Here is a 110,960-nt window from a genome sequence, read left to right as displayed (position 1 = left end):
CGAGGGCGACGAGCCGGAGCCCGACGCGGCGCCAGCGCGCACCGCGCTCCGGTGTGCGTCCGGCCGCCGGGGGACGCCCGGCGGACGCGGGCACGTCGGCGGCCCGTTCCCGCACGGAAGGGGGCGTGGTCATGGAGGGCTCCGGGGACAGGGCAGGCCACCGGGCTCAGGGACGAGCCGGAAGCGGACAACCGCCGGGAAGGGAGGAGGAAGCAGAGGGAGAGGCGGTGGACGCGGAGAACCGGAAGCCGGGGACGTACGAGTACGTACGGAGGGATCAGGTACCGGTCACGCACACGGGCAGCGCCGAGGGTCAGCGCCTCAGGGCATCACTGAGGATGCCGCGGCAGGGCTTCAACAACAGGAAGCGCTGGAAACGCGGCAGAGATCGATGTGGAGGCACTCCACCAGAAAACGATCGACTGTCACGGCAGTTGTTCTAGCACAGGCGTTCCGCGCGGCACCAGATTCGTTCCGAGGAATGAGACGTTCCGTCCCGCCGTCCGGTCTCCCGAACTGATCACCGTCCGCCTTCAACCTTTTCGGCACCCGCGAACTCTGTAAGGGGTGGAACGAGGAGAGGGAGGGCGGATGCCGGCAGGGGCGGAGCCCGAGGGGGCGGCGAGCAGGTGATGGTCAACCTGAAGCGCTGGCAGCTGGGTTCACCGCAGTTCGACGGGCCGGTCGCCGAGTACCAGGCCCTGATCATCAACCACGAGGTCGGCCACTGGCTGGGGCGCGTCCATGAGACCTGCCCGGGAAAGGGGCGCCCCGCGCCCGCGATGATGCAGCAGATCGACGGGCTGAAGGGGTGCGTCGCCAACGCCTGGCCGTACGACGCCAAGGGGCGCTATCTGGGCGGCCCGAAGGTGCCGTAGGCCCTCCTGCGCATCGGCTCAGCGGGCGCGGTGCACGAGCCGCCCCGCGAGCACCGTCGCCACGCAGAGCCTCGCCCCGCCCGCGCGCAGCGCCGCCTCGTCGGCCACGTCGAAGACGGCGAAGTCCGCGCGGCCGCCCACGGTCAGCGGGCCGTGGGCGGTGGCGGCCAGGTCGCCGCCGGCCGCGAAGGGGTCCAGGTCCGGCGGGCCGTCTCCCGGTCGCCCTCGGGTCTGCACCAGGCCCGCCCGGGAGACGGCCGTCCGCAGCACCGGATCGTCCGCACCGAACGGGCCCACCACATGCGTGGTCCCGTGGCGCAGCATCCGCTGGAGGCCGCGCCGTACGCTGCCTGCCCGCCGGGCCGTGTCCATGGCCGCCGCGAGCCGCTCGAACTCCTCGCCCCACAGCGGCAGTTCACCCAGCTCGTCGGCCTCGCGCGGGTCCGGGTGGTAGCAGCGGGTGAGCAGTTCGCGGGCCCGGTCCTGGCGGAGTCCGGGCGTGAGGAGGCCGGGCCAGCGGCGGACCCGGGCGGAAGGGTGGGCGGCGACGACGTCCTCGTACGGCCCGATGGCGGCGATCCGGTCGCCGTCCACCGCCACCGCGCCCTCCACGACAGCCGCCGCGCCGACCGGCAGGACCAGCGGCGCGGCGTGAACCGTCAGCACAGGCGCACTAGTTGGCGTTGAGGAGCTTGAGCTCCGGGTGGGCCGTGCCGCCCTCGATCGCGGTGGACGAGATGTGCGAGACCACGCGCTCGTCGACCGGGTCGTTGGCCGGGTCGTCGTGCACGACGAGGTGCTCGTACGTGGTGGCGCGCTGCGCCGGGACCCGGTCCGCCTTGCGGATCAGGTCGATGATCTCCAGCCGGTTGGACCGGTGCTTGGCTCCGGCCGAGGAGACGACGTTCTCCTCCAGCATGATGGAGCCGAGGTCGTCGGCGCCGTAGTGCAGGGAGAGCTGGCCGACCTCCTTGCCGGTGGTGAGCCAGGAGCCCTGGATGTGGGCCACGTTGTCGAGGAAGAGCCGGGCGATGGAGATCATCCGCAGGTACTCGAAGAGCGTGGCCTGCGTGCGGCCCTTCAGCTTGTTGTTCTCCGGCTGGTAGGTGTACGGGATGAAGGCGCGGAAGCCGCCCGTACGGTCCTGGACGTCCCGGATCATCCGCAGGTGTTCGATCCGCTCGGCGTTGGTCTCGCCGGTGCCCATCAGCATGGTGGAGGTGGACTCCACCCCCAGGCCGTGCGCGATCTCCATGATCTCCAGCCACCGCTCGCCGGACTCCTTGAGCGGGGCGATGGCGTTGCGCGGCCGGGCGGGCAGCAGCTCGGCGCCGGCGCCCGCGAAGGAGTCGAGACCGGCGGCGTGGATACGGCTGATGGCCTCCTCGGCGGAGACCTTGGAGATCCGGGCCATGTGCTCGATCTCGGAGGCGCCGAGGGAGTGGATGACCAGCTGCGGGAACGCCTTCTTGATCGCGGAGAAGTGCTCCTCGTAATACTCGACGCCGAAGTCCGGGTGGTGGCCGCCCTGGAACATGATCTGGGTGCCGCCGAGCTCCACGGTCTCCGCGCAGCGGCGCAGGATGTCCTCGATGTCCCGGGTCCAGCCCTTGGCCTTGTCCTTGGGGGGCGCATAGAAGGCGCAGAACTTGCAGGCCGTCACACAGACGTTGGTGTAGTTGATGTTGCGCTCGATGATGTACGTCGCGATGTGCTCCGTACCGGCGTAACGGCGTCGGCGTACGGCGTCGGCGGCCGCCCCCAGCGCGTGCAGCGGCGCCGAGCGGTAGAGGTCGAGTGCCTCCTCCGGGGTGATCCGACCGCCCTCGGCGGCTCGGTCGAGGACGGGCTGAAGGTCGGCCTTCTCGGTCACCGGGCTGTCACCTTTCGGCGGTTTTTTGAGGATCCTCGGACCGATCCAGCGTACGCCAGCCCCGTGCGCCGTCAGCCGCCGGACCGGGCGAGGTCCCCGTACGGGAGGCCCGCGCCGCGCTCCAGCGACCGGTAGCCGAGCGTTCCGTCACCGGCGAGGCGGAAGACCAGGTCGGCCTCGGTGCTGGTGCACAGGCCCGGGGTGCTGGGGCGGTCCGGGTCGGTGCGCTCGCGGATCTTCAGTTCCTTCGCGGTGCCGGAGGTGAGGGTGCCGACGCTGTGGCAGCTGACGGTGAGACCGAGCTGGGAGATGGTGGTGGACATCCGGACGACCTGGGTGCCCTTCTTCCCCTCGGTGAAGACCGCGGTGAGGGTGCCGTGCGGCTGCCCGGTGGTCTTCTCCGCGAGCGGGCCCTCCCAGGTGCCGACGAACGCCTTCGGCACCTCGGTCACGTCGGCAGCCCCTTCGGAGGGGTCGTCGGATGCGGAGGGGGCCGGTTGCGCAGGCGCGGACGCGGTGGTGGACGGGGAGGGCCGCTCGGCCGCGGTGTCGTTGCCCTTGCGCCCGTCCGCGCCGCCGCCCGGGAAGAGCCCGTCCAGCAGGCCCGAGCCGAGGGCGACCACCGCGAACGCGCCCGCCACGGCCAGCGCCACGGTGCAGCTCACCCGGCGGCTCCGGCGCGCCCCGGCGGCGCTGCCCGCGCCCGTTCGCGCGTCGGCGCTGACGGTGACGGAGAACCGGGGGTCGACGGCCCGCTGCCCGGGGAGCGGGCCGCCCGGGGGCACGCCGGGCGGGGGCGGGGTGCCGGGCGGACTGTCCGGTACGTCGCCGAGGGGCGGGCCGAAGACGCCGAGGAGTCCGGGGTCGGAGCCGGTACGGGGGTCGGAGCCGGAGCCCGTACGCGAGTCGGGACCGGAGCCGGAGCCCGTACGCGGATCGAAACCGGAACCGGAGCCAGGTCCGGCCCCGGAGCCCGTACGCGGATCAAAACCGGAATCCGAGCCCGGGCCCTCGTGTGCCTCGGTGCTCACCCCGAACCCCGCCCCCAGCGACGCGCTGCTGAACGGCACCGGGCCCGAGCCCACCGGCGCGTCCTGCGGTTCCAGGTCCAGCAGCGCCACCGCCGAGCGGCTGACCTCCCCCACCAGCCGGCCCGGCAGCCACCCCGCCGCCACCATCGCCGCCGCCCCGTCCGGAGCGAGCGTGCGGGCGAGGTCGGCCGGGGCGGGGCGGGCGTCCGGGTCCTTGGCCAGGCACCCGGCGACCACCTCGCGCAGCTCGCCCTCCAGGTCGCCCAGCTCCGGCTCCTCGTGCACCACCTTGTAGAGGAGTACGGCGGAGGAGTCGCCGGAGAAGGGCGCGGCGCCGGTCGCCGCGTACGCCAGGACCGCGCCCAGCGAGAAGACGTCCGCCGCACCGGAGATGTCCCGGCCCCGGATCTGCTCGGGCGCCATGTAGCCGGGCGAGCCGACGGAGACCCCGGTGGAGGTGAGCGAGACGGTGGCGCCGAGGGCCCGGGCGATGCCGAAGTCGATGAGGCGGGGGCCGTCCAGGGCGAGCAGCACGTTGGAGGGCTTCACATCGCGGTGCACGATGCCCTGGCCGTGGACGACGTGGAGGGCCTCGGCGAGCCCGGCGCCCAGCGTGCGGACCGCGTGCTCGGGCAGCGGGCCGTGCTCGGTGATCGCCTGGGAGAGCGGCGGCCCGGCGACGTAACCGGTGGCGACCCAGGGCACCGGGGCCTCCGGGTCGGCGTCCAGGACGGGGGCGGTCCACTGCGCGCCGATGCGCCGCGCGGACTCCACCTCGCGCCGGAACCGGGCGCGGAACTGCTCGTCCAGGGCGAAGTGCGGGTGGACCACCTTGACCGCGACCGTGCGGCCGCCGGCGCTGCGCCCGAGATAGACCCGGCCCATACCTCCCGCACCGAGCCTGCCGAGCAGCCGGTAGGCACCGATGGTGCGCGGTTCGCCCGCTTCCAGCGGCTGCATATGGCCTCCCCCTGTGAACCCCGTGGAACCCTGTGGCTGAGAGCCCTGCGGTCGGTCCGGACTCGGACCGAAGCCTAGGGGGCGCCACCGGCGCGGTCACCGGTAAACGGCCGGACCATTCCCCCTTCTCAGGGCAGGAGGGGATGTTTTCGCCCCGGGGAAAGGCGCAAATGCGTTGTTCGGCGGCCCCTCGCCCAATTCCCTTGTCCGGGAACCGGAAAGGGAATTCACCCCATTCCCCGGCGCGACCGCTCAGCCGCCGAGCAGCTCCACCCGCACATCCGCCGGGTACCCGGTGTCCGCCCCGGTCCGGCGGGCGAACTCGCGGACGCCGGCCAGCTGGTCCGGGCCGAAGCGGAAGTCCAGGGTCGTGAAGTACCGCTCCAGCACCTCCGCGTCGAAGGCCTCCCAGCGGGCCGCCTGCTCCGCGACCTTGGTGACCTCCTCCAGGGAGAGGTCCCGGGAGGCGAGGAACGCCTGGTGCACCTTGGCCGCCGTCTCCGGGTGGGCGGCCAGGAAGTCCTTGCGGGCCGCCCAGACGGCGAAGACGAACGGCAGCCCCGTCCACTCCTTCCACATCTGGCCCAGGTCGTGGACCTGGAGCCCGAGGCGGGGGGCGTCGTGCAGGTTGGCGCGCAGGGCGGCGTCGCCGATCAGGACGGCCGCGTCCGCCTCCTGCATCATCAGCCCGAGGTCGGGCGGGCAGGTGTAGTAGTCGGGCCGGACCCCGTAGCGCTCGGCGAGCAGCAGCTGCGCCAGGCGTACGGAGGTGCGCGAGGTGGAGCCGAGGGCGACCCGCGCCCGGTCCAGCTGCTCCAGCGGGAGCTGGGAGACGATCACGCAGGACATCACGGGCCCGTCGCAGCCGACCGCGATGTCCGGGAAGGCGACCAGGTCGTCGGCGTTGCGGAGGTACTCCACGAGGGTGACCGGGCCGATGTCCAGGTCCCCTCCGACCAACTGCTCGCTGAGCCTCTCCGGGGTGTCCTTCGAGAGCTCCAGGTCGAGGAGGGTCCCCGTGCGTGCCAGGCCCCAGTAGAGCGGCAGGCAGTTCAGGAACTGGATGTGGCCGACGCGGGGCCGGCTGCGACGGTCGTCGCCCTCACCGGCCGGGGCGTCACTGGCTGAGACGGTTGAATTGTCCACATCGCGAGGCTAGACCCGCCTCCGGCGACCGGCACCACCGGGTCGCCCGCGGTGGTCCCCCGGTGCTCCTCCGACAGGCCTATCAAACGTTCGGGTGAAGTGATCTTTCCCTCTACCGCTCTCCGGAGACTGCGTGCTAGGCTCGCCCGCAAGTTGCAGTTTGGTTTCCCTTGCAGTACAGAGCCTGCGGAGCATGTAACCCGCAGGCTTTTGTAGTTTTCAGACTTGTTTGCAGGTTCTGGAGCAGGGCAACCCTTTGGCCCAAGGAGGGCTTATGGCTACCGGAACCGTCAAGTGGTTCAACGCTGAAAAGGGCTTCGGCTTCATCGCCCAGGACGGCGGCGGCCCGGATGTCTTCGTTCACTACTCCGCGATCAACGCGTCCGGGTTCCGCTCCCTCGAGGAGAACCAGGTCGTGAACTTCGACGTCACTCAGGGACCCAAGGGTCCGCAGGCTGAGAACGTCACCCCGGCCTAGTTGCCCGGGTCGGCCGATCGCGGCCGTACATAGCAGTACCCAAGGAGCCCCGCTCCCCCGCTTCGGCGGAGGAACGGGGCTCCTGCCTGTATACGGCCCGCGATCCGCGCCCGGCGGCCGCTTGACCTTCACCCCGTGTGAAGCCGTGCAGTGGGAGCCATCATGTTCACCATCGGAGACTTCGCCCGGTACGGGCGGGTGTCGCGCCGGATGCTGCGCCACTACGACGCCATCGGGCTGCTGCGCCCGGACCGCACCGACCCCGCCACCGGCTACCGCTTCTACGGCGCCGCCCAGCTCGCCCGCCTCAACCGGATCATCGCGCTCAAGGACCTCGGCTTCACGCTCCAGCAGGTGCGGGAGATCCTGGACGAGCGGGTGGGCCCGAAGGAGCTGCGGGGGATGCTGCGGCTGCGCCGGGCGGAGCTGGCGGAGGCGGTGGCGGCCGCGACGGCGCGGCTGGCCCAGGTCGAGGCGCGGCTCCGGTCGATCGAGAGCGAGGGGCACATGCCTGCCGACGACGTTGTGATCAAGACCGTTCCGGCGGTCCGGGTGGCCGAGCTGACCGGGACGGCGGCGAGCTACGAGCCGCAGGACATCGGGCCGGTGATCGGTCCGCTGTACGAGGAGCTCTTCCCGCCCCTGGAGGCCGCCGGCATCCGGCCCACGGGCCCCGGGATCGCCCGGTACGAGGACGCCCCCGAGGGCGGCGGCGCGATCGTCGTGCACGCGGGGGTGACGGTGTCGGCCCCGGTGGGACCGGTCGGTGGGAGCGGGGTACGGGTCGTGGAGCTGCCCCCGTTCGAGGCGGCGACGATCGTGCACCGGGGTGCGATGGACGACGTGCTGCCGACCGCGCAGACCCTGGCCCGCCGGCTGGACGCCAACGGCTACCGCTCCACGGGGTACGCCCGCGAGGTCAGCCTGGAGTGCACGGAGGACCGGAGCGAGTGGGTGACGGAGCTCCAGGAGCCGGTGGCGAAGGCCTGAGGGCCCGGCGTACGGGAGCTGACAGCCCCGCGTACGGAAGCTGACAGCCCGGCGTACGGGAGCGGCGGCGGCCCCTCCCGTACGTTCGCGCTCCTACGCCCCCGCCCAGAGCCCGTCCTCCGTCAGCCCCAGCAGGTCGATCGCGTTGCCGCGCACGATGCGGTCCACGACGTCCGGGGCGAGGTGGCCCATCTGCGCCTCGCCGACCTCGCGGGACCTGGGCCAGGTGGAGTCGGAGTGCGGGTAGTCCGTCTCGTACAGGACGTTCCCCACCCCGATCGCGTCCAGGTTCTTCAGCCCGAAGGCGTCGTCGAAGAAGCAGCCGTGGACGTGGTCGGCGAACAGCTCGGACGGCGGGCGGTGGACCTTGTCCGCGACGCCGCCCCAGCCCCGGTTCTCCTCCCAGACGACGTCGGCGCGTTCCAGGATGTACGGGATCCAGCCGATCTGGCCCTCCGCGTACATGATCTTCAGGCCCGGGAAGCGCTCGAACTTGCCGCTCATCAGCCAGTCGACCATCGAGAAGCAGCAGTTGGCGAAGGTGATGGTGGAGCCGACGGCGGGCGGGGCGTCGGCGGAGGTGGACGGCATCTTCGAGGAGGAGCCGATGTGCATGGCGATGACGGTCCCGGTCTCGTCGCAGGCCGCGAGGAACGGATCCCACTCGTCCGTATGTATGGACGGAAGCCCGAGATGGGGAGGTATCTCGGAGAACGCGACCGCGCGCACGCCCCGGGCCGCGTTGCGCCGGACCTCGGCGGCGGCGAGCTCCGCGTCCCAGAGCGGGACGAGGGTGAGCGGGATGAGGCGGCCGTGCGCCTCGGGGCCGCACCACTCCTCCACCATCCAGTCGTTGTACGCGCGCACCCCGAGCAGCCCCAGCTCGCGGTCCTTCGCTTCGGTGAACGTCTGGCCGCAGAAGCGCGGGAAGGTGGGGAAGCAGAGGGCGGACTGGACGTGGTTGACGTCCATGTCGGCGAGCCGGTCGGGGACCGAGAAGGAGCCCGGGCGCATCTGCTCGTAGGTGATGATCTCCAGCTTGATCTCGTCCCTGTCGTAGCCGACGGCGGTGTCCAGGCGGGTGAGCGGCCGGTGCAGGTCCTCGTAGACCCACCAGTCGCCGACCGGCCCGTCGTCCCCCTTGGCGCCCATCACGGGCGCGAACTTTCCACCCATGAAGGTCATTTCCTTCAGCGGTGCGCGGACGATGCGCGGGCCGGAGTCGGCGTACCTGGACGGGAGCCGGTCCCGCCAGACATGAGCGGGCTCCACCGTGTGGTCGTCCACCGAGATGATCTTCGGGAAGGTCTCCATGCGTTCCACGGTAGCGCCGATCTGACGAACCGTCAGCTGGCGTGCACGCATCGGCGGAGGGCACGGCCCCCCGCCCGGTTCCCGAATCGTTGTCGAGGGCTTGTGCAGAGCGTCACCCACTGCTGACGGGGCCGCCCGCGACAAGGCAGACTGTTGAGCGCGATACCAGCGGTACCGAGCAATCCGGATGTACACCGCACTTCGACGCACGGACGGGCAACGGCTGAGAACGGGCGGGACCTTCGGAGACGGGCACCACCGGCAGGACCCGCTGACGAGGCGGGCCGGCAGGCGAGCAGGACAGGGGGCATCAATGGACCGTGACCACGGGCCACGCGTGCGCGTACCGGAGCAGCGCGCTCCGGAGGAACCGGGGGCCGCCGACTCCCTCAGGTTCACCGTCCTGGGCCCCGTACGGGCATGGCGCGGGGCCCAGGCGCTCCCGTCCGGCTCGCCCCAGCAGCGCGCGCTGCTCGCCGCCCTGCTCCTGCGCGAGGGCCGGACGGCCACGGCGAACGAGCTGATCGACGCGTTCTGGGGCGAGGACCCGCCCTCGCAGGCGCTGGCCACGATCCGTACGTACGCCTCACGGCTGCGCAAGATCCTGGGCCAGGAGACCCTGGTGAGCGAGGCGGGCGGGTACGCGCTCCGTATCGGGCGCGGCGCCCTCGACCTCACCCTGGCGCAGGATCTGGCCGCCGAGGCGGAGAAGGCCCGCGCGAGCGGTGACCGCTGCCAGGCCCGCACGCTGATCAACAAGGTGCTGGGGCTGTGGGACGGCGAGGCGCTGGCCTCCGTGCCGGGCCCGTACGCGGAGAACCAGCGGACCCGGCTGGAGGAGTGGCGCCTCCAGCTGACCGAGACCCGCCTCGATCTGGACCTGGAGGTGGGCAGCCATGCGGAGGCCGTCTCCGAGCTGACCGCGCTCACCGCCGCCCACCCGCTGCGGGAGCGGCTGCGCGAGCTGCTGATGGTGGCGCTGTACCGCAGCGGGCGGCAGGCGGAGGCGCTGGCGGTGTACGCGGACACCCGCCGCCTCCTCTCCGAGGAGCTGGGCGTCGACCCGCGCCCGGAGCTGGCCCAGCTCCAGCAGCGCATCCTGCGGGCCGACGAGGAGCTGGCCCGCCCGGCGGACGAACCGGCCGCGGCGGCGGCGCCGTTGAAGCCCGCGCAGCTTCCGGCGACCGTGCCCGACTTCACGGGGCGCGACTCCTTCGTACGGGATCTGAGCGCCCAGCTCGCCACCGCCGAGGGTTCGGTGATGGCCGTCTCCGCCCTGGCCGGGATCGGCGGGGTCGGCAAGACGACGCTGGCCGTCCATGTGGCGCACCAGGCCCGCCCGCACTTCCCCGACGGCCAGCTCTACGTCGACCTCCAGGGCGCGGGCGCCCGGGCGGCCGAGCCGGAGACGGTCCTCGGCTCGTTCCTGCGGGCACTCGGCACCGCGGACTCGGCGATCCCCGACACCCTGGACGAGCGGGCCGCGCTCTACCGCTCCGCGCTGGATGGCCGCCGCATCCTCGTCCTCCTCGACAACGCCCATGACGCGGCCCAGATCCGCCCGCTGCTGCCCGGGACGCCCGGCTGCGCGGCCCTGGTGACGAGCCGGGTGCGGATGGTGGACCTCGCCGGGGCGCACCTGGTGGACCTGGACGTGATGTCGCCGGACGAGGCGCTCCAGCTCTTCACGAGGATCGTCGGCGCGGAACGGGTCGGCGCGGAACGGGAAGCGGCCCTGGACGTGGTCGCCGCCTGCGGTTTCCTCCCCCTCGCCATCCGCATCGCCGCCTCCCGGCTGGCCGCCCGCCGCACCTGGACGGTCTCCGTCCTCGCCGCCAAGCTGGCCGACGAGCGCCGCCGCCTCGACGAGCTCCAGGCGGGCGACCTCGCGGTGAAGGCCACCTTCGAACTCGGCTACGGCCAGCTGGAACCGGCCCAGGCCCGCGCCTTCCGCCTGCTGGGCCTCGCGGACGGCCCCGACATCTCCCTGGCGGCGGCAGCGGCCCTGCTGAACCTGGAGCCGCACACGGCGGAGGACCTCCTGGAGGCCCTGGTCGACACCTCCCTCCTGGAGTCGGCCGCGCCGGGCCGCTACCGCTACCACGACCTCGTACGCCTCTACGCGCGTGCCTGCGCCGAGCGCGACGAACAGCCGCCGGTGGAACGGGAGCTGGCGCTCTCCCGGCTGCTGGACTTCTACCTGGCGACGGCGGCGGGGGTGTACGCGCTGGAGCGGCCGGCCGACCGGCTGGTGGACCACCTGGAGCCGACGGACCACCCCGGTCTCACCTTCGGCGACCGGCAGGCGGCGCTGGACTGGCTGTACACGGAGGCGGGCCCGCTACTCGCCTGCGTACGCCGGTCCTGCGAGCCCTCCACCCTGCGGCGGGGCGTGGACCTGCTCTGGGCGGCCCTGGACCTGGGCGAGTCGGGGGCGAACGCGAAGCAGTACGAGACCGTCGCCCTGACCCTGCTGGAGGCGGCCCGGAAGAGCGGCGACCGGCGCTCCGAGGTCCGGGCCCTGGTCACGCTGGCCGATGTGCACCACACGTCGGGCCGGTTCGACCAGGCCGAGCAGGAGGCGGAGAGCGTGATGCGCCTGGTCGAGGCCGACCAGGACCCGCTGCCCGCCTGCTGGGCGTCGAACGCCCGGGGCATCATGGCGCTCTACCAGAGCCGCCACGACGACGGGGAGCGGTACTTCAACCAGGCCATAGACAACTTCCGCTCCCTCCAGGACCGGCCGGGCGAGGCGAGCGCGCTCTGCAACCTCTCGCGCATCCACCTGGCGACCGGCCGCACCGACAGCGCCGTGGCCCTGGCCGAGGAGGGCACGGCCGTCTACGACAGCATGGGCCACGCCCTGCGCAGCGCCAACGGCCGCTACGCGCTCGGGATGGCGCTCACCCAGAGCGGCAGGTTCACCGAGGCGTCGGACCGGCTGCTGGAGGCGCTGGACGTCTTCCGCGCCAGCCGCCAGCGGCTGTGGGAGGGGATGACCCTCTTCCGGCTCGCGGAGGTCGACCTGACGGCGGGGAACGCGACGGACGCGGCGGTCAAGGCGGAGCAGGCCCTCACCGCGCTGCGGGGCATCGGCGGCGAGTGGCGCCGGGGCAACGTCCTCACCGTGCTGGGCCGTTCCCTGGCCCAGATCGGCCAGTTCGGCCGGGCGGACGTCTGCTGGCGCGAGGCGCTGGGCATCTACGACGCGCTCGGCTCCCAGGAGGCGGCGGAGGTCCGCGCGCTGCTCACATCGACCGCCTCGGCCTCATCCTCGTAGCCCGCCGCGGGGGCCTTGGCGCGGGTGTTCATCATTCGTTTATCGCGACCGGCGAGTCTCATGCCTGTCGGTCCGTCGCGTCGGGGGGCAGACGGGCCTGACGGTGAGGCCGCGACGTAAGGTGAGCGGCCCTGGAGAGGCCCGCCCGGCAGTCCACGGGGGAACAGCCGGGCGGGCCGCTCTCATCAACCGGAAACGAAGCACTGCCTAGGGGAGAACAGCGACATGGCTGACGCGAAGAAGGACCCGGTCATCAAGCCGCAGGACATGCACGCCACCGGCGGCGAGACGACCAACGGCGACATGCACGCCACCGGCAGCCCGCTCAAGCCGAAGGACATGCACGCCACCGGCGGGGACACCACCAACGGCGACATGCACGCCACGAGCGAGCCCGCCAAGTAGACCTTCACGACGGGGATACGGGGGAAACGGGGGTACGTACGGGGGAGCAGCCACGGCGGCGTGGAGGGGGAGCCGTCGCGGCTGTCGTACACAGAGGGGCCCGGGCCTGGGGATGGGCTCGGGCCCTTCGGGTGTGCGGGGGAACGGACACGCCCTACCCCCGCCCCCGCAGCTCCCCCTTCACCACCTTGCCGCCGGCGTTGCGCGGGAGCTCCGGGACGAACTCCACCGCCCTCGGCACCTTGAAGTTCGCCATCTCCCGGCGGGACCAGGCGATCAGGTCGTCCGCCGTCACCGTGGCGCCCCGGCGGCGGACCGCGTACGCCTTGCCGACCTCGCCGAGGCGCGGGTCGGGAACGCCGACGACCGCCACGTCGGCGATGTCCGGGTGGAGGCCCAGGAGCTGTTCGATCTCGGCCGGGTAGGCGTTGAAGCCGCCCACGATGAACATGTCCTTGATCCGGTCCGTGATCCGCAGGTTGCCCGCCTCGTCCAGGACGCCCACGTCCCCGGTGCGGAGCCAGCCGTCCGGGGTCAGCGCGTCGGCCGTGGTCTCCGGGTCCTCGAAGTAGCCGGTCATCACGGTGAAGCCGCGGACCTGGATCTCGCCGGGCACCCCGGGGCCGCCCAGGACGCGGACCTCGGTGCCGGGGATCGCACGGCCGGAGGTGGTGGCCACGGTCTCCGGCGCGTCGCCCCGGCGGCACATCGTGACGATGCCGCTCGCCTCGGAGAGGCCGTACGCCGTGAGGACCGTGGCGATGCCGAGTTCGGTGCGCAGGCGCTCCACCAGCTGGAGGGGGACCACCGCCGCGCCCGTCACCACCAGGCGCAGGGCGGAGAGGTCGTGGGCGTCGCGGGCCGGGTGGTCCAGGAGCGACTGGTGGAGGGTGGGCGGTCCGGGCAGCACGGAGATACGTTCCGCCGCGATGTTCGCCAGCACCGTATCCACGTTGAACACCGGCTGCGGGACCATCGTGGCCCCCCGCATCAGGCAGGCGATGATCCCCGCCTTGTAGCCGAAAGTGTGGAAGAAGGGGTTCACGATGAGATAGCGGTCGCCCTCGCGCAGGCCCGCCAGCTCGCTCCAGATCTCGTACGCGCGCAGCGTCTGCGCATGGGTGATCACCGCACCCTTGGGGGCGCCCGTGGTGCCCGAGGTGTAGATGATGTCGGAGGGGTCCGAAGGGGCGATGGCGGCCTCCCGTTCCCGTACGGCCTCGACCGGCACGCCCTCGCCCGCCGCCAGGAACTCCGGCCAGCTCGTGTAGTCCTCCGGCGCCGTGTCCGCCAGCACCACCACCCGCTCCAGGTCCGGCAGCTTCACCTCCGACCGGCGCAGGGACGCCACGTACGACGTCCCCAGGAACGTGCCGGTGACAAAAAGCAGCCTGGCCCGGCTGCGGCGCAGGATCTGGGCCGCCTCCGTGCCCTTGAAGCGGGTGTTCAGCGGGACCAGCACCGCGCCCGCGCTCACCGCCCCGAGCGCGGAGACGATCCAGTCCAGCGTGTTCGGGGCCCAGATCGCGACCCGGTCGCCCGGCTCCACCCCGGCGGCGATGCACGCGGCGGCCGCGCGCTCCACCCGGTCGCCGAGTTCGGCGTACGTCAGGCGGGTGCGGCCCTCGACGACCGCCTCCGCCGGTCCGTACCGCCGCGCCGCCTCCCGTACCAGCCCCGGGATGGAACCCCACTCCTCGTCGCCCCGCATCACGCGCCCGCCTTCCTGCCGCCGCCGCACCAGCTGACTATCCGTCAGATTAGCGGTAGCCTCTGCCGCTGTCAGCAGGCGCGGGAGTGCGGGAGGTTGGCGGATGGCGACGCTCAAGGACGCGACAGCGATAGCCGGGATCGGGCAGACGGCCTTCGCGAAACGGCTCCCGGAGTCCGAGAAGACGCTCGCCTGCCGGGCGATCCTGGCCGCCCTCGACGACGCGGGCATCGCCCCCTCGGAGGTCGACGGCTTCGCCTCGTACACGATGGAGGAGACCGACGAGGTGGAGGTCGCCAAGGCGATCGGCGCCGGGGACGTCACCTTCTTCTCCAAGGTCGGTTACGGGGGCGGGGGTTCGTGCGCCACGCTCGGCCATCTCGCCGCCGCCGTCGCCACCGGGCAGGCGAGCGTCGGAGTGGCCTGGCGGTCGCGGAAGCGCGGGTCCGGGCCCCGGCCGTGGAAGAACACCGCCGTGCAGCTGCCGACCCCCGCCCAGTGGACCCGCCCCTACGGACTCCTGCGCCCCGCCGACGAGATCGGGATGCTGGCCCGCCGCTACATGCACGAGTACGGCGCCACCCGCGACCACCTCTTCAACGTCGCCCTCGCCTGCCGCAACCGGGCCAACCAGAACCCGGCCGCGATCATGTACGACCGCCCGCTGACCCGCGAGATGTACATGACCTCCCGCTGGATCAGCGAACCGCTCTGCCTCTTCGACAACTGCCTCGAAACAGATGGGGCGTTGGCCTGCGTCATCGTCTCCGCCGAGCGTGCCCGCGACTGCCGGCGGAGGCCGGTGTATCTGCACTCCGTCGCCCAGGGGCTGCCCGCCCAGCACCACGGAATGGTCAACTACTGGAACGACGACCCGCTCACCGGTCCCGCCTGGACAGCGGCCCGACAGCTGTGGAAACAGGCCGACTTCGGGCCCGACGATGTCGATGTGGCCCAGATCTACGACGCGTTCACCCCGCTCGTCCCGCTCTCCCTGGAGGGGTACGGCTTCTGCGGGCGCGGCGAGGGCGGGGCGTTCACCGAGGGCGGGGCGCTGGAGAGCGGGGGCCGGCTGCCGATCAACACCGGGGGCGGCGGGCTGAGCGAGGCGTACGTCCACGGCTTCAACCTCATCACCGAGGGCGTCAAACAGCTGCGCGGCACCTCCACCGCCCAGGTGCCGGACGCCGCCACCTGCCTGGTCACGGCGGGCGAGGGCGTACCGACATCGGCCGTACTGCTGAGGAGTTGAGAGGAGATGGGCGTGAACGATTCCCTGCTGCTCCCCGTCGCCGACGAGGACGGTGCGCCCTTCTGGGAGTACGCCGCCCGGGGCGAGCTCCGCGTCCAGGCCTGCGCCTCCCCCGCCTGCGGCCAACTGCGCTTCCCGCCCCGGCCGTGCTGCCCGCACTGCGGCTCCTTCGACAGCGAGTGGCGGGCGATGAGCGTGCGCGGGCGGCTCTGGTCGTACGTGGTCCCGCACCCGCCGCTGCTACCCGCCTACGCCGAACAGGCGCCGTACAACGCGGTGTTGGTGGAGCTGGTGGAGGCCCCGCACATCCGGCTGGCCGGGAACGTCGTCGCCTCCGCCGACGCGGCGCTGAACTCGGTGGACCCGGGGCGGCTGCGGATCGGGGCGCCGGTGCGGGCGGTTTTCTGCCCGGTGGGACCCGACGGTTTCCCGCTCGTACGCTGGCTGCTGGAGCGGTGAGCCATGGCCCTGCGCGTGGAGCGGGACGGGGAGCGCGGGGTCGCGCTCGTGGTCCTCGACCGGCCTACGAGGCTCAACGCCATCGACCTGGAGACCGCCGGTGAACTCGCCTGCCTGTGGCGGGAGTTGCGGTACGACGAGTCGGTGCGGGCCGTGGTCCTCACCGGGGCCGGCACCCGCGCCTTCTGCACCGGGATCGACCGGGGGGTGGAGGTCCCGCAGCCCCCGTCCCCGTACGCCCTCGATGATCCCCTCCTGCGGATCGGGCCGAAAGCGAACGATCTGTGGAAGCCGGTGGTCGCGGCCGTGGAGGGGATGGCGTGCGGCGGGGCGTTCTATCTCCTGGGTGAGGCGGAGTTCGTCGTCGCCTCGCGCGAGGCCACCTTCTTCGACCCGCACACGGCGTACGGGATGGTCTCGGCGTACGAGTCGATCGCGATGGCCCAGCGGATGCCGTTCGGGGAGGTCGCCCGGATGGCCCTGATGGGCACCGCCGAGCGGATCGGCGCCGAGCGGGCGTACGCGGCCGGGCTGGTCAGCGAGGTGACGGAGCCCGGGGGCGCGGTGGCGGCGGCGCTGCGGGCGGCGGCCGTGATCGCCGGGTACCCGACCGAGGCGGTGCAGGGCACGGTGCGGGCGGTGTGGTCGGCGAAGGAGGCCGCCCGGACGCAGGCGATGGCCCAGGCGCCCGCCCTGATCGCGCTGGGGAACCTGGCGCCGGAGCGGCAGGCGGAGCTGTTCGCGGGGCGGCGGGAGGGGGGCGGGGGCGGGGCGCCGAGGGTGCGGTGAGCCCCTGCCTCTGCCTCTGCTTCTGCCTCGGTCTCTGTCTCTGTCTCTGTCTCTGAGGTCAGAGCAGTTGGGCCGTGACCTCGCACCGCTTGACCTCGGAGACCCGGCGGGGGCTGTCCATCCGCACGGTCAGGTTGCGTACGTCGCCGGCGGCGAGGGTCGTCGTGGTCTCGGCGGTGTCGACGACGTTGCCGCGTCCGTCGTAGAACGTCACGTCGACCTCGTACTCGTAACTGCGGGTGTCGTTCGACCGCAGCTCCACGACGGACGCGGTGACCGCCTTGCGCTTGCCCTTGCGGGGCTGGGCGCAGCGGATCACCCGGACGGCGGGGCCGTCGGAGGCGGTGGGCGTGGGGGTTCCGTAGGAGGAACCGGAGGAGCCGGACGAGGAATTGTCGTCGTAGTCGTCGTCGCTGTAGTCGGTGTGGCGGTAACCGCTGTTGCTCTTCTTGGAGTTGGAGCAGCCGCCGCCCGAACTGCTGCTGCCCTTGCTCTTGCTGCCCTTGCCGCCGCTGGTGGACGTGGAGAAGCCGGTGAGCGCGAGCACCACCACGACCAGGACCGCCGCGAGCTTCATCTGTCGCCGCATCATGGATGCAGCCCCCCTTGTTGTCGTTGCCCGTGTGTTGTCGTTGCCTGTGTGCTGCCGGTCCACAGCATGCCGGACGGCACCACGTGTATAGGTCATGGCCCTGTCACGGTCCGGTCATGGTCTGGGGGCCGGGGCATCCCCGGGGCGGTCGGCGGCGTCCGCGTGGCGGGGGTGAACGTCCCGGCGTAGCGTCGGCGGTGCGGGGGGTGTTCGCCGTACGCCCTTGGAGGCTGACGATGATCCGCAACATCCTCGGCTCACTCGTCGCCCTGGCGGGGGCGGCGTCGGCCGTGCTGAGCCCGTTCCGCGACTGGTACGACGGGCGGGCGGGGCGGGACTACCGGGTGCGGGACCTCTTCGAGGGCATCACCGCCACGGAGTCGGGGGTGCTGGTCTCGATCCTGCTGCCGTTCCTGGGGGCGGCGGTGCTGGTGATCCTGGGGGTGGTGCTGCGGTCGCGGCTCGTGGTCGCGTTCGCGGGGGTGGTGGTGCTGGGCTTCACGATCCTGTGGATGGTCCGCCAGGGGCAGGCGGAGGGGTCGCTGGTGGTGGGCGGGGACGGGGCGGGGTTGCAGGTGGGGGTGGTGAACGCGGCCGCGGGTGGGGTGCTGATGTTGATCGGCGCGTTGCTGATGAGCGGGCGGGGGGCTGGGGGCCGGGCCCGCGCCCGGGCTCGGCGGGGGCGGGAGCCGGAGCCGGAGCCGGTGGAGCCGTATGGCGTGCCGCCGGCGGATCAGGTGGACACGTGGCCGCCGACGCAGGAGCCGGGGATGTCGACGCATACGTCGCCGTGGCCGGAGCCGGAGGTGGAGCCGTACACGGGGCCCGATCCCCATGACGCCCGTACGCGGTCGTATCCGCAGGCCCCGCCGCCGGACCGCCCCGGTGACCCTCGGGATCCGGTGCATCCGCCGCGGCGGCCACCGGAGTCGTGACGGTCCCCGCGTCGAGGGTTCCGTCCTCAAGCGCCGGACGGGCTGGAAATCCGGGCGCCGACCCCTCAAAGCTGACCGGCCACCCCGTCAACGGTTCCGTCCTCAAACGCCGGACGGGCTGGAAATCCGGGGCGCCCCGGCCACCCGGCCAACGGTTCCGTCCTCAAGCGCCGGACGGGCTGAGTTGGCTCAGGTGCGGGCCCTGTTTCCGGTGCCCGTGCCCTTCAGGGCATCCAGCGCGTACACGCAGCGGTCCTTGCTGCACGCGTACACCACGCCCGCCTGCGCCACCGGCGAACCCGTGATCTCGCCGCCCGTGGCCAGCTTCCAGCGGAGTTGGCCGCCCGCCGCGTCCAGGGTGTAGAGGACGTGGTCGGCCGAGCCGAAGTGGACCCGGCCGTCCGCGACGACCGGTGCGCCCACCACATCGCCGCCCGCGGCGAAGCGCCACTTCGGGGTGCCCGTGACCGCGTCCAGGGTGTAGAGCGCGCTGCCGCTGCCCACGTGGACATTGCCCACCGCGACGAGCACCGGTTCGGCCGAGGAGCGGGCCTCCGTCGCGATGCGCCAGCGGTCCTTGCCGGTCGTCGCGTCCAGCGCGTACACCGTGCCGAGGTAGTCCGCGAGGTAGACCCCGCCCCCGGTCACCGCCGGGCCCGGCGCGAAGGCGGGCGGGGAGAGGAAGACCGCCGGGGACTCGAAGTGCCACCGCACCCGACCGGAGACCGTGTCCACGGCCAGCACCCGGGTGCCCGCCGCGAGGTAGACGTAGCCGTCGGGGGCCGGGGTCACCCGGACGGGGACACCGCCGCAGGAGGCCGCGTCGCCGATCGGGTACGACCAGCGCTCCAGCCCCGTCCGCGCGTCCAGCGCGCGGAGCCGGGCGTCCTGCCAGACGTAGACCGTGCCGTCGTGGATGACCGGCGCGGCCTCCGCCGTCTCGAAGTCGCTCTGGGCCCCGGTGATCTCCCACAGCTTGTCGCCGCTGGAGGCCTCCCAGCCCTGGACGCCGCCGCCCCGGGTCGCGGTCAGCACCGTGCCCCGGTCGGCCTTGAGCGCGTACACCCAGGCGTCGGTCTGGATCCGCCACTGCTCGGCGCCGGTCGCCGCGTCCAGGGCGTACAGGGACGGGCCGTCCGAGGCGTGGATGCGGCCGCCCTCGACGGCCATCGCCCACGCCACGTCCCGGGTCTTGAACTGCCGCCGCCCGTTGCCGACGTCCAGCGCGTGGATCTCGAAGGACGTCACGTACAGCAGGTCACCGGAGACGACGGGCGTCCCCCACACGTCGTTGGACATGCGGAAGCGCCAGGGCCGCCACCGGTCGGGGGCGGCGGGCGCGGTGTCCGGGGCGGGCCCGGGAGCCGGTACGGGCGCGGTGGGCGCCGCAGGCGTCGCGGGCGTCGCGGACGAGCCGTTCAGACCGGCGGGCGGGCGGACCCAGCCCGTCGCGGCGGCCGGGTGCGCGGCGGCGACACCCCGCCCCTCCCCCACCCGGGGCCCGGGCCCGATCGGCGCCTTCGCCCCGGGCAGGTGGACGGGCCCGCTGTCGGGGGCCGGGGGTGAGGAGGAGAGCGGGGAGGGCGAGCGCAGGTCGCCGCCGCCGCGCCACTCGGGGCCCCGGTCCGGCGCACGCTCCGGGGCGCGCGGAGGCTGCGGAGGGCGCGGCGGGGGCGCGGAAGGCGCGGACGGGGTGGTGCGGCCGCCTCCCCGGCGCCGTTCGATCATGGCGGTGGCCGACGTCGGCAGCCAGGCCGACGCCGTACCGCTGTCGTCGCTGCCGGAGGCGAAGAGGTGCGGGGCGAGCTGGGCCTGGAGGTCGGCGGGGCTGGGCCGCTGGGTGGCGTCCATCTGCATGCACGACTCGATGAGCGGCCGCAGGTCGTCCGGCAGCCCCTCCAGGTCGGGCCCCTCGCGCAGCAGCATGAACACCGTCTCGACCGGGTTGGCCCCGTGGAATGGGGCGTGGCCGGTGGCGGCGAAGACGAGGGTGGAGCCCAGCGAGAAGATGTCGCTGGCCCCGGTGACGCTGCGGGAGTCCCGGGCCTGCTCGGGCGACATGTAGGCGGGGGTGCCGACGGCGACGTTCGTCATGGTCAGGCGGGTGTTGGAGACGCCGGACGCGATGCCGAAGTCGATGACCCGGGGGCCGTCCTCGACGACGAGCACGTTGGACGGCTTCAGGTCGCGGTGGACGAGCCCGGCGCCGTGGATCGACTGGAGGGCCTCGGCGATCCCGGCGGCCAGCCAGCGCACCGCCTGGGTCGGCATGGGGCCGCACTCGTTGACGATCTCTTCGAGCGAGGGCGCGGGCACATAGGCGGTGGCCAGCCACGGCACGGCGGCACGGGGGTCGGCGTCGACCACGGCGGCGGTGTAGAACCCGCTGACCGCGCGGGCGGCCTCGACCTCGCGGGTGAAGCGGACCCGGAAGAGCTGGTCCTCGGCGAGCTCGGTCCGCACCGTCTTGATCGCCACCCGGCGCCCCGACGCCGACCGGGCGAGATAGACCAGCCCCATGCCGCCGGCCCCGAGCCGTCCCAGCACCTCGAACGGGCCGATCCGTCTCGGGTCGTGCTGCGTCAGCTGCTCCATCACGTGCCTGCCACCTCCCCGTACGGACCTCAGGAACGAAGCCCGCGAATTACCCGCCCGTTACCGCCCGGTGCGATTCCCGGCCTGCGCAGCGTCTCACCGCTGGGCACCACCTGGCGGTGCGCACCCTGATTCTTCCTGGCTCGGGCGCCGGTTGCGAACCCGGGGGCGGATGTGGGTGTCTCATGTCACTTCGGCCGATTCTCGCCCACACCGGTACGCGTCGGGGGTCAGGACCGGTACGCGGCGGGGTCAGGGAAGCAGCTCGCTCGGCTGGAGCACGGCGAAGAGGGCGCCCTGGTCGTCGACGAGGACCGCCATCCGCCCGTACGGGATGTCGAAGGGCGGCGCGGAGACCCGGCCGCCGAGCTGTACGGCGAGTTCGGCCGCCGCGTCGCAGTCGGCGACGGCGAAGTAGGTGAGGAAGTAGCTGGGCAGCACGGCGGGGAACGCGTCCGTGATGACGCTGCGGCCGCCGACGGCCGTGTCCGGGCCGGGGTCCGAGCCCTCGGGCGACCACATCCGGAAGTCGACCAGCGCCTCGGCGTCGCCGGAGACGTCGTTGCCCGCCTCGTCCAGGTCGGTGCCCTGGAAGCCGAAGACCTTCTCGTAGAAGGCGTCCACCTTCTCGGGCTGCCGGGTGTGGACCTCGGTCCAGCAGAAGGAGCCGGGCTCGTTCTGCTTCTCGAAGCCTTCGCGCTCCTCGGGCTGCCAGAGGCCGAAGACCGCGCCCCCGGGATCGGCCGCCTGCGCCACGATCCCGGCCCGCCCGGCCCGTACGGGGTCCGTGATGATCTGGCCGCCGTGTTCTCGGATCGCGGCGACGGTGGCCCGGATGTCGTCGGTGGCGAAGTAGACGCCCCAGGCCGTCGGCATCCGCCCGTCCTTCTTGGCGGCGAGAGCGGCGACGAGCCTGCCGCCGCTCAGGGCGTCCGCGAAGGGCATGCCGTCGCCCGCGCGGAAGGTCCAGCCGAAGAGGCCGCCGTAGAAGCGCTTGCCCGCTTCGAGGTCGGAGAGCTGCACGTCCGCCCAGCACGGCGCCGAGTGCGCGAATGCGGCCATGGGGCCCGGTCCTTCCGTCGCGGTTTCCGTTGCGGTTTACGTTGCGGATTTCGTCGCGGATTTCGTGGCGATGCCCTCGCAGTGACGCCCGTCACAGTCAACGTAACGTCGCACCCGCCCCGGCGCCCTTCGAACGCGCACCCAGGGACACCCCGAAGGCCCCCATAGGGAACATCTGCTCGAATAGTGAAGGCGCGGTCACCATGTGGACGAAAGTTGTCCACCGAAGTTGTCCACAGGCTGTTGATAACACTTTCACCGGCGGCGACCGCCAGGGTCCTGGGGCCGGAATCAGGCCCCCGGCCAGGAGCCCTTGCGCACCTCCACCGCGACGGCCGAAAACATTCGCCCCGCGCTCGCCGCACCCCTCCGCACCCCGGCGTTCCTGCGGCGTTCCCCATTTGCAGTCGGCCGAATCGCGCTCCCATCACCCCTCGGTAAGCTGACGGCATGACAGGACAAGTACGTACCGTCGACGGCCGCGTGGCCGGTCGACGCGGTCAGGCGACGCGGCAGAAGCTGCTCGACTGCCTCAGCGAGATGCTCAGCTCCTCGCCGTACCGGGACGTCAAAGTCATCGACGTCGCCCGGAAGGCCGGGACTTCACCCGCGACTTTCTACCAGTACTTCCCCGATGTGGAGGGCGCCGTCCTCGAGATCGCCGAGGAAGTCGCCAAGGAGGGCGCCGGACTGACCGAACTGGTCGCCGGACGCCCCTGGGTCGGCAAAGCCGGCTGGCAGACGGCCGAGGAACTCGTCGAAGGATTCCTCGACTTCTGGCGCCGCAACGACGCGATCCTCCGCGTGATCGACCTCGGCGCCGCCGAAGGGGACAAGCGGTTCTACAAGATCCGCATGAAGATCCTGAACTCGGTCACCAACTCCCTCACCGATTCGGTGAAGGAGCTCCAGGCCAAGGGCAAGGTCGACAAGGACATCAGCGCCGCCGCGATGGCGGGCTCCCTGGTCGCGATGCTGGCCGCGGTCGCCTCGCACCAGAAGGGGTTCACCACCTGGGGTGTGAAGCAGGCCGAACTGCGCCCGAACCTCGCGCTGTTGGTGCACCTCGGCATCACCGGCAAGAAGCCCACGAAGTAATCCGCGAGGCAGCCCACCCGCACGCCTCACCCGTACGCCCAACCGGCACGTCCTGTCTCACCGACGGCGGACCACCACGCACCCCTGCCGGTGGTCCGCCGTCGGTGTTCCCGGACGGGACCGACGGACGGCGGACTACCGCCGCTCCAGCCGGAAGAGCCGGATCTGCCGATCCACCCGCGCCTGGTACGCCGCGTACGGCGGCCAGAACGTCAGCGCCACCCGCCACACCTCCTCCCGCTCCGCCCCCTCCAGCAGCCGCGCCCGCACCGGGATGTCCCGGCCCCGCCAGCTGATGACGGCCTCCTCCGGGCGGGCCAGCAGATTCGCGGTCCAGGCCGGATGCCCCGTACGGCCGAAGTTGCTGCCGACCAGGATCCAGGTGCTCTCGGACTCACCCTCCGGCATACAGGCCAGCGGGGTCACCCGGGGCCGCCCGCTGCGCGCACCCGGCACCGTCAGGACGAGCCCCGGCAGCATCCGCGCGCTGGGCAGCACCTTGCCCCGGGTGAGCCGGTGGACGGTGCGGTCCATGACGGGGACGACGTGCGGGGCGATCCGGGCGAAGGCGCGGGTCGAGGAGACCTTCTGGATGAGCCGGGCGGCCCGGTCACCGGCCATCAGACGGCCACCCCGTGCGCAAGGCCGTCCGCCGTTACGCCCCCGAAGAGCCCGGCCCGCCCCGCCGCATGGTCGCGCAGCCGGTGTACGGGCCCGAAGAGCAGCTCGTCGCCCGCCGCCCGCTTCACGTACAGATGCGCCTCGTGCTCCCAGGTGAAGCCGATACCGCCGTGCAGCTGTACGGCCTCACCGGCGGTGATCCGGGCCGCCTCCAGCGCCTGGGCCAGCGCGAGCGGCCCCGCCGCCGGGTCCCAGGCGGCGTAGTACGCGGCGGAGCGGGCCGCCTCCACCCGTACGTACAGGTCGGCCAGGCGGTGCTTGACCGCCTGGAACGACCCGATGGCCCGGCCGAACTGCTCGCGCTCCTTCACGTACGCCACGGTTCGCTCCAGCGCCCCCGCCGCCGCGCCGACCGCCTCGGCGGCCAGAACGGCGGCGGCGATGCGCCCGGTGTCGGCAAGCGCGCCGCACACATCGGCGGCCTCGTCCGGGCCGAGCAGTTCGGCCGCGGTGTCGCGCAGTTCGAGGCGGGCGAGGGGCCGGGTCTCGTCCATGGCGGTCAGCCGGGTCCGCGTCAGCCCATTGGACGCGGTCAGCCTTTCGGACGCGGTCATCCCCTCGGACGCCGTCAGCCTCTCGGGCGCGGTCCGCCCTTCGGTCCCGGCGGGCACCAGGAAGGTCCCGGCCCGCACCAGGAAGAGGAGCGTCCGGCTGCGCGGATAGCCGCCGGTATGGGCGGCGACGAGAAGGACCCCGGCGCTGTGCCCGTCCAGCACCCGTTCGGCCTGCCCGTAGAGCCGCCAGCCCCCGCCCTCGGGCTCCCGGCGGGCCTGGACGCCGCCCGCCCGGCCGCCACCCGCCCAGGCGGCGGCCCGGTTGTCGTCCGTGAGCCCGAGGGCGAGCGCCATCGACCCGCCGGGGACGGCGAGCGCGGCGGTCAGGGTCCCGTCGGCGATCCGGGGCAGCAGCCCGGCGCGCTGTGCCGGGGTCCCCAGGGCGGTGATCAGGGGCGCGGCGAGTACGGCGGTGGCGAGCAGCGGGGAGGGCAGCAGGGCGCGGCCGGTCTCCTCACAGGCGAGGGCCAGCTCGGTGGGGGTGCAGCCGGCCCCGCCGTACTCCTCCGGGAGCGCCAGCCCGGGCAGCCCGAGCTCCTGGGCGAGGCGGCGCCACAGGGCCGGGTCGTGGCCCTCGGCGGTGCGTACGGCGGCACGGACCTCGCCGGGTCCGCCGTACTTGGCGAGCAGGTCGCGCAGGGTGCGGCGGATCTCGTCCTGTTCCGCGGTGAAGGCGGCGTCCATCGTCGGGCTCCTCCCCTTCAGGAACCGGAGCGGCTCCCGATCTGACGGTCCGTCATATTACGTACGGAGCGCGCCGATTCCCAGAGTCCCGCACACGCACACACGCGTACAGGGGTGCGGAAGTCACGCGCACGCACGGTTACGCACCCACTCATCTGATGTACCGTCAGATTCATGCCTGCCTCCTCCCGCCTCCCCCGCAAGGTCGCTGTCGTCGGCATCGCGCTCGCGGAGTGCGGGCGCGCCGACGACGCCACCCCGTACGCCCTGCACGCCCAGGCGGCCCGCCGTGCGCTGGCCGACTCCGGCCTGGAGCGGTCGGTGGTCGACGGCTTCGCCTCGGCCGGGCTCGGGACGCTGGCCCCGGTGGAGATCGCGGAGTACCTGGGGCTGCGGCCCACCTGGGTCGACTCCACGGCGGTGGGCGGCGCCACCTGGGAGGTGATGGCGGCCCACGCGGCGGACGCGATCGCGGCGGGCCGGGCGCGGGCGGTGCTCCTGGTCTACGGCTCCACGGCCCGGGCCGACATCAGGGCGGGCCGCCGCACGTCGAACCTGTCGTTCGGGGCGCGGGGGCCGTTGCAGTTCGAGGTGCCGTACGGGCACAGCCTGATCGCCAAGTACGCGATGGCCGCCCGCCGCCATATGCACGCGTACGGCACGACGCTGGAGCAGCTGGCCGAGGTGGCGGTGACGGCCCGGGCGAACGCGGCGGCCAACCCGGACGCGATGTTCCGCACCCCGATCACGGTCGACGAGGTCCTCTCCGGACCGATGATCGCGGACCCGTTCACCAAGCTGCACTGCTGCATCCGCAGCGACGGGGGGTGCGCGGTGCTGCTGGCGGCGGAGGAGTACGTACGGGACACGGCGAAGGCCCCCGTCTGGATCCTGGGCACCGGGGAGTCCGCCTCCCACTCCACGATGTCGGAGTGGGAGGACTTCACGGTCTCCCCGGCAGCCGTCTCGGGCCGCCTCGCCTTCGAACGGGCCGGGGTGCGCCCCTCCGAGATCGACCTGGCGGAGATCTACGACGCGTTCACGTACATGACGCTGGTGACGCTGGAGGACCTGGGGTTCTGCGCGAAGGGGGAGGGCGGCGCGTTCGTCGAGAAGGGCCGCACGGGCGTGCGCGGCGAGCTACCGGTGAACACGGACGGCGGCGGCCTCTCCGCCTGCCATCCCGGGATGCGCGGCCTGTTCCTGCTGGTGGAGGCGGTACGCCAGCTACGCGGCGAGGCCGGGGAGCGCCAGGTCCGCAAGGCCGGCGGCCGCCTCCCGGAGCTGGCGGTGGCGTCGGGGACGGGCGGCTGGTTCTGCTCGTCGGGGACGGTGGTGCTGGGGCGGGGGTGAGGAGGGCTTCAGGGCGGGCCCGGTCGGCCCCCCACGGGTGGGGATCAGGTGGAATGACCCCATGAGCGAAGCCGCCGCAAGCACCCCGCGCCCCTTCTCCGCCCTCCTGCACGCCCAGCGCGTCTGGGACACCGAGCTGCCTGCCTTCGACCCGGCGGACGCCCCGCCCGCGCCCCTCCCCCTCTTCCACGCCTGGTTCGCGGACGCGGTGGCGGCCGGGCAGCCCGAGCCGCACGCGATGTCGCTGGCCACGGCGGACGCCGACGGCCTCCCCGACGTACGCACCCTGCTCCTCCACGACGCCGACGAGCGCGGCTTCCACTTCGCCTCGCACGCCACCAGCGCCAAGGGCCACCAGCTCGCGGCCCGCCCGTACGCCGCGCTCGGCTTCTACTGGCCGAGCCTGGGACGGCAGGTACGGGTCCGGGGCCCCGTCCTCCGCTGCACCCCGGCCGAGAGCCACGCCGACCTGCACGCCCGCTCCACCGGGGCCCTCGCCGCCGCGCTGACCGGTACGCAGAGCGCGGTTGTGGGTTCCGTGGCGGCCCTCCACCGGGCGGCGGACGCGGCCTGGGAGCGGGCCCGGGCGGAACCGGACGCCGAGGCTCCGACCTGGACCCGGTACGTGGTCGAACCGGCCGAGGTCGAGTTCTTCCAGGGCGACGCCCGCCGCCGCCACATCCGACTCCGCTACCGCCGCCGTACGGAGACGACCCCGGAGACCGGGACGGCACCGGCCCCGGAGACCGGAACCTGGGCCCGCGAGCTGCTCTGGCCCTGACCGGCGCCACCCACCCCTTACTCGGTTTCAACAGGAAAGGGGCACTATGGAGGAAGCCGAGCTGTTGGGAGGCACCGATGCCACGAGCCCGTTCGCGCTACGCCCCCGACCGGGGCCTGACCGGTCGCATGGTCACCACCATGTTCCTGATCGGCCTGCTCTACGTCGTCTTCGTGGGCGTGCTCCTCGCGGCCCTGCGCGGCTCCTGGCCGATCATCCTGATCATCACCGGCGGCCTGTTCATCGCCCAGTTCTGGTTCAGTGACCGCATCGCGGCGTACGGCATGGGCGCCCGCGAGGTCACCCCCGAACAGGCCCCCGAGCTGCACGGCACCATCGACCGCATCTGCGCGCTCGCCGATATGCCGAAGCCCAAGGTGGCCATTGCCGAGAGTGACGTACCGAACGCGTTCGCCACCGGCCGCAGCGAGAAGACCGCCCTCGTCTGCGCCACGACCGGGCTGCTCCGCAGACTGGAGCCCGAAGAGCTGGAGGGCGTCCTCGCCCACGAGATGTCGCATGTCGCGCACCGGGACGTCGCCGTCATGACGATCGCCTCGTTCCTCGGCGTGCTGGCCGGGATCATCACCCGCATCGCCCTGTGGGGCGGGTTCGCGCGCAGCCGCCCCGGCAATGACCCGGCAGGCATCCTGCTCCTGCTGATCCCGCTGATCAGCGCCGTCGTGTACGCGATCAGCTTCCTGCTCACCCGGCTGCTCTCCCGCTACCGGGAACTCTCCGCCGACCGCGCCGCCGCCCTCCTCACCGGCAGGCCCTCCGCCCTCGCCTCGGCCCTGACCAAGGTCAGCGGGCAGATGGCCCGCATCCCGACCGAGGACCTGCGCAAGGCGGAGCCGTACAACGCGTTCTACTTCATGCCCGCGTTCTCCTCGAAGGAGTCCCTGGGCCGGCTGTTCTCCTCGCACCCGACGCTGGAACAGCGGCTGGACCAGCTGTCCCGCATCTCCACCGACCTGTCCCGTTAAGCCGTCTTCAAGGAGTTACGCCCGTGGGCCTGCTCGACGCCATCCTCGGCCGCAGCAAACCCGTCCGCCCCGACCTCGACCAGCTCTTCGCCGTCCCCTCGGCCGCCCTCACCCTCCAGGCCGCCACCGGCTTCACGCCGACGGGTCTGGGCTCGGTCTGCTTCGCGGGCGTGGAGGGCGGCGGTTTCGCCCGCCTCCAGGAGGACGTACGGGAGCTGCTGGACGCGGACACGGAGCGCGGCGGCATCCCGGTGGAGTTCAGCCGGGACGCGTACGGCTACACCTGGCTGCTCGCCACCCACCCGGCCGACGACACGGCGGGCCTGGTCAACGACCTGCACGCGGTGAACACCCTGCTCCAGGACGGCGGCTTCGGCCCGCACCTGCTCTGCTCACTGATCGGCTTCCGGGACTCGGAGGGCCGTGCGCTGGCCTTGGTCTACCTCTACAAGCGCGGCACGTTCTACCCGTTCGCCCCGCTCCCCGGCGACGCCGAGAAGCGGGACAACCAGCTGGAACTCCAGGTACGCGGCGCCCTCGGGGACGACCTCCGGGTGGAGAAGGACCTGTCGCGGTGGTTCCCGGTGTGGGGGGCGCCGGGGCTCTGATCAGCCCCTGATAGTGCCGGTGGCCGTGGCGTGGTCCAGGAAGGCGGTCCAGGCGGCCGGGGCGACGGCGAAGGTGGGGCCGTCGGTGACCTTGGAGTCGCGGACGTGGACGGTGTGGGGGCAGGTGGCGACCTCTACGCAGGCGTCCTGGAAGTCGCCGCTGTGGCTGGACTTGTGCCAGTTGTAGGCGACTTCGATGCAGGCTTCGCCCTCGTTGTTGCTGTAGCTGGACTTGAACCAGGTCAGTCCGGGTCCGTGGCTCACAGTTGTCTCACCTTCATCTCGATGACCTCCGCCGACTTCCAGGGGTTGAGCGCCTGGGCCCGCAGAATGCCGAAGAGGTCTAGCTGATCGCTCACTACATCCGGCTTCGAGATCAACCTACCGCCGCCCTGCGCCTCCGCGAAGAGCAGATTGCGGCCTTCCGCCGTGGACATCAACTGCATGGGCCCGTTCAACCCCGCGTGCATGTGCTGGTCCGACGGCATCACCTGAACCGTCAGGTGGTTGAACCGCTCGATGCAGTCCAGCACGTGCAGCAACTGCTCCTTCAGCACCTCCGGTCCACCCAGCGTCCGGTCCAGGACCGACTCCTCGATGACGTACCCGATACGCGGCGGCGACTTGCGCGTCAACACCGCCTGCCGTTCCAGTCGTGCTTCGACGTGCCGGATGATCTCCTCCTCCGAGTACGCCGGTACGCGCGAGCGGTACAGCGCGTACGCGTACGCCTCCGTCTGGAGCAGGCCCGGGATCAGCATCGTCTCGTACGCGCTGATGACCCGCGCGAGCCGTTCCAGCCTTGCCCAGTCCAGGAACTTCGGCGGGTACTTCTCCTCATCAACCAGCTCGCAGCACGCCTCCAGCGCCCCGTTCGCCCCGAACAGCCGCTCGGCGTCCATCAGCAGGTCGCGCGAGGGAATGCGTTCCGCCCGTTCGACCGCGCCCATCAGGGATTCCGAGATCAGCAGCACGTCCGCCGCCGTCTTCTGCGTGTGTCCGGCCCGCACCCGGTGGATACGGATCAGATCTCCTACGAGCCGCAGTCCGTGCGTCGGTTCGCTACTCGTCCCCACAGCCATCCCGCCCTCCTCACATCGCATCGATGTGGACCGCGTTCTGCTGGTCACGCTACGCAGCCGGGGGAATGCTCATAGCCATGACGAGCAAGAAACACCCCGAATGGGTACCCGCCGCCGGGCACCAACTCCACCTCACCGGGATTCACTTCGACGCCATCCGGCTCCGGGGCATCCGCGGCGAGGCCGTCCTCCAGCATCTTGCGACCCTGACCGAGGGCGAGCCCGGTCCTGTGGTGCGGGAGATGGCGGGGGCGCGGTGGACGTACTTCCTGATCCCGCCGGGCGCGAGCGACGGGTACGACTGGCCGCCGGGCGTGAAGTGCTTCGGGCCCGCGACGCGTGACGAGTGGGTGGGCATCCCCGCCCCGGACGGCAACACGTACCCGCTGAGCTGGCGGTGCGGGGCGCCGGAGGAGGACGAGTTCGTGGATCCGGAGCTGCTGCACGGGCTGGTGATGGCCCAGCTGGCTCCGGCGGCGGGCGACGAGTGATACCGGTGGGCCTCAGCCTGCGGGCCGGAAGACCGGTACGGCCTCCCCCGCCTCCCGGAACGTGACCGTCAGCCCCATACCGATGCGGAGGTCGCCGTGCGCGCACTCCACGACCTCCGTCATCATCCGGGGCCCCTCGGCGAGGTCGACGACAGCGGCCACGTACGGAACCCGGTCCCCGAACGGGGGCAGGTCGTTGCGGTGGACGACGGACCACGTGTAGAGGGTCGCGTCCCCGCTCGCCCGCTCCCAACTCACGTCCTCGCTCCAGCAGTACGGGCAGAACTCGCGCGGGTAGTGATGCGCCCGCCCGCACCCGCCGCACCGCCGGATCAGCAGCCGCCCCTCCCCCGCCGCGTCCCAGTACGGCCGGGTGAAGGCGTCCGGCTCGGGCAGGTCGAAGCGCGGACCCGCCGCACGCCCCGGCGGCGTCACAGGAACAGCCCGAACGCCGCGTCCAGCGACCACGTCTGCCAGGCCATCGCGAACAGGGCCACCAGCGAGATCAGGGCCATCATCGCGTTCTGCCCCTGCTCGGCCCAGTCGTGGATCATCAGGACCAGGTAGAGGAGGTTGAGGAGCAGGCCGGCGGCCAGAGCGACGGGGGTGAGGAAGCCTGCCACCAGGCCCAGTCCCAGGGCCAGTTCGGCGTAGACGACGACGTACGCGATCAGCCTCGGGCGCGGTTCGACGACCCGCCGGAAGCCGGTCCGCACCACACCCCATCGGTGTTTGTTCGCCACGTCCGCCGCCCAGGCGATCCCCGTTCCCCGCTCGAACCAGCCCTTCTTGTCCTTGTGCCGCCAGCTCTCCAGCCACCACAGGCCGAGGCCTATCCGCAGGACGGCGAGCCATTCCGCACCGCTGAGCCAGATCGTCCGCATCGGGCAGCTCCTCCGGTCGCCTCGTATCTGACGGTACGTCAGTTCACCGGACGCGGGCCGCCTCGCGCAAGGGGCCTGCACGGACCGGCGCCCCTCCTAGCACCGCTGCCCGCGCCCCAGCAGCCACGCCAGGTAGACCCCGCCCAGCGCGCCTGTCACCACCCCCACCGGCAGCGCACCCGCCGTCGGCAGCGTGATCGCCAGCAGGTCCGAGGCGGAGAGCAGCAGGGCGCCCATCGCGGCGGCGGGCAGCAGCCCCGTTCCCGTACCCCTGCTGAGGCGGCGGGCCAACTGCGGTGCGCAGAGGGCCACGAAGACGATCGGGCCGGCCACCGACACCGCCACCGCACTGAGCCCCACCGCGATCAGGAGCACGAGGGCGCGGGTGCGGCCCGCGTCGACGCCCAGGCCGCCCGCCGCCTCGTCGCCCATCTCCAGCAGGTCCAGGCGGCGGACCAGCGGGAGGGCGAGCAGGAGCAGGGCCGCCAGCGCGAGAAGAGCGGGGAGGATCTGGTGGCGTTCGGTGGAGCCGAGGCTGCCGATCAGCCAGAGTTGGGCCGACTGGGCGTGGTCGAGAGCGGCCCGGGTGAGCAGGTACGCGTTGACCGAGGTCAGCAGGGAGCCGACCGCGATCCCGGCGAGGATCAGCCGGTTGCCCCGGAACGAGCCGCGCCGGGCGAGGAGTTGGACGATCAGCGCGGTCGCCAGGCCGCCTCCGGCCGCGCCCGCCGCCACGTACGCCGGGTTCCCGTGCAGCAGGACCAGCAACGCACCGGTCGCCGCACCGGAGTTGAAGCCCACGATGTCCGGGCTGCCGAGCGGGTTGCGGGAGAGCTGCTGGAACAGCGCCCCGGCCGCGCCGAGTGCCGCGCCGACGACGAGGCCGAGGGCCACCCGGGGCAGCCGCAGCTCCAGCACCACGAACGCGGCCTGCTCCGAGCCCGCGCCGAGCAGGGCTCCCAGCACCTCGCCGGGCGGTACGAGTCCGTCCCGGGTCAGCGCAAGGGCGCCGCTGCCCGCCGCGAGGAGGGCCAGAAGGAGGGTGACGGCGAGGGGGCGGGGGCGTACGCGGAGGGAGAGGTCTCGGCTGCCGCGTACGGTCATGGGCTTACCGAGAGCGCTCATGCCGCTGTCACCGCCTTCCGCGAGGCGGACCTGTTGCGGCCGATCAGCCAGATCAGTACGGGCGCGCCGACGAACGCCGTGACGATGCCCACCTGGATCTCGGCGGGGCGCGCGATGACCCGGCCCACGATGTCCGCGACGAGCAGCAGGCCCGCGCCGACGAGGACGGCGTACGGCATCAGGCGGCGGTGGTCGGGGCCGGTGAGCAGGCGGGCCACGTGCGGGGCGACCAGGCCGATGAAGCCGACCGGGCCGATCGCGGCGGTGGCGGCGCCGCTCAGGAGCACCGTGGCGAGCGTGCCGAGCAGCCGTACGCGCCCGGGGGCGACGCCCAGCGCCCGGCCCGCCTCGTCGCCGAGCGCGAACGCGTTGAGGGCGGGCGCGACAGTGAGCGCCAGCACCGCGCCGACCAGGAGGAACGGCAACACCTCCCACAGCACCGGGAGTTCGCGGCCGGAGAGGGTGCCGACGGACCACATGCGCAGGGTCCCGTACGCGTCCGCGTCCAGCACCCCCAGCCCGCTGACCACCGCCCCCAGCACGGCGGTGACGGCCACCCCCGCGAGCACGAGCCCTTCGGGGGTCCCGCGCCCCGCGCCCCGGCCACCGAGCAGGTACACGACCACCACCGCGACGGCCGCCCCGAGCAGCGCCCACCAGACGACGGCCTGGAGCGAGCGCGTACCGAGCAGGACGGTCGCGGCGACCACCGCGCAGGCGGCCCCGGTGTTGACGCCGAGGATGCCGGGGTCGGCCAGGGGGTTACGGGTCATCCCCTGCATCACCGCGCCTGCCAGGCCCAGCGCGGCCCCGGCGGTGACGGCGAGGAGGGTACGCGGCACCCGGACCTCCCGTACGAGCGAGGCGTGCGGGGCGTCCGGGTCGAACAGCGCGGCCAGCACCTCGGCCGGGGGCACGGGCTGCGCGCCCACGGCGAGGCCGCCGGCCACGGCGAGGGCCAGGAGGACCAGCCCCGCCGTGAGCCCGGCGGCGTACCGTACGCGTACGGCGGGTTTCTTACGGATCACAGCGCTTGAGGTTCACGTCGTTCCCGGCCGCCGTCAGCCGAAGGCCTTCTCGATCTTGTCGATCAGGTTGCCCGCGCTGTAGTAGTCCAGCCGAAAGGTGTCCAGGCCGAGGTCGTACACGCGCTTGTCCTTGACGGCGGGCAGGTCCTTCCAGACCGGGCGCGCGGTGGCGGCGGTGATCTCCTCGGGGGTGTGGCTGACGAAGAGGAGCGAGCTGTCCTTCGCGGTGTCGGCCACCTTCTCCTGGCTGAACTCGGCGAAGTCCGAACGGCCGCCCTGCGTCTGGCCCTTGCCGGCCGGCGGTTCGAGGACGGTGAAGCCGAGCGAGGTGAGCAGCCGGCCCTGGGCGGACTCGGGGGTGAAGACGGTCATCGCGGACTGGTTGTCGCGGACGAGCGCGGCGGACTGGGTCGGCACGGTGATGGCGGCCTTGACCTCACCGACCCGCTTGTCGTGGGCGGCGACGACCTCGCCCGCACGCTTCTCCAGGCCGAGGTCCTTGCCGAGGCGGGTGGTCAGGTCCTGCCAGGAGACGTCGTCGTGGCGGTAGAGGAGGGTGGGGGCGACGACGGCGAGCTTGTCGTAGAACTTCTCGGCGTTCTCCGCGCCGGAGGAGGCGCCGATGATGAGGTCCGGCTTCAGCGCGAGGACCTTCTCCACGTCGGGCTCGAAGCCCTGGTAGGCGACCTTGACGCTGTTCTTGGCGGCGGCGTCGGACCACTGGGTGAAGAAGCCCTGCTTGTCCGTGATGACCGAGGGCGGGGTGGCCTGGGAGGCGATGACGGGGGCGTCGAGGGCCAGGAGGTGGCCGGTCATGGTGACGCTGACCGAGACGATGCGCTTCGGCTGGGCGGGCACCTTCTCGGTGGTTCCGGCGTCGTGCTTGACGGAGCGGGTGGTGGCGGCCTTGTCGCTCGTGCCGTTCCCGGCGCCCTTGTCGGCCGTGTCGCTCCCGCCGCCACCGCAGGCGGTGAGCGCGAGGAGCCCGGCGGCGACGACCGCCGCGCCCTGGAACCGGGTCCGAAGCTGTCTGCCGTTCATGTACGTCCCACCCCTTCGACCGCCGGGCGGGCGCGCGGCACCGCACCGCGCGAGGGCCCCCCGATGGTCACCTCACGTCAATCGAAGCAAGGTTAGCCTTACCTTAGGTGGCACGAGGGGTGCGAATGGCATGCAACCACCGCATCCCACCCCTCGTGATCAATTCGCAATCGTTTCCCACCTTGACCGAGACCCATCAACAGAGCGGGCGATTACGCTCCGAACCATGCCCAACAGCCCTTCCCCCACAGGCAGTACCGACGCCGTCGCCCTCACCGACCGTACGGACGACCGCCCCGTCTATGTCATCGGCGGCGGCCCCGGAGGCCTCGCCGCCGCTGCCGCGCTCCGCGACCGGGGCGTACGGGCGGTGGTCCTGGAGAAGGCGGACCGGGTCGGGAACTCCTGGCGCGGCCACTACGACCGGCTGCACCTGCACACCACGCGGCGCTGGTCGGCGCTGCCGGGGCTGAAGATGCCGCGTAGGTTCGGGCGCTGGGTGGGCCGGGACGATGTGGTGCGGTACCTGGAGAAGTACACCGAGCACCACGAGCTGGAAGTGGTGACGGGCGTCGAGGTGAACCGGATCGACCCGGCCCCCGACGGCTCGGGCGACTGGCAGCTGACCGCCACCGGCGGCCGGGTCCTGCGGGGCCGCGCGGTCGTCGTCGCGACGGGCTTCAACCACACGCCGCGCATCCCGGAGTGGCCGGGCCGCGACACGTTCACCGGGGAGCTGCTGCACGCGGCGCAGTACCGGAACCCGGCCCCGTACGCCGACAAGGACGTCCTGGTGGTCGGCATCGGCAACACGGGGGCCGAGATCGCGGCGGACCTGGCGGAGGGCGGGGCCTCGCAGGTGCGGATCGCGGTGCGTACGGCCCCGCACATCGTGCGCCGCTCCACGGCGGGGTGGCCCGCCCAGGCGACCGGCATCCTGGTGCGGCGGCTGCCGGTGCGGCTGGTGGACCGGGCGGGGGCGCTGATGGCGCGGATCGCCGTACCGGACCTGGCCGCGCAGGGGCTGCCGCGCCCGGATTCGGGCCTGTACTCGCGGGTCCGGGAGGGTGCGATCCCGGTCCAGGACGTCGGCCTGATCGACGCGGTGAAGTCCGGCACGGTGGCCCCCGTGGCGACCGTCGCCTCCTTCGACAAGGACGCGGTGCTCCTGGCCGACGGCACCCGCCTCACCCCGGACACGGTGATCGCGGCGACCGGCTACACCCGCGCCCTGGAGCCGCTGCTCGGCCACCTGGACGTGCTGGACGAACGGGGCCGGCCGGTCGTCCATGGCGCCCGCACCCCGAAGCAGGCCCCTGGCCTCTACTTCACCGGCTTCACCAATCCGATCAGCGGGATGCTGCGCGAAATGGCCCTGGACGCCGGGAAGATCGCGAAGAGGGTGGCGCGAGCGCATTGAGCACGCGTACGGAGGGGACAGGGGTGCCTGTGCCCGGCACGCTCGGGAGTCCGGGGAAGTGACTACGGCGACATGATGACAACTGTGTGATTAATGGCCTGAGTTGTGGCGCATCTGTTCACAGGGGGACGCGGAGATCGCTAGCTTCCCCTCAACTCGTCCGCACCGGGAAGGACTTCTGTGAGCGCCTCCGTTCGAAGATCCATCGCCGCCCTCGCCGCCACCGCACTCGTAGCCCCGCTCCTGCTGGCCTCGGCGTCACCCGCCTCCGCCCACAAGGACAAGGCGGCCCAGGACGCCGCCGCCCTCTCGCAGGCGCTGGTGCGTGACGCGTCCGCCCAGGACGCCCGCAAGCACCTGGTGGCCTTACAGGCGATAGCCCAGGCGACGGGCGGTCACCGTGTCGCCGGAACGCTGGGACACGAGATATCCGCCGCGTATGTGCAGACGCTCCTCACGGCGGCCGGGTACCGCGTCTCGACCCAGAAGTTCGACTTCGTCTACACCGAGACGCTGGCCGAGAAGCTCTCCGTCGTCTCCCCCACCCCGTTCGACGCCGAGATCAAGGCACTCACCTACACCAAGTCGACCCCGGTCGGCGGGATCACGGCCCAGCTGGCCGCCCCGCCGGTCGACGAGGACGGCACCACCGGCTGCGAGCCGGGCGACTACGCGGCGGGCGCGTTCACCGGGAAGATCGCGCTGATCAAGCGCGGCGGCTGCACCTTCGGCGTCAAGCAGGAGCAGGCCGCGGCAGCGGGCGCGGCCGGGGCCATCATCTACAACAACATCGACGCCGGGTACGGTCCGCTGTCCGGCACCCTCGGAGACCCCGCCACCGGGAAGATCCCCACGGCCGGGCTCTCCAAGCCCGACGGGGACCGGCTCGCCGCCGACCTCGCCAAGGGCCCGGTGACGATCTCCTTCGAGGTCCGCCAGCTCCAGGAGACGCGCACCACGAAGAACGTCATCGCCGAGACGCGGGGCGGCGACGCCGCCAGTACGGTCGTGCTCGGGGCGCACCTGGACTCGGTGAAGGCGGGCCCGGGCATCAACGACAACGGCTCGGGCGCGGCCGGTCTGCTGGAGGTCGCGCTGAAGCTGGCCAAGAAGGAGAAGCAGCCGCGCAACAAGGTGCGGTTCGCCTGGTGGTCGGCGGCGGAGAGCGGTCTGTTCGGCTCCGAGCACTACGTCGAGAAGCTGACGCCTGCCGAGCGGCAGAGGATCAAGCTCTATCTGAACTTCGAGATCATCGCCTCACCCAACTACGGCCTGTTCGTCTTCGACGGCGACAACTCCGACGGCCTCAACTTCCCTGAAGGACCGACGGGTTCGGCCCAGATCGAACGGGACATCACCACGTTCCTGGGCAACCGGGGCCTCCCCACGGCCGGAACGCCGTTCATCGGCCGCTCGGACTACCACCCGTTCGTCCTGGCGGGCATCCCCTCCGGCGGTACGTTCACCGGCGCCGAGGCGCTCAAGTCGCCCGCCGAGGCGGCGAAGTGGGGCGGCGAGGCGGGTGTCGCGTTCGACGTGAACTACCACGCGGCCGGGGACACGCTCAAGAACATCAACATGAAGGCGTTCGACATCAACATCGACGTCATCGCCAACGCGGTGGGCACGTACGCGCACGACCTGGGCTCCCTGAAGGACGGGAGCCGGGCGGGCGGCGCATGACGTGACCTGAGGTGACGCGATCGGGCAACCCGGTGCGGCCCCCGCCGGGTCCGGCTCACACCCCCCGGTTCAGCCCGTCCGCCGCCCGGCCCTGCCACCGCGGCCGGGCGGCCCGTCCCACTCCGAGGAGTGCACCGTGCGCCGACGCCTGCTCACCGCCGCCGCTGCCCCGCTGGCCGCCGTCCTCCTGGCCGCCGGGTGCAGCGGTTCCGCCGACACCCCTGCGGACGCCGGCCCGAAGACCCCGCCCACGGCGGGCGAACCCACCGCGGCCCCGCATTGGAGTACCCGGCGAAGGCGCGGGCCCTGGTGCCCGAGACCTCCGGCGCCGGGAGCAGGAACCTTCCCGTGTTCACGCCGGACGAGGAGACCTACACCCTCTACGCGGACTGCACGGGGAAGGGTGCGGTCACCCTGGTGGACCGGGACGACCCGGACGGCGCACCCCACCCGATCGTCTGCGACGGCGTGTCGACCGTGGGCTCTTCCGCCGGAACGGGCCCGAGGCCGTTCCTCCCTACGCCCACACCCCGCGCGCCGCGACACCCCGCGCCCACGGTTCCAGGTCGGCCGGGGCGCGGCCCAGGACCTGGTGGACGCCGTCGGTGACCTTCGAGGTGTGGCCCGCGCGGTGCAGGGCGAACATGGCGCCGAGCGCGTCGGCCGCCGCCTCCGGCCAGCCCTCGGTGAGGAGTTCGGTGCGGTACGCGGCCGGGGTGAGCTCCTCGTAACGGATCGGGCGGCCGGCCGCCTCGGCGATCGTGCGGGTGGCCTCGGCGAAGGTGAGGGCGCGGGGGCCCGAGAGGTCGTACACCTTGCCGTCGTGGCCGTCCTCGGTGAGGACCGCCGCCGCGACCTCCGCCACGTCCTCCGCGTCGATGAACGGTTCCGGAACGTCCCCGATCGGCAGGCCCAGCCGGCCGGCCCGGAGCGGGGCCAGCCACAGGTCCTCGTCGAAGTTCTGGAAGAAGTTGTTGGGGCGCAGCAGCGTCCACGCGGCCCCGGTCTCCTGGACCGCCGCCTCGGCCGCGGCCATGCCCTGGCCGAACCCCGCGCCCGCCTTCTCGATGCCGTGGCCGGAGAGCACCACGAAGCGGCGTACGCCCGAGGCCTCAGCCCGCCGCACGAACTCCCTTACCGGGGAAGGGTCGTCGGGCGCCACCAGGTAGAGCGCGTCGGCTCCCGCGAGCGCGGGCTCCCAGGTGTCGGGGAGCGTCCAGTCGAACCGGACCTCGCCCGAGCGGGAGGCCGCCCGGACCGCGGCCGTCCCGGAGTCGCGCAGGCAGGCCACGACCCGGCGGCCGGTCTTGCCGGTGGCGCCGAGGACGAGGACGGTGGGCGGGGTGCGGTGGGTGCCGGTCTTCGCTGTCATGGGTCAAGTCCACCGCGCAGCCGCCGCACCGGCCATGGGCGCCCGTCCGCCGCGCATAGGTGAGCGTCCGGCCCCTGGGCGGCCCCGTCCGGAGCCCGCCGTGTTTCTGCCTATCGTGGCGCCATGGACGTGTTCGACGAGCTGTTGCGGGGCGTGCGGGGCAAGGGTGCGGTGTTCGGGCGGTCGGTGCTGTGGCCGCCGTGGTCCCTGCGCTTCACGGACGGGGCCTACCTGACGCTGTGCCTGCCGATGCGCGGGGCCGGGTGGATCGTGCCGGAGGGCGGGGAGCCGCTGCGGCTTGCTCTCGGGGAGGCCGCGATCGTACGGGGGCCGGCGCCGTTCACCTTCACCGACGACCCGGAGAACGCGACGAAGGCGGGGGTGCGGGAGGTGCGGTGGAGCGCCGACATGGCCGCCGCGCCCGAACTGGAGGGCCCCACCGTGCTGTTGGCCGCCACCTACGACGTACAGGCGCAGGTTCCCCAACGGCTGCTCCGGGCCCTTCCCCCCGCTCTCGTCGTACCCGACGAGGACGACTGCGGGCCGCTGCGCGACTACCTGGCCGCGCAGATCGGCGGCGCGCGGCCCGGGCACCAGATCGTGCTGGACCGGCTGTTGGACTGGCTGCTCGTGTGCACCCTGCGGGACTGGTTCGACCGCCCGGAGGCCGAACCGCCCGGCTGGTACGGGGCCTTGGGCGACGAGGTCGCGGGCCCCGCGCTGCGGGCGATGCACGAGGACCCGGCCCACCCCTGGACGACGGCCGAACTGGCTTCCCGGGCCGGGGTGTCGCGGACGACCCTGGCGAAGCGGTTCACGGAGCTGGTCGGGGACGGCCCGGTCGCGTACCTGACCGAGTGGCGCATGACCCTCGCCGCCGACCTGCTGACCCGCCCGGAGCTGACGGTGGCGGCGGTGGCCCGGCGGGTCGGCTACGCGGACGCGTTCGGCTTCAGCGCGGCGTTCAAGCGGCTCCGGGGCGAGAGCCCGAGCGCGTACCGGCAGGAGGCCGCGGCGGCGGGGCGGGTGCGGTCCGCCCCGGCGGGCTGAGAGGCGGGCGGCTTCGGAGGTGAGCTCCGGTGGGGTGCTGGGGTGGGCGGCAGGGTTGCCGTTACGCCGTAACCACCGGGACGCCTCCCGGGCGGCCCGAGAGCAGGGCGGCGATGTGGTCCGCGCACCGCAGGGCGGCGGTGGCCATGGCGGTCCTGGTCATCCCGGCCACGTGCGGGGTCAGCAGCGCGTTCGGGAGGCCGAAGAGCGGCGAGGCGAAGGCCGCGTGCTCGTGCTCGAAGGTGTCGACGGCGGCGGCCGCGAGGGGGTGCGCGGGGTCGCGCAGGGCGTCGGCGAGCGCGTGCTCGTCGACGATGCCGCCCCGGGCGGTGTTGAGCAGGACCGCCCCCGGCCGCATGAGCGCCAGCTCGGCCCGGCCGATCAGCCCCCGGGTCGCCGGGGTGAGCGGCAGGTGGAGGGAGACGACGTCGCTGGTGGCGAGCAGGTCGGGAAGGGTGGGGGCGGGGCGGGGGGCCCGCGTGGCGGTCGAGGCCGGTCGGGGTGCCGACCCCGCGTCCCGGCGCCGCCCGAACGCCTGCACCTCCATGCCCAGCGCACTCGCCCGCCCCGCCAGGGCCAGCCCGATCCGGCCCGGTCCGACGATGCCCAGCGTCAGTTCCGACAGCTCCGCCGGCGGGGCCGTGGGCGCCCGCCACTCGCCCCGGTGTGCGGCCTCGTCGTACGACCTCAAGCTCCTTGTCAGCGTGAGCAGTTGGGCCAGGGCGAATTCGGCGACCGCCGCCGCGTTGGAGCCGGGCGTGTGGGTGACCACGACCCCGTTCCGTGCGGCGGCCGCCAGGTCGACATGGTCGGTGCCCGCGCCCGCCCGGCCGATCACGCGGAGCGGGTGGGCAAGCCCGGCCCGGGTCGCCCCCGCGAGGAACGCGGCGCGCAGCGGCACCCCGGCCCGGGACTTGACCGCGTGGTGGCCGAGCCCGCCCCGTACCGTCTCGGCGAGCAGCGCGGCCTCGTCGAAGGGGTCGAAGTCGGTGAAGGCCACCCGGCCGCCCCAGTCGGCCCGGGCCCCTGCCGGATCGGCCACCCGCCGCAGGTTCAGCGTGACGTCCAGCCCGTGACCGAGCAGGCGCTCCAGCTCCCGCCCGAGCAGCGCACCAGGAGCGGCGTCCACCAACAGCACACGGGACCGTTCCACGAGGCCTCCCCCCATCCGGCATGCGGGCCGGGCTCCCGTAAGCCCCGAACCACCCCTACGGACCCTACCGCGCAGCACAGAACACCTCTTGACGTCAACTTAACTTGAGGTTCTACGTTGAGCGCATCAGCGGACAGACGCGACGTCAGGGGAACAGGCCATGACCGGCACCCAGCTCACCGACACCGAACTCGCCGCCCAGCCCGCCGCCTACTGGACCGGCGTGGCCTACGAGGCGCTCATCGCGTTCATCCGGGAGCGGCAGGCCGAACTCGGCTTCACCCAGCCCCAGTTCTGGCTGCTGCGCAACCTGTCGGAGAACGACCTCTCCCCCGACGGCCAGGGCATGACCGTCCCCGAGCCCCAGCAGGCCATGCACACCTACATCCGGCCCGAGGACGACCTGACGGCCGAGGCGGAGGCCCTGGTGGGGCGCGCCTGGCTCAGGCGGGACGGCGAGGGGCGGCTGTGGATCACCGAGGCGGGCGAGGAAGCCCGGGCCGGGCTCAAGCGGCACGCCCCGGGCATCCGCGAACGTATCCACCACGGCATCGACGACGCCGACTACGTCACCGCCCTCAAGGTGCTCCGGCAGATGATCCGCAACACGAGCGGCGACCCGGACCAGGGCCTGTCGTAGGGATCCTCACCCCCAGGCACCCTCCGCCGCCGCGTCCCGGAAGACCTCGGCGACGTCGCGCGGGGAGCGGCCCAGGGCGCGGTGGACGCCGTCCTTCAGCGGGGCCTCCCGGCTTGTGCGGATCGGCTCCAGCGCGGCCGTCCAGAGCTCGGCCTCCACCGCCGACATGCCCTGCGCGACCAGCCCGTCCCGGAAGGCGGCCTCCGCGAGCGGGGCGTAGGAGGCGGGCGTGCCGCCGGTCACCTTCGCGATCTCGTCCAGGACCTCGGTGATGCCCAGCGCGCGGGGGCCCGACAGCTCGTACACCTCGCCGTCGTGGCCGTCCTCGGTGAGCGCCGCCACCGCCACCGCCGCGATGTCCTCCGTATCGATGTACGCGGCCTTGCCGTCCCCGACCGGGAGGGCCAGCTCCCCGGCGCGTACGCCGTCGAGGAAGACGCCCTCGCTGAAGTTCTGGGCGAACCAGCCGGGCCGCAGGATCGTCCAGTCCAGGCCGGAGTCGCGCACGGCCTGCTCGCCCTTCAGGTGGGGGCCGCCGTCGAGGACGGAGTCGCCGAAGTAGCCCGGTACGTCGACACCTCGGGCCGAGAGCAGCACCAGCCGCCGCACCCCGGCGGCGACGGCCCGCTCCACGAAGGCGGGCGTCGGGGAGGGCTCGGTGTCCAGCGGGACGATGTAGACGGCCTCGGCCCCCTCCAGGGCGGGCCCCCAGGTGTCCGGGGACTCCCAGTCGAACCGGGTCTCGCCGGACCGCGAGGCCGCCCGGGTCTCCACCCCCAGCTCACGGAGGCGGGCCACCACCCGGCGGCCGGTCTTGCCGGTGCCACCGATCACCAGAACCGGGGACGAGGGCGGGGAGGGGGACTGAGCGGGCGTCGTGTCTTCTGTCTGCGTCATGGGTCAAGCCTCGCCCGGCCGATCACGCCCCGCCATGGCTCAGCGTCCGGGAGGGATGTCCGGCCGTCCGGCACCCGGGGCGGAAACGACCGAGGCCCGGATCCAGGGGATCCGGGCCTCGGTCGCGTTCCATCAGTAGCGGGGACAGGATTTGAACCTGCGACCTCTGGGTTATGAGCCCAGCGAGCTACCGAGCTGCTCCACCCCGCGTCGGTGAACCCAACCCTACGCCACTTCGCACCCCTCCGTGACCAGCGGCGGCCCCCGCCCCCGTACCCCCGGGAGCCTTTGCCTGCACGACCATTCCTGACGGGCCGTCAGTTCAGTAACCTGACAGAGCGTCAGCCAATCGCGCCTGCCCCCACGGACACCGGGCCGGCGGACCATCCAGCAGGACCATCGAGCAGGAGTGGCGGAACGATGCTTGGATCGACTCACGGCACCCTCACCACCGACTTCCGCGCCCGGGTGGTGGCCTGCGGCGAGGAGCCGCACGCCTCCGTCGTCAGCCTGCCCACCGCCACCCGGCAGGGCGGACTCGACGTCAGCGGGCGGCCGTTGCAGCTGACCGTGCCCGACCTGGACAGCTTCTTCCGGCCGCGCTCGGTGGCCGTCGTCGGCGCCTCCGACACCGAGGGGCGACCCAACACCGGCATCACCCGGCAGCTCATCGCCTGGGCCGAGCGGGTCGGGGCGCGGCTGCACCCGGTGCACCCGGCCCGTGACGCCGTCTTCGGGCGCCCCTGCGTCCCCTCGGTCGCCGCCCTCCCCGAGCCGGTCGACCTGGCGGTCCTGCTGGTCGCCGACCCGCTCCCGGTGATCGAGGAGCTCGGCGAGGCCAAGATCCCCTTCGCCGTGGCCTTCGCCTCCGGGTTCGCCGAGACCGGGGAGGCGGGCGCGGTGGCTCAGGCCCGGCTGGCGGCGGCCGTGGAACGGTCCGGGGTGCGGCTGCTGGGGCCGAACACCAACCTGAACGCCTTCGAGGAGTTCCGGGACGACCTGGAGGGCCCGGCCATCGCCCTGATCACCCAGTCCGGGCACCAGGGCCGCCCCCTCTACACCCTCCAGGAGCTGGGCATCCGGCTCTCGCACTGGGCGCCCACGGGCAACGAGGCCGACCTGGAGACCGCCGACTTCATCGCGTATTTCGCCCAGCGCCCCGAGGTGGGGGCCATCGCCTGTTACGTGGAGGGGCTCAAGGACGGCCGCTCCTTCCTGCTCGCCGCCGACCGGGCCGCCCGCGCGGGGGTGCCGGTGGTGGCGGTGAAGGTGGGGCGTACGGAGGCCGGGGCCGTGGCCGCCGCCTCGCACACCGGGAAGCTGACCGGGGCGGACCAGGTGGTGGACGCGGCGATGCGGCAGTTCGGGGTGGTCCGGGTGGACGGTCTCGACGAACTCCAGGACACCGCGGCTCTGTTGGCCCGGGCCCGGCCGCCCCGGGCGGAGGGCGTCGCCGTGTACTCCATCTCCGGCGGCACCGGCGCCCACTTCGCCGACCTGGCCACGGCCGCCGGGCTCCCGCTGCCCACCCTCTCCCCCGCCAAGCAGGACGAGCTGCACACCTGGATACCCGGCTACCTCAACGTCGCCAACCCCATCGACAACGGCGGCCACCCGGTCGGCGACCACCGCGGCCGGAAGATCATCGACGCGATCCTCGCCGACCCGTCCGTGGGGGTCCTGATCTGTCCGATCACCGGCCCGTTCCCGCCCATGAGCGACCGCCTCGCCCAGGACCTGGTGGACGCCGCCGAGGCCACGGACAAGCTGGTCTGCGTGATCTGGGGCTCCCCCGTGGGCACCGAGGACGCCTACCGGACCACGCTCCTCGGCTCCTCCCGCGTCGCCACCTTCCGTACGTTCTCCAACTGCGTCACCGCCGTGAAGGCCTACCTGGACCACCACCGCTTCGCCACCGGCTACCGCTCCCCCTTCGACGACGCCCCGCGCACCCCCTCCCCCTCCTTCCGCAAGGCGCGCGGCCTGCTGCGCCCGGGACAGCAGCTCAGCGAGCACGCGGCGAAGCAGCTGCTGCGCGCGTACGGGATCCGGGTGCCGCGCGAGCAGCTGGTGACCAGCGCGGCGGGCGCGGTCCGCGCGGCCGGCCCGGTCGGCTACCCCGTGGTCATGAAGGCCTCCGGCCCCCACCTCGCCCACAAGACGGAGCTCGGCCTGGTCAAGGTCGGGCTCACGTCCGCCAGTCAAGTACGGGACGCCTACCGCGAGTTGACCGACATCGCCCGCTTCGAATCCGTCGACCTGGACGGCATCCTCGTCTGCCAGATGATCGACCGGGGCGTCGAGATGATGGTCGGCGTCACCCACGACCCCCTCTTCGGGCCGACCGTCACGGTCGGGCTCGGCGGGGTCCTGGTGGAGGTGCTCCACGACACGGCGGTACGGGTGCCTCCCTTCGGCGAGAAGGAGGCCCGGGACATGCTCGGCGAGCTGCGCGGCCGCGCCCTGCTGGCCGGCGTACGCGGCGGGGCGCCCGTCGATGTGGACGCGCTGGTGGAGGTGGTGCTGCGGGTACAGCGGATGGCCCTGGAGCTGGGCGACGACCTGACCGAGCTGGACATCAACCCGCTGGTGGTGCTGGGACGCGGCCAGGGCGCGGTGGCGTTGGACGCGCTGGCGGTGTGCCGGTGAGCGGGGAGGCTGTTGGGCCTGTGGAGGCCGTGGAGGCCGTGGAGCGTACGCCGCCGGTGGAGCCGGAGGACCGTACACCGTCCGTGGAGCCGGTGGAGCCGGTGGAGCCGGTGGAGCCGGTGGAGCCGGTGGAGCCGGTGGAGCCGGTGGAGCGTACGCCGCCCTTGGAGCCCGTCGACCGTACGCCGCCCCTCGGGCCCCTGGACCGTACGCCGACAGCCGACCCGGAATCCGGGAGCGGAACGCCCAAGTCCACCGTCCTCCACCGCACCACCGCCGACGGCGTCTCCTGGATCACCCTCAACCGGCCCGAGGCCATGAACGCCGTCACCTGGGAGCAGCGCGAACGCGTCATCGCGCTGCTGGCCGACGCCTCCGCCGACCCCGCCGTACGGGCCGTCGTGCTCACCGCCACCGGGCGCGGCTTCTGCGCGGGCGCCGACCTGCGCGGCTCCCCGGCCCGGACCCGCGAACGGGTCCCCGGGGACGTCGCCCGGACCATCCGGCTCGGCGCGCAACGGCTCATCGCGGCCGTACTGGACTGCGAGAAGCCGGTGATCGCCGCCGTCAACGGGACCGCCGCCGGGATCGGCGCGCACCTGGCGTTCGCCTGCGATCTGGTCCTGGCCGCCGACACCGCGAAGTTCATCGAGGTCTTCGTACGCCGAGGGCTCGTCCCGGACGGCGGCGGCGCCTATCTGCTGCCCCGGCTGGTGGGGCCGCAGCGAGCAAAGGAGCTGATGTTCTTCGGGGACGCCCTGACGGCGGCGGACGCGGAACGCATCGGGCTCGTCAACCGCACAGTGCCGGAAGGCCAGTTGGCAGCCGTCGCCGCCGAGTGGGCCGGTCGGCTGGCCTGCGGGCCCACCCGAGCCATCGCCCTCACCAAGCAGCTCGTGAACGACTCGCTCACCGCCGACCGGGCGACGGCGTTCGCGGCGGAGGCGGCCGCCCAGGAGATCAACATGACCACCCGGGACGCCGACGAGGGCGTCGCCTCCTTCGTGGAGCGGCGGACGCCGGAGTACCGGGGGCGCTAAACGCCGTACTCGGCCAACGCCACCCGGTAAGGCGCGAGTCGGGAGGTCCGGCCGATCGTCAGGGCTCCGATCAGGCGGCCCTCCCGGTGGTAGCTGACCTCCAGGCGCCGGGCCGGCCGGTCGCACTCGTGGACCTTCACCGTGTCGGCGAGCGCCGGGAGGCCCACCGAGCGGAGCCGGACGCCGTGGACGTCGGACCAGAAGGAGGGGACCTCGGCGTAGGGCGGGGCCGCGTCGCCCAGGAGCAGTGTGCGGGCGGCCGCCGCGCCCTGTTCCACGGCGCCGGACCAGTGGCCGAGGGCGGGGGCCGCGCCGTCCGCCAAGGGTTGCGGGACCCGGGCCGCGTCGCCCGCCGCGACCACGCCGGGGACGGTGCTGCCGTCCGGGAACAGGGCCCGCAGCCGGGAGTCCGTACGTACTCCGTCGGCCGCCTCGATGCCCGATCCGGCCAGCCAGCCGGTGGCCGGGGTCGCGCCCAGGGCCAGGACCGCGACATCGGCCGCCACGAGCCGGCCGTCGGCCAGGCGGGCGCCCCGGAGCGTGCCGTCCGGGCCGGTCCCGTACTCGGTGACCGTGGTGCCGGTGCACAGGTCGATGCCCGCCTTGCGGTGCAGCATCCCCACGAACGCCCCGGCCTCCGCGCCGATCGCGCGCTCCAGCGGTACGGCCCCGGCCTCCACGAGCGTGACGCCGAGGCCGAGCGCCCGGCCCGCCGCGGCGACCTCGCCGCCGAGGAACCCGGCGCCCACGACGAGCAGCCCCCGCCCGGGGGTGAGCGCGGCCCGCAGTGCCGTCGCGTCATCGCGGCCCCGCAGGGTGAACACCCCTTGCTCCGGGCCGGGTTCGCCGGTCACCGCGCCGGACCGGGCGGCGGCCCCGGTGGCGATCAGGAGACCGTCGTAGGGCAGGCGGGTGCCGTCGGCGAGGGTGACGATCCTGCTGTACGGGTCCAGCCGGACGGCGGACCGCCCCAGCAGCCAGCAGGCCCCGAGGCCGTCGGGGACCGGGAGCCCGGTGTCGGCGGGGGCCTGCGCCGTCAGGAACTTCTTGGAGAGCGGCGGGCGGTCGTACGGGGCGTGCGGCTCGGCCCCGACGAGGGTGAGGTTCCCGGTGAACCCCTCGGCGCGCAGGGTCGTCGCGGCCCGCAGCCCCGCCAGCGAGGCCCCGACGATCACCACGTCGCGCGGATGGCCGGCGGCGCTCACGGGGCGGCGGCCACGGTGATGGCGCGGACCGGGCAGGAGGCGGCGGCCTTCTCGGCGGCCTCGCGCAGCCCGTCGTCCGGGGCGGCTTCGTACAGGAGGTAGTCGTCGTCGTCGAACGAGAAGATCTCGGGGGCGGCGAAGACGCAACTGCCGTGGCTCTCGCAGAGATCCAGGTCCACGGTGATCCGCATGGTGACTCCGTCAGGGGTAGGGGTACGCGGCGGCCGGACGGGCGGGATGCCGGGCGACGTCACGCCACGTCCGGCAACGTCAGCCGCTCGTCGGGGGGTTGAATCGGGAGTAGGCGGGCTCGGTCCAGCGCAGCGGGGAGGCCGCCGCGATCTCCCGTACGGCGGCGATCTCGAACTCCACGATCCGCTGCGCCCCCGGCGTACGGGCCACCTCCTCCTCGTCCCACACCGTGCGGGCCGAGCCCGTCAGGTGCAGGGAGGTGCCGGTCTCCCAGCCGGGGACCAGGAGACCGGCGGCCGGGTTGAGTTCGAGGTTGCCCAGGGTCAGGAACATGGCGTTGCCCGCGTAGTCGGGCCAGCGCAGCAGCCGGGGTGAGAGCACCTGGACGAAGCCTGGGTTGCCGCCCCGGTGCGAGGCGTCGGCGTCTCCCCGGTCGGAGGCGGTGGCGACGAAGAAGGTGTCGGCGGCCCGGAGCGTCCGCTGCTGCTCAGGGCTCAGCTCCGTGCTGTCGACTGCCGTGCGGGGCAGCGGAGTTGCCGGGTCCGGGCGGTGGTCGCGTTTCTGGATGTACTTGGGGCAGTTGGAGATGACCTGGTCGAGTTCGACGCGCAGCCCGTCGCCGTCCCGGACCGCCCGGCCGTTCATCCGCATCCGGCGCCGGGTGGCCGGTTCGATGCCGATCATGCCGATGGCGACGGGGGCCGGGTCCGCGCCGAAGCCGATGCCGCTGCTGGTCCCGGTTCCCGCCGCCGCCTCGCCTGCGGCCCCGGTTTCGGTTCCAGTGCCGGTTCCGGCTGCCGCCCCGCCTGCGGCCCCCTCTCCCGCTCCCGCCAGGACGGCCGCGAGCGGGTCCTCCGGTGGGGGCAGCGCCCCGATGTGCAGGGTGTGCGGGCCGGGTACGGTCAGGAATCCCGGCTCCCCGGTGAGCTGCGTCGCCCAGATCCGGCCCCGCTCGTCCGCGCCGCCCACCACCAGGTGGGGCTGGTCGGCGAGGAAGGCCACCGCCACGTCGGGGACCGTGTTGCCGATGGCGCCCCGCGCGTGTCCGGCCTGACGGGCGAAGCCCGCCCGCTCCTGCACGGCGATCTCGCCGCGGTGGTAGCCGCCCATGGTTCTGCCTTTCGCCGAGAGTGCGCGCGGGTCGTCCCCGGCCGCCGCCTAGAAGAAGCCGCAGGTGGGAGCCCCGGAGGTCGGAGCGTCGGCCGGGTCGGCGCCGGTGGACGCGTAGATCTCCAGGCGGATGCCGTCGGGGTCGGAGAAGAAGATGCCGCCCGACGTACCGGTCTCCCCGTGCGGCACGACCCCGTCGTAGGCGAACGTGGCGCCGAGCGACCGCAGGACCTCCTCCGTGGCCCGGATCTCCTCGACGGTGTCCACCTGGAAGGAGAGGTGGTGCAGGCCGGGCAGCGCGGTGGCGAACGTGCCCTCGCTCTGCTGCCACAGGGTGACCACGAGCCGGGAGTCCCGCCCGAGGAAGGCCCAGCGGCGGTCGCCGTCCTTGCCCTCGCCCAGCACCTCGAAGTCGAAGACCTCGCGGTAGAAGGCGATCGAACGGTCCAGGTCGGTGACGTTGAGGCCGATGTGGCCGGTCTGTAGGTTCTTCGCCTTGCTCATGGATCGGTCCCCACGCTTTCGGTCAGGGGCCGCGAGGCCGCCTCGCAACCAGTAAAAGCGAATTTAAGGGTTAGAACGAGGACCGTCAACCGGTGAAAGTCTCTTGTCCGGTTAGAATCGAGGGAGACGGACGACGAAGACGACGCCGACGCACCTCGCGACGGAAGGACCACAGCTGTGCCGACCCCTCCCGGGCCCGACCCCCGGCCGCTGACCGGCGAACCGCTCGCGCTGGATCTGCTCAACACTCGCTGGATCGACGCGGAGGGCCCGCGTGACCTGCTGGAATCCGAGAGCGGCCTGGCGATCTGGCTGAACAGCGAGCCGGTACGCACCCACACGACCCCCCTCGCCCCACCCGTCGGCCGCGCCACCCTGGACCGGCTGCTGGAGACCCGTACGGCACTCGAAGCACTGGCCGCGGCCGCCACCCGGCAGGAGGCCGCCGCACCCGCCACGGCGGCGGCGCTCAACGAGGTGCTCTCCCACGGGCGCATCCGCCGCACCCTGGGGCCCGACGGGCTGCCGGAGTCGGCGGTGGAGCTGGACGATCCGGCCTGGGGGCCCGCCTGGTACGCGGCCGACAACTGGCTCCATCTGGTGGCCGACCGGCCCGACCGCATCCGCCCGTGCGCCAACCACACCTGCGTCCTGCACTTCTACGACATCTCCAAGAACGGGACCCGCCGCTGGTGTTCGATGGCCGGCTGCGGCAACCGCGCGAAGGCCCAACGCCATTACGCGCGGCGCACCGGGGCGTGAAGCGGGCGGCGGACGCGGGGCCCCTGCGGGTTCACATCTGACGATGCGTCAGCTCTAATGGCGGGGTGATGGGACACGCAGGCATGGCCGCCACCGCCGTCCGGTACCTCAGGTCCGTCGGCGCCGCCACAACAGCAGACCAGCCGCAGCCGCCTCTGGAGGCGCTGCCCCGGCCGGACCTCAGGGCCGTCCGGGACGACGAGCGGCTCCCCGTCGACCCGGCCGAATTCCGCCGCGTCCTGGGCCACTTCGCCAGCGGCGTCACCGTCGTCACCGCGCACGACGCGGACGGGCCGACCGGCTTCGCCTGCCAGTCCTTCGCCTCGCTCTCGCTGGACCCGCCGCTGATCGCCTTCATGGTCGCCCGTACGTCGACGACCTGGCCGCGCATCGCCCGCGCCGGGGCCTTCTGCGTCAACATCCTGGGGGCCGAACAAGGCGCGCTCTGCCGGGGGTTCGCGGTGAGCGGGGCGGACAAGTTCGCGGGGGTGGCGTACGCGGACGCCCCGGCGACCGGGTCCCCGCTCCTCGACTCCGTACCGGCCTGGGTCGACTGCCGCGTCCACGCCGTCCACACCGGCGGCGACCACCTCATCGTGGTGGGCCGGGTGGAGGCGCTGGGGGCGGCGGAGGAGGGGGAGCCTCTGCTGTTCCACCGGGGGGTGTTCGGCCGGTTCAGCCGCTGACGTCCTCCCCGGGGGGCGGCCGGTTCAGCCGCCGACGACTGCCGAGGCCGCCGGGACCGTTCGCGGCGGCCCGCACCGGCCTCGGTTCAGCCGCCGGAAGGTGCCGGAACGGCCCTCGCCCGCCGGATCACCAGCGCCATCAGCGCCGCGACCGCGCACAGCGCCCCCGACGCGTACCAGACCACGTCGTAACTGCCGAAGACGTCCCGCGCGACCCCGCCGAGGAACGCCACCACCGCCGCCCCCACCTGGTGCGAGGCCAGCACCCAGCCGAAGACGATCGCGCTGTCCTCCCCGTACTGCTCCCGGCAGAGCGCCAGCGTCGGCGGGACCGTGGCGACCCAGTCCAACCCGTAGAAGACGATGAAGAAGATCATCGGCGGCCGCACATCGGGCGCCATCAGCATCGGCAGGAAGAGCAGCGAGATGCCGCGCAGCGCGTAGTAGACGGCGAGCAGCTTGCGGGCGTCGAAGCGGTCGGTGAGCCAGCCCGAGAAGATCGTGCCGACGACGTCGAAGATGCCGATCACCGCGAGAAGCGAGGCGGCCGCCGTGATCGGCATGCCGTGGTCGTGGGCGGAGGGGACGAAGTGGGTGCGGATCAGGCCGTTGGTGGAGGCCCCGCAGATCGCGAACGTACCCGCCAGCAGCCAGAACGGGCCGGTACGCGCCGCCTTGAACAGCACGTTCACCGTGCGGCGCGCGGCACCCGGGGCGGGGGCGGGCTTCGCCACGTACACACCGCCGTACGGGGCGAGCCCCACATCGGCCGGGTGGTCGCGCATCAGGAGCCAGACGAACGGGACCACGACCAGGGCCGCGAGCGCGACCGTGATGGAGGCGGGCCGCCAGCCGTGCTCGTCGACGATCCAGGCACAGAGCGGGAGGAAGATGAGCTGCCCGGAGGCCCCGGCGGCGGTGAGGATGCCGGTGACCAGGCCCCTGCGGGCCACGAACCAGCGGTTGGTGACGGTGGCGGCGAACGCCAGCGCCATGGAGCCGGTGCCGAGGCCGACGAGCAGGCCCCAGTAGATCATCAGCTGCCAGGAGGCCGTCATCCAGACGCTGGCGAGCGCCCCGGCGGCCACCATGGTCAGCGCGGTCGCCACGACCCGGCGGATGCCGAAGCGGTCCATCAGAGCGGCGGCGAACGGCGCCGTCAGGCCGTACAGCGCCATGTCGATGGAGACCGCGAGCCCGATCTCGCCCCGCGACCAGCCGAATTCGGTGTGCAGCGGGTCGATGAGCAGCCCGGGCAGGGAGTTGAAGGCCGCACCGCCGATGATCGTCACGAAGGTGACGGCGGCGACGATCCACGCCCGGTGGATACGGGGACGACGGCGGCCCGCCTCGGGCGGCTGCGGCGGCCTCCGGTCGTCGTCCCGGGCGGCGCTTTCGACGGTCTCGGTCACGGGGAACAGCTTCTTGGCCTGGTCATTTTCCCGCGAGTGGCCGGAGGGACATGGTTCGCAGGGATCGGGCCACCTTTTCGCAGCCCCAGCCCCAGCCACACAGGAACCCGTGGTCCGGTGGACCTCACCCGAGCCCCATCCTCTTCAGCTGCCGGATCGGCCGGGCCATCAGCAGCACCGCCACCACCCCCATGTTGATCACGGCCGCCGCCACCAGCAGCTCCGGTGCGCCGACCGCCTCGGCCACCGGGCCGGCCAGGGCGCGGCCCGCCGCGACCATCAGGAGCGAACCGGCCACATCGTAGGCGTGCAGCCGGTTCAGGGCCTCCGGCGGAACATGCGTCTGGACCGTCGTGGACCACATCACCAGCCAGAAGGCGGCCGCCGCCCCCGCCAGCAACTGCCCCGCCGCCAGCACCGGCAGCGGCATCCCGAGGGCCAGCACCACCAGGCTCACCGCGACCAAGGGCAGCGCGATCGCCCCGGCCGCGAGGGGGTGGGACGGCCGCAGCCGCAGGGCCATGAGCCCGCCGACGACACTGCCCGCCCCGTTGACCGCCATCAGCATGCCGTACGCCCCCGAGCCGTGCTCCTGGGTGACCAGGACGGCGGTGAGCGGGAGCATCGGGCCGAGGACCGCGAAGCCGTAGACGGTCCAGACGGCGATCACGCCCCAGAGCCAGGAGCGGGCCCGGAACTCCCGCCAGCCGTCCACGAGTTCGGCGGTGAAGGTGCCGCGTACGGCGTCGTCGTGCGGGGCGGGGGCCAGGCGCATCAGGAAGAGGCAGGCGCCGGAGACCGCGAAGGTGGCCGCGTTCGCCGCGTAGACCGCCCCGGCGCTAGCCAGCCCCACGAGCACCCCCGCGAAGGCGGGCCCGGCCATGGTCATCAGCGCCTCGGAGACCCGCAGGACGGCGTTGGCGCGCTGGACGTCGGTGGCGACGCGGGGCACGGTCGAGGCGACGCCGGGCTGGAAGAGCGCGGCGCCGACTCCGGCGACGGAGCTGAGGACGTAGACCGACCAGAGCGGCGGGTTGCCCAGCGCGAACGTGACGGCCAGCACCGAGGCGCCGATCAGCCTCAGCGCATCGGCGATGATCATCATGCGGCGCGGGGTGAACCGGTCCGCGAGCACCCCGCCGAACAGCACGAACACCGCCAGCGGCCCCATCCAGGCGGCCAGCGCGAACCCGACCGACGAGGCGGGGCGGCCCGCGCCCAGCAGCCCGGCGGTGAGGGCGACGGGGATCATGCCGTCGCCGAAGAGCGCGACCGTACGGGCCACGAAGAAGTAGCGGAAGTTACGGTTCCAGAGCCCGCCGGAACCGCCCGGACCGCCGCCGAGGCCGGTCGCGGACACGGGCAGGGGCGGGAGCGGCGGGGGTCGGGTGTCACGCGAGGCGTCGGGAATGGACGCGGTCTCTGTCGGCTTCTCCATCACGTCGCTAACCTGTATCAGCCCATGGTCTATACCAGCCAGTGAGTTTCAGCCGGTAAGCGTCCGGGCGGGCTCCGCCGAGTCCGCCGACGCCTTTCGAGGAGGCCCGCCATGCCGCACCGCGTCGCCGTCCTGGCCCTGGACGGACTGCTCCCCTTCGAGCTGGGCATCCCCCACCGGATCTTCGGCCGCTCCCTGGACCCCGTACCGGGCAACAAGGGCGGGAAGCTGTACGAGGTCGTGACCTGCTCCATCCGCCCGCCGGGGCCGGTCCGGACCGACTCCGACTACGCGATCCTGGTGGAGCACGGCCCCGAGGCGCTCGCCACGGCCGACACCGTGGTCATCCCCGCCTCCTACGAACTGGGCCCGGTCTTCGAGGAGGGCAGGCTCACCGAGGAGCTGGCCGCCGCTCTCGCCCTGATCCGGCCCGGCACCCGCATGGTCTCCATCTGCACCGGCAGCTACGTCCTGGCCGCCGCCGGCTACCTGGACGGCCGCCCCGCCACCACGCACTGGTCCTCCGCCGACCACTTCCAGCGCACCTTCCCGCAGGTCCGCGTCGACCCGGACGTCCTGTTCATCGACGACGGGGACGTGCTCACCTCGGCCGGGGTCGCCGCCGGGATCGACCTCTGCCTCCACCTCGTACGCCGCGACCACGGGTCGGCCGTCGCCAACGAGATCGCCCGGCGCACGGTCGTCCCGCCGCACCGGGACGGCGGGCAGGCCCAGTACATCCACCGCCCCGTCCCCGAACCGCAGTTCGCGACCACCACCGCGGCCCGCGCGTGGGCGCTGGGGCGGCTGGACCGGCCGATCCTGCTGCGGGACATGGCCCGCCAGGAGTCGATGAGCGTACGGACGTTCACCCGCCGTTTCCGGGAGGAGGTGGGCATCAGCCCCGGCCAGTGGCTGACCCAGCAGCGGGTGGAGCGGGCGCGCCATCTGCTGGAGTCCTCGGACCTGTCGATCGACCAGGTGGCCCGGGACGCGGGCTTCGGCACGCCGACGTCGCTACGCCAGCACCTCCAGGCGGCGCTGGGCGTGCCGCCGACGGTGTACCGCCGCACGTTCCGGGCCTCGGCGGACACCCGGTAGAGGGGGTTACGGCAGCAGGCTCTCCAGCTCCGCCGCGAAGAGCTGCTCCGGGTCGAAGCGCATGCCGGTGAAGTGGCCCGCCAGCTCCAGGGAGAGGACCCCGTGCATCCGGGTCCAGAAGCTCATGGCCAGGTGCAGGGCGGCGGGCGGGGCGGGGTGGTCACCGGCCCACCCCCGGTGCTTGGCCAGGTGGGCGGCGAACGGGGCCTCCTGGGCTTGCTGAGTGAGCGGCACGCAGGCGTCGAGGAGGGTCGCCATGATCTCGGAGGAGATGGCCGTGGTGTCGTCGGGCGCGTGGTAGCCGGGGACCGGGGTGCCGTAGAGGAGGAAGTACCGGTGCGGGTCCTCCAGCGCCCAGCCGCGCAGCACGTGGGCCAGCCCTGACAGGTCGGCACCTTCGGCGGCCGCCGTACGAAGGGTGTCGGCGAGGCTGCGGTACGCGTCCCGGATGAGCTCGGTGATCAGCTCGTCCCGGCCGGCGAAGTAGCGGTAGAGCGCGGGGCCGCTCACGCCCATCTGCTTGGCGATCGCGTTGAGGGAGAGCGCGGAGGCGCCCGCCGTGGCGATCTGCTCCCAGGCGTGTTCCTTGATCTCCGTACGCACCTGGGCGCGGTAGCGCTCGCGCGGGGTCGCGGCGTCGGGCTTGCGGCCGGACTCGGCGCCGGGCTTCGCCATGGGGTGCCACCTTCTCCGGCCGCAGGGCTACCTATTCAAAGTTTCGTTAGACGGTATCACGAGACCTGTTGACCCCTCAGCCCGCGTTGCGTTACAACTTATAACGAACGATCCAAGCACTCACCGACGCTCGCCGACGGAGGCCGTCATGTCCCGTGCCCGTGCCCGTACCGCCGCCCTCTTCACCGTCCCGCTCGTCGTCGCCGGGGTCCTCGCCACCGCCGCCGCGCCCGCCGCAGCGGCCACCACCGCCCCGCGCCCCGGGGCGCCCCTCACCTGCCAAGGCCAGGGCGTTGACGCCAAGGCCCCGGTCCGGGCCCGGGCCGAGGTGGTCATCGACGCGCCGCTGAGCACCGTCTGGAAGCTCCAGACGGACGTGGAGCGGTGGCCCGCCTGGCAGGCCCACGTCACGGGCGTGGGCCGCCTGGACCACGGGCCCTTCCGCCCGGGTTCGGCGTTCCGGTGGACGACCCCGATCCCGCCGAACCCCGCGACTCCCGCCACCAGCCTGGACATCACATCCACCGTCAAGCAGCTGAAGCCCGACTCCTGCATCCGTTGGACCGGTCCCGCCGTCGGTGAAGGGCTGCACATCGACGGCGTACACGTGTGGAGCTTCACGAAGGTGCGTGGCGGAGTCCTGGTGCGCACCGAGGAGACCCACACCGGGGAACAGGTCGACGCGAACGTCCCCTTCGCGACCGAGATCCTCCAGCAAGGGCTGGATGCGTGGCTGGTCGACCTGAAGACGGCCGCCGAGGCGCGGGCCGGCGGCCACCGCCCGTGCTGAACCGGTGACCGGCGGCGGGATCAGAAGACCAGGACCCCCCGCGCCACCCGCCCGTGGTGGGCGTCGTCGGCGGCCTTGGCGAAGTCCTCGACGGGGTAGGTCTCGGTGACCAGTTCGTCCAGGAGCAGGCGGCCCTCGCGGTACAGGTCCGCGTACAGGGCGATGTCCCGCTGCGGGCGTGAGGAGCCGTAGCGGCAGCCGAGGATGGACTTGTCCAGGTACATCGAAGAGACGGTGAACGACGCCTCGGCGTCCGCCGCCGGGACGCCGAGCAGGATCGCCTGGCCGTGCCGGTCCAGCAGGTCGATCGCCTGGCGGATCAGTTCGGTGCGGCCGACGCACTCGAAGGCGTGGTCGGCCCCGTCGGGGAGGATGCCCCGTACGCCGTCGGTGCTCGTCAAAAAGTGCGTGGCGCCGAACTGGCGGGCCACCGCCTCCTTCGCCGGGTTGCTGTCGACGGCGACGACGGTGAGCGCGCCTGCCAGCCGGGCGCCTTGGAGCACGTTGAGGCCGATGCCGCCGGTGCCGATGACCACGACGGTGTCGCCCCGGTCGACCTTCGCCCGGTTCAGTACGGCCCCGACGCCGGTGAGGACCCCGCAGCCGATCAGGGCGGCGGAGGTGAGGGGCAGGTCGGCGGGGATCTTCACGGCCTGGACGGCGCGTACCAACGTACGTTCCGCGAAAGCCGAGTTGGAGGCGAACTGGAAGAGTTCCTTGCCGCCTCGGGAGAACGGGCGCCCCGGACGGCCGATCGCCCGTCGGCACATCGTGGGCCTGCCCCGGTCGCACTGGGCGCAGGTCCCGCAGTTGGCGAGGGTCGAGAGCGCGACGTGATCACCCGGCCGTACGTGACTGACGCCAGGGCCGACCGCCTCCACCACGCCCGCGCCCTCGTGTCCGAGCACGACGGGGACGGGGAAGGGGATCGTGCCGTCGATCACCGACAGGTCGCTGTGGCAGAGACCGGCGGCGGCCACCGCCACCAGCAGCTCGCCGGGGCCCGGGGCGCGTATCTCCAGGTCGTCGACGACCTCGGTCCGTGTGCCGTCGAAGACGACGCCTCTCATCTCGGCTCCCTCGGTAGGCCGAGCACCCGCTCGGCGATGATGTTCCGCTGGATCTCGTCGGAGCCGCCGTAGATGGTGTCGGCCCGGCTGAAGAGGAACAGGTGCTGTGCGGTGGTGAGTTCGTACGGGTGGGTCGGCGACCAAGGCCGTGGGCCGACGGCTCCCGCCTCGCCGCCCACCTCCACCGCCAGTTCGCCGAGCCGCTGGTGCCAGCCGCCCCAGAGGAGCTTGGCCACGCTGGGTGCGGCCGGGTCGCCGGTGGTGCCGAGGGTGCGGAGGGCGTGGCGGCGCATGGTGACAAGGTCGGCCCACTGGCGTACGAGCCGGGCTCTGATGACCGGGTCCTCGGCGGCCCCGGTCGCCCTGGCCGCAGCGACCACCTGGTCCAACTCCCGCGCGAAGCCGATCTGTTGGGCGAGGGTGGAGACGCCGCGCTCCAGGGCGAGCAGGCCCATGGCGACCTGCCAGCCGTTGCCTTCGCCGCCGACCACCTCGGCGGCCCGGGCCCCGTCGAAGAAGACCTCGTTGAACTCGCTGGTGCCGGTCATCTGGCGGATCGGCCGTACGTCGATGCGCCCCGGCTGGTCCATCTCGACGAGGAGGAAGGAGAGGCCGTGGTGGCGGGTGGAGCCGGGGTCGGTGCGGGCGAGGACGAAGCACCAGTCGGCGTCCTTCGCGAGGGAGGTCCAGATCTTCTGGCCGGTGACGGTGTGGCCGCCGGCGGTGGTGTCCGGGGTGGCGGTGGTGCGGATGCCGGCGAGGTCGGACCCCGCGCCCGGCTCGCTGTACCCCTGGCACCAGAAGGTCTCGCCGCGGGCGATGGGGGGCAGGTGGCGTTGCCTCTGCTCCTCGGTGCCGTACGTGATGAGGGTGGGGGCCAGGAGGTTCTCGCCTATGTGGCCGAGGCGGGGCGGGGCGGTGGAGCGGGCGTACTCCTCGGCCCAGATGACTTGGTGGGTGAGGGGGGCGGGGCGGTTGCCGTAGCCCGCGCCGCCGTCCTCCGGCCAGCCGATGCCGATCCACCCCGCCTGGCCGAGTTCGCGTTCCCACGCGTGGGGGTCGGGGGTGGGGGTGTCGGTGAGGTGGGCCTCCAGCCAGGTGCGGGCGTGCGTGCGGAAGGTGTGGTCGTCGTCGGTGAACCGGAAGTCCATGCGTGCCTCCTGTCGTCCTGGGGGCGCGGCCCCCCGGCTCCTCCGCTCGTGAAGCGGCCGCCCCCAGCCCCTCCGGCGCTTGAGGAGCGGGGTCCGGGGCAGCACCCCGGGGGCTCCGCCCCCAGATCCCCGGTCCTCAATCGCCGGACGGGCTTGGGTTGTTCGGGCCTCCGCTCCTCAAGCGCCGGAGGGGCTGGAGTCTGACCCCGCCCCCCCCAACGCCGAAGTGGCTGAGATGGCGGGCCCCACCCCGAAGCGGCTGAGATGGCGGCCCCACGCCGGAGCGGCCGGAGGGGTCGGTCCCGTCCTCAATCGCCGGACGGGCTTGAAGCGCCGGACGGGCTTGAAGGTGCGTTCGGCCGTGCTCCCGCCCGTGCCGCCTTCGCCATCTCCTCCACCCGCGCCAGCATCGGCATCGGGTCCATCCCCACCGTCCCCGGCAGGAAGGCCGCGATCCGTTCCGGGGTCCAGGGGCCGCCCTCCGCGTACCCCGCCCGTAGCTCCCTCGGCTGGGCCCAGACCGCGATCTTGGGGCCGGCGATCGTGTACACCTGGCCGGTGATCTTCTCCGCCCGCGCCCGCTCGCTCAGCAGGTAGACCACCAGCGCCGCCACATCCTCCGGCTCACCGATCTCCGCGAGCTCCATCGGCACCCCGGCCGACATCCGGGTCCGGGCCACCGGGGCGACCGCGTTGGCCGTGACCCCGTACCGGTGCAGGCCCAGCGCCGCGCTGCGGACCAGCGAGATGATCCCGCCCTTCGCCGCGCTGTAGTTGGCCTGCGACACGCTCCCCTGGTGGTTGCCGCTGGTGAAGCCGATCAGCGTGCCCCCGCCCTCCTGCTTCCGCATCACCGCCGAGGCGGCGCGGAAGACCGTGAACGTGCCTTTCAGGTGCGTCGCGAGGACCGGGTCCCACTCCTCCTCGGACATGTTGAACAGCATCCGCTCCCGCAGGATCCCGGCCACGCACACGGCCCCGTCGAGTCGGCCGTACTCCGCGAGCGCCGTGTCCACGATCCGCTGGCCGCCCGCCATCGTGGAGATGTCGTCGGCCACCGCGACCGCCGAACCGCCCGCCGCCTCGATCTCCTTGACGACCGATCGGGCGATCTCGCTGGTGGGCTCGGAGCCCTCCACCGAGACGCCGTAGTCGTTGACCACGACCCGCGCCCCCTCCGCCGCCGCCGCGAGCGCGACCGCCCGTCCGATGCCCCGGCCGGCCCCCGTGACCGCGACCACCTTGCCTGCCAAGAAGTTCCCCATGCCCGGCCCCTTCCCGCGGTTTCTGACGGTCCGTTAGATTTTACGGTCAGTCGGATACTCCGGCACAAGACCCAGGAGGCCCCCATGTCCCTGCCGGCCGAGTTCCACAAGATCGCCGAGCGCGTGAACAACTGGGGGCGCTGGGGCGAGGCCGACGAGCGCGGGACGCTGAACCTGATCACCGACGCCGTCGTACGGGAGGCGGCAGCCACCGTCCGGAGCGGCCGCCGGATACCGCTCGCGCTCCCGCTCCGCCACGGCGGCGTACAGAGCGGGTTCATCCCGGGGCGGATCGACCCGCTGCACACGATGGTCCAGATCAACCAGGAGATGTTCGGGCCAGGGACCGTCGCCACCAGCGACGACACCGTGACCATGGGGCTCCAGGCCGCCACCCACTGGGACGCCCTGACCCATGCCTCGCACGGCGGGAAGATCTACAACGGCCGTCCGGCGGACACCATCACGGCGCACGCCGGCGCGCAGTTCTCCTCGATCGCCGCCGTGGAGCACGTCGTGTCACGGGGGGTGCTTCTCGATGTCGCGCGCGCCCGGGGCGTGGACCGGCTGGGGGGCGCGCACGCCGTCACGCCGGAGGACCTGGAGGCGGCCGAGGAGTTCGGAGGCGTACGCGTACGGGCCGGGGACGTCGTCCTCGTACGGACAGGGCAGGTGCAGGTCGTCCTGGCCGGGGACCGGCACGCGTACGGCTATCCGTCGCCCGGGCTGTCCGTGCGCACGCCCGAGTGGTTCCACGCCCGGGACGTGGCGGCGGTCGCCAACGACACCCTGACCTTCGAGATCTTCCCGCCGGAGATCGAGGACCTGTGGATGCCCGTGCACGCGCTCCACCTCGTCGAGATGGGGATGCTCCAGGGCCAGAACTGGGACCTGGAGGCGCTGTCCACCGCCTGCGCGGAGGAGGAGCGGTACGCCTTCCTGCTCACCGCCGCGCCGGAGCCGTTCACCGGGGCCACCGGATCTCCGGTGGCCCCGGTCGCGGTGCTGTGATCCCGTACGTTCCGGTCCCGTCGGGGAAGCCGCTCAGCCGGTGAAGCCGCTCAGGTGGCCAGGCCGGTCACGTTCGTGAAGACGCAGGAGGGCGGTTCGCACACCTCGCCGCCCTGCACGACGACCTTCGGCGGCGCCTCCTGGGCCACGACCCTCGGCGCCTCCCGGTCCGCCCCCGGAGCGCCCATCGGGCCCCCCACCGGAGCGCCCCGGTCCACCTCGCACCAGATCTGCTTCCCGGCGCCCTCCGGCTGCCAGCCCCAGCGGTCCGCGAGGCCGTCCACCAGCTCCAGGCCCCGGCCGTTGGTGTCGTCGCCCTCCGCGTGGCGCGGGCGGGGCGGGCAGTCGCTGGCGTCCGCGACCTCCACCCGGACGGTCCCGGCCTCCCCGGCGCCGCCTCCCCCGCCGAACAGCATCCGCAGCACGGCGGGGCAGCCCGTGTGGACGACCGCGTTGGTGACCAGCTCCGAGATCAGCAGGATGAGCGTCTCCGCGAGCGGCTCGTCATCCCCTATCCCGGAACCGACCAGACGCGACCGCGCCCATCTACGGGCCCGCCCCACCTCTGCGGGATCCGGACCGACCTCCAGCTGAACCTGAAGCACCTGCACCGCTCACACCATCCGAACCGGCGGACACATCGCCTCGCGCCTCCTCAGGGTCACGGAACGTGATTCCCTTACGCGACAGCATGGTTGACGTACAGTCACCGCAACAAGCGCTTCGGGCATATTCCAGCGCGAAGGAGTACGCGTGGTGCATACTGTGCGACGCACGCTGCGGGGAGTCGAACAGGAGCGCGCAGAGACCGCGAGAATCGCTTCCCGGGCAGGCCCGGCACATCTCCGGCAAGAGCCCTCGCCCCGGACCGGAGCCGCCGCACAGGCCGCCCCCGGATCGCCCGGTTCCAGAACCACTCGCATCCCACGGAGCGTACCCGAGCCCGGCGCCGACTCCACCCGGTGACGAATCACGCAAAGGACACAACCCGGTATCGACGCCGACCGGCTGCACTGAGTCACCCTCCACCCCCCGCTTCGCCGGCCGGTCATCCACCTGCTGCTGAACCGCTGTACAGCGGCCGTACGGGGCCCAGATCGGCGGCCAGGATCTCCTCCGCCTCGGCCGCCGTGAGCCAGCGGGCCGCCCGGAGCCAGGCCCGTTTCAGGTGGAGGTGAACATCTGCCTCCCAGGTGAAACCCATACCGCCGTGGATCTGGAGGCAGTCCCGCGCGTTGCGTACGGCCGCCTCGTCGGCGAGCAGCTTGGCCGCCGCGATCTCCACCGGGTCGCCGGTCAGCGCGGCCGCGTACAGCGCGCTGCGGGCCGGTTCGGTGCGGGCGAGCATGTCGGCGCAGAGGTGTTTGACCGCCTGGAACGAACCGATGAGCGAACCGAACTGTTCGCGCGCACCGGCGTGTTGAACGGCCATCTCGGTGGTGCGCGTGGCGCTTCCCAGTTGTTCGGCAGCAGTGAGAAGCGCCCCTTCGCGGCGGAGTGCGCCGGGGTACGCCTCCGAGGCCCCCGCACCCGCCGAGCGCCCTTCCGAGGCTCCCGCGCCCGCCCAGCGCCCCTCCACCCGGTGCAGCGGGGTCAGGGGATCCATCGACCGTACGGGAACAGCCCCCGCCGCGAACGCCTCCAGCGCCTCCCCCGTCAGCACCTCCGCGCCCCCCGCCACCAGCACCGCGTCCGCATCCCCCAGGTCCGCCACCGGCCGACCGGCCCCCTCCGCGACCGCCACCACCGCCTCCCCCTCCGCGGCCCCCTTCACCAGCCCCGCCGCCAGGTGCGTGGCCACCAAGGGCCCCGGCAGCAGCGCCCGGCCCGCCTCCTCGAAGAGCAGCACCGCCTCCGGCAGCCCGAGCCCCACCCCGCCCGCCTCCTCCGGCAGCCGCAGCGCGAAGAGGCCGGCCGCCCCCAGCTCCCGCCACAGGCCCCGGTCCACGCCGCCGCCCCGCTCCACCGCCGCCCGCATCCGGTCCCGGTCGAACACCGCGCCGAGCAGGTCGCGCATCCCGGACCGCAGGGCCCTCTGGTCGTCCGAGAGCTGGAAGTCCATGGCAGGTCAGCGCCCCTTCGGAAGGCCGAGGATGCGCTCGGCGACGATGTTCCGCTGGATCTGCGAGGTGCCTGCGGCGATGGTGTACGAGAGGGAGGAGAGCCGGTCCAGGGCCCACTCCCGGTCCAGGTCGAAGGCCCCCTCCGCGCCCAGCACCTCCGCCGCCGCCTCGTACAGCTCCTGGCGTACGCCGGAGTAGCGCAGCTTGAAGACCGAGCCGCCGATGCCCGGCACCCCGCCCGTACGCTCCGACTCCCCCACGTTCCACTGGGTCAGCCGCCACAGGGCCCGGAACTCGGCGTTCAGGCGGCCGAGGCGGCGGCGCAGCACCGCGTCGTCCCACCGCCCGTTCCGCCGCGCCTCGGCGGCCAGGGCGTCCAGGGTGCGGCGGCAGGCGACGACCTCGCCGACGAAGGCCGTACCGCGTTCGAAGGAGAGGGTGACCATGGTGACCCGCCAGCCGTCGTTCTCGGCGCCGACCCGGTTCCGTACCGGCACCCGGACCTCATCGAGGAAAACCTCCGCGAACTCCGTCGAACCGGCGAGCGTCCGCAGCGGCCGGACCGTGATCCCCGGGGCGTCCATCGGCATCGCCAGCCAGCTGATCCCCCGGTGCTTCGGCGCCCCCGGGTCCGTCCGCACCAGCAGCTCGCACCAGTCGGCCACCTCCGCGTGCGAGGTCCAGATCTTCTGGCCGCTCACCACGTAGTCGTCCCCGTCCCGCACCGCCCGCGTCCGCAGCGCGGCCAGGTCCGAGCCCGCGTCCGGCTCGCTGAACCCCTGGCACCAGATCTCGTCGCCGCGCAGCACCGGCGGCAGCCAGCGGGCCCGCTGCTCGGCGGTCCCCTCGGCCGCGATGGTCGGCCCGGCGTGCAGCAGTCCGACGAAGTTCGCCCCGACATAGGGCGCCCCGGCCTTCTCCGTCTCCTCCAGGAAGATCAGGTGCTGGGTGGGGGTGGCGCCCCGCCCGCCCGCGTCGGCCGGCCAGTGCAGGCCCGCGTACCCGGCGTCGTACAGCATCCGCTGCCAGGCCGTGTCGTACGCCCGGCGCGCGGGCCAGTCGTCGGGCGAGGGCTTCGGGGGCAGGCCGGGGAGGACGGCGGCCAGCCACTCCCGCAGCCGGCCCCGGAACTCCTCCTCGGCCTCCGTGTACGCGAGATCCACCGCCCCCGCCTACTTGTCCAGGTCCAGGCCGAGCATCCGGATCGCGTTTCCGCGCATCAGTTTGTGGACCGTCTCGTCGTCGAGCCCCTTGACGTGGTCGAGGGCGACCTCCTTGGTGTGCGGGAAGGTCGAGTCCACGTGCGGGTAGTCGGTCTCGAAGGTGGCGTTGTCGCGGCCGACGACGTCCAGCGAGGCGATGCCGTGCTTGTCGCGGAAGAAGCAGCAGAACATCTGCCGGTAGTAGTACGTGGACGGCGGCTCGGGGATCAGATCGCGCACCCCGCCCCACGCCCGGTGCTCCTCCCACACGTCGTCGGCGCGCTCCAGGGCGTACGGGATCCAGCCCATCTGGCCTTCGCTGTACGCCAGTTTGAGCGTCGGGAACCTGACCAGCACCCCGCTGAAGAGGAAGTCCATCATCGAGGCCATCGCGTTGTTGAAGGAGAGCGAGGCCTGCACGGCCGGGGGTGCGTCCGGGGAGGCTGCGGGCATCTGGGAGCTGGAGCCGATGTGCATGTTGACGACGGTGCCGGTCTCCTGGCAGACCGCGAAGAACGGGTCCCAGTAGCCGGTGTGGATGGACGGCAGCCCGAGGTAGGTGGGGATCTCGGAGAAGGTGACCGCCCGGACGCCCCGGGCCGCGTTCCGCTTGATCTCCGCGACCGCGAGACCGATGTCCCAGAGCGGGATGATGCAGAGCGGGATGAGGCGGCCGCCGCTGTCGCCGCACCACTCCTCGACCATCCAGTCGTTGTACGCCCGTACGCAGGCTAGGGCGACCTCCTTGTCGTGCGCCTCGGCGAAGGTCTGGCCGCAGAAGCGCGGGAAGGTCGGGAAGCAGAGCGAGGCCTCGACATGGTTGAGGTCCATGTCCTTGAGGCGCTCGGCCGGGTCCCAGCAGCCGGGCCGCATCTCGGCCCGGGTGATGCCCTCCAGGGTCATGTCGTCGCGGTCGAAGCCGACGGCGGCGATGTTCCGCTTGTACGGGAACTTCAGGTCCTCGTAGATCCACCAGTCGGTCGGCGGCCCGTCCGGGTCCATCGTGATGACGTACTTCCCGCCCGTGTAGGCCAGCTCGCCGATGCCCGCCGTCAGCGGCTGCGGGCCGCGCTCGCGGTACTTCGCGGGCAGCCAGGTGGAGAAGAGGTGCGCGGGCTCGATCACATGGTCGTCGACGCTGACGATCCGAGGCAGTTCCGTGTCCGTCATGGTGGGTCGTCCCCTCCGGCGCACCTGCCGACTACCCGCCCCCAGGTGCTTTCTGATGGTCCGTCAGATTGGATTGCGGCACTCAGGCTAGCCCCGCACCCCTGGACCGACAAGGCGCGGAGCCCTACGCTCTGCGCAATATCTGACTGTCCGTCAGTTCGGAGGGACCCCTGTGACCGCCGTGAACGACGTGACCGCGACCGCCCACGCGCTGGGCGCCTCCCGCACCTTCTGGGAGCTGGTCGGAGCCCGTGCCGCCCTCACCCCCGACCGCCCGGTCCTGCTCCAGGGCGACCGCGTCCTGACCTTCGGGGAGCTGCGGGACCGGGCCGAACGCGTCGCCGCCGGGCTGTACGGGATGGGCGTGCGGGCGGGCAGCGTGGTGGCCTGGCAGCTGCCGACCCGGCTGGAGACGGCCCTGCTCTCCTTCGCCCTGACCCGGCTCGGGGCCGTACAGACGCCGGTCATCCCGTTCTACCGGGACCGCGAAGTGCGGTTCGCGCTACGGGAGTCGGGGGCCGCCTTCTTCGCCGTGCCGGGCGTGTGGCGCGGCTTCGACCACACCGCGATGGCCGAGCGGCTCGCGGCCGGGCTCGCCGACCCGCCGCGGGTCTTCGAGGCGTACGAGGACCTCCCCGACGGCGACCCGGCGACCCTGCCGCCCCCGCCCGGCCCGGAGAGCGGCGAGGAGGTGCGGTGGATCTACTGGACCTCCGGCACCACCTCCGACCCCAAGGGCGTCCTGCACACCGACCGCTCCCTGATCGCGGGCGGCTCCTGCCTCGCGCACGCGCTGAAGCTGTCGGCGGACGACGTGGGGTCGATGGCGTTCCCGTACGCGCATGTCGCCGGGCCCGACTACACGGTGATGCTCCTGCTGTACGGGTTCCCGGCGGTGATGTTCGAGCAGTTCGCGCTGCCGGAGGCCCTGGACGAGTACCGCAGGCACGGGGTGACCGTGGCGGGCGGGTCGACGGCCTTCTACGCGATGTTCCTGGCCGAGCAGCGCAAGGAGCCGGGCCGCCCGCTGATCCCCTCCCTGCGGCTGCTGGCGGGCGGCGGAGCGCCGAAGCCGCCGGAGGTGTACCACGCGGTGGTACGGGAGATGGGGGTCCAGCTCACCCATGGGTACGGGATGACCGAGGTCCCGATGATCACGATGGGGGCGCCGGACGACACCCCGGAGAACCTGGCCCTGACCGAGGGGCGGCCGCCGGAGGGGATGGAGATCCGGATCACCGACGAGCAGGGCAAGCCGCTCCCGTACGGCGTGGAGGGCGAGGTACGGCTGCGCGGGGAGGCGGTCTGCCGGGGGTATCTGGACGCCGGGGCCACGGCCGCCGCCTTCGACGGGGACGGGTTCCTGATCACCGGGGATCTGGGCCGGGTCCGGAAGAGCGGGCACCTCACGCTCACCGGGCGGCTGAAGGACATCATCATCCGCAAGGGCGAGAACATCTCGGCCAAGGAGATCGAGGACCTGCTGCACACCCACCCGGGCGTGGCGGACGTGGCGGTGATCGGGCTCCCGGACGCCGAGCGCGGCGAACGGGTCTGCGCGGTGGTGGAGCGGGTCCCCGGCGTCCCTGCGCCGACCCTGGCCGAGCTCTCCGCCCGGCTGCGGGGCGCCGGGCTCTCCGTCCACAAGGTGCCGGAGCAGCTGGAGGTGGTGGACGCCCTCCCGCGCAACGAGACGCTGCGCAAGGTGCTCAAGTACCGGCTGCGGGAGCGGTTCGGCGGGAGTGCCTGAGCGGGGCTCCGGCGGGAGCACCTGAGGGAGGGGTTACGGAGGTGGCTCACCCAGCTCCGTAACCCTGGCGGCGGTTACTTGTCGTCCGGCTCGATCACCGTGAAGTACACCGCGAGCGCGGCCACCACGTCGTTCTCGGCGATCAGCCCGTCCCGGTCGGTGTCCAGGCTCTGGGCCGCGATGCCCGCGATCTCGGCGCTGGCCCCGAGCACCTTCAGCGCCCGCTCCACGGAGGCCACCGAGGCCCGGCCGTCCCCGTTCTCGCTGTCGGCCACCGCGATCGCCGCCCGCAGGAAGGGGCGGGCGATCTCGGCGAACCGCTCGGGGTTGTCCCGGAGCCGCTTGACCGCCCCGCCGACGAACTCCTCACGGGTGACCCGCTGGTCCCCGTCCACATCGGCGATCCCCGCCATGCCCTGCCAGAAGGCCTCGGCCCCGGTGTAGAGGGCCTGGCCCTTGTCGCAGCGGGCCGTCGTACCGAACTCGGTGAGCAGACGGGCGGCTGCGGCGTTGAAATCGGCGCGATCGATGGTGCCGTTGCCGTCCTGGTCGAAGGCGGCGAAGCGGTGCGCGATCTTTCGCTCGTACTCTGCGCTGTCCATGCGGGGAGCGTACGTCGCCCGGAGCCTCCACGTGTCACCGAGCGACGCCTCCTGTGTGACAACCTCGCTTCAGCACCGAACGCTTTCGGCCGGTCACACGCCACCGGACGCGCGCTCAGGCCGTCAGCGGCTCGCACGCCTCGTCGATCGCGGACACCGTGTCCGGGTAGACGTCGAAGAGCCTGCGCACGCCCAGCGCGCCCAGCACCTTGTTGACGTGGGAGCCGTCCTCGGCGCCCCGGGCCGGGAGGATCAGCCGCAGCCGGCCGCCGCAGGACTTCATCAGGCGGCGCGAGGCGATCAGTACACCCACCCCGCTGGAATCGCAGAAGAAGACGTCGGAGAGGTCGAGGACCACATCGTGCTGCCCCTCCGCCACCGCGTCGTGGACGGACTGACGCACGACGGGTGAGCTCACGAGATCGAGTTCACCGTGTATCCGCAGCACGGTCCAGTCGCCCTGCTCGGTCTCGTCCACCTTCAGCGTCACGCGACTGGACCTCTCGTTCCGGGGCTCCCGGCAATCCGGAAGTTTCCGTTCCTCCTCGCGGCTGCCCAACCGCGCATCCATGAAACACCTCCCCGGCCTCCGGGGCCCAGGGGGTTTCCGGTGGAAATGATCACTTCGGCCGGTTTCCCCTGCTCAGGGAAGGCGGGCCGGGGAGAACGGCCGAAATCGATTGGTGGAGAGCGAGCCGTCCTTACATCGGACAGTTGCGGCAAAGGCAGGTGCGGGGCCCGCGCGGACGACTACATTCGGACAGCAAGGGCAGAGGCTGGATCACGAGGCATCGCAGAACATCACGGAGCTGGGCGACAGTGCCGGGGGCTGGGGGTTTCATGGCGAAGGACACACCGCCCCGCTGGGACCGCAGGATGCAGCAGAGGCTGGCCTGCGGTGAGGCGGCGGCACTCGGTGAGCTGTACGACCGGTTCGCCTCGCTCGTCCACAGCCAGGCGCACCGGATGCTGGACGACGAGGACGCCGCCGACCTGGTCACCCGCGAGGTCTTCGCCCAGGTCTGGGAGAACCCCGAGGCGTACGACCCGAAGCAGGGCTCCATGCGCTCCTGGGTCGCCAAGCTCACCCACCGCCACTCCGTGCAGCGGCTGCGGCGCGCTGCCGCCGCCGCGTACGCCGAGGAGCACGGCGAGGGTGCCGTGCCGGACCCGGAGGAGCTGGAGCGGCGGGTGCGCAGCGCCACCGCGGCGGCCCGGGCCGACTACATCGTCTCCTCGATGCCCGTCTCCCTGCGGCAGGCGCTGGAGCTGGCGTACATCCAGCGCCGGGACTACCGGCAGACCGCGGCCGACCTCGGGGTCACCGAGGACGAGGCCCGCCGCCGGCTCCGGCTGGGGCTCCAGCTGCTGTCCACCGCCAACACCCGGCCGCTCGAAGGGTCCTCCCCACCCGGTTACGGACGCGTCCGGTGAGCGGCGACGGGCGCGAGGGCGACCGCCGCGACGACGAGGTGCGGGGCGCACGGCGCATACCGGGCCCGCGCGGCGCGGTGGACGACCTCGACCTGGAGGCGGTGGCGCGCCCCGTGCTGCCGCCGCCGGGAGCCCTCACGCCGGACGAGGCCGTGCCGGAGCAAGGGGTTCCGGAGGAGGACGAGGGCGTCGTGGCCGTGCCCGAGGCGGGCGCGGCGGCGGAGGAGGCCGGGCCCGGGGACGAGGCTGTGCCTGAGGACGCCGTGGCCGTGCCCGATGAACCCGACGCGGCTGATGATGAGCCCGTCGGCCCGGACCTCGCCGCCGTGCCGCCCGACACCGTGACCGACGCCTCCGCCCCGGTCCTCTCCCACCAGGTCCTCAAGGCCCTCCTCGGTGCCTGGGCGCTCTCAGCCTGTTCGGCCGAGGAGACCGCAGCCGTCGAGGAACACCTCACCGAGTGCGCACCCTGTGCGGACGAGGCGCTGCGGTTGCGGGACGCGGTGGGGCTGCTGCACACCGACGGCTCGCTGGACCTCGATCCGACGCTGCGGACCCGGGTGCTGGACGGCTGCCTGGGGCGCCGGCCGGCCCGCATCCCGATTCCGGAGTGGGCCACGGCGTACGACGCCGAGACCGCCCGGCTGGACGCGCTGCTCCGCGACATCGGCGACTCCGAGTGGCACGCGCCGGTGCGGCTCCAGTGGTTCGAGGAGGAGCGCGCGGTCACCCGCCGGACCACGGTCGCCGGGGTGATCGGCCATCTGATGGCCGTCGACGGGCTGGTCTCCGCCGCCCTCGGCCTGGACGACCCGCTCGGCGCGGACGGGGTGACCGGCGGGGCCGAGGTGCCGCTCTCGCCGGCCCGGCGCACCGAGACGTACTGGGCGGCCACGCACCCGCCCGCCACCCGGGCCGTCCGTGAGCCCTGGCGCGACCTCACCCACGAGCTGATCCGTACGGTGTCGCTGGCCGGGCCGAACGTGGCCGAGCGCTCCGTCTCGTACGGCGATTTCGCCCTGCCCCTCCAGGACGCGCTGCTGGACCGGGCGTTCGAGTGCTGGGTGCACGGCACGGACATCGCGGAGGCGGTGGACTACCCGTACCGGCCGCCGTCCGCCGCCCATCTGCACCGGATGATCGACCTGGCCGCCCGGATGCTCCCGGCCGCCCTCGCGGGGCGCCGCCGCGCCGGGCTCGCCGGACCGGTCAGGGACCTGGTGGCGCCCGGTGAGCCGGGCCGCTCGCTCCATCTGGAGGTCGAGGGGCACGGCGGCGGTGACTGGTACATCGCCCTCGACTCACCGGCCGCCGTCGGCTCGCCCGACCGCGCGGTGGCGCAGGTGGCCCTGAACGGGGTGGAGTTCTGCCAGCTCGTCGCGGGCCACATCTCGCCGGTCGAAGCGGCGGCGGGCCAGGAGGGCGACCGCGAGGCCATCCGCGACGTACTGTTCGCGTCGGCCTCGCTCAGCCGCCTGTAGCCGTCCGTACGCGGGTCAGTTGAAGATCACCGTACGGCGGCCGTTGAGCAGGATGCGCCGCTCCGCGTGCCACTTCACCGCACGGGCCAGCGCCTGGCACTCCACGTCCCGGCCGATCGCGACGAGCTGGTCGGGGGTCACGTCGTGGCCGACGCGCTCCACCTCCTGCTCGATGATCGGGCCCTCGTCGAGGTCGGCGGTGACGTAGTGCGCGGTGGCGCCGATCAGCTTCACGCCCCGGGCGTGCGCCTGGTGGTAGGGCTTGGCGCCCTTGAAGCTCGGCAGGAACGAGTGGTGGATGTTGATGATCCGGCCGCTCAGCTGCTTGCACAGGTCGTCCGAGAGGACCTGCATGTAGCGGGCGAGGACGACCAGCTCCACGTCCTCCTCGCGGACCAGCTCCAGCAGCTGCGCCTCGGCCTCCGGCTTGTTGTCCTTCGTCACCGGCAGGTGGCGGAAGGGGATGCCGTACGAGGCGGTGAGCTCGGCGAACTCCGTGTGGTTGGAGACGACGGCGGCGATCTCCACGGGCAGCGCCCCCGTACGGGAGCGGAACAGCAGGTCGTTGAGGCAGTGGCCGAACTTGCTGACCATCAGCACGATCCGCATCCGCTCCGCGGCCCGGTGGATCTGCCACTCCATCCGGAAGGCCTCCCCGATGGCGGCGAAGCTGGCGCGCAGCTTGTCGACCGTCACGGAGGCGTCCGCCGAGAAGTGGACCCGCATGAAGAACAGACCCGTGTCGTGGTCCCCGAACTGCTGGCTGTCCTCGATGTTGCAGCCGGTCATGAAGAGGTAACTCGACACGGCGTGCACGATGCCCTGTTTGTCGGGGCACGAGAGCGTGAGGACGTACTGCTCGGGCAGCGCGGTGTCCGAGGCGGCCTGGGGGGCGGTGGGCTGCGGTGCGGTCATCCTCGTAGGGTGCCACAGCCGCCGCGTACTAGGGCCTGTCGTCAAACTGCCGTCGTCGCCCGAAGGGCGGCCGCGCGGCGTCTGGTGCGTGCGATCGCACGGCGCCGGAATGGCCTCGTAGCGGAGCTACTTGGCCATTTCGGCAACGCCGGAGGGGGTCCCCCCTGCTCAAGCGAAGCCGAGAGCTTGGGGGAGTGCGTGCCAGACGCCGCACGGCAGACGGCAGTTTGACGACAGGCCCTAGGCGGCCCTGGTCATGATGCGGATGACGTCCAGGGAGCGCGGCGGGATGTCCGGGTCCTCGGCGTCGTTGGTGGCGAGCATCACATGCGCCTCGCGCGCCGCGCGGACCGCCTCCGGCCAGCCGTGGTGCTCCAGATAGGCGGAGACGGGGGCGTCCGCGCCGACCTGGTGCATGATCCGCAGGACACGCAGGGCGGCGGTGTCGACGGCGGCCGCCTCGGCGGAGTCCCTGAATATGGTGCCGACGTACTTCTCGGCGGACCAGTTGTCCAGCCAGGTGTCCTCGACCAGGCGGTACACGGCGTCGGTGACGTCCCCGTACCCCTCCCGGCCGGCGAGCCAGCACTCGTGGTGGAAGACGGGGTCGGAGAGCATGTGCAGCGCCGAGCGCACGTTGGTGCGCCAGCGCCACCACGGCATGTCAGTGAGCGGCATGACGCCCATGGTGGAGGAGCGACGGCCGCGACGGGAAGAGTTCTCCGAACCTTGCTGCACGGTCGTCGATCGTACGTTCCTTTTCGGCGGACTCGCGCGGGCCCCCGTAATTCACCTGGACGTCACCGAGCGTTGAACACGGCACACCGTGGCGTTACCCCTGGGGCGGGAGCGTTGCTGTCCATGACCGGACGGAGACGCACCGCCATCCCCCGCCCCTTCCAGTTCGTCATCGGCACGGTCGCGGCCGGGGCGCTGCTGCTCTCCGGCTGCGGTGCGCTCCCCGGCGGCTCGGGGGGCTCGGGGGAACCCGTCACCGTGATGACCTGGGCGCCCGACCGGGTGGACGACGCCGACGCGGTGAGCATGCCGGGCGTCCCCGCGATGGCCAGGACGTACGCGCGCTGGATCAACGAGCAGGGCGGCATCGACGGCCGCGAGCTGCGCGTGATCACCTGCGACGAGCACGACACCGCGGCGGGCGCCGAGCGGTGCGCCCGGCAGGCCGTGGACCGGAAGGTGGCCGCCGTCGTCGGCTCGTACAGCCGCCACGGCCAGAGCGCCATCCCGGTGCTGGAGTCCGGCGGCATTCCGTACATCGGCGGTTACGGCGCCTCCGACGAGGAGTTCCGCAGCTACCTCTCGTACCCGGTCAACGGCGGCCAGTCGGCGCTCCTGGCGGGCCACGGCCAGCAGCTCGCGGGCGGCTGCGAGCGGGTCGCGCTGGTGCGGCCCGACTCGCTCGGCGGCGCCCGGATGCCGCAGCTCCTCAACACCGGGCTGCTCGCCGCCCACCGGCCCGAGTCCACCGACATCCTGGCCCCGGAGAACGCCACCTCCTACGACGAGCCGGCCGCCAAGGCGCTGGACCGGCGCGAGGGCGGCAGCTGCGTCACGGCGGTGCTCGGCGCCGGTACGGAGACCTTCTTCGACTCCTTCCGCCGACTGGAGCCGGAGGGCGAGCGGGTCAGGGTCTCCTCCGTGCTCGGCAGCGTCAGCCAGCCGCTCATCGACCGCACGGGCGGCCCCAAGAGCCCCTTCGAGGGGGCCTACATCACCGGCTGGTACCCGGACGCGGGCGACGCCCGGTGGAACGGGATGCGTGACGTGATCCGGAAGTACGCCTTCGGGGACAACCGCATCGACCCGGACGACACGGGCGTGCAGACCACCTGGATCGCGTACACCGTGCTGAAGGCGGTCGTCGCGGCGATCGACGACGACACGATCACCGCGAACAAGGTCACGTCCACGCTCAACCGGGGCACCGAGGTCGACACGGGCGGTCTGACCCCGGTGCTCCGCTGGCGGTTCAAGGACCTGCTCGGCACCTCGCCCTACCCGCGCATCGTCAACGCGGAGGTGACGTTCCAGGTGGTCCGCAAGGGGCGGCTGATCGCCCAGAAGAAGGGCTTCGTGGATGTGACGGAGGCCCTGTCGGACGCCCGGCGGGCGGTCGGCTGAACCTGATCCCACCCGCCCGCCGGCCCGTGGAGCGCTACGGTCCGGTCGGTCCGGTCAGAGCTCCACGGGGGTGTGCTTGGTCAGGCCGTACTTCTCGGCGATGGCGTTCCACAGCCCCGAGGCCTCCTGCTTGGCCTTGGTCGCCACGCCGCTCTGCTCGTTGGCGCGGGCCGTCTCACGGGTCGACCGGGCCTGGCCGCCCTTGCAGACGCTCTTGTTCTTCTTCGCCTGCCGGGCCCAGGTGGCGTAGTGCTCGTCGGCCGCGGCGGAGGCCCTCCACGCCCTGGTGAGCGAGGAGTTGAGCGCCTCGTGCTGCGGCAGCCGGTCCAGGGTCAGGCCCTCCAGCCGGGTCACCAGGTCGCGGCGCTGCTGGGCGGCGTCCCTGAGGTCGGTGTTCGCCTGGTCCAGGTCCTTGCAGGACTTGATCTTCTCCACGGCGCTGATCACCGCCGCACGGCTGTTGTTGCTGTCGGCGAGCAGCTTGTCCAACGCCTCGGCCTGCGGCTTCGCGGGGTCGGCGGCCGCCTTCGTGGTGGGGGCGGTGGCGGGTGAACTCTGCGACGCCACGGGCTGCTTGTCGTCCTTGGCCTCGTCGCCGCCGCCGCTGAGCAGCGCACCGGCGCCGAGCCCGACGACCGCGCAGCCGACGACGACGGCGGCGATGAGCGGGATGTGGGCCGAGCGCCTGCGGGGGGCGTCGCCGCCGTCGTCGTGCAGGGGCGGCTCGGCGGCTCCGTCGCCGCCGCGCGGGCCCTGGAGCCCCGACTGGTAGCCCTGCGGCGCCTGGGGCGGCAACTGGCTGCCGGGCCCCGGGTAGCCGTAACCCTGCTGAGGCTGCTGGGGCTGGTGGTACTGCTGCTGGGGCATCTGCGTCGTGGCGTCCGCCGGGCCCTCGGAGCGGAACAGGTTGTCGAACTCCGCGGGCGGCTGCCGGTCTTCCGGCGCGCCCGGCCTGATCCCGTACGGGGCTCCGCCGGGCACCGGGGGTATGTACTGCGTGGCGTCCGCGTCCCCGCCGGCCGGGACCGGCGCGATGTACTGCGTGGCGTCGGCGTCCCCGCCCGGGAGGCCCTGGCCCGCCCCGGGACCGGCGCCCGCTTCCGGGGGGAGCGGCTGCGCGTACGGCTGGGGCTGGTGGTGCTGCTGCTGTTGGGGCGGGTACGGCTGGCCCTGCTGCTGCGGGTACTGCTGGTGCTGCTGATTCTGCTGGTACGGGTCGGAGTGCTGGGGCTGGTGCGGCTGCTGGTACGCCCCCGCGCCGCCCTGCCCGTACGCCTGGCCGTACTGCTGGTCCTGGCCGTACTGGTCCTGCCCCTGCGCGGGCGGCAACGGCTGAGCCTGGGGCTGCTGGGCCTGCTGCGGATACCCGTACGCACCCTGCGCCTGGCCGCCCGGCTGCCCCGGGACTTCGGACTGCGGCCCCCAGGGCCGGCCCCACGGCTCGCCGCCCGCGGGCACCGCCTGCCCGGCGTCCGGCCCGGCCTGCTGCCCGCCCTGGTCCGCCTGGCCGCCGGTGGGCGCCCCCGGGATCCAGGGGGCACCGCCGTCGGAGGGCAGCACGACACCTTCGTGCGCGGGTCGTCCAGCGGGATGCTGCTGCTCGCCGCCCTGTCCGCTCTGCGTCACCGGGACTCCTACGTGTGAACCAACGGAATCGTCGGCTCACGCTATCGGGTGGCCGCCCGCCTCCGCCAAGCGCGTGGTCCCCCTCACCACCCCTTCACAGGGCGGGTAACACCCAGCCCCCGCAGGACGCTGTTAACGGCCGACCCGCGACGAAGCCCCGCGCTGCCCCCGTACGAAGCCCCCGCGCGACCTCCGAAAGACCGGGCGGCGGCGGGCCGCCGGAGGGCCCCCGCCCCGGCCTCTGCCCCGGCCCTACGCACAGCCCTACGTCCCGGCCCCCGCCGCCCTCACGCCGCCTGGAGCTCCAGCCGCTCGCCGAACTCCCGTACCGCCGGCTCCTGTCCGTACGGCGCCAGCCGCTGCTGGAGGTCGTCGAGATATTCGGCGCCCCGGCTGGAGCGCACCGTCCCGAGCAGCTCCATCGCCCGCGTCCCCGTGTGGCAGGCGCGCTCCACCTCGCGCTGCTGCACCTGGGCCGAGGCGAGCAGCACCAGCCCGATGCCCCGGCGCCTGGCCCGGGTCTCCGGCAGGGCGGCCAGCGCCTCCTTGGCCCGCTTGGCGGCCTCCGGGGCCTGGCCGAGGTCGCGGTGGCAGTGGGCCAGCTCGTCCGCGAGGTAGCCGTGGTCGAAGTGGGCGATCCAGTCCGGGTCGTCGCCGCTCTCCGGGTCGGCCTGCTCCAGCGCGGCGACGGCCCGTGCCATCACGACGTGGCAGGTCCGGGCGTCCCCGAGCAGCGCGTGGCCCCGGGCCTCCGCCGCGTAGAACATCGCCTGGGCGCGGGGGGTGACCTGGCCCCGGGCGCCTTCCTGGGCGGCGCGGGCGAGTTGGGCGATCTCGCGCGGGTTGCCGAGCTGGGCGGCGAGGTGGCTCATGGAGGCGGCCAGGACATAGCCGCCGTACGCCCGGTCCCCGGCGGCCTGGGCCAGGCGCAGCGCCTGGATGTAGTAGCGCTGGGCGAGACCGGGCTGGCCGGTGTCGACCGCCATGTAGCCGCCGAGCTCGGTGAGCCGGGCGACGGCGGCGAACAGCTCGCGGCCGACCTGTTCGCGGTACGCCCCCGAAAGCAGGCCGGAGACCACGCTGTTGAGGTAGTGCACCAGGACCGGGCGGACATGGCCGCTGCCGAAGCGGTGGTCGAGGTCGGTGAGGGCGGTGGTCATCGCCTGCACCGCCGCCACGTCCGCCATCCCGACCCGGGCCCCGGCCACCCGTTCGACCTGGGGGTCCTTGCCGGAGATCAGCCAGTCGCGGCTGGGTTCGACCAGCGCGGAGGCGGCGACGGCGGAACCGGTGAGCAGATCGCGGCGGCCGACGTCGCTGCGCCACAGCTCGCAGACCTGCTCCACGGCTCCGGCGACGGTCGGCGCGTACTGGAGGCCCACGCCGGAGGCCAGGTTCTTGCCGTTGGCCATGCCGATCTCGTCGATCGTGACCGTACGGCCCAGCTTGCGGCCGAGCGCCTCGGCGATGATGCCCGGGGCCCGGCCCCGGGGCTGTTGTCCGCGCAGCCAGCGGGCCACGGAGGTCTTGTCGTACCGCAGATCGAGGCCGCGCTCGGCCCCGACCATGTTGACGCGGCGCGCGAGGCCCGCGTTGGAACAGGCGGCTTCCTGGATGAGCGTCTGGAGCCGTTCGTTGGGCTGGCGGGCTACGAGAGGCCTTGCTGCCACATTTCCCCCTGGAACAGTCTGAAAATACACGGATACGCGAATACACGGATACGCGGTGATCGATGGAGGGATCACTGCCCGTCACTCGCCCAAGAAATGCGCATATTCCATCGGCATTCGGTACGGGCACGGCGAGTTGCCCGGCCCTGGAGGGTGCTACCCGCCCATCGATCCACCACCTCACGCGCGCCCCCGCCCGTGCTCCGATGCGCCCCGCGTGCAGGATCGATGCACCGTGACCGGGTCGCGCGCGCCCGTAACCCCCGGTGGTGCCGGAAGTTGTGCTGGTCGTGGAAGAGCCCATCGGAGTCACGGAAGCCGCACAGGTCCCCCAGCAGCGGGGCGAGCACCTGCTCGACGCCGCGGTGCGGTACGCGGAAGAGCGCCACTGGGACGTGTTCCCCGGCACCTGGCTGGAGGCGGTGGAGGGCGGCGAGCGCTGCTCCTGCGGCGAGGCCGCCTGCCCGCTGCCCGGCGCTCACGCGGACCGGCCCGACTGGGCGGGCCAGGCGACCGGCAGCGGGGCGGCGGCCCGGCGCATGTGGTCCAGGCAGCCGCGCGCCTCGGTGCTCCTGCCGACCGGCCGCGCCTTCGACGCGCTGGAGGTCCCGGAGTCGGCGGGGTTCCTGGCGCTGGCCCGGATGGAGCGGATGGACCTCACGCTCGGCCCGGTCACCTGCACCCCGGACCGCCGGATGCTCTTCTTCGTGCTGCCGGGCGCGGCGGCCAAGGCCTCCGAGCTGGTGCGCGCGCTCGGCTGGAACGCGGAGGCGATCGACCTGACCGGGCGCGGCGAGGGCCACTACATCGCCGCGCCGCCCACCCGGGTCGGCGGCCGGGGCGCCGTGCAGTGGGCCCGTAAGCCCACCCAGGTCAACCGGTGGCTGCCCGATGTGGACGAGCTGATCAGCCCGCTGGCGTACGCCTGCGCACGTGAGGCGGCGGACGCCCGCGCCCGCGTCTCGTAGGGCGCGCGGCGGGACGTGCGCGTCGCATCCCGGCCCTGTAACACCTGTAACAGGGCTGTATTAGCGGAAGGTTGGATGGAACGAGCCTCCGGGCCGGGCCGATCTTGGTGGGCAGTCACGCCCGCTCCCACCGGGCGGACGCCACCTGGACCCGATCCTGAGGAAGAAACGATGCGCGTTCACCAGCTCACCTTCGCCGCCCTGGCCGTTGCCGCGGGCCTCTCCCTCACGGCCTGCGAGGACGGCGCCACGGGACAGGGCGGCGCGACGCCCGCACCCGCCGCGTCCTCGTCCGCCACCGTCGGCGGCGGTTCGGGCTCCGGCGGTTCGGACCAGGAGGGGTCGGAGCAGAGCGGCGGGAAGGACAGCGGGCAGGCCTCCGCGGGGAGCACCGGCGGGAGTTCCGGTGGGAGCGGCACGGCCGCCAAGGCCGCCAAGTGCCGTACCGACGCGCTGGAGATCACCGCCACGGACAGCACCGTCGGCGGCGACACCGCCGGCACCGTCGCCGTGGGGCTGAAGAACCGCGGCGGCAAGGACTGCACGCTCTCCGCGTACGCGGGCGTCGATCTGAAGACGAACGCGGGGCCGCTCTCCGCGAAGCGCACCGGTGAGCAGGCCGGCCCGTTCGTCCTCAAGGACGGGAAGACGGTGTACTTCGGCATCAGCTACCCGCTCAACAGCTCGGGCGGCTCCGGCGTCCGCATCACCGGGCTCGTGGTGACCCCGCCGGACGAGACGGAGTCGGTCACCCTGAACTGGCCGGGCGCGGCCACGCTGCCCGTCACGGACGGCTCCGGCTCGCCGGTGGAGGTCGGCCCGATCGGCAGCGCCGACCAGGGCGGCTGAGCGGCGGGGAACGGCGTTCCGGCAGGCCTTTCGTAGGGTGGTCCCCATCTAGCGGGGATATCGAAAGGCTGTGCCATGCCGGACCAGGCAGATGCACGTGACGTGACGGAGACGCACGGCGCGCGTACGGAGACGGGCGCGACGGCGGGCGGGGCGCGGACCGCGCCTCCCGCTGTGCGCGTACAGGGGCTGTGGAAGCGGTTCGGGGAACAGATCGCCGTCTCGGGGATCGATCTTGAGCTGCCCGCGGGCAAGTTCATCGGCCTGGTGGGGCCCAACGGGGCGGGCAAGACGACGACGCTCTCCATGGTCACCGGGCTGCTGCGGCCCGACATGGGGAAGATCGAGGTCGCGGGCCACGACGTGTGGACGGACCCGGTCGCGGTGAAGTCCCGGATCGGGGTGCTGCCGGAGGGGCTGCGGCTCTTCGAGCGGCTCTCGGGGCGCGAACTGCTGGCGTACAACGGGCGGTTGCGCGGTCTGCCGGGCGACGAGGTCGACAAGCGGGCCGCCCAGCTCCTCGACGTACTGGATCTCGCCGGTTCGCAGCACAAGCTGGTCGTCGACTACTCGACCGGCATGCGGAAGAAGATCGGGCTGGCCGCCGCCCTGCTCCACAACCCCGAAGTGCTCTTCCTGGACGAGCCGTTCGAGGGCGTCGACCCGGTGTCCGCCCAGACCATCCGGGGTGTGCTGGAGCGCTACACCCGGTCCGGGGCGACCGTGGTCTTCTCCAGCCATGTGATGGAGCTGGTGGAGTCGCTCTGCGACTGGGTGGCCGTGATGGCGGCGGGCCGGATCAAGGCGCAGGGCACGCTGGCGGAGGTACGCGGCGACGCGCCGTCGTTGCAGAACGCTTTCCTCGAACTGGTCGGCGCGGGCGGCCGGGACACCACCGGCGACTCCCTCGACTGGCTGGGCGGCACCCGATGAGCGTGCTGGACGCCCCCGTCACCGCCGCCGCCCCGGCCGCGCCGACGGCGGGCCTGACCCCCGTCTTCGTACAGCTCAAGCTGACGCTCCTGCGCAACGGGCTGCGGCAGTCGTCCGGGCGCAAGGCGGCGTTCATCGTCTCCCTCGTCTTCACGCTGCTGCTCGCGGCGGGCCAGGTCCTCGCCCTCGTCCTGCTGCGCGGCAACGCGCACGCGGGGACGGTCGTGGTGCTGCTGACGGCAGTCGTGGCGCTCGGCTGGGCGGTGCTGCCGCTCTTCTTCCCCAGCGGCGACGACACCCTCGACCCGACCCGGCTGGTGATGCTGCCGCTGCGGCCGCAGCCGCTGGTGCGGGCGCTGCTGGTCTCCTCGATGGTCGGGATCGGGCCGCTGTTCACCCTCTGTCTGGTGGTCGGTTCGGTGCTCGCGCTGGCGCACGGTCCAGCGGGCGTGGTGTTCGCGGTGCTCGCGGTCCCGCTGACGCTGCTGCTCTGCGTGGCGCTGTCGCGGGCCGTCGCCACCGCCAACGTACGGCTGCTCAACTCCCGCAAGGGCCGTGACCTGGCGGTGCTGAGCGGGCTGGTGATCGCGGTGGGCATCCAGTTCGTCAACTTCGGCGCGCAGCGGCTCGGCCAGGCCGGGGGCCTCTCGGCGCTGGAGCCGGCCGGGAATGTGGCGCGCTGGCTGCCCGGTGCCTCGGCGATAGCGGCGGTGGACGCGGCGTCGGAGGGTTCGTACGGGGTGGCGGTCCTCCAGCTGCTGGTCACGGTGGTGGCCCTGGGGGCGCTGGTGTGGATGTGGCAGCGGGGGCTGGTGAAGCTGATGACCGCGCCGGACGGCTCGACGCTGGCCGCCGCCGAACCGTCCCGCAAGGAGTCGGGCCGCACGGGGCTGTCCGGGCTGCTGCCGGAGGGGCGTACGGGCACGGTCGTGCAGCGCAGCCTGCGGTACGTGGCACGGGACCCGAAGACCAAGGCGGCCTGGGTCACCGCGCTGGCCATCGGTGCGATCGTGCCGCTGCTCAACGCGCTCCAGGGCACCGGGTCGATCTACTTCGCCTGCTTCGCCGCCGGGATGCTCGGCATGCAGATGTACAACCAGTTCGGCCAGGACACCTCCGCCTTCTGGATGGTGGCCCTGACGATCTCCTCGACCCGGGACGCGTACGTCGAACTGCGGGCGCGGGCCTACGCGCTGCTGCTGATCACGCTGCCGTACACGGTGCTGGTCTGTGTGGTGACGGCGGCGGTGCTGGGCCGGTGGCAGGCGCTGCCCGGGGTGCTCGGCCTCTCCTTCGCGCTGCTGGGCGCGATGCTGGGGATCGGGGCGGTGGCCTCGGCGCTCTTCCCGTACTCGATCCCGCAGGAGGGCGCGTTCAAGAACGTGGCGCCCGGGCAGGGCGGGCTGGCGTGGATCTCCATCATCAGCGGCATGCTGGCCGCGCCGGTGCTGGCCGGTCCGGTGATCGCGCTGACGGTCTGGCTGCACGTCGCGGACCACCACAGCGCGCTGTGGCTGGTGGTCCCGGCCGGTGCGGTGTACGGGGCGCTCATCGGGTGGGCGGGGCTGCGCATCGCGGCACCGCGCACGGCCAACCGGCTGCCGGAGATCCTGACGGCGGTCAGCAAGGGGTGAGCGGCGCCCTTCGGTTCCTGGAGGGTCAGGGGCGGCCGGTCCACCGGCGGTCCTACGGGGCGACCGGCTCCCGGTCGCCCCGGGCGTCCTCGGCGAGCTGTTCCAGGAACGGCTCCACCGCCGCCCGCCACCCCTCCGGCTGGTCGTAGTGGACGAGGTGGCCCGCGTCGGCCACCTCCGCGTACTGGCCGCGCGGCAGGACCCGCACCATCTCCTGCGCCTCGGCCCGCCCCAGCTCACCGTCGAGGCCGCGCAGCACGAGGGCGGGGCACCGCACCTGGGCCAGCTCCTCCCAGTGCGCGTCGTAGACCCAGGTGGCGCGGGAGCTGAGCATCTGGCTGCGGGAGAAGACCGGGCGCCAGCCGTCCTCCTTCTCCGCCATCACCTCGGCGTAGAACTCACCGCGCATGGGGTTCGGCCGCTCCACCCAGGGGTCGTCCTCGCCGAACCACTTCCGTACGTCGGCGAGGGTGGCGAAGGGCAGCGGCCAGGACTCGAACCAGTCGCTCCACTCGCGCTGCGAGGCCGCCCCGAGCGCGGAGGCCCGCATGTCGCAGATGACGACGGCCCGGACCAGGTCGGGGCGCTTGGCGGCGAGCTGCCAGCCGGTGAGCGCTCCCATGGCGTGGCCGACGACGGTGACGGGGCCGAGGTCCAGCTGTTCGATCGCGGCCTCGGCGTCGGCGACGTACGCGTCGCGGGTGTACGGGCCGTCGGCGGGCTTGTCGCTGCGGCCGTGGCCCCGCTGGTCGAGGCCGACCGCGCGGTACCGCTCGGAGAGCCAGCGGGCGGTGGGGGCCCAGTGGGAGGCCCGGCCCATCAGCCCGTGCAGCAGTAAGACGCCGGGGGCGCGGTCCGCTCCCGCCCCCTCCGTCCCCGCACGCTCCTTCGGCGGGTCCGCGAACTCCCACGCCGCGAGGCGTACGCCGTCGGATCCGGTCACATCGATGCGCCGCACCATAGTCTCTGGCACCCCCTTCTGGTCCTCGATCACCATGGGCCCTCGATCGCCGCGCGGACGCGGATCACCGCATGCTCGCACCACGCCAGACTATCGAACTCTTATTCGAAAACAGGGATCCGCCGCTCAACACCCCACGTTCGAGTGACATGCGACGAGGATTGCCGTCGGCCGCCCTGGGGAGATCTTCAACGGGAGGCGGACCGCTCGGGGACAGGGGTCCGTGGGGAACGACCTTGAGAGCTCGGGGCTCCAGGTCGACAAAGGGGAGGACCGACCCCGGCGCCCTCGGGCGCCGGGGTCGACCGCTGTCCACGACAACGATGGCGAAAGACGGTGGAGGGGTCACCGAACCATCCCTGACCAGGGCATCCGGGACCGTGGCAGCCACCGGACGGCGGACGTGCCGGTACGACGGGCGCATTCCCTGCTCCCTCCCCGACCATGCCGGCCGCATCCGGTCCGGCACTCTCAGGTCATATGCCTGGCCTCAGCCTGGCACGCCATCGCCCCGCCCGCTGCAATTCCCCCGGGAAACCCGCCCCAGCCCGTCCGGCCCCATTCCAGCCCGTCCGGCGTTTGAGGACGGAACCCTGGCGGTGGTGACCGACGCGCCGAACGTCGTACGGCCCCAGGGGTGCCCGGGTCAACGACGCCAACGGCGTCAGCGCTTGGCCACGAACACGTGCGAAGCAACCTCCGCGTCCAGCTCCGCCGCCTCCCCGCTGGAGCCGACCAGCACCCCGCCGGGCGACTCGGTCACGCTGACCACCGAACCGGGCTGGACCCCGGCCCTCCGCAGCGTGTACATCAGCTGGGCGTCCGTCTGGATCGGCTCCCCGATCCGCCGTACGACCACGGTCTTGCCCTCCGAGCCCGGGTCCAGCTCCGCCAGGCTCACCATCGAGGCGTCCAGGAACGGGTCGGCCTCCGCCTTCTCGCCCAGCTCCTCCAGGCCCGGGATCGGATTCCCGTACGGAGACTCCGTCGGGTGGCGCAGCAGCTCCAGCACCCGCCGCTCCACGGCCTCGCTCATCACGTGCTCCCAGCGACAGGCCTCGGCGTGGACCTGCTCCCACTCCAGGCCGATCACGTCGACCAGCAGGCACTCGGCCAGCCGGTGCTTGCGCATGACGCGGGTGGCCAGGCGGCGGCCCTCCTCGGTCAGCTCCAGGTGGCGGTCCCCCGCGACCTGGACCAGGCCGTCGCGCTCCATGCGGGCCACCGTCTGGCTGACGGTCGGACCGCTCTGGTCCAGCCGTTCGGCGATCCGGGCGCGCATGGGCACCACGCCTTCCTCTTCCAGTTCGAGGATGGTGCGGAGATACATCTCCGTGGTGTCGATCAGTCCGGACATACGTGCCCCTCGATGCTGTGACTAGAAAACGTCGTGCGATGGCCCTGCACCAATTCTGACGCATAGCAACGACAACCGTGCCGCCCCGACCGAAGACCGTGCGACGGACGCCGCCGGGCGCTATTGACAGGCCACTGGTCCAGACCGCAACGTGATCGGCGGCACAGCCATTCCCACCCCGCCGAAACCCCTGCGCAATCCCGTCGAAAGGGCTCTCCTCGATGAGCGACAGCAAGCTGGCCGGTCAGTTCTTCGATGCGGCGATCGGCCTGCTCCAGCGGGTGCGGGACGAGGAGGCGGGCTCCATCGCGGCGGCGGGTTCGGCCATCGCCGACACGGTCGAGGCGGGCGGCCGGCTCTTCGCGTACGGCGCCGGGCACTCCTCCCTCGCCGCCCAGGACGTCGTCTACCGGGCGGGCGGGCTGGCCCTGATGAACCTGCTCACGGTGCCCGGTACCACCGGCGTGGACGTCATGCCCGCCACCCTCGGCTCCGCCCTGGAGCGGGTGGACGGCCTGGCCTCGGCGGTCCTGGACTCCAGCCCGGCGACGGCGGGCGACGTGCTCGTGATCATCTCGCTCTCCGGCCGCAACGCGCTCCCGGTCGAGATGGCCCAGAACGCCCGGGCCCTGGGGCTGAAGGTCATCGGCGTGACCTCGGTGGCGTACGCGGAGAACACCCGCTCCCGGCACACCTCGGGCGGCTTCCTGCGCGACCACTGCGACATCGTCCTCGACAGCAAGATCGCGATCGGCGACGCGGAGCTGACCTCCCCCGGCATCGAGGCCCCCTTCGCCCCGGCCTCCACCGTCGTCACCAGCGCGATCATGCAGTCGATGATGGCGGCGGCCTCCGAGCAGCTGGTGGCCCGTGGCATCGAACCGCCGCTCCTGCGCTCGGGGAACGTGGACGGCGGCCACGACTGGAACGGCCGGGTCATGACGGAGTACCGCGAGCGGATCTTCTACCGCCACTGAGCCCCGGCCCTCATGCACAGGTGGGCAGCGTCACCCGGGCCGTCAGTCCCCCGCCCGGGTTCGCCGTGGCGCCGACGTCCCCGCCGTGCGCCCGCGCGACCGACGCCACGATGGAGAGCCCGAGCCCCGCGCCCTCGCCCGGTGCGTGGCGGCGGGCCTGTGCCCGGCGGAACGGTTCGAACAGCAGCGGCAGGGCCGCCGGGTCCACCACGGGCCCCGTGTTGGCGACCTCCAGGCCGCCCGGGCCGACCCGGACCCGTACGGTCCCGCCGGGGTGGTTGTGGCGCAGCGCGTTGGCGACCAGGTTGTGCACGAGGTGGTCCAGGAGGACCGGGTCGCCCTGCACGCTCACCGGCCGGGCCTCCACGTCGACGGTCACGTCCCGCTCCTCCGCCTCCGCCGCCAGCGCCTCGGTGGCCGTGGCGGTGGTGGCGTCCAGGGCGACCCGTTCGCGCCGCCGCAGCCCCTCGTCGGAGACCGCGAGGAGCAGCAGGCCCTCGATGAGCTGCTCGCTGTTGTCGGCGGTGTCGATGAGCTTGTCCCGGATCCAGGCGACCTTCTCGGGCGGCGGGTCGTCGGCGAGTCCGATCTCGGCGGCGGCCCGCTGCACGGCGAGCGGGGTGCGCAGCTCATGGGCGGCGTTGGCGGCGAACCGCTGCCGGGCGGCGACCAGCTGCTCTATCCGGTCCAGCATCCCGTCGAAGGTGTCGGCCAGCTCCTTGAGTTCGCCGGGCGGGGCCTTGAGCGCGATCCGCTCGTGGAGGTTGGAGCCGGAGAGCCGTCGGGCCCGGGCGGTGATGACCCCGACGGGCCGCAGCACCCGGCCCGCCATCCACCAGGCGAGGGCGACGGAGAGCGCCGAGTAGACGGCGAGGGAGAGCGCGGAGACGGTGAGGAGCTGGTGGAGCACGGCGTCCCCGGCGGCGGTGGAGACCTTCCGCGCGACCGCGTACTGGCCGGGCTGGATCACGGTGGTCTGCGCCCAGTCGGAGGTGGGCAGCAGGGGCGCGGAGGCGGCGTCCAGCCGGGAGGCGGGGACGGCGGGGGCGACGGCGGTCATGACGCTGCTGTAGAGCCCGTCGCTGACCAGCACGTAGACGAGCCCCATGAGCAGGACCCCGGCCAGCACGAGCAGGCCGCCGTAGAGCGCGGTGAGTCGCGCGCGTTCGCTGTTCACCGGGCTGCGCCGTTCCCGCCGCCCGCCACGGGTCCGCCCCCGATGCGGTACCCGGCACCCGGCACGGTCTCGATCACGGGTGGCGCCCCCAGTTTCGTACGGAGCTTGGAGAGGGTGACCCGGACCGCGTTGGTGCGGTAGCTGGTGTCCTCCTCCCACACCTCCTCGATCAGGTCGTCGCCGCTGACGACGGCGCCCTCGGCCCGCAGGAGGGTTTCCAGCACGGCGAACTCCTTGCGGGAGAGAGACAGGTAGCGGCCGTCGCGGCAGACCTGGCGGCGGGCGGTGTCGAGGGTCAGTCCGGCCCGTTCCAGGACCGGTGGGAGGGCCGGGCGGGAGCGGCGGCCGAGGGCGAGGACCCGGGCGAGGAGTTCGTCGTACGCGAACGGCTTGGTCAGGTAGTCGTCGGCGCCGAGCCCGAGGCCGGCCACCCGGTCCCGTACGGCCCCCGAGGCGGTGAGCATCAGGATCCGGGTCAGCAGGCGCGCGCCGACGACCCGGCGGCACACCTCGTCACCGTGCAGCCCGGGCAGGTCGCGGTCGAGGATCATCACGTCGTACGCGCCGAAACGGAGCTTCTCCAGCGCGGTCGGCCCGTCGGGGGCGATGTCCACCGCGACGGCGTCGCGGCGCAGCCCCTCGGCGATCATCTCCGCCAGGAATTCCTCGTCCTCCACCAGCAGCACGCGCATGGGCCCTGTGTACCCGAAAGCGATGTTTCGCCGGTGTAAGCACCGGCGCTGAGAGAAACGAAACCGCCTCCTCGCGCACGCTCGGGCCGTCCCTTCGACGTTACGAGGAGCCCTTCATGACCTTTCTCCCCGCACGGCGGCGCACCATCGCCGCCGCCTGCCTGCTCGCCGCGACCGTCGTCCTGTCCGCCACGGCCTGTACGGGCGGCGGCGGCAGCGGCGGGACGAAGGACGGCGGGTCGGCGTCCACCACGAAGAAGACGGAGGAGGACCAGGCGCTGGAGCACCGCAAGTGCCTCCGGAAGCAGGGCCTGAACATCCCCGAGCCGAAGCCGGGCGAGAACGGCATGGGGGTCACCATCGACGGCGGCTCCAAGAGCCGGAAGGAGATGGAGAAGGCGTTCAAGGCCTGCGAGGACAAGGCGGTCGGCGGCGGGCCCAAGGAGCTGACGCAGGCGGAGAAGGACAAGATGGTCGCCTTCGCGCGGTGCATGCGGAAGAACGGCTTCGACATGCCGGACCCGAAGTTCGAGGGCGGGGCGGCGCAGGCGCTGCCCGCGCCGAAGCCGCAGGAGATGAAGAAGTTCGAGAAGGCCAACAAGGCGTGCGAGAGCGTGGGCCGATGAGGCGCGGACGGGCCGTGGCGGCGGTGGCGGCGGTGCTCGCGGTGACGGCCGGGACGATCGCGGTCACCCAGCTCGGCGGGGGCGGTACGGAGTCGGCCGGTGCGAACACCGGGCTGCCGCCGGCCACCGCCCCGGTCCTGCGCGGCGACCTGCGCGACAGCGCCCAGGCGGAGGGGACCCTCGGCTACGACAAGCAGCGCAAGATCAACGCGGGCGCGGCGGGCACCCTGACCTGGGCCCCGCGCACCGGGTCGACCGTCAAGCGGAACGAGCGGCTGTACGAGGTCGACGGGCGGGCGGTCCGGCTGATGTACGGGGCGGGGCCCATGTACCGGACGCTGAAGCCGGGCGACAAGGGCCGGGACGTGGAGCAGCTGGAGCGCAATCTCGCCGCCCTCGGCTACACCGGCTTCACCCCGGACACCGAGTACACCGAGCTGACGGCGGCGGCCGTCAAGCGCTGGCAGAGGGCGAACGACGTCAAGCGGACGGGCAAGGTGGGCCCGCAGGACGTCACGTTCGCCCCGGGGAAGGTCCGGATCAGGAGCGTGGAGGCGGCGGTCGGCGACCTGGCCCAGCCGGGCACCCCGGTCCTCACCACGACCGGCTCCGAGCGGATCGTGACCTTCGAACTGGACGTGGCGGAGAGCCAGTTGGCCAAGGCGGGCACCAAGGTCGACGTGGAGCTGCCGGACGGCACCAGCGCGCCCGGCACGGTCTCCTCGGTCGGCCGGACGGCGAAGCCCGGCAAGGACCCGCAGGACACCGGCCCGAAGGTGACCCTGACGGTCTCCTTCGACAAGCCGGACGATGTCGGCGGCTTCGACCAGTCACCGGTGACGGTGAACCTCACCGGCGAGACCCGTAAGAACGTCCTGACCGTCCCCGTGAACGCGCTCCTGGCCCTGCCCGGCGGCGGCTTCGGTGTGGAGGTCGTACGGAACGGCACGGTCCGCGAGGTGAAGGTGGAGCTGGGCATGTTCGCGGACGGCCGGGTCGAGGTGTCGGGCGGCGGTCTCAGCGAGGGCATGAAGGTCGGGGTGCCGAAGATATGAGCGGTACGTACGAGGTCGGCGGTACGAACGCGGTCAACGGTACGCACGAGGCCAGCGGCACGAACGCGGTCGGCGGCACGAACCAGGCGAGCGGCACGCACGCGGTCGGCGCCACGAACACTGTCGGCGCCACGAACGCGGTCATCGGTACGAACGAGGCCGAAGGCGGGACCACGGTCATCGGTACGAACGCAGCCGAGGCCGGAACCACGGTCGTCGGCCTCCGCGGCGTCACCAAGGAGTACGCGGGCGGGGTCACCGCCCTGCGCGGGGTGGACCTCACCGTGCGGGAGGGCGAACTCCTCGCCATCGTCGGCCCGTCCGGCTCCGGCAAGTCCACGCTGCTGCACATCGTCGGCACCCTGGACCGCCCCACCACCGGCTCCGTCCACATCGCGGGCCATGACGTGGCGGCCCTCTCCGACCGCCGCCTCTCCGCCCTGCGCGCCCAGCACGTGGGCTTCGTCTTCCAGGCGTTCCACCTGGTCCCGGGCGTCTCCGCGCGCGACAACGTGGCCGAGGGCCTGCTCTACTCCGGCCTTCCCCGCCCCGTACGCCGCCGCAGGGCCGCCGAGGCGCTGGACCGGGTCGGGCTGGCGGACCGCCTGGACCACAAGCCGCACCAGCTCTCGGGCGGCCAGAAGCAGCGGGTCGCCATCGCGCGGGCGGTCGTCGGTGAGCCCGCCCTGCTGCTGGCCGACGAGCCGACGGGGGCGCTGGATACGGCGTCGGGCGCGGCGGTGATGGAGCTGCTGCGGGACCTGAACCGGGAGGGGGCGACGATCGCGGTGATCACGCACGACACGGAGATCGCGGGGAGCCTGCCGCGCGAGGTGCGGATCAGGGACGGCGAGGTGGTGGCGGACGTAAGGAATCCGCCTGTACGCCGGCCCATGACGGCAGGGGCGAAGCTGTGAGCCGCACAGGCCGGGGGCGGGGACGGCTGAAGGCGGCCCGCCTGGGCCCCCGGGACGTCCTCCACGTCGGCTCGTCCGGCCTCCGCAGCCGCCCGATGCGGGTGGTCCTCTCCGCGCTGGGCATCGCCATCGGCATCGCGACGATGATCTCCGTGGTCGGCATCTCCGCCTCCAGCCAGGCCCAACTGCTCCGCGAACTCGACAAGTTGGGCACCAACCTCCTGGTCGCCTCGCCCGGCGACTCGATGTTCGCCGGAGAGGACGTACGGCTGCCCGAGGGCTCGGTCGGGATGGTGGGCCGGATCAAGGGGGTCCAGGAGGTGGGGGCCACCGCCGACCTCGACGCGACCGTACGCCGCAACGAGAGGATCGACGAGGGCGATACGGGCGGGATCACGGTCAAGGCGACCACGGCCGACCTGCTCCGCGTCCTGCGCGGCGAGGTGCGCAGCGGCAGCTGGCTCAACGCGGCGACCGGCCGCTACCCCTCGGTGGTGCTCGGCCATGTCGCCGCCGAACGCCTCGGCGTCACCAGGCCCGGACAGCAAGTGTGGCTGGGCGACCGGCACTTCACGGTCATCGGCATCCTCGCCCCGCTCCCCCTCGCCCCGGAGATCGAACGTTCCGCGCTGGTCGGCTGGGAGGGCGCGAAGCGGCTGCTGGGCTTCGAGGGCCACCCGACGTCGGTGTACGAGCGGTCGGACGACGCGGCGGTGCGGGACGTACGCAAGGTCATGGCGGCGACGGTCGACCCGCAGAACCCGCAGAACGTGAAGGTCACCGACCCGTCGTCGGCGCTGCGCGCGAAGGCGGCGACCGAGGGGGCGTTCAGCAGTCTGCTGCTGGGCCTGGGCGGTATCGCGCTGCTGGTCGGCGGCGTCGGAGTGGCCAACACCATGATCATCTCGGTGCTGGAGCGCCGGTACGAGATCGGGCTGCGCCGCTCGCTGGGCGCGACCCGGGGCCAGATCCGGATCCAGTTCGTCACGGAGTCCCTGATGCTGTCGGGCCTGGGCGGTCTGGCGGGGGTGGCGCTGGGCGCGGCGGCGACGGGGGTGTACGCGCACTCCGGCGGGCTGCCGTGGGTGGTGCCGCTCTGGGCGGTCGGCGGGGGCTTCGGCGCGACGCTGGTGATCGGCACGGTGGCGGGCCTCTACCCGGCGGTGCGGGCCTCCCGCCTCTCCCCGACGCTGGCGCTGCACGCGGCGTGAGGGAGCGTCCGCCACGGAAGGTACGCGCCCTCCTGCCCGGGCGTACCCCGGCGGGCAGGAGGACGTGAGGGAGTGTCCGCCACGGAAGGAACGGGCCCTTCTGCCCGGCCGTACCCCGGGGGCAGGAGTAACTGCCCCCGCGGGCCTTCCTGTTCGGCCCGGCCGCCGGGTATGCAGGTAGGGTCCCACTCATCTGCCGAGAGGTTCCCTGCCCATGCGCCGTACAGAGCAGAGCAAGGCCGAGGCCCCCGGACCCGTCCGCCCGCCGGCGGTCCGGCCGGTGACGGCCGGCTCCCAGGAGGAGGGCGCCCTGTCCGCCCTCCAGCGCAGTGCGGGCAACGCCGCCGTCGTGGACATCCTGCGCCGGGCCCAGCACGGCCCCGCCTGCGACCACGAGGGCGGACACGGCCAGGAGGACGCGGCGGTCCAGCGCTCCGCCGCCTCCGGCGGGCCCGGTGTGCAGCGTTCGGCGGTGCCCGGTGTCCTGCGTTCCCCCGGCCGCCCCCTCGACGACCGTACGCGCGCCGACATGGAGTCCCGGATGGGCGCGGACTTCTCCGACGTACGCATCCACGACAACGCCGCGGCCCGGGCGTCCGCCGCCGAGGTCGGGGCCCGCGCCTACACCAGCGGCCACCATGTCGTCCTGGGCCGGGGCGGCGCCGATCCGCACACGCTGGCCCACGAGTTGACGCACGTCATCCAGCAGCGGCAGGGGCCCGTGGCGGGCACGGACAACGGTTCGGGGCTCTCGGTCTCCGACCCGTCGGACCGGTTCGAGCGGGCGGCGGAGGCCAACGCGGCGCGGGTGATGCGGGCCCCGGTGCAACGTACCGAGGCGGCCGGGGAACACGGCGATGCGGCGCAGCACGGCCCGGAGCAGCACACGCACCGGTACGCGGCGGACGGCATGCCGGTGCAACGGGCCCCAGGGGACACCATCGGTGCGGGCATCGCGCAGGGCGTCCAGCCCTACGCGACCCAACTCGACGAACTCGCGGCTGCCATCGGCACCACCCGGCTGAACGTCCTGAACGCCCTTCTCGACCCGGCGTACGACCCCATGGGGGCGCACGGCATCGCCCCGGAGATCCTCGACTCCAACCTCAAGGATCCGCTGGAGTACGCCTCCTGCTTCCCCACGGCCCACGCCCTCTTCCCCGTCCTGACCGACCCTGCGGCGGCTCTGCCCACGGAGGGACCCAACCCGCAACAGGCCGCAGACGTACCGGAGTTCCAGGCGGCCGTGCGGACCCTGACCGACGCGCTCCGCCATGCCTGGGACCACGGGGTGGAGTCGGTGTTCCGGATCGAGTACGCGGGCCACGGCTTCACCCTGGTGATCCGGAAGGCGGGGGAAGGCTCCGCCCATGTCGAGCTGATCGAGAGCCTGGCCCACGCCGCGGGCATCCTCCCGTCCCTGGAGCGGCCGGGCAGGGACATCGCCGCCGTCACCCAGGCCCTCACCATGATGGCCTCCGCCAACACGGCGGATCGCGTGGCCGGAGCACAAGAGCTCGGCTGGAACGCGCAGGCGCTGTATCTCGGGGACCCGCAGCCGGGCGAGCAGGAGCACTTCCCCCAGACCCGCATGAAGTGGTGGGCCCAGCCCCTGTCGCCGCAGGCAGGCGGCAACTGGACGGCCAGTTTCATCCAGCGGCTCAATTTCGTCGCGCAGACGTACGGGACCACGCAGGTGACCTGAGGGGCCCGTCGGGGCGGGCAGACGGCGGCCTCACCCGCCCGGAGCCCGCCCGGCATGCTTTCTCAGGTGGCCGCCCGCCGCAGCGTCTGCGCCAGGTCGACGGCGCCCGCGACCCGGGCCGCCACCGTCTCGGCGTACGCCGTGTCCGGACGTTCGAAGGCGGCCCGGTTCGCCGCGCGGAGGAACGTCAGCACGCCCAGCGTCCGCCCCCGGCTCCGCAGCACCGTGCACAGGGCGTGGGCCGCGTCCCGGGGCCAGCGCCGCTCCGCCGCCCAGGCCGCCGCCCCGCCGTCGTCCCCGGCGCCCGCGCTCGTACGGACCGATCCGGTGCGCTCGGCGGCCTGGAGGGCGGGGTGCCCTGGGCCGTACCGGACGGGGATCGCGCCGCCCGCCACCAGCAGGCAGGGGCCGGGCGTGTCGGCGGGCGTCGCGGCCGTACGCACCAGGCGCTCGCCGCTCTCCGCCAGGGCGGACGCCACCGGCGCTTCCTCGGTGAGATCGAGGAGTACGTGGTCGGCGAAGCCGGCCAGCGCGAAGTCGAGGAGGGAGGTCGCCGCCTCCATCGGGTCCTCGCACTCGGAGACCGTACGCGCCGCCCTGTGCAGCTGACCCGCCCGGAACCGCAGCCGGTCCGCCTCCTGCTGCGCGAGCTTCCTGGCCGTCACGTCCCGGAACATCCACCCCACCCCGAGCGGAACCGGCTCCTCCGTCAGCGGTGAGGCCAGCCGCAGGAACCCGCTTCGCCAGCACCGCCGCCGCTCGCCCTCCGCCGTACGCAAGGTCACCCACAACTCGGCCGGCGGCCCCGGGGCGCCTTCGGCGAGCACATGCTGCAAGGCCGCCTCCAGCTCCTCGACGCCCTGGACCACCAGCTCGCCGAGCGGCCGGCCGAGGAGCGTGGTGCGGCCGCCGCCGAGCGCGCGGGAGGCGTAGGCGTTGACGACGGTCGGGCGGAGGTCGACGTCGACGAGCACCACGCCCCAGGACGCGTCCTCCAGCAGCGCCTCGCTCAGCGCGATGGCCCGCTCCAGGTCGATCTGGGCGTGCACCTCGCTGAACGCGCAGTACACCCCGGCCGGCTTGCCGTCGGCGCCCAGCACCCGGGCGGACTGGGTGCGCACCAGGACCCGGCTGCCGTCCTTGCGCAGCAGCGCGAACTCGTGGACCTGGCGTCCCGGCGCGTCCATGGCGGCCATGAGCCGCCCCTGCACCTCGTGCGCGTCGGCCCGGCGCACCGCCCACCCGGCGAAGCCCGTACGCCCCACGGCCTCCTGGGCGGACCAGCCGAGGATGCGCTCGGCCTCGCGGTTCCAGTGGGTGACCACACCGCCCGCGTCGAAGGCGCAGAGGGCCGCGTCCATGCCGTCGAGGAGGGCGGCGAGCAGCTCGGCCCCGGGGCTGCCGCCGTCGCGCTCGTCCTCCCCGGCGGCGGGCGGCCCGGGGCGCAGGGGCTCGCCCCTTCCGCCGCCGGCCCCTTCGTCCGGTCCGAGCGCGTCGGTGGTCCCGCTGCTCCTGGAAGCACCCACTCCGTACCCCCCGCAGAACGTGTCGGCCGTTTCCCCGCGCGTCACCGCGCGTATTGCTGCACGTCAGACCATTCAACTCGAACGTGACCCAGCGCACAGCCCACTTCGCCAAATAAATGGGTTGAACGGCGAGCGGGGCCGCTCGTAGGCTTTCAGCACACAGGAAAGGAGGTGTTCCGGAAGTGATTTCTCTTCGGACTCGTGAGGTGGCTGCGGGCTGACGCCCGTTGTCACGCACTTTCGCAGTGCATGGCCGGACGCCGGCCAATACCCAGCAGTCACCGACCCGCAGGCTCGCCGGTAAGTCCGGCCGGCTCCTCCGTGCACGGAGGACCCAGAGCCTGCGGGTTTCTGCGTTTCCCGGACCGCTCGGGCGCCCTCAGGGGCAGAGCCGCTCCACCCGCCAGGAACCGTCGTCCTCCCTGACGTACCGCAGCCGGTCGTGCAGCCGGTTCCCGTGCCCCTGCCAGAACTCGATGGTCTCCGGGACCACGCGGAAGCCGCCCCAGTTCGGCGGGGCGGGCACCTTCTCGCCCTCCGGGTAGCGCGCGGCCAGCTCCTCGTACCGCTTGACGAGCTCGTCGCGGGAGGAGACCACGGCGGACTGGTCACTGGCCCAGGCGCCGAGCTGGGAGCCGTGCGGCCGGGTCCGGAAGTAGCCGACGGTCTCCTCGCGGGAGACGCGGGAGGCGGTGCCGGTGACGATCACCTGGCGGGCCATGGGGTGCCAGGGGAAGAGCAGCGAGACGTACGGGTTGGCGGCCAGCTCGCGGCCCTTGCGGGAGTGGTAGTTGGTGAAGAAGACGAAGCCCCGGTCGTCGTACTGCTTCAGCAGGACCGTACGCGAGGAGGGGCGGCCGTCCGGGGTGGCGGTGGAGACGACCATCGCGTTGGGCTCGTGGAGCACGCCGCCGACGGCGACCTGGCGGAACCAGCGGGCGAACTGGTCCATCGGGCCGGGGCTGAGGTCGGACTCGGTGAAGTCCTCCGAGCGGTACTGCTCGCGCATGGCCGCCGGATCGGTGGTGGAATCGTCGGGGAGGGGTCCCGAATCTTCGGGGCGGGGTCCCGAGGAGGCGTCTGGTGTGGGCACGGGACCATCCTGCCGCAGTGGCGGAGTGTGCCCGGCGGGGAGGGCCCGTAACCACGCACCGCCGAAATGGGGTCCTGTGCCGGATGTCACGCTTCCCCGCTCCGTGGGAACCCGCCAATATCTTGGGGCAGGCCTCATGGGGGCCCTGGGAATCTTGGGGCAGGTTTCATGGGGGCCCTGGGGCCGTAGGAACCGTCGCCCACCCGCCGCCGAACTGAGGGAGCCGCCTGATGTCCGACTTCGTACCCGGTCTTGAGGGAGTCGTCGCGTTCGAAACGGAGATCGCCGAACCGGACAAGGAAGGTGGTTCGCTCCGCTACCGCGGGGTCGACATCGAGGATCTGGTCGGCCATGTCTCCTTCGGCAATGTCTGGGGCCTGCTGGTGGACGGGGCGTTCAACCCCGGGCTGCCGCCGGCCGAGCCGTTCCCGATCCCGGTGCACTCGGGTGACATCCGGGTCGATGTGCAGTCCGCGCTGGCGATGCTCGCCCCCGTGTGGGGTCTGAAGCCGCTGCTGGACATCGACGAGGCGACGGCCCGGGACGACCTGGCGCGGGCGGCGGTGATGGCGCTGTCGTACGTGGCCCAGTCGGCGCGTGGCCAGGGGCGGCCGATGGTGCCGCAGAGCGAGATCGACAAGGCGCAGTCGGTCGTGGAGCGGTTCATGATCCGCTGGCGCGGCGAGCCGGACCCGAAGCACGTCAAGGCGGTGGACGCGTACTGGACGTCGGCGGCCGAGCACGGAATGAACGCCTCCACCTTCACGGCCCGGGTCATCGCCTCGACGGGCGCGGACGTCGCGGCCGCGCTCTCCGGCGCGGTGGGCGCGATGTCGGGCCCGCTGCACGGCGGCGCCCCCTCGCGGGTCCTCGGCATGATCGAGGAGATCGAACGTACGGGGGACGCCACGGCGTATGTGAAGGGCGCCCTGGACCGGGGCGAGCGCCTGATGGGCTTCGGCCACCGCGTCTACCGTGCGGAGGACCCGCGCGCCCGCGTCCTGCGCCGCACGGCCCGCGAGCTGGCGGCGCCGCGCTTCGAGGTGGCGGAGGCGCTGGAGAAGGCGGCCTTGGAGGAGCTGCACAACCGCCGCCCGGACCGCGTCCTGGCGACGAACGTCGAGTTCTGGGCGGCGATCGTGCTGGACTTCGCGGAGGTCCCGGCGCACATGTTCACGTCGATGTTCACGTGCGCCCGTACGGCGGGCTGGTCGGCGCACATCCTGGAGCAGAAGCGCACGGGCCGCCTGGTCCGCCCGTCGGCGACGTACGTGGGCCCCGGCACGCGGAACCCGCGCGAGATCGAGGGATACGCCGACATCGCGGACCTCGCGGGGTGAGTTCGGCGGGGCGGGGCCGGTGAGTTCGGTGGGGCGGGGCCGGTGAATGTGCCGGTACGGGGTAGTCGTACCGGCACATCTGAGCGCATCCCTTGCGCGGCGCATCCTTTGCGCATCTCCGACCGAGGAGGCCGACCGTGACCACCCTCCCCCCGCCGCGACCGACCCTGACCCTGTCCAGCACGGTGATCGAAGCCCCGGACGCGGCGGAGCTGGCGGACTTCTACCGCCGCCTGCTGGGGTGGGAGCCGGTGCAGGAGGAGCCCGACTGGGTGAAGCTCCTGCCACCGGGCGGCGGCTCGGGCCTGGGCTTCCAGACCTCGAAGCCGTACGTGCCCCCGGTCTGGCCCGCCTCCCCCGGCGACCAGCTGATGATGCTGCACCTGGACTTCGAGGTGACGGACCTGGAGGCGGGCGTGGCCCACGCGGTGGCGGAGGGCGCGACACCGGCGGAGTTCCAGCCGCAGCACGACGTACGGGTGCTGTTCGACCCGGTGGGCCACCCGTTCTGCCTGTTCGTGACCGACCAGGTCCCGGGCGAGACACCGGCGATCAGCCCGGAGTGGGTGGCGGAGCAGGCCCGGGACATCAGGGCCCAGGACCGGGTGACGGCGGCGGACGCGGTGGACCCGAACCGCCGGGAGACGGCGGGGGAGCCGGACGTGGCGTCGTAGACCTGCCCGACCTGCCGTGACCGCTCTCGGGGCCGCCCAGCCCCGGGGCGGGGGGTTTCAGACCCTGCTCTCGCACACTGCTTTCAGACGCTGCTGGCACCGCTGTCGATGGCGTGGGCGCGCCGCTCGGTGACGTACCGGTACATGGCGCCGAGCGCGAAGGCCTGCACGACGGCACCGATCGGGATCGCGATCAGGCCCACAGGACCGGTGAAGGGCATCAGCAGCGAGGCCGGGGCGGTCACCAGGAGGGCCCACACTCCGGCGAAGCTGGCGTCCCCGGAGGAGGCGCCGAGGATGGCGTCCACAGCGACCCACAGGCAGACGGCGAGTACGACGCCCAGGTAGCCGAGGGCCAGAGGGTTCACCAGGTAGTGGCGCAGGGTCTGCGGCAGCGAACGCGAGGTCTTGGCCATGTCGGATCTCCTGAGGTGTCGGTATGCCCGATGCGGTGTCTGTGACGGTGACGGCGACCGTCCTCCTGACGACCTCGACAATGCCGTCCGCCGGGACCCGCCACATGAGCACCCATACTCACGTTCGTATCCGCGAACCAACTCTGCGGACCGCCTCTGCGGACCGCATCCCGAAGCCAACCAGTAAATTCCGTACATGAATTCGCACAGGACGGCACCAGTCCACCACTCCCCCTCCTCCTGGCAACAGCCCTGCCCACAGCCCGCGTCGGCGGAGCGCACGGCTCTGGTGAAGACCCTGGCGAGCCGCATCCTGACTCTCGCCCCGGACCGCCTACTGGTGGGCGTCGACGGCTTCACAGCAGCGGGAAAGACGAGCTTCGGCCACGAACTGGGCGCCGAAATAGCCAAGTCGGGCCGCCCGGTGCTCCGAGCGACGCTGGACGACTTCAAGAACCCCTGGAAAGACCGCCACTTGTACGACCGGGAGTCCGGCGAGGGCTACTACCGCAACGCCTACGCGTACGAAACGGCCAAGCGCCTCCTACTGGACCCGGCCCGCTCCCCGGGGTCGACATCCTGCGCCCTCTGCTCCATTGACCCGCTGACCCAACAGGACCATTCGGCGCGAATGACCCCGCTCACCCCGGACTCGGTACTGATCGTGGACGGCGTGTTCGCGTTCCGCCCGGAGATCGACGCGTACTGGGACTTCCGCATCTGGCTGGACGTGGACGCCGAACTCTCCGTAAGCCGGGGCGCGGAACGCGACCAGAACTGGGCGGGCTCGGACGCGGAGTCGATCCACCGCGACCGCTACTTGGCGGCCGAGCGCCTGTACCTGAAGGAGGTGGACCCGCTGCCGAGGATGGACGCGGTGGTGGACAACAGGGACTTCGGCCGACCGCGCCTGATCACGGCCAACTCTGCTTAGGGGCCGCCCCGCACGCCCGGCGCCCTCGGCTTCAACGACCAAACCGGGCGCCCGTCTTGGTGGCCCTCGGAGGTGACGCCGCCCGGGTGGGCGACCGGCCGCTGTTGGGGTTGAGTGCGCTACGGGGAGGGGCATCGAGATCGCTCGGGTTCTTCGGTGGGGCGGGTGACAGGGCGGGGGCTGGGGCAGGATGGAGGGTGCATGACTTCCGGCGGGGCCTCTGACAGGACTGAGGAGATATGTCCGATTCTCAGGAAGTGACGAAAAACGAGCCCCGGCCCGCATAAACCCGCAGGTCACGAAGAGTGGTCCCCGCGCGTGCGGGGGTGGTCCCTCGCCCAGGTATGTGGATTTAGTGGCGGTACGGTGGTCCCCGCGCGTGCGGGGGTGGTCCCCTGACTGGGTGATCCCGGGCGTACTGGCCCGAGTGGTCCCCGCGCGTGCGGGGGTGGTCCCCCGGGGCCGGTGTAGGGCTTGAGGCGGGTGTAGTGGTCCCCGCGCGTGCGGGGCTTCCCACACCCCCCGAGCCCTGCACCGTCGACCCGCCCCAGCGCGGCGCCCCGCCCACGAGGAGCCCCTAACTGGAGTTACCCCCTGCTGGGTCGAATGATTTCGCGGGGGTCGCGGAGCCAGACGTGCTGGCCTCGGGCGGTCACGGTGAGCCCGAACTGTTCGGCGTCGGGTCGCCCGGCTGTCTCGTACTCCCACCAGGCCTGTTCGATCTCCTCCCAGAGGAACCCGGGCCCGTACTGCCACACCTCCTCCCCGGTGGCGGCTGTGGCGGCGGCTCCGTCCTCGCGGGTCGCCCAGACCTGGACGCCTTCCGGGGTGTTCTGGTGGACGAGCCGTACGCCGGGCAGCCGCGCCCCGGCGTACAGGGCGAACCCGAGGTCGAGGAGCCGGGCGGGGTCCAGGCCGGCGGCGCGGGCCCGCCCCTTGCCGTGCACCTCGTGGAGGTCAGGCACGCGGTGGGAGCGCATGGGCATGTACGTGGCCCCGCCGCAGAACGTCCCCACCGCCGTGCCGTCGTCCTGGACGAGGAGCTGAACCAGGGCCCCCGACCAGAACTCCCGGGCCAGCGGGGCCACGAGGATCCCGCCGGGCCGCACCTGACGGAGGAGCGCGTACGGCACATGGCGCAGGGCGCAGGTGGCGATCAGCCGGTCGACGAGCCCCAGGCCGGGCCAGGGTTGCTCACCGTCCCCGACCCGCAGATGCGGCCGGTACCCGGCCTGCCCCAGCGCCTGCGCCGCCTGCCGGGCCACGACAGGGTCCAGTTCGACGCTGTGGACCAGGTCGTCCCCGAGCCGCTCGCAGAGCAACGCGGCGACATACCCGGTGCCGGTGCCGATTTCCAGCACCCGCTGCCCGTCCGCCACACCGAGGAGCCCGAGCATCCGGGCCACCATCGACGGCATCGAGTTCGACGACGTCGCCACACCAGGCCCACCCTCGGCCCCGTCGTCAAGCTGCGTGACGACGGGCTCGTCGCTGTTGACCAGGGCGAGCCACTGTTCCGTACCGACGACCGGCACACACCGGTCAACCAACTGCCGCCAGACGACCGCCGGTACGAACCGGCTACGCGGCACGGCATCGAATACCCGCCGCCACCGGGCATCCAGCAACCCCCGATCGGCAAGGCCCTGCACCAGGTCCGGGTGGGTGGGCACCTGCTGCGCGGCACTCACGGCTGCGGAACGTACTTAGGGCGGCTGCCATCCGGAGACGGCTTCGGCTCCTGTGGCGGCGTCCACGGCTTGTCCGACGGCGGCCCACCATGCTTGCCGTCATCCATCAGTGCGCTGCTGCTCATCATGCATCTCCTTTGCGTGGTCGGGTGGTTCAGTTCTCAGGGTGATGCAGCCGGTAGATCCCGTACGGCGGGAAGAGGTCGACACGACGCGGATAGCCGCCCTCCGCGCACGCCCGGCACAACAGATCCCGACCGTCGGCGGTATGCCGTACAGCGGCGACCGGGGCGCGCCAACACGCCTCGCAGGTAAGGACATCAGTCGGCGACAAGCTGATGCTCACCCGGCGTCCCGAAGGGCGGTGGCGGCCACGTGACACGGGCAGCCACAGTCCGGCTGCCGACAGACCGCATGCGCGGCGGCCAGGTCCGAGACCGAGGCACCACGGCAGACAACGCTGTACGGGCCATCCGCCCCGGCCGCCAACCCGCACCAGGGGGTGTCCGCCTCCCCGGCCAGACCAGCGCCCCCGGCAATCGGCTCACCACGCCAGAGCAACGTCACCCCGTGCTCCGGGCAGTAAGCACCGGTGTCGTCCTCGATCGGGAAGTCATGGGCGCCGCCCTCAGCGGAACACCTCACCCGCGGGCCTCCCGCCATGCCCTCTTGAGCCGCGCAGCAGTCGGGCAAAAGCCACCGGATGCCCGACAAGCGGAGCAGGCCGTGGTGTGCCCGAGGAGCATGCGGTAGGCGCTGTCCGGCACGGCACGCTCGGCCGCCGTCTTCGACGTGCCGCTCACTGCGCCGACTCCAGGCACGCGGAGCACTCGCAGGCGGGGAACCGCTGCGTTTCCTCGGGATGTTCCAGGGGCACCACCTCGGCCTCCGGGCTCACGACGCGGGTGACTCCGTCGCCGTTCACCGCGTACACCTTGATCGTCATAGTCATAGCTCTCTCCGCGTTGCTTGCGGTCTGCGTCGCCATCACAGCGTCGTCCTACGCACGCAACTGCGGGATGCCCGGCAGGGGTTACCTGGGCGGCAATACACTCGTTGGCGCTCCAGTAAGGCGCCTGCGCGTGCATAGGATCGCAACGGAGGTCAGCCCATGGATGCCACCACCCCCGGCCTGCTCGCCGCGGACGTGCTCGATAGAGCAGATGTCCGGGCGGCGCTCATCGAGCACGACTTCGCGGCCGCCTTCGCCCTCATCAAGAAGTGGGGCGGCCTCTCCCAGAACCGCATCGCGTCCGCCTGCCAGCTCACCCCGGGCAAAGTGTCCACGATCATCAGCGGGGCCCAACGCGTCACCTCGTTCGACGTCGTCTGCCGGATCGCCGACGGTCTCCGCATCCCGGGCTGCCTGCTTGGGCTCGCACCACGCCCCTGGGAGGGCAAACACAACCCAGCACAGCAGAGCCGGCCAGAAGCCTCAGGTGACCGGCCGGACACAGACGAGATCCCGTGGCGGCCCGACGCCACCGTGGATCTCGCCGCCCACCTCACCAGGAGTGATCTCTTGATGGACCGAAGGGCCCTCACCCGCGCCCTCGGCGGCGCTGCGGTGACCGGTGCCGCGCTCCTCGACAGCCTCGAAGGCTGGCTCGTTCCAGCCGCCACCGTCCCGCCACAGCGCCGCCCGGGCCGAATCGGGATGCGAGAAGTCGAGGAACTGGAGACCACAGCGCTGGCCTTCCGCCAGTGGGACCACCAGTACGGCGGGGGCCTCCGAAGAAAAGCGGTGCTCGGCCAGCTCGCGGAAGTATCCGGTGCCCTCGACGAACACCAGGCCCCGGCCGTGGTGGACCGGCTGTACCGTGTCATGGCACAGCTGGCCGGAACCGCAGCCACCATGGCGTGGGATTCCGGACTGCACCGGCATGCGCAGGACTACTACCGCCTCGCCCTCCGCGCCGCCCACGCCGGAGGCGATGTCGTATTCGGGGCCAACGTGCTGGCCGGAATGGCCCGGCAGATGCTGTACCACGACCGGGCCGACGACGCGCTCCAGCTGATCCACCTTGCTCAGGAGGGTGCCCGCGACGTGATCGGCCCCCGGGCCCGCGCCATGCTCCACACTCGCGAAGCCTGGGCCTACGCCGCACAGGGACGTATCGCCGGATTTCACCGGGCCACCGCCAAGGCGGCCGAGGACCTCGCCTGCGCCGGCAACGACAGCGACGAGCCGTACTGGATCACCTACTTCGACGAGGCGGAACTCGCGGGGGTCACCGGCGGCCGGCTCCTTGACCTCGCCCGCACCGACCCGCGCCGTCACGCTGCCCAGGCCGCAGAGGCGATTCGGACTGCCCTGTCGTCCCGAGGTGCAGAAGCCGGGCGCTCCCACGCTCTCGACCGCATCGGCCTGGCCGAATGTCAGTTCCTCGCCGGAGATGTTCAAGCGGCCGCCGCCGAAACGGCCCAGGCCGTGCAGGCCGCGCGGGGCACACAGTCAGGGCGTGTCCGTACGCAGCTCGGGCAGCTGTACCCGTACACCGTGGGGCACAGTGCGTCGCGTCCCATGCGCGAGGCACGCGATAGTATCCGCGACCTGCTGTCGAGTTGAGGAACAGGCACATGACGACACTTGCCGTGACCGGGCACATGGACCTGACCGACGAGAGCGTGCCGCTGGTACGGGCCGCGCTACGCGAGCTGCTCGCCGAGTACAGCGACGACCTGACCGGCGTCTCCTGCATCGCCGCCGGGTCGGACAGCCTCTTCGCGGAGGAGGTCACCGCCATCGGCGGCCGCCTCATCGCCGTGATCCCCTCCCAGGATTACCGAGCCGCAAAGGTGAAGCCCGACCACGCCGCCGTCTTCGACCATCTCGTCGAGACCGCCGAGGACGTGGTGACGTTGCCGCACCCGACAGCGAACCGGGCTGCCTACGAGGCGGCGAATACCGAGCTGCTGCGCCGCGCCGACCGCCTCGTCGCGGTCTGGGACGGCACGCCCCCATCGGGCAAGGGCGGCGGCACTGCTGACACCGTTGAACAGGCCCGGCAGGCAGGGCTGGCCATCGACGTGGTCTGGCCCGCCGGGGCCGCTCGTCGCGGGTAGCCCCCGGACGTACGAACAGCGAGCTGCTGTCCGCTTAAAGGCCTCAAGACCTGACCCGTTCGACGAAGGGGGCTTTGATCAGCGGCTGTACGGATGGGCGGCGATCGTCAGTGGTCACGCTCATTGAAATGACGGATAAGCGGGGACAGTTCGAGGAGACTCTCCACCCGGAACGTGGGCAGCGTCTTCGCTTCCTCACTCCCCCGCTGAATCGTCGCCCAAGGACCACGGCGGACGAGCGCTGTGTGCATGCCCGCTGCGGCGCCGGGGCGCAGGTCATTGTCGACGCGGTCACCGACGTGCAGAATTTCGTCGGGCTCCGCCGGAACGACGGCGGCAACCCGGCGAAAGAACTCCGGGTCCGGCTTCGAGGCCCCCCAGTCGTCGGAGGTGCCGATCAAATCGACATCGCGGGCGAAGACGCCACGAAGGATGCCTCCTGCGCGGACTGTTTGGTTTCCTGCGATGCCGAGCCACAGGCCGTCGGCGCGGAGGGCCTTGAGGCTGTCGCGGACGTCGGAGTACAAATCGGACTCATCGAAGTGCTCCGGCTGCCCGGCGTCCGCACGCGCTTGGCGCTGCTCGGTCAGGTTGAAGCCGGGGCGGAAGAATTGGAACATATCGCGGTAGTCCTTGCCCAGAGCGATGATGGCCCCCACGACCTGATCGGCACGGTGTCCGCGCAGTACCAGCTCATCGACAAGCTGGTGCGGTCCGCGAAGGGCGAGACGCGGCGTGGACTGCTGCGCGCGGGTGCGGCCTACGCGGCGCTCGTCGGATGGCTCTACCAGGACGCCGGCGACATGGACGGTGCCGCGTTCTGGCGGGGCGTGACGCAGGAGATCGCGGCGCGGTCCCGCGACCCGCACCTCATCCGGTATTCGCTGGTGAATCAGGCACAGGTACGCACCGACCTGGGGGACGGGCATGCGGTCGTCGAGTTGTGCGACGCCGTTCTCGACGACGCAGGCCAGCTCGTACCGAAAGTGCGGATCATGGCGATGCAGCAGCAGGCTCACGGAGCCAGCCTCACCGGCGAACGCCGCGCCGTCGATCAACTCCTGGACCGGGCCGACCGCCTTCTGTCGAGCGTCGACGACGACTTGCCGTGGGGCAACGCGTGCCGCCGGACGCCTGGTTACCTGGAGGTGCAGCGCGCGACCTGCTACGGGCGGCTCGGGCTCGGCGCCGAAGCGGGCTCCCTGTGGACGCAGGTACTGGCGGGCGTACCGGAAACGACCCGCCGAGACCGCGGGGTGTACATGGCTCGCCAGGCTACCGCCGCCGCAGCAGCACGGGAACCGGACCAGGCGGTGGAGATCGCCCGCACCGTGGCCACGATCGCCGTTGAGACTCGATCCGCCCGCATGCGCCGTGAACTGGTCACGCTGGAAAGGGCGATGCACCCGTGGCACGATGCCCCGGTTGGCCGGGACCTTGCGGAGATCCTGGCACCGGTGACCGAGGGGAGCTGACGATGGGCAAGGATCCGCTGTCGGACGAGGAGATCACCGCGAAGCTGGCTGAACTGCCGGGCTGGGTGCGGGAAGGGGACATGATCACCCGTACGTTCGGGATCCGGTATCACGGCGGCATCGCCATGATCGTGCATGTCGCAGACGTCGAACGGCTCATCGGGCATCACGCGGACATCGATCTGCGATGGGATCACGTGCGGTTCGGGATCACCACGCATGACGCCGGGCACCGGCTCACCGCAGCCGACTTCGACCTGGCCGCGCGGATCGACCGGATCGCCGCGGCGCATGAAGCGCAGCCTCAAGCCTGAGGCGTGAGAGGAGAACGCCGTGGCTGACGACCTGTCCGCGGTGGGCCGCTTCCTGTACGAGGCGGGCACGCTCAAGCAGACGCGGCGCACCGGTTGGTGGATGGCCGGGGTCCGTGACCCCGAAAGCGTTGCCGAGCACTCGTGGCGTACGGCGTTGATCGCCACGATCATCGCGAAGCTGGAGGGCGCCGACCCTGCCCGGGCCGCCTACCTCGCCGTGTGGCACGACACGCAGGAGAGCCGGACCGGGGACGTGAACCACCTCGGGAAGAAGTACGCGCCCGCCGGCGACCCGCAGGAAGTCACCGCCGACCAGACGGCGGGCATGCCCGAGGTGCTGGCGTCGGCGGTCCGCGAGCTGGTGTCGGAGTACGAGGCGAAGGAGTCGCCGGAGGCGGTCTGCGCTCGCGACGCGGACAAGCTGGAGTGCCTGCTCCAGGGCATCGAGTACAAGGCGCAGGGCTACGAAAGCGCGCAGCGGTGGATCGACAACAGCCGGGATCGCCTCGTCACGCGGACCGCGAACCGGCTGGCCGACGAACTCCTGGCACAAGGGCCCCTTGACTGGCTGCGCACCGCCCTCGGGGAGGGCAAGGAGTAACCCGGGTTCAGGAGCGGAGCTCCCTGGCACGGCACGGAGCTGGTCGGGCCGCGTGGCGCACTTCCGGCTCTCGCCCGCCCCGCACCCCGGGGACTTTCGTAGAGGCTGACCAGGTTCACACTGAGCGAACGCGCCCCGGCCCTTCCGTTTTGGCCGTCGTCGCAATGCGTCAACTCGGAGATGGGGTGGACTTTTCTTCTGAAGCTCGCCCAGGTTGAGCGCGCTGCCAGGAGAACCTAGCTCACACGAGCGCTGCTAACAGGCGGATAGTACGGCCGGGCATCGAGATAATGAGGGCGGCACGACTTCCATACGGGAATCAGTGAGAGATATGTCCGTTTCTCAAGAAGTAAGTAAAAACGAGCCTCCGGCCGCATAAACCCGCAGGTCACGAACTGTGGTCCCCGCGGGTGCGGGGGTGGTCCCGTGCAGACCGTGAACACCGTCCTGGCCCTGCTGTGGTCCCCGCGGGTGCGGGGGTGGTCCCAGGTGATCAGTACCTCAGTGCGAAACCGAAGTGTGGTCCCCGCGGGTGCGGGGGTGGTCCCGTGTCCGCATGAGGAGTGCCGGACAGGGAGTCGTGGTCCCCGCGGGTGCGGGGGTGGTCCCCAGGGCCGTACGTGGCCGTCCTTCTGGTCGGCGTGGTCCCCGCGCGCGGGGGTGTTCCCGATGGCCACGGCAGCAACGACCGCGAGAGGGAGTGGTCCCCGCGCGTGCGGCGGGTCCGCTAGTCGTGCCGGTGCTCACCGGCCGGGGTCTCCTCGCTCGGCCGGGGCTCGGGGCTCAAGCTCCGGGCCCCGAGCTTCGGGGGCGGTCGGTTCACTCTTGCGGGGTACGCGGGGCGGGGCCTGGGCCCGAAGCCCGGGTCTCGGGGTGCGGGTGTCGGGATGCGAGGTTCGGGGTTCGAGCGCCTTCTGTAACCGGTAGGTGGGGGAAGGGGGTTGGGGAAAACCTCCCCTACCTCCCTGACCTGTCACGGTGAGCAAGTATGACTAATCGTGACAGCTTGCGGCGCAGCGTCACGACTGCTTACGGTTCGAGAACCAAGCGACCCCGACACGGTGTTGGAAGCACCAGGCCGGGGTCTGACCGCAAGATCGTTACCCTAGAAAGTCGATCCCGTGGCTACCCAGCACCTTAGTCCTGCCCTGCGCACCGCCGCACGGCCCACCGCGTACCCGATGGCCAAGCCCGGCTACGGCAAACGCACCGCCCCGGACCAACGTCCCCGTACGCCCCATGACTTCAGCCTTCTGCCTGCGCGTGAGCGGTACGTCGCCGCCTTCGTCGACCACCTCCCCGACGGTGCGGCGATGAGCGTGAAGCAGCTGGCCAAGCAGCTCCCGCTCTACGGGCAGCAGGCCATCTCCACCGCCCTGACCGCCCTCTCCGTCGCCGGGCACCTGCGACGCGTACGGTGCGCCGTCGGCGCGGGTGACCAGACCCGGTGGGTCTTCCGTACGTTCTGGTCCCGCACCGCCCACGACAACGAGTGGTGGAACACCTACCTCACCACCGAGAACACCCTCCAGACCACCAGCCCCGCACCCGACACCGCTCCGCCGCCGCCCTGGGTCCCGGACGAAGAACCACCGCCGCCCGCACCGGAAGACCCCGGTACCGAGCAGGGTCCCGAACCCACCGCCGTACCGCAGCAACGCACCCCCGCCCAGGCGGCGGACGCCGAGCCAGAGCCTCCCGCCCCGGACACGGCCCCGGCGCCGCACCCCTCCGAGACCGGCCCGTCCCCCGCCTACCTCGCCCTGGCCCGCCTCGGGCGCGAAGACCGCCGCCTCCCCCTCTCCGCCGACGACTGCACCGCCCTGGAACCCCTGGCAGCACAATGGCTCGCCCGAGGCGTGAGCGTCGACTACCTGACCAGCGCCCTCACCGCAGGACTCCCCACCCAGGTCGACAGCCCCCTCGGCTTCACCCGCAAACGCCTCACCGACAAAATGCCACCCCACCTGCCCACCACCCCAAGCACTCCACCCGGCACCCCCACTCGCCGCATCCTCATGGAATGCACCGACTGCGGACGCCCCGGCCAACCAGAAGCACTCCCCGACGGCCTCTGCCACACCTGCCGCACCACCCACCACCCCGACACCGACACCGACAAGGCCCCGACCCCACCCGCCGAAGCCGCCGCCATCAAGACACACATGACCAACCTCCGCGACCTACTCAAAACCGTCTGAGACCGACCTGACGGATCAGCGCACGCCTCGCCGCCAGCTGGCTGAAGCCACTAGCAGAGTGATTGCTGTGGGACTAAAATGCTTGCATGGCTACGATTCACCTCCGAGAGGTACCGGACGAGACGATGACGACCTTGAAGATTCGGGCTGCCCGGTCAGGGCAGTCCTTGCAGGCCTACCTCCTACAGCTTCTCGTTGGCGAAGCGGCCTTGCTGACCCCGGAGGAAGCAGCCGAGCAGGCACGTGGAATCGCCGCACGCGGACAGGTCACCGCCGACGACGTATCCGATGTCCTGGCCGAGATGCGTGAGACGCGTTCGTGAAAGTTCAGGTTCTCGATACGTCCGCTCTCGTGGAGTTCCTCGTAGGGTCGGACGCCCTCGCCGAGCGCGTCCGGGACCACACCGCCGGGAACCGGCTCGGCGCCCCGCACACAGTCGACCTTGAGTGTGCGTCGGTCCTGCGGGGCCTGGTCCGAGGCAACAAACTTCCCGAAGACGAGGCGGCCCGCGCGCTGGACCTCCTGGGCCGCATGCAGCTGCACCGCTACGACCACACGCCCCTCATGCCCCGCATCTGGGAGCTCCGACACAACATGTGGCCGTACGACGCCTCTTACATCGCCCTGGCAGAGACGCTGGACGCCGAACTCGTGACGACGGACCGAAAGCTCGCGGGAGCCCCTGGCCTTCGCTGCACGGTGGCTGACCTGCGGGGCGATCAGGGATCTCTCTACGGCTTCCTTTCGACAGAATGACGGGATGAGCGAAGACACGACCGATGTTGGCGCGGCTATCACCGGGGAGTTGCAGCTGCTGGACCCCGACGTGCGTGTGTCACGGTCACTCGCCGAGCGGCTTCTCGATCCGGAGTTCATCGAGGTCGGGACCTCGGGACGACGGTGGACGTACGAGGAGATGATCGCCGCGCTTCCTGAGATGAGCGGCGCAGACACGGAGGGCCCGCGCCATGAGCCGTCCGGCATGACCGGAGTTGTGCTGGCGCCCGGCCTGGTGCACCTCACCTACGAGAGCGTCCTAGGCGGCAGCCGAGCCCGCCGGAGTTCGCTGTGGCGCAGGAAGCCGGGCGAGACGGAGTGGCGGATGTACTACCACCAGGCGACGCCGGTCCCGGTGGGTGAAGGGCAGAATCAGCCCTGACAGGCACGGCTTCCGTGGTCCCCGCGCCTGCGGGGGTCTTCCCGGCTCGGGCCCGCCGCCAGGGCCGCCCCCGGCATGGTCCCCGCGTGCGGGGGTGTTCCTGCCCTGCCCCAAGCCCAGTCGCCCCCGGCCCCCGCACCCGCGCCCGCCCTCGCATCAGGGGCCTGATCCCCGGCGCCCCGCCCGGCCCCTCACACCCCCGTGGACGGCGGCGGCACCGCCGCCGCCGCTGCTGCCGCCCGCAGCCCCAAGTAGTCCCCCGGGTCCGTGAGCGCCGTCGGGTAGGCGGTCAGGAGGCGGGTGGCCACCGGTTGGGGCATGCGGATCACCACCGGGGTCGGGAGCGTCATTTCGCGTTCCGCCACCTGCGTTCGGGACGTGCGTACGCGGTCCGTCACGCGGGCCGCCACCTTCACGTCCAGGGTGAACGCGACCAGCACCGAGGAGAACTTGGGCTTGTGCAGCGGCATGGAGCCCGCGCTCTGCCCCGCCGCGCCGCTGCCCGAGCCCGAGCCGCCCGCGTTGCCCATCAGCTGGTTGAGCCGGAACTCGTCGGCGTTCAGTACCCCGGCGCCGAACAGGCCGCGGCCCTGCCTGCCCTTCTCGGCCGAGCTCTGGCCGTCCGTCTGGGTGGGGCGAGGTGCCCCCAAGTCGCTCTGGGCCACCGTCTCGAACGTCATCTTGTCGCCCACCCCCAGCACCTGCCCGTCCCGCAGCCGGGCGTGGACCGAGGCCCGCAGGTCCTGGCCCTTCGCTCCGGTCGCGTGCACCGGCGGCAGCTCCGCACCGGCGTTGGTGAGCAGGGGCAGGGCCGAGATCAGCCACTCGGTGGAGACCGCCTCGCCCAGCGTGTACGCGGCGGCCTGGCCCTGGCGGCGGAAGCGGTCGTTGCCGCCCGCCGCCCGTACCGCCGTGTCCACCAACGCCCTTACGCGCGGCGCCCCTTGGAAGCCGTTCACCTGCGCCTCCATCGGCAGCGGCACCCCGCCGGCCCGCCAGGCGCCCAGCCCGGCCGAGCTGCCGGGCGGTCCGGCGGCCGGTCCGGTGCCGCCCGGCGCGTTCAACGCGGTGCGGGGCGCGGCGCTCACCCGGCCCAGCGCCGTGAGGTCGCTCACCAGGACCCGGTGGACCAGCGACCTGGCGCCCGACGGGGCCGCCGTGAGCCGGCGGCCGCCCTCGTAGAGTTCGAGGAAGGCCCTGATCGGCACCCGCATCTTCGCCGCCTTCGCCGTCTTCGCCTCCGCGACCGTCTTCATCCCCAGCTGGCCGCGCGCGGCGCCGCCCCGCCGCCGCCCGGAGCTGGAGCCGACACCGAGCCCGCCCGCCGCACCCACGCTCTTCAGCTGCCCGCCTCCGCCGTCCGGCTTCCCGGAGCCCGCGAGGATGCCCTCCACACCGGAGCTCTCGCCCTCCTCGTGCGAGGTGGCCTGCTGGGCGACGGCCGAGGTGATGTACTCCATGTCCCGGCCGTCGTCCGCCTCGCCCTCCCACGTGCCCACAGCGGTGCGTTCGACCTTGAACACCGCCCAGTACGGCGTCTTGCGGCCGTCCAGGAGCTCCACCGTGACCCCGCCGTCCATGGCGCTGCCCAGCAGACCGGCGGAGCCGTCCCGGTCCAGGACCCGGAGCAGGCGCTGCACGTTGTCGTTGCGGTCCCGCAGCTGCTGCCGGGGCAGCAGGTCGTCGGCGAGCTCCTGCCGCCCCATGCCCGCGAGCCGGTTGCGCAGGCCGTCCAGCAGGGGCACGAAGTCCGGCAGGTCCTCGATCATGCCGAAGCCGAGCGGCAGAGGCTGGGCGAGGGCGGGCCTCGGACGGACCGGACCACCACCACCGGTGCCGACCGCCGCCGTACCCGATCCCCCGGCGTGAACGGCGGTGGGCCCGGGGCCGGTCTGCGCCCCGCCACCCTGACCGCCACCGCCCACCGCGGCAGCACCGCCGGCACCGCCCGCACCACCGGCCCCGTCCAGCTTCAGCGCCCTGCGCGCCGACGCGGGCAGAGCCACCCCCGCCGCCCGCAACTGCTCCGCCGTCAGCCACACCGCCGCCGCTCCCGGCAGGGTCCGCGCCGCCTTGGCGACGTACGGGCCGCCGCCCGTGACCTTGACCTCCGCCACCATGGTGACGACCAGGTCGCACCGGACGAGGTACAGCGGCGCCTTCTTCGGCGTGTGGGCGTTGCGCTCCACGGTCCCCGACACGGTGGCGGCCCCGGTGTCGCCCTTGCTCCTCGCCCCGCCCGCCGACAGCCCCTCGCCGATCCGCCACTCGGACCCGTTCTGTACGCCGGTGCCCCCGGCCTGCACCAGGTCGGTGACGCCGCTCCCCTGCTGCCCGCCCGCCTGGTGGCCGCCCAGCACGAACGTCTCGGTGCCCGGTCCCGCGGCCTCGTGCACCAGCCGGGGCGTGGTCAGCGCCAGCCGGGTGCCCACCGCGCCGTTCAGCGCGGCCAGCCGGCGCGGATACCGCAGGTTCTTCACCACCCACCCGGAGGACTCGGCCTGCCGCAGCGAGGCCATGATCGCCCGCGGGCTGAAGCGCTCCTCGACCGCCAGCCGCGGCGCGAGCCCCTCCGTGGACAGCGCCTGGTCCCGGCGGCCCGCCTGGCCCCGGGCGGCGGCCCGGGCCAGCAGGGCGAGGGCGAGGTCGCGGACCGGCTGCCCGTCGCCGATCGTCTCCACCAGCTGCCAGTCCCGTACCCGCTGCCCGTCGGCCGGGCGCGGCGCCAGCGCGGCCAGATCGCCGATGCCCCCCGCGTCGACGGCCCGCACCGGACCGGGGGCCTGCCCGCCGCCCGCGTCCAGCCGCGCCTTCTCCGCCGTGTCCACGGTGAACTCGGACGGCGTGAGCAGCCGTACGTCCTGCGACCCGAGGTTCAGGCCGGGCAGTGCCCGGACCTCCGGCAGGTCCTGGCCGGGGGTGCCCGGGGT

General features: G+C 72.6%; 105 protein-coding genes, 1 tRNA gene, 1 pseudogene and 2 CRISPR repeat arrays (2 of these 109 cut by a window edge). Of the genes and pseudogenes, 52 read left to right on the top strand and 55 right to left on the bottom strand.

Annotated features, from left to right (window positions below; translation table 11 throughout):
* Nucleotides 1–133, bottom strand: the 5' end (the start) of a protein-coding gene (locus GTY67_RS20570) for an ABC transporter permease (RefSeq protein ID WP_093687079.1). Its footprint begins 743 nt before the window's first position; the window shows 133 of its 876 coding nt (coding positions 1–133); its start codon is at nt 131–133; its stop codon lies off the left edge, out of view.
* Between the two features lie 484 nt (nt 134–617).
* On the opposite strand from GTY67_RS20570, the pseudogene GTY67_RS20565 reads away from it, so the two are divergent.
* A pseudogene (locus GTY67_RS20565) lies at nt 618–878 on the top strand (DUF3152 domain-containing protein); the annotation flags it as partial.
* An 18-nt stretch (nt 879–896) separates the two neighbouring features.
* Here the strand turns inward: GTY67_RS20565 and GTY67_RS20560 are convergent.
* The 4 genes from GTY67_RS20560 to GTY67_RS20545 form a co-directional block, all read right to left on the bottom strand.
* Nucleotides 897–1,544, bottom strand: coding sequence for a hypothetical protein (locus GTY67_RS20560; RefSeq protein WP_161279627.1), 648 nt, complete (start codon nt 1,542–1,544; stop codon nt 897–899).
* Nucleotides 1,545–1,551: 7 nt separating this feature from the next.
* Nucleotides 1,552–2,751 carry a cyclic dehypoxanthinyl futalosine synthase gene (mqnC, locus tag GTY67_RS20555; RefSeq protein ID WP_093687081.1) on the bottom strand — a complete coding sequence of 400 codons (1,200 nt, stop codon included), beginning with the start codon at nt 2,749–2,751 and terminating at the stop codon, nt 1,552–1,554.
* Between the two features lie 71 nt (nt 2,752–2,822).
* The gene (locus tag GTY67_RS20550; protein WP_161279626.1) at nt 2,823–4,742 is read right to left on the bottom strand and encodes a serine/threonine-protein kinase; all 1,920 of its coding nucleotides are present in this window, start codon (nt 4,740–4,742) and stop codon (nt 2,823–2,825) included.
* A 252-nt stretch (nt 4,743–4,994) separates the two neighbouring features.
* Nucleotides 4,995–5,888, bottom strand: coding sequence for a menaquinone biosynthesis protein (locus GTY67_RS20545; RefSeq protein ID WP_093687085.1), 894 nt, complete (start codon nt 5,886–5,888; stop codon nt 4,995–4,997).
* Nucleotides 5,889–6,162: 274 nt separating this feature from the next.
* On the opposite strand from GTY67_RS20545, the gene GTY67_RS20540 reads away from it, so the two are divergent.
* Together GTY67_RS20540 and GTY67_RS20535 are read left to right on the top strand one after the other, a co-directional pair.
* Nucleotides 6,163–6,366: a cold-shock protein gene (locus GTY67_RS20540; protein ID WP_003967102.1), complete on the top strand. Its 204-nt coding sequence runs from the start codon at nt 6,163–6,165 to the stop codon at nt 6,364–6,366.
* A gap of 162 nt (nt 6,367–6,528) precedes the next feature.
* Nucleotides 6,529–7,356 (top strand): MerR family transcriptional regulator, encoded by an 828-nt coding sequence (locus GTY67_RS20535; protein ID WP_161279625.1) that lies wholly within the window; start codon nt 6,529–6,531, stop codon nt 7,354–7,356.
* 93 nt (nt 7,357–7,449) lie between these two features.
* On the opposite strand, the gene GTY67_RS20530 is transcribed toward GTY67_RS20535, so the two are convergent.
* Nucleotides 7,450–8,670 carry an amidohydrolase family protein gene (locus GTY67_RS20530; protein ID WP_161279624.1) on the bottom strand — a complete coding sequence of 407 codons (1,221 nt, stop codon included), beginning with the start codon at nt 8,668–8,670 and terminating at the stop codon, nt 7,450–7,452.
* Between the two features lie 313 nt (nt 8,671–8,983).
* Here GTY67_RS20530 and GTY67_RS20525 point away from each other — a divergent pair, with 313 nt between their 5' ends.
* Complete coding sequence (locus tag GTY67_RS20525; protein WP_161279623.1) at nt 8,984–11,950, top strand: BTAD domain-containing putative transcriptional regulator; 2,967 nt, start codon at nt 8,984–8,986, stop codon at nt 11,948–11,950.
* Nucleotides 11,951–12,175: 225 nt separating this feature from the next.
* Nucleotides 12,176–12,355 carry a hypothetical protein gene (locus GTY67_RS20520; RefSeq protein ID WP_093687093.1) on the top strand — a complete coding sequence of 60 codons (180 nt, stop codon included), beginning with the start codon at nt 12,176–12,178 and terminating at the stop codon, nt 12,353–12,355.
* A gap of 154 nt (nt 12,356–12,509) precedes the next feature.
* On the opposite strand, the gene GTY67_RS20515 is transcribed toward GTY67_RS20520, so the two are convergent.
* Nucleotides 12,510–14,066 (bottom strand): FadD3 family acyl-CoA ligase, encoded by a 1,557-nt coding sequence (locus GTY67_RS20515; RefSeq protein ID WP_161280198.1) that lies wholly within the window; start codon nt 14,064–14,066, stop codon nt 12,510–12,512.
* 103 nt (nt 14,067–14,169) lie between these two features.
* Between GTY67_RS20515 and GTY67_RS20510 the strand changes: the two genes are divergently transcribed.
* Genes GTY67_RS20510 through GTY67_RS20500 form a run of 3 tightly spaced genes read left to right on the top strand, consistent with a single transcriptional unit; the run spans nt 14,170 to nt 16,566 of the window.
* Complete coding sequence (locus tag GTY67_RS20510) at nt 14,170–15,318, top strand: lipid-transfer protein (RefSeq protein WP_093687097.1); 1,149 nt, start codon at nt 14,170–14,172, stop codon at nt 15,316–15,318.
* A gap of 6 nt (nt 15,319–15,324) precedes the next feature.
* On the top strand, nt 15,325–15,777 hold the full coding sequence (locus GTY67_RS20505; RefSeq protein ID WP_161279622.1) for an OB-fold domain-containing protein: 453 nt from the start codon (nt 15,325–15,327) through the stop codon (nt 15,775–15,777).
* A gap of 3 nt (nt 15,778–15,780) precedes the next feature.
* Complete coding sequence (locus GTY67_RS20500; protein WP_161279621.1) at nt 15,781–16,566, top strand: enoyl-CoA hydratase/isomerase family protein; 786 nt, start codon at nt 15,781–15,783, stop codon at nt 16,564–16,566.
* A gap of 58 nt (nt 16,567–16,624) precedes the next feature.
* Here the strand turns inward: GTY67_RS20500 and GTY67_RS20495 are convergent, their stop codons facing one another.
* Complete coding sequence (locus tag GTY67_RS20495; RefSeq protein WP_093687101.1) at nt 16,625–17,158, bottom strand: FxLYD domain-containing protein; 534 nt, start codon at nt 17,156–17,158, stop codon at nt 16,625–16,627.
* Nucleotides 17,159–17,394: 236 nt separating this feature from the next.
* Here GTY67_RS20495 and GTY67_RS20490 point away from each other — a divergent pair, with 236 nt between their 5' ends.
* Complete coding sequence (locus GTY67_RS20490; RefSeq protein ID WP_161279620.1) at nt 17,395–18,093, top strand: hypothetical protein; 699 nt, start codon at nt 17,395–17,397, stop codon at nt 18,091–18,093.
* Between the two features lie 189 nt (nt 18,094–18,282).
* On the opposite strand, the gene GTY67_RS20485 is transcribed toward GTY67_RS20490, so the two are convergent.
* Both GTY67_RS20485 and GTY67_RS20480 read right to left on the bottom strand, forming a co-directional pair.
* The gene (locus GTY67_RS20485; RefSeq protein ID WP_161279619.1) at nt 18,283–20,688 is read right to left on the bottom strand and encodes a PQQ-binding-like beta-propeller repeat protein; all 2,406 of its coding nucleotides are present in this window, start codon (nt 20,686–20,688) and stop codon (nt 18,283–18,285) included.
* 252 nt (nt 20,689–20,940) lie between these two features.
* The gene (locus GTY67_RS20480; protein ID WP_161279618.1) at nt 20,941–21,750 is read right to left on the bottom strand and encodes a VOC family protein; all 810 of its coding nucleotides are present in this window, start codon (nt 21,748–21,750) and stop codon (nt 20,941–20,943) included.
* Between the two features lie 450 nt (nt 21,751–22,200).
* Here GTY67_RS20480 and GTY67_RS20475 point away from each other — a divergent pair, with 450 nt between their 5' ends.
* On the top strand, nt 22,201–22,848 hold the full coding sequence (locus GTY67_RS20475; protein WP_026241229.1) for a TetR family transcriptional regulator: 648 nt from the start codon (nt 22,201–22,203) through the stop codon (nt 22,846–22,848).
* 135 nt (nt 22,849–22,983) lie between these two features.
* Here GTY67_RS20475 and GTY67_RS20470 read toward each other — a convergent pair whose 3' ends face one another.
* Together GTY67_RS20470 and GTY67_RS20465 are read right to left on the bottom strand one after the other, a co-directional pair.
* Nucleotides 22,984–23,469, bottom strand: a complete 486-nt coding sequence (locus tag GTY67_RS20470) for a nitroreductase family deazaflavin-dependent oxidoreductase (RefSeq protein ID WP_093687427.1) — start codon at nt 23,467–23,469, stop codon at nt 22,984–22,986.
* Nucleotides 23,469–24,767: an acyl-CoA dehydrogenase family protein gene (locus GTY67_RS20465; protein ID WP_161279617.1), complete on the bottom strand. Its 1,299-nt coding sequence runs from the start codon at nt 24,765–24,767 to the stop codon at nt 23,469–23,471. The genes GTY67_RS20470 and GTY67_RS20465 overlap by 1 nt, the downstream gene beginning before the upstream one ends.
* A 174-nt stretch (nt 24,768–24,941) precedes the next feature.
* Between GTY67_RS20465 and GTY67_RS20460 the strand changes: the two genes are divergently transcribed.
* The 4 genes from GTY67_RS20460 to GTY67_RS20445 all read left to right on the top strand — a co-directional run bounded on the left by GTY67_RS20460 (nt 24,942) and on the right by GTY67_RS20445 (nt 28,495).
* A complete protein-coding gene (locus GTY67_RS20460; RefSeq protein WP_161279616.1) occupies nt 24,942–26,120 on the top strand; it encodes an acetyl-CoA acetyltransferase in 1,179 nt (392 codons plus the stop codon).
* A gap of 61 nt (nt 26,121–26,181) precedes the next feature.
* Nucleotides 26,182–26,901 (top strand): pyridoxal 5'-phosphate synthase, encoded by a 720-nt coding sequence (locus tag GTY67_RS20455; RefSeq protein WP_161279615.1) that lies wholly within the window; start codon nt 26,182–26,184, stop codon nt 26,899–26,901.
* Between the two features lie 77 nt (nt 26,902–26,978).
* On the top strand, nt 26,979–27,887 hold the full coding sequence (gene htpX / locus GTY67_RS20450) for a zinc metalloprotease HtpX (RefSeq protein ID WP_093687418.1): 909 nt from the start codon (nt 26,979–26,981) through the stop codon (nt 27,885–27,887).
* 23 nt (nt 27,888–27,910) lie between these two features.
* Entirely contained in the window at nt 27,911–28,495 is a 585-nt protein-coding gene (locus tag GTY67_RS20445; RefSeq protein WP_161279614.1) for a hypothetical protein, read from the top strand.
* Here GTY67_RS20445 and GTY67_RS20440 read toward each other — a convergent pair whose 3' ends face one another.
* Both GTY67_RS20440 and GTY67_RS20435 read right to left on the bottom strand, forming a co-directional pair.
* Nucleotides 28,496–28,759: a DUF397 domain-containing protein gene (locus tag GTY67_RS20440; RefSeq protein ID WP_161279613.1), complete on the bottom strand. Its 264-nt coding sequence runs from the start codon at nt 28,757–28,759 to the stop codon at nt 28,496–28,498. It lies immediately after the preceding gene.
* On the bottom strand, nt 28,756–29,577 hold the full coding sequence (locus GTY67_RS20435) for a helix-turn-helix transcriptional regulator (RefSeq protein WP_161279612.1): 822 nt from the start codon (nt 29,575–29,577) through the stop codon (nt 28,756–28,758). The genes GTY67_RS20440 and GTY67_RS20435 overlap by 4 nt, the downstream gene beginning before the upstream one ends.
* 77 nt (nt 29,578–29,654) lie before the next feature.
* Here GTY67_RS20435 and GTY67_RS20430 point away from each other — a divergent pair, with 77 nt between their 5' ends.
* The gene (locus GTY67_RS20430) at nt 29,655–30,068 is read left to right on the top strand and encodes a hypothetical protein (protein ID WP_093687414.1); all 414 of its coding nucleotides are present in this window, start codon (nt 29,655–29,657) and stop codon (nt 30,066–30,068) included.
* A 12-nt stretch (nt 30,069–30,080) separates the two neighbouring features.
* On the opposite strand, the gene GTY67_RS20425 is transcribed toward GTY67_RS20430, so the two are convergent.
* The 5 genes from GTY67_RS20425 to fepB form a co-directional block, all read right to left on the bottom strand.
* Nucleotides 30,081–30,503 carry a Zn-ribbon domain-containing OB-fold protein gene (locus GTY67_RS20425; RefSeq protein ID WP_093687412.1) on the bottom strand — a complete coding sequence of 141 codons (423 nt, stop codon included), beginning with the start codon at nt 30,501–30,503 and terminating at the stop codon, nt 30,081–30,083.
* Nucleotides 30,500–30,952: a DoxX family protein gene (locus GTY67_RS20420; protein WP_093687410.1), complete on the bottom strand. Its 453-nt coding sequence runs from the start codon at nt 30,950–30,952 to the stop codon at nt 30,500–30,502. The genes GTY67_RS20425 and GTY67_RS20420 overlap by 4 nt, the downstream gene beginning before the upstream one ends.
* Before the next feature lie 96 nt (nt 30,953–31,048).
* Nucleotides 31,049–32,077, bottom strand: coding sequence for an iron chelate uptake ABC transporter family permease subunit (locus GTY67_RS20415; RefSeq protein ID WP_161279611.1), 1,029 nt, complete (start codon nt 32,075–32,077; stop codon nt 31,049–31,051).
* Entirely contained in the window at nt 32,074–33,105 is a 1,032-nt protein-coding gene (locus GTY67_RS20410) for an iron ABC transporter permease (RefSeq protein WP_161279610.1), read from the bottom strand. The genes GTY67_RS20415 and GTY67_RS20410 overlap by 4 nt, the downstream gene beginning before the upstream one ends.
* Before the next feature lie 33 nt (nt 33,106–33,138).
* Entirely contained in the window at nt 33,139–34,146 is a 1,008-nt protein-coding gene (gene fepB, locus GTY67_RS20405) for a Fe2+-enterobactin ABC transporter substrate-binding protein (RefSeq protein WP_161279609.1), read from the bottom strand.
* 226 nt (nt 34,147–34,372) lie between these two features.
* Between fepB and GTY67_RS20400 the strand changes: the two genes are divergently transcribed.
* Together GTY67_RS20400 and GTY67_RS20395 are read left to right on the top strand one after the other, a co-directional pair.
* The gene (locus GTY67_RS20400; RefSeq protein ID WP_161279608.1) at nt 34,373–35,566 is read left to right on the top strand and encodes an NAD(P)/FAD-dependent oxidoreductase; all 1,194 of its coding nucleotides are present in this window, start codon (nt 34,373–34,375) and stop codon (nt 35,564–35,566) included.
* A 180-nt stretch (nt 35,567–35,746) separates the two neighbouring features.
* Entirely contained in the window at nt 35,747–37,249 is a 1,503-nt protein-coding gene (locus GTY67_RS20395; RefSeq protein WP_161279607.1) for a M28 family metallopeptidase, read from the top strand.
* Nucleotides 37,250–37,766: 517 nt separating this feature from the next.
* Here GTY67_RS20395 and GTY67_RS20390 read toward each other — a convergent pair.
* Nucleotides 37,767–38,621: an NAD(P)H-binding protein gene (locus tag GTY67_RS20390; RefSeq protein ID WP_161279606.1), complete on the bottom strand. Its 855-nt coding sequence runs from the start codon at nt 38,619–38,621 to the stop codon at nt 37,767–37,769.
* Nucleotides 38,622–38,744: 123 nt separating this feature from the next.
* Here GTY67_RS20390 and GTY67_RS20385 point away from each other — a divergent pair, with 123 nt between their 5' ends.
* On the top strand, nt 38,745–39,671 hold the full coding sequence (locus tag GTY67_RS20385; protein ID WP_093687396.1) for an AraC family transcriptional regulator: 927 nt from the start codon (nt 38,745–38,747) through the stop codon (nt 39,669–39,671).
* 61 nt (nt 39,672–39,732) lie between these two features.
* Here GTY67_RS20385 and GTY67_RS20380 read toward each other — a convergent pair whose 3' ends face one another.
* A complete protein-coding gene (locus GTY67_RS20380) occupies nt 39,733–40,824 on the bottom strand; it encodes an NAD(P)-dependent oxidoreductase (RefSeq protein ID WP_161279605.1) in 1,092 nt (363 codons plus the stop codon).
* A 160-nt stretch (nt 40,825–40,984) separates the two neighbouring features.
* Here GTY67_RS20380 and GTY67_RS20375 point away from each other — a divergent pair, with 160 nt between their 5' ends.
* On the top strand, nt 40,985–41,464 hold the full coding sequence (locus GTY67_RS20375) for a MarR family winged helix-turn-helix transcriptional regulator (RefSeq protein WP_161279604.1): 480 nt from the start codon (nt 40,985–40,987) through the stop codon (nt 41,462–41,464).
* 6 nt (nt 41,465–41,470) lie between these two features.
* Here GTY67_RS20375 and GTY67_RS20370 read toward each other — a convergent pair whose 3' ends face one another.
* Nucleotides 41,471–42,361, bottom strand: a complete 891-nt coding sequence (locus GTY67_RS20370; RefSeq protein WP_161279603.1) for an NAD(P)H-binding protein — start codon at nt 42,359–42,361, stop codon at nt 41,471–41,473.
* Nucleotides 42,362–42,497: 136 nt separating this feature from the next.
* Nucleotides 42,498–42,571: transfer RNA gene (locus GTY67_RS20365), tRNA-Met, on the bottom strand.
* A 210-nt stretch (nt 42,572–42,781) separates the two neighbouring features.
* Here GTY67_RS20365 and GTY67_RS20360 point away from each other — a divergent pair.
* A complete protein-coding gene (locus GTY67_RS20360) occupies nt 42,782–45,010 on the top strand; it encodes an acetate--CoA ligase family protein (protein WP_161279602.1) in 2,229 nt (742 codons plus the stop codon).
* A gap of 200 nt (nt 45,011–45,210) precedes the next feature.
* Nucleotides 45,211–46,050 (top strand): enoyl-CoA hydratase-related protein, encoded by an 840-nt coding sequence (locus GTY67_RS20355; RefSeq protein ID WP_161280197.1) that lies wholly within the window; start codon nt 45,211–45,213, stop codon nt 46,048–46,050.
* Here the strand turns inward: GTY67_RS20355 and GTY67_RS20350 are convergent.
* From GTY67_RS20350 to GTY67_RS20335, 4 genes are all read right to left on the bottom strand, one after another.
* Entirely contained in the window at nt 46,047–47,255 is a 1,209-nt protein-coding gene (locus GTY67_RS20350) for an FAD-dependent oxidoreductase (RefSeq protein WP_343238717.1), read from the bottom strand. The two genes, GTY67_RS20355 and GTY67_RS20350, sit on opposite strands and share 4 nt — an antisense overlap.
* Complete coding sequence (locus GTY67_RS20345) at nt 47,252–47,446, bottom strand: ferredoxin (protein ID WP_161279601.1); 195 nt, start codon at nt 47,444–47,446, stop codon at nt 47,252–47,254. The genes GTY67_RS20350 and GTY67_RS20345 overlap by 4 nt, the downstream gene beginning before the upstream one ends.
* Nucleotides 47,447–47,525: 79 nt before the next feature.
* Entirely contained in the window at nt 47,526–48,557 is a 1,032-nt protein-coding gene (locus GTY67_RS20340) for a pyridoxamine 5'-phosphate oxidase family protein (RefSeq protein ID WP_161279600.1), read from the bottom strand.
* 48 nt (nt 48,558–48,605) lie between these two features.
* Complete coding sequence (locus GTY67_RS20335; protein WP_161279599.1) at nt 48,606–49,061, bottom strand: VOC family protein; 456 nt, start codon at nt 49,059–49,061, stop codon at nt 48,606–48,608.
* Between the two features lie 177 nt (nt 49,062–49,238).
* Here GTY67_RS20335 and GTY67_RS20330 point away from each other — a divergent pair, with 177 nt between their 5' ends.
* Together GTY67_RS20330 and GTY67_RS20325 are read left to right on the top strand one after the other, a co-directional pair.
* Nucleotides 49,239–49,823, top strand: coding sequence for a CGNR zinc finger domain-containing protein (locus GTY67_RS20330; RefSeq protein WP_161279598.1), 585 nt, complete (start codon nt 49,239–49,241; stop codon nt 49,821–49,823).
* 83 nt (nt 49,824–49,906) lie between these two features.
* The gene (locus GTY67_RS20325; RefSeq protein WP_161280195.1) at nt 49,907–50,509 is read left to right on the top strand and encodes a flavin reductase family protein; all 603 of its coding nucleotides are present in this window, start codon (nt 49,907–49,909) and stop codon (nt 50,507–50,509) included.
* 86 nt (nt 50,510–50,595) lie between these two features.
* On the opposite strand, the gene GTY67_RS20320 is transcribed toward GTY67_RS20325, so the two are convergent.
* Together GTY67_RS20320 and GTY67_RS20315 are read right to left on the bottom strand one after the other, a co-directional pair.
* Nucleotides 50,596–51,921, bottom strand: a complete 1,326-nt coding sequence (locus GTY67_RS20320; protein ID WP_161279597.1) for an MFS transporter — start codon at nt 51,919–51,921, stop codon at nt 50,596–50,598.
* A 124-nt stretch (nt 51,922–52,045) separates the two neighbouring features.
* Nucleotides 52,046–53,359, bottom strand: coding sequence for an MFS transporter (locus tag GTY67_RS20315; RefSeq protein WP_161279596.1), 1,314 nt, complete (start codon nt 53,357–53,359; stop codon nt 52,046–52,048).
* Between the two features lie 111 nt (nt 53,360–53,470).
* Here GTY67_RS20315 and GTY67_RS20310 point away from each other — a divergent pair, with 111 nt between their 5' ends.
* Nucleotides 53,471–54,460: a helix-turn-helix domain-containing protein gene (locus GTY67_RS20310; RefSeq protein ID WP_161279595.1), complete on the top strand. Its 990-nt coding sequence runs from the start codon at nt 53,471–53,473 to the stop codon at nt 54,458–54,460.
* Nucleotides 54,461–54,466: 6 nt separating this feature from the next.
* On the opposite strand, the gene GTY67_RS20305 is transcribed toward GTY67_RS20310, so the two are convergent.
* The gene (locus GTY67_RS20305; protein ID WP_161279594.1) at nt 54,467–55,135 is read right to left on the bottom strand and encodes a TetR/AcrR family transcriptional regulator; all 669 of its coding nucleotides are present in this window, start codon (nt 55,133–55,135) and stop codon (nt 54,467–54,469) included.
* 148 nt (nt 55,136–55,283) lie between these two features.
* On the opposite strand from GTY67_RS20305, the gene GTY67_RS20300 reads away from it, so the two are divergent.
* Complete coding sequence (locus GTY67_RS20300) at nt 55,284–55,925, top strand: SRPBCC family protein (protein WP_161279593.1); 642 nt, start codon at nt 55,284–55,286, stop codon at nt 55,923–55,925.
* Nucleotides 55,926–55,945: 20 nt separating this feature from the next.
* Here GTY67_RS20300 and GTY67_RS20295 read toward each other — a convergent pair whose 3' ends face one another.
* The 3 genes from GTY67_RS20295 to GTY67_RS20285 form a co-directional block, all read right to left on the bottom strand.
* On the bottom strand, nt 55,946–56,995 hold the full coding sequence (locus tag GTY67_RS20295) for a Zn-dependent alcohol dehydrogenase (RefSeq protein ID WP_161279592.1): 1,050 nt from the start codon (nt 56,993–56,995) through the stop codon (nt 55,946–55,948).
* A complete protein-coding gene (locus tag GTY67_RS20290) occupies nt 56,992–58,146 on the bottom strand; it encodes an acyl-CoA dehydrogenase family protein (protein WP_161279591.1) in 1,155 nt (384 codons plus the stop codon). Before GTY67_RS20290 ends, GTY67_RS20295 begins: the two co-directional genes overlap by 4 nt.
* 308 nt (nt 58,147–58,454) lie before the next feature.
* A complete protein-coding gene (locus GTY67_RS20285; protein ID WP_161279590.1) occupies nt 58,455–59,411 on the bottom strand; it encodes an SDR family oxidoreductase in 957 nt (318 codons plus the stop codon).
* A gap of 84 nt (nt 59,412–59,495) precedes the next feature.
* On the opposite strand from GTY67_RS20285, the gene GTY67_RS20280 reads away from it, so the two are divergent.
* Nucleotides 59,496–60,422, top strand: a complete 927-nt coding sequence (locus GTY67_RS20280) for a cyclase family protein (protein ID WP_093687435.1) — start codon at nt 59,496–59,498, stop codon at nt 60,420–60,422.
* 50 nt (nt 60,423–60,472) lie between these two features.
* Here the strand turns inward: GTY67_RS20280 and GTY67_RS20275 are convergent, their stop codons facing one another.
* The 4 genes from GTY67_RS20275 to GTY67_RS20260 all read right to left on the bottom strand — a co-directional run bounded on the left by GTY67_RS20275 (nt 60,473) and on the right by GTY67_RS20260 (nt 64,857).
* The gene (locus GTY67_RS20275; protein WP_161279589.1) at nt 60,473–61,033 is read right to left on the bottom strand and encodes an ATP-binding protein; all 561 of its coding nucleotides are present in this window, start codon (nt 61,031–61,033) and stop codon (nt 60,473–60,475) included.
* A gap of 437 nt (nt 61,034–61,470) precedes the next feature.
* Complete coding sequence (locus GTY67_RS20270; protein WP_161279588.1) at nt 61,471–62,484, bottom strand: acyl-CoA dehydrogenase family protein; 1,014 nt, start codon at nt 62,482–62,484, stop codon at nt 61,471–61,473.
* A gap of 6 nt (nt 62,485–62,490) precedes the next feature.
* Entirely contained in the window at nt 62,491–63,648 is a 1,158-nt protein-coding gene (locus tag GTY67_RS20265) for an acyl-CoA dehydrogenase (RefSeq protein WP_161279587.1), read from the bottom strand.
* A 9-nt stretch (nt 63,649–63,657) separates the two neighbouring features.
* A complete protein-coding gene (locus tag GTY67_RS20260) occupies nt 63,658–64,857 on the bottom strand; it encodes an amidohydrolase family protein (RefSeq protein WP_093687354.1) in 1,200 nt (399 codons plus the stop codon).
* 172 nt (nt 64,858–65,029) lie between these two features.
* On the opposite strand from GTY67_RS20260, the gene GTY67_RS20255 reads away from it, so the two are divergent.
* Complete coding sequence (locus tag GTY67_RS20255) at nt 65,030–66,607, top strand: AMP-binding protein (RefSeq protein ID WP_161279586.1); 1,578 nt, start codon at nt 65,030–65,032, stop codon at nt 66,605–66,607.
* 74 nt (nt 66,608–66,681) lie between these two features.
* Here the strand turns inward: GTY67_RS20255 and GTY67_RS20250 are convergent, their stop codons facing one another.
* The gene (locus tag GTY67_RS20250) at nt 66,682–67,209 is read right to left on the bottom strand and encodes an EF-hand domain-containing protein (protein ID WP_093687350.1); all 528 of its coding nucleotides are present in this window, start codon (nt 67,207–67,209) and stop codon (nt 66,682–66,684) included.
* Between the two features lie 115 nt (nt 67,210–67,324).
* On the bottom strand, nt 67,325–67,699 hold the full coding sequence (locus GTY67_RS20245) for an STAS domain-containing protein (protein WP_093687348.1): 375 nt from the start codon (nt 67,697–67,699) through the stop codon (nt 67,325–67,327).
* A gap of 350 nt (nt 67,700–68,049) precedes the next feature.
* Here GTY67_RS20245 and GTY67_RS20240 point away from each other — a divergent pair, with 350 nt between their 5' ends.
* Complete coding sequence (locus GTY67_RS20240; protein ID WP_093687346.1) at nt 68,050–68,643, top strand: sigma-70 family RNA polymerase sigma factor; 594 nt, start codon at nt 68,050–68,052, stop codon at nt 68,641–68,643.
* Nucleotides 68,640–70,124, top strand: a complete 1,485-nt coding sequence (locus tag GTY67_RS20235) for a zf-HC2 domain-containing protein (RefSeq protein WP_161279585.1) — start codon at nt 68,640–68,642, stop codon at nt 70,122–70,124. Before GTY67_RS20240 ends, GTY67_RS20235 begins: the two co-directional genes overlap by 4 nt.
* A 15-nt stretch (nt 70,125–70,139) precedes the next feature.
* Here GTY67_RS20235 and purU read toward each other — a convergent pair whose 3' ends face one another.
* Complete coding sequence (purU, locus tag GTY67_RS20230; protein ID WP_093687342.1) at nt 70,140–71,039, bottom strand: formyltetrahydrofolate deformylase; 900 nt, start codon at nt 71,037–71,039, stop codon at nt 70,140–70,142.
* Nucleotides 71,040–71,279: 240 nt separating this feature from the next.
* Nucleotides 71,280–71,726, bottom strand: coding sequence for a hypothetical protein (locus tag GTY67_RS20225; protein WP_018510773.1), 447 nt, complete (start codon nt 71,724–71,726; stop codon nt 71,280–71,282).
* Nucleotides 71,727–71,900: 174 nt separating this feature from the next.
* On the opposite strand from GTY67_RS20225, the gene GTY67_RS20220 reads away from it, so the two are divergent.
* The gene (locus GTY67_RS20220) at nt 71,901–73,181 is read left to right on the top strand and encodes an ABC transporter substrate-binding protein (RefSeq protein WP_161279584.1); all 1,281 of its coding nucleotides are present in this window, start codon (nt 71,901–71,903) and stop codon (nt 73,179–73,181) included.
* 54 nt (nt 73,182–73,235) lie between these two features.
* Here GTY67_RS20220 and GTY67_RS20215 read toward each other — a convergent pair whose 3' ends face one another.
* Nucleotides 73,236–74,807 carry a hypothetical protein gene (locus GTY67_RS20215; protein WP_161279583.1) on the bottom strand — a complete coding sequence of 524 codons (1,572 nt, stop codon included), beginning with the start codon at nt 74,805–74,807 and terminating at the stop codon, nt 73,236–73,238.
* 287 nt (nt 74,808–75,094) lie between these two features.
* Nucleotides 75,095–76,477 (bottom strand): transcriptional regulator, encoded by a 1,383-nt coding sequence (locus tag GTY67_RS20210; protein WP_093687336.1) that lies wholly within the window; start codon nt 76,475–76,477, stop codon nt 75,095–75,097.
* Nucleotides 76,478–76,758: 281 nt separating this feature from the next.
* Between GTY67_RS20210 and GTY67_RS20205 the strand changes: the two genes are divergently transcribed.
* The 4 genes from GTY67_RS20205 (at nt 76,759) to GTY67_RS20190 (ending at nt 80,861) form a co-directional block, all read left to right on the top strand.
* Nucleotides 76,759–77,445, top strand: coding sequence for a bifunctional DNA primase/polymerase (locus GTY67_RS20205; RefSeq protein ID WP_161280194.1), 687 nt, complete (start codon nt 76,759–76,761; stop codon nt 77,443–77,445).
* A 171-nt stretch (nt 77,446–77,616) separates the two neighbouring features.
* Nucleotides 77,617–78,294: a DUF4232 domain-containing protein gene (locus tag GTY67_RS20200; RefSeq protein ID WP_161279582.1), complete on the top strand. Its 678-nt coding sequence runs from the start codon at nt 77,617–77,619 to the stop codon at nt 78,292–78,294.
* Between the two features lie 75 nt (nt 78,295–78,369).
* On the top strand, nt 78,370–79,227 hold the full coding sequence (locus GTY67_RS20195; protein ID WP_161279581.1) for an ABC transporter ATP-binding protein: 858 nt from the start codon (nt 78,370–78,372) through the stop codon (nt 79,225–79,227).
* A complete protein-coding gene (locus GTY67_RS20190; protein ID WP_161279580.1) occupies nt 79,224–80,861 on the top strand; it encodes a transporter in 1,638 nt (545 codons plus the stop codon). The genes GTY67_RS20195 and GTY67_RS20190 overlap by 4 nt, the downstream gene beginning before the upstream one ends.
* Nucleotides 80,862–80,913: 52 nt before the next feature.
* Here GTY67_RS20190 and GTY67_RS20185 read toward each other — a convergent pair whose 3' ends face one another.
* Both GTY67_RS20185 and GTY67_RS20180 read right to left on the bottom strand, forming a co-directional pair.
* The gene (locus GTY67_RS20185; protein WP_093687433.1) at nt 80,914–81,822 is read right to left on the bottom strand and encodes an alpha/beta hydrolase; all 909 of its coding nucleotides are present in this window, start codon (nt 81,820–81,822) and stop codon (nt 80,914–80,916) included.
* A gap of 664 nt (nt 81,823–82,486) precedes the next feature.
* Nucleotides 82,487–83,179: a metal-dependent transcriptional regulator gene (locus GTY67_RS20180; protein ID WP_093687326.1), complete on the bottom strand. Its 693-nt coding sequence runs from the start codon at nt 83,177–83,179 to the stop codon at nt 82,487–82,489.
* A gap of 221 nt (nt 83,180–83,400) precedes the next feature.
* On the opposite strand from GTY67_RS20180, the gene GTY67_RS20175 reads away from it, so the two are divergent.
* Nucleotides 83,401–84,156: an SIS domain-containing protein gene (locus tag GTY67_RS20175; protein WP_093687324.1), complete on the top strand. Its 756-nt coding sequence runs from the start codon at nt 83,401–83,403 to the stop codon at nt 84,154–84,156.
* Between the two features lie 10 nt (nt 84,157–84,166).
* Here GTY67_RS20175 and GTY67_RS20170 read toward each other — a convergent pair whose 3' ends face one another.
* Both GTY67_RS20170 and GTY67_RS20165 read right to left on the bottom strand, forming a co-directional pair.
* A complete protein-coding gene (locus GTY67_RS20170; protein ID WP_161279579.1) occupies nt 84,167–85,333 on the bottom strand; it encodes an ATP-binding protein in 1,167 nt (388 codons plus the stop codon).
* On the bottom strand, nt 85,330–86,025 hold the full coding sequence (locus tag GTY67_RS20165; protein ID WP_161279578.1) for a response regulator transcription factor: 696 nt from the start codon (nt 86,023–86,025) through the stop codon (nt 85,330–85,332). The genes GTY67_RS20170 and GTY67_RS20165 overlap by 4 nt, the downstream gene beginning before the upstream one ends.
* Nucleotides 86,026–86,141: 116 nt before the next feature.
* Between GTY67_RS20165 and GTY67_RS20160 the strand changes: the two genes are divergently transcribed.
* From GTY67_RS20160 to GTY67_RS20140, 5 genes are all read left to right on the top strand, one after another.
* Nucleotides 86,142–86,651, top strand: coding sequence for a hypothetical protein (locus GTY67_RS20160; RefSeq protein WP_161279577.1), 510 nt, complete (start codon nt 86,142–86,144; stop codon nt 86,649–86,651).
* A complete protein-coding gene (locus GTY67_RS20155) occupies nt 86,648–87,706 on the top strand; it encodes a peptidoglycan-binding protein (RefSeq protein WP_202461507.1) in 1,059 nt (352 codons plus the stop codon). The genes GTY67_RS20160 and GTY67_RS20155 overlap by 4 nt, the downstream gene beginning before the upstream one ends.
* Entirely contained in the window at nt 87,703–88,623 is a 921-nt protein-coding gene (locus GTY67_RS20150; protein WP_343238716.1) for an ABC transporter ATP-binding protein, read from the top strand. The genes GTY67_RS20155 and GTY67_RS20150 overlap by 4 nt, the downstream gene beginning before the upstream one ends.
* Nucleotides 88,620–89,834, top strand: coding sequence for an ABC transporter permease (locus GTY67_RS20145; protein WP_093687313.1), 1,215 nt, complete (start codon nt 88,620–88,622; stop codon nt 89,832–89,834). Before GTY67_RS20150 ends, GTY67_RS20145 begins: the two co-directional genes overlap by 4 nt.
* Nucleotides 89,835–90,048: 214 nt before the next feature.
* Nucleotides 90,049–91,539, top strand: a complete 1,491-nt coding sequence (locus tag GTY67_RS20140) for a DUF4157 domain-containing protein (protein WP_161279575.1) — start codon at nt 90,049–90,051, stop codon at nt 91,537–91,539.
* Between the two features lie 62 nt (nt 91,540–91,601).
* Here the strand turns inward: GTY67_RS20140 and GTY67_RS20135 are convergent, their stop codons facing one another.
* Nucleotides 91,602–93,065: a PAS domain-containing protein gene (locus tag GTY67_RS20135; protein ID WP_161279574.1), complete on the bottom strand. Its 1,464-nt coding sequence runs from the start codon at nt 93,063–93,065 to the stop codon at nt 91,602–91,604.
* A gap of 379 nt (nt 93,066–93,444) precedes the next feature.
* Nucleotides 93,445–94,074, bottom strand: a complete 630-nt coding sequence (gene pdxH / locus GTY67_RS20130) for a pyridoxamine 5'-phosphate oxidase (RefSeq protein ID WP_093687307.1) — start codon at nt 94,072–94,074, stop codon at nt 93,445–93,447.
* 314 nt (nt 94,075–94,388) lie between these two features.
* Between pdxH and GTY67_RS20125 the strand changes: the two genes are divergently transcribed.
* Both GTY67_RS20125 and GTY67_RS20120 read left to right on the top strand, forming a co-directional pair.
* Entirely contained in the window at nt 94,389–95,498 is a 1,110-nt protein-coding gene (locus GTY67_RS20125) for a citrate synthase 2 (protein WP_093687305.1), read from the top strand.
* Between the two features lie 137 nt (nt 95,499–95,635).
* Nucleotides 95,636–96,172: a VOC family protein gene (locus GTY67_RS20120; protein ID WP_093687303.1), complete on the top strand. Its 537-nt coding sequence runs from the start codon at nt 95,636–95,638 to the stop codon at nt 96,170–96,172.
* 83 nt (nt 96,173–96,255) lie between these two features.
* Here GTY67_RS20120 and GTY67_RS20115 read toward each other — a convergent pair whose 3' ends face one another.
* A complete protein-coding gene (locus GTY67_RS20115) occupies nt 96,256–96,588 on the bottom strand; it encodes a hypothetical protein (RefSeq protein WP_161279573.1) in 333 nt (110 codons plus the stop codon).
* A 196-nt stretch (nt 96,589–96,784) separates the two neighbouring features.
* On the opposite strand from GTY67_RS20115, the gene GTY67_RS20110 reads away from it, so the two are divergent.
* A complete protein-coding gene (locus tag GTY67_RS20110; protein WP_161279572.1) occupies nt 96,785–97,522 on the top strand; it encodes a uridine kinase in 738 nt (245 codons plus the stop codon).
* 304 nt (nt 97,523–97,826) lie between these two features.
* Nucleotides 97,827–98,039: direct repeats of the CRISPR family, unit length 29 nt; unit sequence GTGGTCCCCGCGCGTGCGGGGGTGGTCCC.
* A 70-nt stretch (nt 98,040–98,109) separates the two neighbouring features.
* Here GTY67_RS20110 and GTY67_RS20105 read toward each other — a convergent pair.
* The 3 genes from GTY67_RS20105 to GTY67_RS34655 form a co-directional block, all read right to left on the bottom strand.
* Complete coding sequence (locus GTY67_RS20105; RefSeq protein WP_161279571.1) at nt 98,110–99,213, bottom strand: methyltransferase domain-containing protein; 1,104 nt, start codon at nt 99,211–99,213, stop codon at nt 98,110–98,112.
* A gap of 154 nt (nt 99,214–99,367) precedes the next feature.
* Entirely contained in the window at nt 99,368–99,559 is a 192-nt protein-coding gene (locus GTY67_RS35570; RefSeq protein WP_343238715.1) for a hypothetical protein, read from the bottom strand.
* A gap of 453 nt (nt 99,560–100,012) precedes the next feature.
* Nucleotides 100,013–100,165: a hypothetical protein gene (locus tag GTY67_RS34655; protein WP_176727392.1), complete on the bottom strand. Its 153-nt coding sequence runs from the start codon at nt 100,163–100,165 to the stop codon at nt 100,013–100,015.
* Between the two features lie 159 nt (nt 100,166–100,324).
* Here GTY67_RS34655 and GTY67_RS20100 point away from each other — a divergent pair, with 159 nt between their 5' ends.
* Nucleotides 100,325–101,782, top strand: coding sequence for a helix-turn-helix domain-containing protein (locus GTY67_RS20100; RefSeq protein WP_161279570.1), 1,458 nt, complete (start codon nt 100,325–100,327; stop codon nt 101,780–101,782).
* A gap of 11 nt (nt 101,783–101,793) precedes the next feature.
* On the top strand, nt 101,794–102,279 hold the full coding sequence (locus GTY67_RS20095) for a hypothetical protein (protein ID WP_161279569.1): 486 nt from the start codon (nt 101,794–101,796) through the stop codon (nt 102,277–102,279).
* A 107-nt stretch (nt 102,280–102,386) separates the two neighbouring features.
* Here GTY67_RS20095 and GTY67_RS20090 read toward each other — a convergent pair whose 3' ends face one another.
* The gene (locus GTY67_RS20090) at nt 102,387–102,938 is read right to left on the bottom strand and encodes an HAD family hydrolase (protein ID WP_343238714.1); all 552 of its coding nucleotides are present in this window, start codon (nt 102,936–102,938) and stop codon (nt 102,387–102,389) included.
* 15 nt (nt 102,939–102,953) lie between these two features.
* Between GTY67_RS20090 and GTY67_RS35085 the strand changes: the two genes are divergently transcribed.
* The 7 genes from GTY67_RS35085 to GTY67_RS20055 all read left to right on the top strand — a co-directional run bounded on the left by GTY67_RS35085 (nt 102,954) and on the right by GTY67_RS20055 (nt 108,030).
* On the top strand, nt 102,954–103,754 hold the full coding sequence (locus tag GTY67_RS35085; RefSeq protein WP_237502660.1) for a Twin-arginine translocation pathway signal: 801 nt from the start codon (nt 102,954–102,956) through the stop codon (nt 103,752–103,754).
* A 2-nt stretch (nt 103,755–103,756) separates the two neighbouring features.
* Complete coding sequence (locus GTY67_RS20080) at nt 103,757–104,068, top strand: 4a-hydroxytetrahydrobiopterin dehydratase (RefSeq protein WP_161279568.1); 312 nt, start codon at nt 103,757–103,759, stop codon at nt 104,066–104,068.
* Nucleotides 104,069–104,087: 19 nt separating this feature from the next.
* Entirely contained in the window at nt 104,088–104,669 is a 582-nt protein-coding gene (locus GTY67_RS20075; protein ID WP_161279567.1) for an HD domain-containing protein, read from the top strand.
* A 396-nt stretch (nt 104,670–105,065) separates the two neighbouring features.
* Nucleotides 105,066–105,397: a CRISPR direct-repeat array (repeat unit 28 nt; unit sequence GTGGTCCCCGCGGGTGCGGGGGTGGTCC).
* Between the two features lie 453 nt (nt 105,398–105,850).
* Nucleotides 105,851–106,870, top strand: a complete 1,020-nt coding sequence (locus GTY67_RS20070) for a MarR family transcriptional regulator (RefSeq protein WP_161280191.1) — start codon at nt 105,851–105,853, stop codon at nt 106,868–106,870.
* Nucleotides 106,871–106,956: 86 nt separating this feature from the next.
* The gene (locus tag GTY67_RS20065) at nt 106,957–107,193 is read left to right on the top strand and encodes a hypothetical protein (protein ID WP_093694157.1); all 237 of its coding nucleotides are present in this window, start codon (nt 106,957–106,959) and stop codon (nt 107,191–107,193) included.
* Entirely contained in the window at nt 107,190–107,627 is a 438-nt protein-coding gene (locus GTY67_RS20060; RefSeq protein WP_161279566.1) for a type II toxin-antitoxin system VapC family toxin, read from the top strand. The genes GTY67_RS20065 and GTY67_RS20060 overlap by 4 nt, the downstream gene beginning before the upstream one ends.
* Before the next feature lie 4 nt (nt 107,628–107,631).
* The gene (locus GTY67_RS20055) at nt 107,632–108,030 is read left to right on the top strand and encodes a nuclear transport factor 2 family protein (RefSeq protein ID WP_161279565.1); all 399 of its coding nucleotides are present in this window, start codon (nt 107,632–107,634) and stop codon (nt 108,028–108,030) included.
* A 191-nt stretch (nt 108,031–108,221) separates the two neighbouring features.
* Here GTY67_RS20055 and GTY67_RS20050 read toward each other — a convergent pair whose 3' ends face one another.
* Nucleotides 108,222–110,960, bottom strand: the end of a protein-coding gene (locus GTY67_RS20050) for a hypothetical protein (RefSeq protein WP_343238713.1). Its footprint extends 2,739 nt past the window's final position; only the last 2,739 of its 5,478 coding nucleotides appear in the window; the start codon falls outside the window, past its right edge — the gene reads right to left on this strand; the stop codon is at nt 108,222–108,224.

Origin of the sequence: Streptomyces sp. SID8374, from assembly GCF_009865135.1 — a bacterium.
In the GTDB taxonomy this organism is placed as follows: Bacteria; Actinomycetota; Actinomycetes; order Streptomycetales; family Streptomycetaceae; genus Streptomyces.
The sequence above is the reverse complement of the archived record's forward strand: the minus strand, read 5'-3'. Positions and strand labels throughout refer to the sequence as shown.

Excerpts from the sequence above, each read along its gene's own strand:
- GTY67_RS20550 (WP_161279626.1), bottom strand. The coding sequence starts at position 4,742 with ATGCAGCCGCTGGAAGCGGGCGAACCGCGCACCATCGGTGCCTACCGG.
- GTY67_RS20540 (WP_003967102.1), top strand. The coding sequence starts at position 6,163 with ATGGCTACCGGAACCGTCAAGTGGTTCAACGCTGAAAAGGGCTTCGGC.
- GTY67_RS20535 (WP_161279625.1), top strand. The coding sequence starts at position 6,529 with ATGTTCACCATCGGAGACTTCGCCCGGTACGGGCGGGTGTCGCGCCGG.
- GTY67_RS20530 (WP_161279624.1), bottom strand. The coding sequence starts at position 8,670 with ATGGAGACCTTCCCGAAGATCATCTCGGTGGACGACCACACGGTGGAG.
- GTY67_RS20525 (WP_161279623.1), top strand. The coding sequence starts at position 8,984 with ATGGACCGTGACCACGGGCCACGCGTGCGCGTACCGGAGCAGCGCGCT.
- GTY67_RS20520 (WP_093687093.1), top strand. The coding sequence starts at position 12,176 with ATGGCTGACGCGAAGAAGGACCCGGTCATCAAGCCGCAGGACATGCAC.
- GTY67_RS20515 (WP_161280198.1), bottom strand. The coding sequence starts at position 14,066 with ATGCGGGGCGACGAGGAGTGGGGTTCCATCCCGGGGCTGGTACGGGAG.
- GTY67_RS20510 (WP_093687097.1), top strand. The coding sequence starts at position 14,170 with ATGGCGACGCTCAAGGACGCGACAGCGATAGCCGGGATCGGGCAGACG.
- GTY67_RS20505 (WP_161279622.1), top strand. The coding sequence starts at position 15,325 with ATGGGCGTGAACGATTCCCTGCTGCTCCCCGTCGCCGACGAGGACGGT.
- GTY67_RS20500 (WP_161279621.1), top strand. The coding sequence starts at position 15,781 with ATGGCCCTGCGCGTGGAGCGGGACGGGGAGCGCGGGGTCGCGCTCGTG.
- GTY67_RS20495 (WP_093687101.1), bottom strand. The coding sequence starts at position 17,158 with ATGATGCGGCGACAGATGAAGCTCGCGGCGGTCCTGGTCGTGGTGGTG.
- GTY67_RS20490 (WP_161279620.1), top strand. The coding sequence starts at position 17,395 with ATGATCCGCAACATCCTCGGCTCACTCGTCGCCCTGGCGGGGGCGGCG.
- GTY67_RS20485 (WP_161279619.1), bottom strand. The coding sequence starts at position 20,688 with ATGGAGCAGCTGACGCAGCACGACCCGAGACGGATCGGCCCGTTCGAG.
- GTY67_RS20480 (WP_161279618.1), bottom strand. The coding sequence starts at position 21,750 with ATGGCCGCATTCGCGCACTCGGCGCCGTGCTGGGCGGACGTGCAGCTC.
- GTY67_RS20475 (WP_026241229.1), top strand. The coding sequence starts at position 22,201 with ATGACAGGACAAGTACGTACCGTCGACGGCCGCGTGGCCGGTCGACGC.
- GTY67_RS20470 (WP_093687427.1), bottom strand. The coding sequence starts at position 23,469 with ATGGCCGGTGACCGGGCCGCCCGGCTCATCCAGAAGGTCTCCTCGACC.
- GTY67_RS20465 (WP_161279617.1), bottom strand. The coding sequence starts at position 24,767 with ATGGACGCCGCCTTCACCGCGGAACAGGACGAGATCCGCCGCACCCTG.
- GTY67_RS20460 (WP_161279616.1), top strand. The coding sequence starts at position 24,942 with ATGCCTGCCTCCTCCCGCCTCCCCCGCAAGGTCGCTGTCGTCGGCATC.
- GTY67_RS20455 (WP_161279615.1), top strand. The coding sequence starts at position 26,182 with ATGAGCGAAGCCGCCGCAAGCACCCCGCGCCCCTTCTCCGCCCTCCTG.
- htpX (WP_093687418.1), top strand. The coding sequence starts at position 26,979 with ATGCCACGAGCCCGTTCGCGCTACGCCCCCGACCGGGGCCTGACCGGT.
- GTY67_RS20435 (WP_161279612.1), bottom strand. The coding sequence starts at position 29,577 with ATGGCTGTGGGGACGAGTAGCGAACCGACGCACGGACTGCGGCTCGTA.
- GTY67_RS20430 (WP_093687414.1), top strand. The coding sequence starts at position 29,655 with ATGACGAGCAAGAAACACCCCGAATGGGTACCCGCCGCCGGGCACCAA.
- GTY67_RS20420 (WP_093687410.1), bottom strand. The coding sequence starts at position 30,952 with ATGCGGACGATCTGGCTCAGCGGTGCGGAATGGCTCGCCGTCCTGCGG.
- GTY67_RS20415 (WP_161279611.1), bottom strand. The coding sequence starts at position 32,077 with ATGAGCGCTCTCGGTAAGCCCATGACCGTACGCGGCAGCCGAGACCTC.
- fepB (WP_161279609.1), bottom strand. The coding sequence starts at position 34,146 with ATGAACGGCAGACAGCTTCGGACCCGGTTCCAGGGCGCGGCGGTCGTC.
- GTY67_RS20400 (WP_161279608.1), top strand. The coding sequence starts at position 34,373 with ATGCCCAACAGCCCTTCCCCCACAGGCAGTACCGACGCCGTCGCCCTC.
- GTY67_RS20390 (WP_161279606.1), bottom strand. The coding sequence starts at position 38,621 with ATGACAGCGAAGACCGGCACCCACCGCACCCCGCCCACCGTCCTCGTC.
- GTY67_RS20385 (WP_093687396.1), top strand. The coding sequence starts at position 38,745 with ATGGACGTGTTCGACGAGCTGTTGCGGGGCGTGCGGGGCAAGGGTGCG.
- GTY67_RS20375 (WP_161279604.1), top strand. The coding sequence starts at position 40,985 with ATGACCGGCACCCAGCTCACCGACACCGAACTCGCCGCCCAGCCCGCC.
- GTY67_RS20370 (WP_161279603.1), bottom strand. The coding sequence starts at position 42,361 with ATGACGCAGACAGAAGACACGACGCCCGCTCAGTCCCCCTCCCCGCCC.
- GTY67_RS20360 (WP_161279602.1), top strand. The coding sequence starts at position 42,782 with ATGCTTGGATCGACTCACGGCACCCTCACCACCGACTTCCGCGCCCGG.
- GTY67_RS20345 (WP_161279601.1), bottom strand. The coding sequence starts at position 47,446 with ATGCGGATCACCGTGGACCTGGATCTCTGCGAGAGCCACGGCAGTTGC.
- GTY67_RS20340 (WP_161279600.1), bottom strand. The coding sequence starts at position 48,557 with ATGGGCGGCTACCACCGCGGCGAGATCGCCGTGCAGGAGCGGGCGGGC.
- GTY67_RS20335 (WP_161279599.1), bottom strand. The coding sequence starts at position 49,061 with ATGAGCAAGGCGAAGAACCTACAGACCGGCCACATCGGCCTCAACGTC.
- GTY67_RS20325 (WP_161280195.1), top strand. The coding sequence starts at position 49,907 with ATGGCCGCCACCGCCGTCCGGTACCTCAGGTCCGTCGGCGCCGCCACA.
- GTY67_RS20315 (WP_161279596.1), bottom strand. The coding sequence starts at position 53,359 with ATGGAGAAGCCGACAGAGACCGCGTCCATTCCCGACGCCTCGCGTGAC.
- GTY67_RS20310 (WP_161279595.1), top strand. The coding sequence starts at position 53,471 with ATGCCGCACCGCGTCGCCGTCCTGGCCCTGGACGGACTGCTCCCCTTC.
- GTY67_RS20305 (WP_161279594.1), bottom strand. The coding sequence starts at position 55,135 with ATGGCGAAGCCCGGCGCCGAGTCCGGCCGCAAGCCCGACGCCGCGACC.
- GTY67_RS20300 (WP_161279593.1), top strand. The coding sequence starts at position 55,284 with ATGTCCCGTGCCCGTGCCCGTACCGCCGCCCTCTTCACCGTCCCGCTC.
- GTY67_RS20295 (WP_161279592.1), bottom strand. The coding sequence starts at position 56,995 with ATGAGAGGCGTCGTCTTCGACGGCACACGGACCGAGGTCGTCGACGAC.
- GTY67_RS20290 (WP_161279591.1), bottom strand. The coding sequence starts at position 58,146 with ATGGACTTCCGGTTCACCGACGACGACCACACCTTCCGCACGCACGCC.
- GTY67_RS20285 (WP_161279590.1), bottom strand. The coding sequence starts at position 59,411 with ATGGGGAACTTCTTGGCAGGCAAGGTGGTCGCGGTCACGGGGGCCGGC.
- GTY67_RS20280 (WP_093687435.1), top strand. The coding sequence starts at position 59,496 with ATGTCCCTGCCGGCCGAGTTCCACAAGATCGCCGAGCGCGTGAACAAC.
- GTY67_RS20270 (WP_161279588.1), bottom strand. The coding sequence starts at position 62,484 with ATGGACTTCCAGCTCTCGGACGACCAGAGGGCCCTGCGGTCCGGGATG.
- GTY67_RS20260 (WP_093687354.1), bottom strand. The coding sequence starts at position 64,857 with ATGACGGACACGGAACTGCCTCGGATCGTCAGCGTCGACGACCATGTG.
- GTY67_RS20250 (WP_093687350.1), bottom strand. The coding sequence starts at position 67,209 with ATGGACAGCGCAGAGTACGAGCGAAAGATCGCGCACCGCTTCGCCGCC.
- GTY67_RS20240 (WP_093687346.1), top strand. The coding sequence starts at position 68,050 with ATGGCGAAGGACACACCGCCCCGCTGGGACCGCAGGATGCAGCAGAGG.
- purU (WP_093687342.1), bottom strand. The coding sequence starts at position 71,039 with ATGACCGCACCGCAGCCCACCGCCCCCCAGGCCGCCTCGGACACCGCG.
- GTY67_RS20225 (WP_018510773.1), bottom strand. The coding sequence starts at position 71,726 with ATGGGCGTCATGCCGCTCACTGACATGCCGTGGTGGCGCTGGCGCACC.
- GTY67_RS20220 (WP_161279584.1), top strand. The coding sequence starts at position 71,901 with ATGACCGGACGGAGACGCACCGCCATCCCCCGCCCCTTCCAGTTCGTC.
- GTY67_RS20200 (WP_161279582.1), top strand. The coding sequence starts at position 77,617 with ATGCGCGTTCACCAGCTCACCTTCGCCGCCCTGGCCGTTGCCGCGGGC.
- GTY67_RS20195 (WP_161279581.1), top strand. The coding sequence starts at position 78,370 with ATGCCGGACCAGGCAGATGCACGTGACGTGACGGAGACGCACGGCGCG.
- GTY67_RS20190 (WP_161279580.1), top strand. The coding sequence starts at position 79,224 with ATGAGCGTGCTGGACGCCCCCGTCACCGCCGCCGCCCCGGCCGCGCCG.
- GTY67_RS20185 (WP_093687433.1), bottom strand. The coding sequence starts at position 81,822 with ATGGTGCGGCGCATCGATGTGACCGGATCCGACGGCGTACGCCTCGCG.
- GTY67_RS20180 (WP_093687326.1), bottom strand. The coding sequence starts at position 83,179 with ATGTCCGGACTGATCGACACCACGGAGATGTATCTCCGCACCATCCTC.
- GTY67_RS20175 (WP_093687324.1), top strand. The coding sequence starts at position 83,401 with ATGAGCGACAGCAAGCTGGCCGGTCAGTTCTTCGATGCGGCGATCGGC.
- GTY67_RS20165 (WP_161279578.1), bottom strand. The coding sequence starts at position 86,025 with ATGCGCGTGCTGCTGGTGGAGGACGAGGAATTCCTGGCGGAGATGATC.
- GTY67_RS20160 (WP_161279577.1), top strand. The coding sequence starts at position 86,142 with ATGACCTTTCTCCCCGCACGGCGGCGCACCATCGCCGCCGCCTGCCTG.
- GTY67_RS20155 (WP_202461507.1), top strand. The coding sequence starts at position 86,648 with ATGAGGCGCGGACGGGCCGTGGCGGCGGTGGCGGCGGTGCTCGCGGTG.
- GTY67_RS20150 (WP_343238716.1), top strand. The coding sequence starts at position 87,703 with ATGAGCGGTACGTACGAGGTCGGCGGTACGAACGCGGTCAACGGTACG.
- GTY67_RS20140 (WP_161279575.1), top strand. The coding sequence starts at position 90,049 with ATGCGCCGTACAGAGCAGAGCAAGGCCGAGGCCCCCGGACCCGTCCGC.
- pdxH (WP_093687307.1), bottom strand. The coding sequence starts at position 94,074 with ATGCGCGAGCAGTACCGCTCGGAGGACTTCACCGAGTCCGACCTCAGC.
- GTY67_RS20125 (WP_093687305.1), top strand. The coding sequence starts at position 94,389 with ATGTCCGACTTCGTACCCGGTCTTGAGGGAGTCGTCGCGTTCGAAACG.
- GTY67_RS20115 (WP_161279573.1), bottom strand. The coding sequence starts at position 96,588 with ATGGCCAAGACCTCGCGTTCGCTGCCGCAGACCCTGCGCCACTACCTG.
- GTY67_RS20110 (WP_161279572.1), top strand. The coding sequence starts at position 96,785 with ATGAATTCGCACAGGACGGCACCAGTCCACCACTCCCCCTCCTCCTGG.
- GTY67_RS34655 (WP_176727392.1), bottom strand. The coding sequence starts at position 100,165 with ATGACTATGACGATCAAGGTGTACGCGGTGAACGGCGACGGAGTCACC.
- GTY67_RS20100 (WP_161279570.1), top strand. The coding sequence starts at position 100,325 with ATGGATGCCACCACCCCCGGCCTGCTCGCCGCGGACGTGCTCGATAGA.
- GTY67_RS20095 (WP_161279569.1), top strand. The coding sequence starts at position 101,794 with ATGACGACACTTGCCGTGACCGGGCACATGGACCTGACCGACGAGAGC.
- GTY67_RS20080 (WP_161279568.1), top strand. The coding sequence starts at position 103,757 with ATGGGCAAGGATCCGCTGTCGGACGAGGAGATCACCGCGAAGCTGGCT.
- GTY67_RS20070 (WP_161280191.1), top strand. The coding sequence starts at position 105,851 with ATGGCCAAGCCCGGCTACGGCAAACGCACCGCCCCGGACCAACGTCCC.
- GTY67_RS20065 (WP_093694157.1), top strand. The coding sequence starts at position 106,957 with ATGGCTACGATTCACCTCCGAGAGGTACCGGACGAGACGATGACGACC.
- GTY67_RS20055 (WP_161279565.1), top strand. The coding sequence starts at position 107,632 with ATGAGCGAAGACACGACCGATGTTGGCGCGGCTATCACCGGGGAGTTG.